A 115,343-nucleotide genomic window follows, 5' to 3' on the forward strand; every position below is an offset into this window, starting at 1 on the left:
AGCTACCGTTTCCAGTAGTTATCCCCCTCCATCAGGCAGTTTCCCAGACATTACTCACCCGTCCGCCACTCGTCAGCGAAGCAGCAAGCTGCTTCCTGTTACCGTTCGACTTGCATGTGTTAGGCCTGCCGCCAGCGTTCAATCTGAGCCATGATCAAACTCTTCAATTTAAAAGTTTGATGCTCAAAGAATTAAACTTCGTAATGAATTACGTGTTCACTCTTGAGACTTGGTATTCATTTTTCGTCTTTCGACGTTAAGAATCCGTATCTTCGAGTGCCCACACAGATTGTCTGATAAATTGTTAAAGAGCAGTTGCGACGCGGCTTTCAGCGCACTGTCGCGAGGTGGCGTATATTACGCTTTCCTCTTTCAGAGTCAACCCTGAATTTCAGGATTTTTCTCTTCAACCGAACCGGCTGTTTGTGTGAAGTGATTCACATCCGCCGTGTCGATGGAGGCGCATTATAGGGAGTCGTCTCAGGAAGACAAGTGGAAAAATGCATTTTTATTTCAATCGCTCATCTTTTAATCATTATGCCGGTTTTTGCTGCTTTTTTATCGCTTGCGGCAGGTCTGCCAGGCTATTTAACACCCAATCCGCCGCGTTTTCTGCTTCAGGCGTAATAGGTTTACCCGTACGCACCAGCACTTTTGTTCCCACGTTCGCCGCAGCCGCTGCCTGCATATCTTCTAATTTATCGCCCACCATATAAGAAGCGGCCATATCAATATGCAAATAATCGCGTGCTGACAAAAGCATCCCCGGATGTGGTTTACGGCAGTCGCAGACCTGGCGAAACTCTTCAACACTACCCTGCGGATGATGCGGGCAATAATAGATACCATCCAGATCGACATCTCGGTCCGCCAGCGACCAGTCCATCCACTCGGTCAGCGTTTCAAACTGTGCTTCGGTAAATTTACCGCGAGCAATGCCAGACTGGTTGGTTACTACCACCAGCGCAAAGCCCATTTTTTTTAGCTCGCGCATGGCGTCAATAACACCGTCGATAAATTCAAAGTTGTCGATCTCATGGACATAGCCGTGATCGACATTAATGGTGCCATCACGGTCAAGAAAAATTGCGGGTACGCTCTTCGCCACCTTTTATAGCTCCTTAATAAGGCATGTGACGCTAGTATCGCATGTTTCGACCTGCAAGAAAGTGCTCTTCGCATAAACCTGATTGATTTAGACGTCTGGATGCCTTAACATCCATTTCATTGACGGCGTTGCCCGTTTCAGGCATTCGAAATGCCACGACTAACTTAATGACGATAATAAATAATCAATGATAAAACTTTCGAATATCACCAAAGTGTTCCACCAGGGCACCCGCACCATCCAGGCGTTGAACAACGTCAGCCTGCATGTGCCAGCTGGACAAATTTATGGCGTTATCGGTGCCTCAGGCGCGGGTAAGAGTACGCTTATACGTTGTGTAAACCTGCTGGAGCGCCCAACCGAGGGTAGCGTGCTGGTCGATGGCCAGGAGCTGACCACGCTGTCAGAATCTGAGTTGACCAAAGCTCGCCGCCAGATTGGTATGATTTTCCAGCATTTTAACCTGCTCTCTTCGCGTACTGTTTTTGGCAACGTGGCTCTGCCGCTGGAGCTGGACAACACACCGAAAGACGAGATCAAACGTCGCGTGACGGAATTGCTGTCATTGGTTGGTCTTGGCGATAAGCATGATAGCTACCCGTCGAATCTTTCCGGTGGGCAGAAACAACGTGTGGCGATTGCCCGTGCATTAGCCAGCAATCCCAAAGTATTGCTGTGTGATGAAGCCACCAGCGCGCTGGACCCGGCAACGACACGTTCTATTCTCGAACTGCTGAAAGACATCAACCGCCGTCTGGGTTTGACGATTCTGTTGATCACCCACGAAATGGACGTTGTGAAGCGTATTTGTGATTGCGTGGCGGTCATCAGCAACGGCGAACTGATCGAGCAGGACACGGTAAGTGAAGTGTTCTCACATCCGAAAACGCCGCTGGCGCAGAAGTTTATTCAGTCTACCCTGCATCTGGATATCCCGGAAGATTACCAGGAACGTCTGCAAGCGGAGCCATTCACTGACTGCGTGCCGATGTTGCGTCTGGAGTTTACCGGTCAATCGGTCGATGCCCCACTGCTTTCTGAAACCGCGCGTCGTTTCAACGTCAACAACAACATTATTAGCGCGCAGATGGATTACGCCGGTGGCGTTAAGTTCGGCATCATGCTGACTGAAATGCACGGCACACAACAAGATACGCAAGCCGCCATTGCCTGGCTGCAGGAACACCATGTAAAAGTAGAGGTACTGGGTTATGTCTGAGCCGATGATGTGGCTGCTGGTTCGTGGCGTATGGGAAACGCTGGCAATGACCTTCGTATCCGGATTTTTTGGCTTTGTGATTGGTCTGCCGGTTGGCGTCCTACTTTATGTCACGCGTCCGGGGCAAATTATTGCTAACGCGAAGCTGTATCGTACCGTTTCTGCAATTGTGAACATTTTCCGTTCCATCCCGTTCATTATCTTGCTGGTATGGATGATTCCGTTTACCCGAGTTATTGTCGGTACATCGATTGGTTTGCAGGCAGCGATTGTTCCGTTAACCGTTGGCGCAGCGCCGTTTATTGCCCGTATGGTCGAGAACGCTCTTCTGGAGATCCCAACCGGGTTAATTGAAGCTTCCCGCGCAATGGGTGCCACGCCAATGCAGATCGTCCGTAAAGTGCTGTTACCGGAAGCGTTGCCGGGTCTGGTGAATGCGGCAACTATCACCCTGATTACCCTAGTCGGTTATTCCGCGATGGGTGGTGCAGTCGGTGCCGGTGGTTTAGGTCAGATTGGCTATCAGTATGGCTACATCGGCTACAACGCGACGGTGATGAATACGGTACTGGTATTGCTGGTCATTCTGGTTTATTTAATTCAGTTCGCAGGCGACCGCATCGTCCGGGCTGTCACTCGCAAGTAACGTTCAACACAACATAAATAATTGAAGAAGGAATAAGGTATGGCGTTCAAATTCAAAACCTTTGCGGCAGTGGGAGCCCTGATTGGATCACTGGCACTGGTAGGCTGCGGTCAGGATGAAAAAGATCCAAACCACATTAAAGTCGGCGTGATTGTTGGTGCCGAACAGCAGGTAGCAGAAGTCGCGCAGAAAGTTGCGAAAGACAAATATGGCCTGGACGTTGAGCTGGTAACCTTCAACGACTATGTTCTGCCAAACGAAGCATTGAGCAAAGGCGATATCGACGCCAACGCCTTCCAGCATAAACCGTACCTTGATCAGCAACTGAAAGATCGTGGCTACAAACTGGTCGCAGTAGGCAACACTTTTGTTTATCCGATTGCTGGTTACTCCAAGAAAATCAAATCACTGGATGAACTGCAGGATGGTTCGCAGGTTGCCGTGCCAAACGATCCAACTAATCTTGGTCGTTCACTGCTGCTGCTGCAAAAAGTGGGCTTGATCAAACTGAAAGATGGCGTTGGCCTGCTGCCGACCGTTCTTGATGTTGTTGAGAACCCAAAAAATCTGAAAATTGTTGAGCTGGAAGCACCGCAGCTGCCTCGATCTCTGGACGACGCGCAAATCGCTCTGGCAGTTATCAATACCACCTATGCCAGCCAGATTGGCCTGACTCCAGCGAAAGACGGTATCTTTGTCGAAGATAAAGACTCCCCGTACGTAAACCTGATCGTAACGCGTGAAGATAACAAAGACGCCGAGAACGTGAAGAAATTCGTCCAGGCTTATCAGTCTGATGAAGTTTACGAAGCAGCAAACAAAGTGTTTAACGGCGGCGCTGTTAAAGGCTGGTAATTTTTAGGCTGTTTCCACAATTTGTAATATCATTCAGGACGGGCGCTTGCCCGTCTTGTCATTTTTACAAGCTCCTGATTCAATATTGACGTTTTGATCATACATTGAGGAAATACTATGCGTGCTTTACCGATCTGTTTAGTAGCACTCATGCTAAGCGGCTGTTCCATGTTAAGCAGATCCCCTGTCGAACCCGTTCAAAGCACTGCACCCCAGCCGAAAGCGGAGCCTGCAAAACCGAAAGCGCCGCGCGCCACGCCGGTCCGAATTTATACCAATGCAGAAGAATTAGTCGGCAAACCGTTCCGCGATCTCGGTGAAGTCAGTGGCGACTCTTGCCAGGCCTCTAATCAGGACTCTCCGCCGAGCATTCCAACCGCACGTAAGCGGATGCAAATCAACGCCTCGAAAATGAAAGCCAATGCGGTATTACTGCATAGCTGCGAAGTTACCAGCGGTACGCCAGGCTGCTATCGTCAGGCTGTATGTATCGGCTCTGCGCTTAACATTACGGCGAAATGAGCAGTTTCCAGTTCGAGCAAATAGGCGTTATTCGCTCGCCCTATAAAGAAAAATTCGCCGTTCCGCGCCAGCCAGGTCTGGTAAAAAGCGCCAACGGCGAACTGCATCTCATGGCTCCCTACAACCAGGCCGACGCCGTTCGCGGCCTGGAAGCGTTCAGCCATTTATGGATACTTTTCGTCTTTCATCAAACGATGGAAGGCGGCTGGCGTCCGACTGTGCGTCCGCCTCGTCTTGGCGGTAATGCCAGAATGGGTGTTTTCGCTACGCGCTCTACTTTCCGCCCTAACCCAATTGGTATGTCGCTGGTAGAGCTGAAAGAGGTTGTTTGCCATAAAGACAGCGTGATTCTGAAGCTCGGCAGTCTGGATCTGGTCGATGGTACGCCGGTAGTGGATATCAAACCGTATCTCCCCTTTGCCGAATCGCTTCCCGATGCCAGTGCCAGCTATGCGCAAAGTGCGCCAGCGGCAGAAATGGCGGTGAGTTTTACCGCAGAGGTCGAAAAGCAGCTTTTGACGCTGGAGAAGCGTTATCCGCAGTTAACGCTGTTTATCCGCGAAGTACTGGCGCAGGACCCGCGCCCGGCCTATCGTAAAGGTGAGGAAACGGGCAAAACCTATGCCGTCTGGCTACATGATTTTAACGTTCGCTGGCGCGTCACCGACGCAGGTTTTGAAGTCTTTGCGCTGGAACCGCGTTAAATTCACGCCCTTCTCTTTTGACATTTCTTTTGCACTGGTAAACTAAATCACTTTTTTTGTCCCAGGCTCGCCTTGAGCCTGTTCTACCTTCCAACTGGAACCGTAACAACATGCGTACTAGCCAATACCTGCTCTCCACTCTCAAGGAGACACCTGCCGACGCCGAGGTGATCAGCCATCAGCTGATGCTGCGCGCCGGGATGATCCGCAAGCTGGCCTCCGGGTTATATACCTGGCTGCCGACCGGCGTGCGCGTTCTGAAAAAAGTCGAAAACATCGTGCGTGAAGAGATGAACAACGCCGGTGCAATCGAGGTGTCGATGCCGGTGGTTCAGCCAGCCGATTTGTGGCAAGAGAGTGGTCGTTGGGAACAGTACGGTCCGGAACTGCTGCGTTTTGTTGACCGTGGCGAGCGTCCGTTCGTACTCGGCCCAACTCATGAAGAAGTTATCACTGACCTGATTCGTAACGAGCTTAGCTCTTACAAACAGCTGCCGCTGAACTTCTATCAGATCCAGACCAAGTTCCGCGACGAAGTGCGTCCGCGTTTCGGCGTCATGCGTTCCCGCGAATTCCTGATGAAAGATGCTTACTCTTTCCATACTTCTCAGGAATCCCTGCAGGAAACCTACGATGCAATGTATGCGGCCTACAGCAAAATCTTCAGCCGCATGGGGCTGGATTTCCGCGCCGTACAGGCCGACACCGGTTCTATCGGCGGCAGCGCCTCTCACGAATTCCAGGTGCTGGCGCAGAGCGGTGAAGACGATGTGGTCTTCTCCGACACCTCTGACTATGCAGCGAACATTGAACTGGCAGAAGCTATCGCGCCGAAAGAACCGCGCGCTGCTGCTACCCAGGAAATGACGCTGGTTGATACGCCGAACGCGAAAACCATCGCGGAACTGGTTGAACAGTTCAATCTGCCGATTGAGAAAACGGTTAAGACTCTGCTGGTTAAAGCGGTTGAAGGCAGTAGCTTCCCGCTGGTTGCGCTGCTGGTGCGCGGTGATCACGAGCTGAACGAAGTTAAAGCAGAAAAACTGCCGCAGGTTGCAAGCCCGCTGACTTTCGCGACCGAAGAAGAAATTCGTGCCGTGGTTAAAGCCGGTCCGGGTTCACTGGGTCCGGTAAACATGCCGATTCCGGTGGTGATTGACCGTACCGTTGCGGCGATGAGTGATTTCGCTGCTGGTGCTAACATCGATGGTAAACACTACTTCGGCATCAACTGGGATCGCGATGTCGCTACCCCGGAAGTTGCAGATATCCGTAACGTGGTGGCTGGCGATCCAAGCCCGGATGGCCAGGGTACGCTGCTGATCAAACGTGGTATCGAAGTTGGTCACATCTTCCAGCTGGGTACCAAGTACTCCGAAGCACTGAAAGCCTCCGTACAGGGTGAAGATGGCCGTAACCAAATCCTGACGATGGGTTGCTACGGTATCGGGGTAACGCGTGTGGTAGCTGCGGCGATTGAGCAGAACTACGACGAACGAGGCATCGTATGGCCTGACGCTATCGCGCCGTTCCAGGTGGCGATTCTGCCGATGAACATGCACAAATCCTTCCGCGTACAAGAGCTTGCTGAGAAACTGTACAGCGAACTGCGTGCACAAGGTATCGAAGTGCTGCTGGATGACCGCAAAGAGCGTCCGGGCGTGATGTTTGCTGATATGGAACTGATCGGTATTCCGCACACTATTGTGCTGGGCGACCGTAACCTCGACAACGACGATATCGAATATAAATATCGTCGCAACGGCGAGAAACAGTTAATTAAGACTGGTGACATCGTCGAATATCTGGTGAAACAGATTAAAGGCTGATGCCAGAAAGGGTCCTGAATTTCAGGGCCCTTTTTTTACATGGATTGTATAAAATGGATAAACCAAAGGCGTACTGCCGCCTGTTTCTCCCCAGCTTTCTTTTACTTTCGGCTTGTACCGTTGATATCAGCCAGCCAGACCCATCAGCCACAGCAGTAGATGCCGAGGCAAAAACATGGGCTGTCAAATTCCAGCATCAAAGCTCTTTCACCGAACAATCAATAAAAGAAATAACGGCACCTGATCTCAAACCCGGCGATTTGCTGTTCTCCTCAAGCCTTGGGGTAACCTCATTTGGAATCCGCGTCTTCAGCACTTCCTCTGTGAGTCACGTTGCAATCTTTCTGGGTGATAATAACGTTGCAGAAGCGACAGGCGCTGGCGTCCAGATTGTTTCCCTTAAAAAAGCGATGAAGCATAGTGATAAGCTTTTCGTCTTACGAGTCCCGGATCTTACCCCGCAACAAGCCACAGATATCACCGCGTTTGCCAATAAAATCAAAGATAGCGGTTATAACTATCGCGGCATTGTCGAATTTATTCCCTTTATGGTGACTCGCCAGATGTGCTCACTGAATCCGTTCTCCGAGGATTTTCGCCAAAGTGCGTCAGCGGCCTGGCGAAAGCGCAGTTAAGCAGTGTGGGCGAAGGAGACAAAAAGTCGTGGTTTTGTTCGGAATTTGTCACGGATGCCTTTGCCAAAGCCGGGCATCCACTTACACTGGCGCAATCGGGCTGGATTAGCCCTGCCGATCTGATGCATATGCGTATTGGTGATGTCTCTGCGTTTAAGCCAGAAACGCAGTTACAGTATGTTGGGCACCTGAAGCCTGGGATTTATATCAAGGCGGGTCGCTTTGTTGGTTTGACCCGGTGATAAAGTAAATGCCTTATCCGCCTTAAGGTATGAGGGGGGTTGTAGGCATGATAAGACGCGCCAGCGTCGCATCAGGCGTTGAGCACCATTGCCGGATGCGGCGTAAACGCCTTATCCGGCCTACAAAAAACGTGCAAATTCAAAATGTTGAAATATATCCTTCTGGCCTGTTTTGCGTTTGTTTCTGTCTCAAGACGGGTTACTGCCCCAAACTACTGCAATCCTGGTTGGGGTAAAATTTCCCTGCCGTATCGGGTGCCAATACTTTAGTCGGCGCACCGGTATCCGGATTACCCTCAAGCGTAAAGTGACCTTCTACTGACAGTAACACCGGTTTTTCACTGTGACCGCGCGCAGCCAGGTAGCCACGCTCCAGCTCTGCGTTATTCGCTACCATGAAACGTTTTCCGGTCGCGCAATCAGTGAAGGTCGCCGCATCAGCCATATAAAAATACATGCCTCGCAGGGTCATCGGCGTCATAGGTAAACTGGATTGTGCCGGTTCCAGCGTATAGTTGAACTGCGATTCAATCGGATTGCCTTCACGATCGAGCATCTCCAGCGCATCGCCTTTCGCCCGATAATATGACTTTTCACCTTTGCTGTCGGTTAATACCAACTTGTCAGCGGTTCGCGCCCATGTACCGTAGGAAGCGAAGGAGGAAGGTTCTTCACGCGCGCCCAGATAACGTTCGTTCATCACCCATGTTCCGTCTTTTTCAAGAAACAAAGAGGTTTCGATCCCTTCGCAATCAGCACACGGCAGCACGCCGCGCCAACTTTGCGGCATCGGTTTCAGTTCGGCAGCCTGCGCCGGAGAAAGCGTATCGACTTCGGCCCGATTATTACATCCCATCAGTGTAAAGAGGCTGATTACAGCCATCGCTGTCACTATCGCTTTTTTCACCATCCATTCCTTCTTTTTATTCCCGACCGCTGCGCACTTTGCCGCGCAACGCTTTCACGCTTGATTTTTGTGCTTTCGATACCAACCTACGCTCTTTCGATGCGCGGGTGGGTCGCGTGGGTCGTCGGGCTTTTTGTTCTGTTGTTAAATCTTTAATCACAGCCACCAGCCGGGCCAGAGCTGCTTCGCGGTTCAGTTCCTGGCTGCGGTATTCCTGTGCCTTGATGACAATCACGCCATCACTGCTGATCAAATGATGGCTGGCGGCGAGCAGACGCTCTTTGTAATACTCTGGCAGGCTGGACGCCCGAATGTCAAAACGCAGATGAATGGCCGTTGAGGTCTTATTAACATGCTGCCCGCCCGCGCCCTGCGCACGAATGGCGGTGATTTCATACTCATTATCAGGGATAGCGACATGTCGGGAAATCACAATCATGAAGGTTGTTGCCAGGCGGTTAAGTTCACTTCCAGATTATTCTTATCATCCGATAACCAGATAACGCCATCCTGAATCGTTGCCTGCAGCGTCATGGTACGATCGGCAAAGGCGCTCACTTTCGCCAGCTGCTCGTCGTCCAGATACCAGACGGAAAGATTGGCAAACTGCGCACATTTGCTCTGATTTTGCTGCCACCAGATTTGCGCCGCCCGACTATTATAGGTAAACAGCGCCACTTCTGCGGCCTGGGTGCAGGCTTTCTTAATTCGTCGCTCATCCGGCAGCCCCAGCTCAATCCACAAATCAATGCCCAGGTGATCGTTACGCAGCCACGCTTCCGGCTCATCATCGGCACACAAACCACGGGTAAATTGCAGACGTTCATCGGCATATTTCAGCCACGCCAGCAAGCGCAGCATCATACGCTCCTGGGTTTCTGAAGGATGGCGCGCCAGCGTCAGAGAGGCATCGAGAAACTGGTTACGGTCGAGATCGGCCACATTAACCGTCGCTTTATAAATTGTCGCTTTAAGCGCCATAAGAAAACTCCTTTCGAATCAGGAGGCCATTGTAACGGAATACGTGCAGTTGCGGCGCTGATATTGCAGAAATGAGTGTGGTATAGTCACCTTGCGAAACAGAGTTTATCTTCGTAGGCTTAGACTTGCATCCACGGTTAAGTCAGAGTGCTGACAGGAGGGCATGTGGAAAAATATTGTGAGTTAATACGCAAGCGGTACGCGGAAATCGCCAGCGGAGACTTAGGATACGTTCCGGACGCGCTGGGCTGCGTTTTGAAAGTGCTGAATGAAATGGCTGCCGACGACGCCCTTTCTGAGGCTGTCAGGGAAAAAGCAGCATACGCTGCGGCAAACTTACTGGTGAGCGATTATGTCAATGAATGATACGTATCAACCAATCAATTGTGATGATTACGATAATCTTGAGCTCGCCTGCCAGCATCATTTAATGCTGACACTTGAGCTGAAAGATGGCGAAAAATTGCAGGCAAAAGCCAGCGATTTAGTCTCCCGCAAAAATGTGGAGTATCTGGTCGTCGAGGCCGCTGGCGAAACCCGTGAGCTACGTCTGGATAAAATTACCAGCTTTAGCCACCCGGAAATCGGTACGGTGGTGGTGAGCGAGTCCTGATTGACTTTCGCCGGATGCGACGTTTGATGCGTCTTATCCGGCTTTCACTTAACTAAGCGTTTTCTGCCAGACAAAACTTACGCCATTCTCACCTTCAGCCACACCTTCTTGCGTCACAAATACCCCTGCCGCCGCAATCAGCGTTTCGTCATAAAACAGCAGTGGCGTGGTGTCACGTAGCCACGGCGGCACGCCCAGCTCTTGCCAGATTTTCTTTAGCTTACGTCCGCCGTTGCGACCGACAATATGCAGCAATCCTGGCGCTTTGAAACGCACGCTGACCGCTTCGTCTGCACGCGGAGGGCGAATATCGACTCCCGCAGTAAGCTGTACACTTCCCAGCCCCGCCGGTAATTCCAGCGGTTGTAGCCACGTCTGCCACGGCACAATGGTTTCGCTTTGCCCGGCAACGGATTTAATCCACCACAGTTGCGATTGATAGCGGCGTATTTCAAACGCGCCAAAGCGTAAACAGGGGGAGGCATCTTCCCGCGCCAGCGCCACTTCCTGCCAGATCCGCACCAGCGCGTCGCGGGAAGGCATCGGTGCATTCTGCCCTGCCAGCCAGCGGCGGATAATTGCCGCGCGACGGGCATCACTCATCGCCAGCATTGGCGCAATCTGCAGCGTCCCCTGCGGCGTTTGGCAGTGCGCTAAATCATCTGCCAGCAATTCATCCAGCAGGCTCTCTTGTTCAGCACAAAGTGCGGCGCTGCGAGCCGTTGCTTCGGCAAAATGCGGCCAACGCTGCTGCAATAACGGCACTACACGCAGGCGCAGAAAGTTACGATCGTATGAGTCGTCCTGATTACTTTCGTCTTCAATCCAGCGTAAACCATGCGCTAATGCCCACTGCTCCAGTTCCCCCCGCGTGCGGGCGAGCAACGGGCGGATAAGCCGTGTTCCGGCAAACTCCGAAACTTCCCCCATAGCCGAAAGCCCGGCAGGACCGCTACCGCGTTTTAGCGCCAGCAGAAAAGTTTCACATTGATCGTCGAGATGTTGCGCGGTGACCAGCACTTCACCGGGCAACAAGGTGCGGGCAAATGCCTGATAACGCACCTGCCGCGCCTGGGCCTCAATCCCCAGCCCCTCTTGCGCAAGTTGTACGCGTTCGACCACCAGCGGCACCTGCCACTGTTGGCAGACGTTTTCGCAATGCGTAACCCAGGCATCGGCATTGGCACTTAAACCGTGATGCACATGAATAGCGCGCAGAGTGACGCCCGGATTTTCCGTCCGCCACTGCACCAACTGATGCAGCAGAACGGTGGAGTCAAGCCCGCCGCTAAAGGCCACCAGAATCTGGCGTGAGGTGAGAAGTTGTCTATTGAGCGTGAGTGTCATGATGGTGCGATTTTACAGTAGCAATGCCCGGCACGTTACCGGGCAAATGCGGCGATGACAAGCCTTACTGCTCATACAGTTCCAACGGCAGCCCGTCCGGATCGTTAAAGAAGGTGAAGCGTTTTTGCGTGTATGGATCGACACGGATGGCTTCACACTTCACGTTATGGCTTTCAAGGTGCGCCACTGCCGCATCGATGTCATCAACGCTAAAAGCCAGATGACGCAGGCCGCAAGCTTCCGGTCGGCTGGGGCGCTCCGGCGGGAACGGAAAAGAGAAAAGCTCAATCACATATTGCCCATTAAGCGCCAAATCCCCTTTCCACGAGTCGCGCGCTTCGCGATAGACTTCGCTTTGCAGCGTGAAACCAAGAATATCGCAGTAGAAAGCTTTGCTCACCGCATAATCCGTCGCAATAATCGCAATATGGTGAACCTGTTTTAAACCCAGCATAACGTCTCCTTTATTTGTTAACAGCACGTTACTCGCCCGGAAGCCGCTCTGGCAAGTTATCCCGCCATTTTTAGGACTCGTACGCGGTAAACGCCGTCTTCGTCCTGTTTCGCGCCGTGAATATCCGTTTCAAAACCGGGGTAATGTTGCCCTACGGAACAAAGCATCAGTAGAAAATCGAGTACCGTGCGGCTCTCTTTGGTCAGCATTTCTCCTGGCATCAACAGCGGTACGCCCGGTGGATAAGGCAGGATCATATTTGCCGATACTCTACCGACCAGTTGTTCCAGCGCAATGGTTTCTACTTCACCTTTAATCTGTCTCTGCCATGCCTGATGTGGCGTCATGATCATTTCCGGCAAAGTATCGAATGCCCGCAACATCAAACCGGGAAGATCGTGTTTACGAATCAGCTTATGGATCCCTTGCGCCAGATCCTGAATACGCATATTGCGGTAGAAATCGGGATCTTCAGCATAGAGATCGGGTAGCATATTTTTGATCCGCAGGTTGAGATCGTAAGAGCGTTTAAATTCCGTCAACCCACGCAATAATCCCATTGCTTTGGTTTTATCGATACCAATACTAAAGAGAAACAGCAGGTTATAAGGGCCGGTTTTCTCTACTACGATCCCACGTTCGTCGAGGAATTTTGCCACCAGCGCCGCCGGGATCCCCTCCTCGCTCATATTGCCCTGTTCGTCCATCCCCGGTGTCAAAATAGTGACTTTAACCGGATCGAGAAACATATGATCGGCATCCGCATCGTTAAAGCCGTGCCACTGTTCGCCTGGCGCAACGGGCCAGCATTCGGCTTCATCCACCTGCGGCGGTTGCCAGATATCGAAAAACCAACCGTCAGACTCTTCCCGCAACCGCTGGACCTCTTTGCGAAAATGCAGCGCCCGCTCCACCGAACGGTTAATCAGCCGTTTGCCCGGATTACCACGCAGCATCGCCGCCGCCGTCTCAACCGAAGCAACAATGGGATAACTGGGCGAGGTGGTGGTATGCATCATAAAGGCTTCGTTAAACGCCTCTTCGTCATACTCGCCTTTAATGTGGATCAGCGAAGCCTGCGATAACGCCGCCAGCATTTTGTGGGTCGATTGCGTTTCGAAGATCACTTTTCCCGCAACACGCTCGCCGCTCATACCACTTTTCCCCTGGTAGATCGGATGAAAATGGGTGTACGGCACCCAGGCGGAATCGAAGTGGATCGACGGGACATCCAGCGTCTGTTTGATCCAGTCGGTGTTGTAGAGCAAGCCATCATAGGTGGAGTTGGTAATCACCGCATGAACCGGCCATTGTGCCTGCGTGGTGGCAGCGACTTTCTCTTCGATGCTGTCGCGAGTAAATTCACGGCGCGGGATCCCACCAAGAATCCCCAACGCATTACGCGTCGGTTTCAGCCAGACTGGCACTACATCGTTCATCATCAACAGATGCGCCAGCGATTTATGACAATTGCGGTCGATCAACAGCGTACTGCCGGATGGCGCGGCGTACATACCCACAATTTTGTTCGACGTCGATGTTCCGTTGGTAACGATATAACTCTGTTCCGCGCCAAAAGTCCGCGCGATGTACTCTTCCGCTTCCAGGTGTGGCCCGGTGTGGTCGAGCAACGAACCAAGCTCGGTAACCGAAATAGAGACATCAGCCTTGAGGGTATTCCCGCCGAAAAAATCATAAAACAGACAGCCAACCGGGCTTTTTTGATAGGCGGTACCGCCCATATGCCCCGGCGTACAAAAGGTGTACTTCCGCTCTTTGACGTAGGTAAACAAGGCTTTCGTGAACGGCGGTGTAATGTTATCAAGATATTCGTCGGTGTACTGACGCATACGAATGGCGATATCTTCCGCCTGCCCCAGCGCATATTCAAAAAACCAGAGCGCCATCCGCATATCCTGCACGCTGACATCCATCGTCGAGTGGGTGTTGATGAAGGCATAAAGCGGGAGATATTCATTAAGCTGATTGATATCGCTACATAAATCGAGACTGTACTCATCCCAGTCAAAAATCACGCCGCAAATTCGAGGGTTATGTTCGATAAATTTCAGCAAATCAACGCTGTTTTGTGGCCAGATAATCTGAAAGCCTTGCGCCAGCAGCGCCGACTCCAGTTCTTTGATGGGCTCATCTTTATAAAAGACGCCATGCGGTCCCATAATGGCAATGATGTTCATGTGTTCCTCCTGGAAAATCCTTCCTTAATCATAGCCTGCTCAAACCGTGGCGATAAAAAAGGGCCACCGAAGTGACCCTTTTTCAGAACTTTTGCGAATTACGCGTAACCGTAGCTCATCAGGCGCTGATAACGACGATTTTTTAAATCTTCAGTGCTTAACACGTCGAGATCGGCCAGATCCGCCAACAGTTGCGCTTTCAACGATGCCGCCATCGCTTCCGGGTTACGGTGAGCACCACCCAGCGGTTCTGGGATGATGGAGTCGATCAGTTTTAGTTCTTTCAGACGCGGAGCGATGATACCCATCGCTTCAGCCGCCAGCGGCGCTTTATCAGCGCTCTTCCACAGAATGGACGCACAACCTTCCGGCGAGATAACGGAATAGGTGCTGTATTGCAGCATATTCACTTTATCGCCCACGCCAATCGCCAGCGCGCCGCCAGAACCACCTTCACCGATAACGGTACAAATAGTCGGTACGCTAAGGCGAGACATTTCACGCAGGTTGCGTGCAATGGCTTCAGACTGACCGCGCTCTTCTGCGCCCACGCCCGGATAAGCCCCCGGGGTGTCGATAAAGGTGATGATTGGCATCTTAAAGCGTTCAGCCATTTGCATCAGACGCAGTGCTTTGCGGTAACCTTCTGGCGCTGGCATACCAAAGTTACGGCGAATTTTTTCTTTGGTTTCACGACCTTTTTGATGACCAATGATCATCACCGGACGACCATCGAGACGGGCGATACCACCGACGATAGCTTTATCGTCTGCATACGCGCGGTCGCCAGCCAGTTCGTCAAATTCATCAAATGCCAGGCGAACGTAATCCAGGGTATAAGGACGCTGTGGATGGCGTGCCAGTTGCGCAATCTGCCATGCACCGAGATCGGCGAAGATTTTACGTGTCAGTTCTACGCTTTTTTCACGCAGACGATGCACTTCTTCATCGATGTTAATATCCAGTTTCTCATCCTGACGGCTAACCGCAGTCAGAGAATCGATTTTCGCTTCCAGCTCTGCAATCGGCTGTTCAAAATCAAGGAAATTCAGACTCATAGTATTCCTGTATTAGTCAAACTCCAGTTCCACCTGCTCCGAACCAATGAGGCCACGGAGATCGTTTAATAAACGATCGCTCGGAGAGACACGCCACGTCGCGCCAAAACGCAACCGCGCGCGTGCATCCGCCCTCTGATAGTAGAGATGTACTGGAATTGTCCCAGAGCGGTGGGGTTCCAGAGACTGACGGAGTCGGTTTAAAAGCTGGTCATCAATTTGCCTGTCCGTCAGCGAGATAGCAAGCCCGCGAGCATATTTTTCCCGGGCTTCGTCAATATCCATCACTTCGCGAGCGGTCATTTTAAGCCCACCGCTGAAGTCATCAAAGCTGACCTGTCCGCTGACGATAAGTATGCGGTCTTTTTCCAGCAATTGCTGGTATTTATCCAGGGCGTCAGTAAACAACATCACTTCCAGCCGCCCGGAACGGTCATCCAGCGTGCAGATACCGATACGATTGCCGCGCTTGGTGACCATAACCCGCGCGGCAACAACGAGCCCCGCAGCCGTGATGACTTTACCACGTTCTGTCGGGTGCATGTCTTTCAGCCTTACGCCTCCGACATAACGCTCAATCTCTTTTAAATACTGGTTGATAGGGTGTCCCGTCAGGTACAGACCTAACGTTTCACGTTCCCCATCTAATACCACCTGCTCCGGCCACGGTTGGCAGCTGGCGTAGGATTGTTCAATTTGTTCCGGCTCTTCGGCCAGCACGCCGAACATATCGGCCTGACCGATAGCTTCCGCTTTCGCGTGTTGATCTGCCGCTTTTAACGCATCGCCCAGCGAGTTCATCAGTGCCGCGCGGTGTGGCCCAAGACGGTCAAACGCCCCGGACATAATCAGTTTTTCCAGCACCCGCCGGTTTAACTTTTTGGTGTCGGTTCGGGCGCAGAGATCAAACAGTTCGCGGAAGTAGCCGCCTTTATTACGGGCTTCGATGATGGCCTCAATCGGACCTTCACCGACCCCTTTGATCGCGCCAATACCATACACGATTTCGCCGTCGTCGTTGACGTGGAAATGGTAAAGACCGGAGTTTATATCTGGTGGCAGGATTTTCAGCCCCATCCGCCAGCACTCATCCACCAGGCCCACCACCTTCTCGGTGTTGTCCATATCGGCGGTCATTACCGCCGCCATAAACTCTGCCGGATAGTGCGCTTTCAGCCATAACGTTTGATATGACACCAAAGCATAGGCCGCAGAGTGCGATTTGTTAAATCCGTAACCAGCGAATTTCTCCACCAGGTCGAAGATTTTCATCGCCAGTTCGGCGTTGATTCCGTTCTTTTCTGCACCTTCAGCAAATACAGAACGCTGCTTAGCCATCTCTTCCGGCTTTTTCTTACCCATCGCACGACGCAGCATATCCGCGCCACCGAGGGTATAACCAGAAAGCACCTGCGCAATCTGCATGACCTGTTCCTGATACAGGATGATGCCGTAGGTTGGCTCCAGTACCGGTTTCAGGCTTTCATGCTGCCACTGTACGTCCGGATAGGAGATCTCTTCGCGACCATGTTTACGGTCGATAAAGTTATCCACCATCCCTGATTGCAACGGACCAGGGCGGAACAGTGCCACCAGTGCGATCATATCTTCGAAGCAGTCAGGTTGCAGACGCTTGATCAGGTCCTTCATGCCGCGCGATTCAAGCTGGAATACCGCCGTGGTTTCCGAGCGTTGCAGCATGTCGAAGCTTTTCTTGTCATCCAGCGGGATCGCGGCGATATCCAGCGGCGGCTCGCCATTCTTCGCCCGCCGCTTGTTGATCATCTCCAGCGCCCAGTTGATGATGGTGAGCGTACGCAAACCAAGGAAGTCGAACTTCACCAGTCCGGCGTATTCAACGTCGCTTTTATCAAACTGGGTGACCGGATGTTTGCCCTCTTCATCGCAATAAAGCGGCGCAAAATCGGTAATTTTGGTCGGCGCGATAACCACCCCACCGGCGTGCTTACCGGCGTTACGGGTGACCCCTTCCAGTTTGCGCGCCATGTCGATCAGCGCCTTAACTTCTTCATCCGCTTCGTAGATTTCCGGCAGCTGCGGCTCGGCTTCAAACGCTTTCGCCAGCGTCATGCCAGGATCGGGCGGGATCAGTTTCGAGATACGGTCGACAAAGCCGTACGGATGCCCCAGCACGCGGCCTACGTCGCGGATCACCGCTTTCGCCGCCATCGTACCGAAGGTGATAATCTGCGATACCGCATCACGACCGTACATGTCCGCTACGTGCTCGATAACCTGGTCGCGTTTCTCCATACAGAAGTCAACGTCGAAGTCAGGCATGGAGACACGTTCCGGGTTAAGGAAACGTTCGAACAGCAGGTCAAATTCCAGCGGATCGAGGTCGGTGATTTTCAGCGCGTAGGCCACCAGTGACCCTGCACCAGAACCACGGCCCGGCCCTACCGGTACGCCGTTATCTTTCGACCACTGGATAAATTCCATAACGATGAGGAAGTAGCCCGGGAAGCCCATCTGATTGATAACCTGAAGTTCAGTCTCCAGACGTTCGTCATATTCCGGGCGGCGCTTAACACGTTCTTCCTCGTCAGGGAATAAAAAGGCCAGACGCTCTTCCAGGCCCTCTTTTGCACGCTTGACCAGATAATCTTCGGTGCTCATGTCCCCGGTCGGGAACTGCGGCAGGAAGTATTCACCAAGACGCACAGTTACGTTACAGCGTTTGGCGATCTCAACGGTGTTGGCAAGGGCTTCTGGGATGTCGGCAAACAGCTCGCACATCTCCTCTTCGCTACGCATATATTGCTGCGGCGAATAGTTACGCGGGCGTTTAGGATCGTCGAGGGTAAAGCCGTCGTGGATCGCGACGCGGATTTCGTGTGCGTCAAAGTCGCTGCTGTCGATAAAGCGCACGTCGTTGGTCGCCACGACGGGCAAACCGCGCGCTTCCGCCAGTTCCACCGCCGCGTGCAAATAGCTTTCTTCATCCGGCCTGCCGGTGCGGATCAGCTCGAGAAAATAGCGATCCGGGAAGTGTTCTTCATAAAACGCGACACACTCATCTACCAGCGCGCTGTTACCACGCAAAAGACTGCGTCCGACGTCGCCCATGCGCCCGCCGGAAAGAAGGATCAACCCTTCGTTTAATTCGATAAGCCAGTCGCGATCGATGATCGGCCCGGCGGCACCGTACCCGCGCTGATACGCTTTTGAGATCAGCAACGTCAGATTCTGATAGCCGGTATTGTTCGCCGCCAGTACCGTCAGGTGGGTTAACTCATCACCCAGCAGGTCGCACTGGACATTAAAATCTGCCCCGACGATAGGCTTAATCCCTGCGCCATGTCCCGCTCCGTAGAACTTCACCAGACCGCAAAGGTTGGTGAAATCGGTGATCGCCAGTGCTGGCATACCCAACGCCGCCGCCTTTTTTACCAGCGGTGCGGTTTTGGCCAGGCCATCGATCATCGAGTAGTCGCTGTGCACCCGCAGGTGTACGAAACGTGGTTCAGACATCTTCAGATTCCGGTTTACTTAATCTCGACACAAGAATCAGGACGCAAGTCCCAGTGCGCGTTTGACAGGCCCAAAGCTGCGACGATGATGTTCAGTCGCGCCATATTCAGCCAGTTTTTCCAGATGAAAAGCGGTTGGATACCCTTTATGTTGGGCAAAACCATATTGCGGGAAAACAATATCCAGCGCCGCCATTTCGGCGTCGCGCGTCACTTTCGCCAGGATAGACGCGGCACTGATTTCCGGTACGCGGCTATCGCCTTTCACCACTGCCATCGAAGGCATCGGTAATTTCGGGCAGCGGTTACCATCAATCAACACATATTCCGGCGCAATATGCAGCCCAGCGACGGCTCGCTGCATCGCCAGCATGGTCGCATGAAGAATGTTCAGCTCGTCGATTTCGTAGGGTTCCGCGCGGCCCAGACTCCAGCTCAACGCTTTCTCTTTGATCTCTTCACAGAGCGCCAGACGACGTTTTTCGCTCAGCTTTTTGGAATCATTCAGCCCGGCAATCGGGCGCGCCGGGTCGAGAATCACCGCAGCGGTGACGACCGCGCCAACTAACGGCCCGCGTCCGACTTCATCCACACCCGCAACCAGGTGCGTGTGCGGATAAACAAATTCGATCATTGTGCTAACTCCAGAACGGCTTGTGCCGCCTGCTCATCGGCATTGCAGCGGATCTGCTGATGCAGTTCACGGAAGGTATCGTGCATCGCGTGGCTGGTTTTCCCGTTCGCCAACAGCGGTAACAGCGCCGCAGCCAGTTTTTGCGGCTCACACTCTTCCTGCAATAACTCTTTGACTAACTCTCTGCCCGCCAGCAGATTTGGCAGCGAGACATAATCAGTTTTCACCAGCCGCTTCGCCAACCAGAAGGTAAAAGGCTTCATGCGATATCCCACCACCATCGGGCATTTCGCCAGCATACACTCCAGGGCTGCCGTCCCCGACGCCAGTAGTGCCGCATCGCTGGCGACCATCGCCTCACGGCCCATTCCATCCAGCAAATGAACCGACAGGTCTGGCGCGACTTCAGCTTTGATGCGTTCAAACTGCTCGCGGCGTTTGGCATTCACCAGCGGCACCACGATTTCGAGATCCGGATATGTCTGGCGCAAAAGCTGGGCAGTTTTCAGGAAATCGGCACTAAGCATTTCGACTTCTGCACCACGGCTGCCCGGCAACAATGCCAGACAGTGGGCATCGTAAGGGATCCCCAGCACATCACGGGCACCATTTTTATCTGGATCTAACGGCATGGCATCAGCCATGGTATGACCGATAAAGCGGCACGGTACATTGTATTTGTCATAAAACGCTTTTTCGAAAGGCAGAAATGCGAGCACCAGATCGGTGGCTCTGCCTATTTTGAAAACGCGTTTCTGTCGCCACGCCCAGACGGATGGACTGACGTAATGAATGGTTTTGATACCCTGCTTTTTGAGGTTACCTTCAAGAGTAATATTGAAGTCGGGCGCATCAATACCAACAAAAACATCTGGCTTCAGTTCGCCAAAACGCTTTGTCAGATCGGCACGAATATGCAGTAAGCGACGCAGACGACCGAGCACTTCAACAATGCCCATCACCGCCAGTTCTTCCATTTCGTACCAGGCTTCGCAGCCTTCAGCCTGCATTCGTGGCCCGGCAACGCCAACAAAGCGGGCGTTGGGCACACGTTCTTTCAGAGCGCGGATTAAACCGGCCCCCAGGATATCGCCGGAGGTTTCTCCGGCGACCAGGGCAATCGTTAATGGACGCTGTTCAGTCATTAACGAATCAGACCGCGCGTTGAGCGTGCAAAGAAATCGGTAAAAGCTTTCACTTCCGGATACGTTTCCGCCAGTTCAGCAATTTCCGGTTTCACTTCATCGAGCGTTTTACCGCTGCGATAAATCAGCTTATACGCATTGCGGATAGCGGTAATCGCCTCGCGGCTGAATCCGCGGCGCTTCAGCCCTTCGATATTGACACCGAACGGCGTTGCGTGGTTACCCTGCGCAATGACATAAGGAGGGACGTCCTGCGCCACACCGGAGCAACCGCCAACCATCACATGCGCACCAATGATGCAGAACTGATGGACTGCGGTCATGCCGCCGATGATCGCGAAGTCGTCTACCGATACGTGACCCGCCAGCGTTGCGTTGTTGGCGAGAATACAGCGGTTACCTACCGTACAATCGTGCGCAATGTGCGCGTTGATCATCAGTAAGTTGTCGCTGCCCACCTTCGTCAATCCACCGCCCTGGACTGTGCCACGATGAATGGTGACGCTTTCGCGAATGCGGTTACGATCGCCGATTTCCACACGGGTCGGTTCGCCAGCATATTTCAGATCCTGGTTAACTTCACCGATGGAGGCGAACTGATAAATCTCATTATCGCGGCCAATTTTAGTATGGCCATTCACGACAACGTGAGATTTCAGTACGGTACCCTCACCAATTTCGACATGGGGTCCAACGATACAAAAAGGACCAATGTGTGCGTTCGCGCCAATCGACGCGCCCTCTTCCACAATGGCGGTTGGATGCACAAAGGCGGATTTATCAATCACGTATCAGGCCTCCCGGCTACGAGCACACATCATCGTTGCTTCGCAAACTACTTTACCGTCGACCAGAGCAACCCCTTTAAAACGGGTCAGGCCGCGGCGCGTTTTTTCGAAAGTGACTTCCATGATCATTTGATCGCCAGGCACGACCGGGCGCTTGAAGCGCGCTTCGTCAATACCAGCGAAATAGTACAGCTCACCCGGTTCCAGTTTTCCTACGCTTTTAAACGCCAGAATACCTGTTGCCTGTGCCATTGCTTCCAGAATCAGCACACCCGGGAAAATCGGTTTTCCAGGGAAATGGCCCTGGAAGAATGGCTCATTGACAGAGACATTTTTTACTGCGCGCAGAAAACGACCTTCTTCAAAATCCAGCACGCGATCCACCAGTAAGAAAGGGAAACGGTGCGGCAGAAGTTCTAAAATCTCTTCAATCTGCAGAGTATGAGTGTTAGTAGTCAAGATACTCTTCCTGTCAAAATATAAGAAACGACAATAATAACACGGCCTGCCGCAATCGTAAGAATGAGACAGGCCGTAAAGTTTGGCGAACAAAAGATGGAACGTTAGTCTTGTTGATTAACCTTGCGCTCAAGCGATTTCAGACGCTTGCTCATGTCATCAATGTTCATCACCAGTGCAGCGGTTTTGCGCCAGACTTTGTTGGGTTGCAGCGGAATGCCTGAGGAATAGACGCCTGGTTCAGTGATGGGACGCATCACCATACCCATGCCCGTAACCGTCACTTTGTCGCATATTTCCATATGCCCGTTGATTACGCTGGCTCCGCCGATCATGCAGTAACGACCAATTTTCAGGCTGCCCGCCATAATGACGCCACCGGCAACCGCCGTATTGTCGCCAATCACGACGTTATGTGCAATCTGGCACTGGTTATCAATGATCACGCCATTGCCAATAATAGTGTCATCCAGCGCGCCGCGATCGATGGTTGTGCAGGCACCGATCTCCACGCGATCGCCAATAATTACGCGACCAATCTGTGGGATCTTCACCCAGTTACCACGATCGTTGGCATAACCAAAGCCGTCTGCGCCTACCACTGTTCCGGACTGGATCAGGCAATTCTGACCGATCTGGATCTCATGGTAAATGGTTACGTTCGCCCAGAGACGCGAACCTGCACCGATTTTGCTGTTTTTACCTACGAAGCAACCGGCACCGATAATCACGTTATCGCCCAGTTCAACGCCGGACTCAATCACCGCGTTAGCGCCAATCGATACGTTGTTACCCAGCTTCGCCGTCGCGTCGATCACCGCACTGGGTGCAATGTTCTGCGCGGGCTGCGGCGTGGTATCTAAAATTTGCGCCATGCGCGCGTAAGTCAGGTAGGGATTCTTCACTACCAGCGCGGCACTTTTCGCGAAAGGAAGATCGTCCTGGGTCATGACAACCGCGGACGCCTGGCACAAGCCTAAATGCTCACGGTATTTTGGGTTAACCATGAACGTAATGTGACCTGTTTGTGCAGATTGCATGGACGCAACGCCGGTGATGACGATATCGCCATCACCGTGTAGTTCTGCATCCAACTGCTGCGCTAAATCAGCCAGTCGAATTGAAGGCATTACTTATTTAACCTGTTTCAGTACGTCGGCAGTGATGTCTTTTACATCGCTGCTGTTGTAAGCAACGGCGTTTGCATCAACAACCAGATCGATATCCTGGCTGTTGGCAACGGATTTCACAGCAGTCTGGATACGAGTAACCAGTTTGCCGCGTTCTTCGTTGGAACGACGTGCGCGATCCTGCTCAAAAGCCTGCGCTTTCTGAGCAAAAGTCTGGCGCTGAGCCATCACGTCTTTTTCCAGCTTAGTGCGATCGCTGCCCGCTTTCATTGACTGCAGCTTTTTCATTTTAGCCTGCAGATCGGTTTCCATACGCTGCAGTTCGCTGGCACGGCCTTTGAACTCATTTTCCAGCGTGTTAGAAACACCGGTTTTCTGCGCTACCTGCTGGAACAGGCTGCCCATATTGACGATTGCAATTTTGTCAGCCGCCTGAGCAGAAGTTGCCAGTGCTAAACCGAGACCTGCAGCTAATAACCACTTTTTCACAATAAACTCCTTACCATCCCATTTGCACCGGAGGGTGCAGTTCTTTGCGTGGCCCGGCGATCTTATATTGATCGCCTAAAGTCATCGCTACACTACCACTACATTCCTTTGTGGAGAACACTTACCAGGTTTTACCGATGTTAAACTGGAACTGTTCTGCCTTGTCTCCATCGTACTTTTTGAACGGCTGGGCGTAGGAGAACACCAACGGCCCCAATGGGGACATCCATTGTAATGCGATACCCGCAGACATACGGATATTGCTTGGATCACTATAGTCCGGATATCCAGAATATTGGCTGGAATCCCAGTTTGTATCCCAAACGGTACCCATATCCCAGAAGAAGGAAGTACGAACCGAGTTAGCATACTTGTCGCTAATGAACGGCGTCGGGGTGATGAACTCGAGGCTGGCAACCGCCATAGCGTTACCGCCTACAGCATCATCCGATTTACACAGGTCTTTCGCGCCGTCCTGAGTCGCACATTCGTAATCATAGTCCGGATCATAATTACTGGCCTGATGCGGGAAGTAAACTGCTTTCGGACCAATGGTATTGGACTGGAAGCCACGCACGGTGCTGGAACCACCGGCATAGAAGTTCTCGTAGAACGGCATCTCTTTGCCGCCTAAACCATCACCATAACCCCAGCGGGTACGCCCCAGAACAACCCATTTGTGATCGTCATCGATCGGCACATAAGTCGCCGTGTCTAACGTCACTTTGTAGTATTCGTTATCCGATCCAGGAATGGTCACTTTACCGGTCAGGTTGACACGTGAACCATCTGTCGGGAAGTAACCACGGTCAAGCTTGTTATAGGTCCAACCATAGTTGAACGTGAAGTCGTCCGTTTTGAAGCTGTTATCCTGATCAGAGGTGCTCGGATGTTCACCCATAGAGTACAGATAACGCCACATCGCAACCTGAGGCTGCATGTTGGACAGGGAGTTATGTACATAACCCAGACCTGCACGCAGCGAGTTATATTCGTTAATCGGGAAGCCCAACGTCACGTCTGTACCATAACTCTTGTTGGTATAGTCGGACAGGTCGGCATCATCTGCCTGGAAGTCATTATAGAAGAGACGACCACCGAGGCTTACGCCATCTACGGTGAAGTACGGGTTGGTTACCGACAGTTCAGCATAGGTCTGGTAATCGTTTTTGGTCCCGTTGATACCAACAGCATAACCTGTACCTAACCAGTTATCCTGTTGCACACCAGCCTGGAAGCTCACGCCACTTTCAGTACCGTAACCAATACCAAAGTTGAAGCTACCGGTGTTGCGCTCTTTTACCTTGTAGACTACATCAACCTGGTCCGGGCTACCCGGAACACGTTGGGTATCGGTATCGACAGTTTCAAAGAAGCCCAGACGATTCAGACGCTCCTTACCCTGATCGACCAGATCGCTCCCCAGCCATGCACCTTCCATCTGACGCATTTCGCGACGCAGGACGGCATCTTTCGAGGTATCGTTACCTTCAAAACGGATCTTACGCACGTAGAAACGGTTACCCGCATCAACGTTCACGCGTAATTTAACGGTTTTGTCGGCATCGTTAATTTCAGGCATCGACTGTACGCGCGGATAGGCATAACCATAGCGACCGAGAAGCTTTTTAATGTCATCTTCCATCTTGGTCACTTTGGTGCCGTTATACAGCTCGCCCGGCTCGATCTTAGTCAGCTGCTCAATTTCAGCGGAGTGCCCGGCAAGATTGCCGCTCACTTCAACGCCAGAAAGCTTGTACTGATCGCCTTCGGTGATGTTCACCGTGACGTAAATACCTTTTTTATCTGGCGTCAGACTGACCTGGGTAGAGTCGATGTTGAAACGGGCATAACCGCGATCCAGATAGTAGCTGCGCAGGGTTTCAAGGTCGCCCGCCAGTTTCTGTTTCTGGTATTTACGATCGCCTACCACGTTCCACCACGGCACTTCGTCACGCAGTTGGAAATGAGAGATCAGTTCGTCGGTGGTGAAAGCATGGTTACCAACAATGTTAATTTGCTGGATTTCAGCTGACACACCTTCCTGGAACACCAGTTTTAGGTCAACACGGTTGCGCGGCAGCGGGGTCACGACAGCTTTAACGCTGGCGCTATATTTACCGACGCTGTAGTAGAAGTCTTCCAGACCTTTCTCGATATCGGCAATGGTGGTGCGATCAAGGGATTCGCCCACACGCACACCAGAAGCCTCGAGGTTTTGCTTCAGCATGTCATCTTTCACCGATTTGTTACCGGAGAAAGTAATGCTGGCAATGGTCGGACGTTCTTTTACCTGAACCAGAAGGGTATCACCATCACGAAGGACGCGAACATCCTCAAAGTTGCCGGTAGCAAACAGAGCGCGAATGGTATTACTGATATCTTCATCATTAACCGTGTCGCCTGTGCGCACCGGCATACTGAGGAGGGCCGCACCAACGGCGACACGCTGAAGGCCTTCGAAATGAATATCTTTCACTACGAACCCTTCAGCACCGTATACGGTGGCGCTGCTAAACAGCAGCGACGCTATGAGCAACTTTTTCATCGCCATCGTTATTATGCGTTCTTCCTAACTAACTCTCATAACCGAGAGAAATCATTGAAAAGTGCAAGCCCCATTAACAGCACCAGCAAAATCGAGCCAATGCGATAACAAAAGTCTTGAACCCGCTCGGATACCGGTCCGCCCTTGATCTTTTCGATCGCAAGGAACAGCAGATGCCCCCCGTCAAGTACGGGCAACGGAAACAGGTTAATTATCCCTAAGTTCACGCTAATAAGCGCAAGAAACGGCAGGTAATAAACAACCCCGAGTTCCGCTGTCATCCCAGCCCCCTTGGCGATAGAGATCGGCCCACTGAGGTTGTTCAGTTTCACATCACCGGTGATCAATTTTCCCAGCATACTGACCGTCAGCTTCATCAGCTGCCACGTTTTGTCCGTGGCTTCGACAATGGCGTTGAACGGCCCATACTGGCGTACAACTTTATACTCATCTGGCAAAGGAATGACTTTCGGCTCAATACCGACAAAACCAATCGCTTTACCATTACCCGGTTTACTCTCCGGGATTAATGTCAAAGACAAGGGACTTCCCTGCCTTTCGATTTCTAACGCTAAGGATTTACCCGGGTTATCCCGGACAAGCATCACAAAGGTCACCCACTGCGTTAAGGGCTGACTATCGACTTTAACGATCCTGTCGCCTGCTTGCAAACCTGCCTTGCTTGCCGCCGAGTTTGGTTGCACATTTTCCAGTACAGGTTCAATTTGCGGCCCACGAGGACGAATCCCCAGCGAAGATACCGGATCTTCTTTATCAGGCTCAAACGCCCAGTGACGTAAATCGAGCTTTACATCCCGCCGTTGGTCGCTGCCAAATGGCGCTACTGTAATGGTGGTGCTTTCATCGCCAATTTTATCGACCAACTGCAAACGCACGGCATCCCAATCAGGCGTTTCGATACCATCTACGGCTTTTAGTTCCGTACCTGGTGCAATTTGTGCTTCCGCAGCTATCGAATTGGCTGCTATTTCGCCAACCACCGGACGTACGCCAGGCACACCAATAATAAAAACCAGCCAGTAGGCAAAGATAGCAAAAATGAAGTTTGCAACCGGACCTGCGGCAATAATCGCCGCTCGTTGGCCGACAGATTTATTATTGAAGGCATGGTGGCGGAGTTCCGGAACGACCGGTTCTGCGCGCTCATCCAGCATTTTGACATAACCGCCCAGCGGGATCAGGGCGATAACATATTCGGTGCCGAGCTTATCAGTTCGCCGCCAGAGCGCCTTACCAAACCCTATTGAGAAACGCTCAACGCGAACACCACAACGCCGGGCAACCCAGAAATGACCAAATTCATGCACGGTGATAAGTACACCCAGTGCAACGATGAACGAAGCCAAATCCCAGAGAAAACTCAGCATATTACCTTCCGTTAAAGCGTCCTGAATACCAGTAACAACAAGCAAGCAAAGACCGGTACCGCAGCCGTCAGGCTATCAATACGATCTAAAATACCACCGTGTCCTGGAATTAAATGACCGCTGTCCTTAATTCCTGCTTCACGCTTAAACATACTCTCGGTCAGATCGCCGAGCACTGAGGCTAACGCTGCGACAATAGAGCAAATGAGTAAGGTGACGGGAGCGACGTCGAGATTCGCCCACATGCCATAACCCCATGAGATTACTGCTGCGGTCGCGAGTCCACCTATAAAGCCTTGCCAGGTTTTACCCGGAGAAACCTTCGGTGCCAGCTTATGTTTACCAAACAATTTGCCAAACATATATGCGCCAGAGTCAGCGCCCCATACCAGGATCATGACATAGAGCAGCCATATTGCGCCACTGTAATGATTCTCGTCATAGTGCCAGGCCCGTAACGCCAGCATGCCCCAGAAGAAGGGAACAATGGTTAGCACGCCAAAAATAAGGCGCAATGTTTTAGAGTTACGCCAGATTGCTGCGGAACCTGGGTAAAACAGCACCAGCAATAGCGCGACAATCCACCAACCCAGCGAAGCCCAAAGTGAGATTTCAACCAGCGGTTGATGAATATTTCGGTGATATTCCGGCAACAGAAAAAGCATCAGCGCCAACAATAACCCGCATAACACCGCCAACCATACTCGCTGCGAACGAGTGGTAAAACCGCTAAGCTGTCCCCATTCCCACGCTGCCAGCATGCAGACCACCAGCGTTACGATGGCGAACCCCACCGGCGGCAACAGAAACAACGCCGCGATGACGACGGGTATTAACACAAAAGCAGATATCAGGCGATACTTCAGCAAAAGCGACCCCCATCAGGCTGTTTCATCACCGGGCTCGGTGCCGCCGAAACGACGCTCTCGATTAGCAAAGGCATTTAACGCCCCTTCAAAGTCTTGTTCATCGAAATCGGGCCAGAGAACATCTGTAAAGTAAAGTTCGGCATAGGCAATTTGCCAAAGCAAAAAGTTACTAATGCGATGCTCCCCCCCAGTCCTAATTACTAAATCTACAGGGGCCAGTTCATGCATACAGACATGCTGGTTTAGCATCTCTTCATCTATCTGATCTGGTTGCAGGTTTCCTTGCTGCACCTTTTCAGCCAGTTGCCTGACTCCCTGGACTATATCCCAACGTCCACCGTAGTTCGCCGCAATATTCAGCGTCAGACCGGTATTCCCGGCTGTTAGCGCTTCAGATTTACGAATACGTTCTTGCAAACGCGAGTTAAAGCGACTGGTATCGCCAATAATACGCAGACGCACGTTATGTCGGTGCAGACTTTTTACTTCGCTATCGAGCGCCCACACAAACAGTTCCATTAACGCACTGACTTCCTGCGCTGGTCGGTTCCAGTTTTCACTACTAAAGGCATACAGCGTTAACGCCTCAATACCGTTGTTGGCCGCAAAAGAGACAGCCCGGCGGACGGATTTTGCCCCGGCTTTATGCCCAAAGGCTCGAATCTTCCCTTGCTTTTTTGCCCAGCGACCATTGCCGTCCATAATGATCGCAACATGACGGCAGCCATGCGCTGGCAATTTTTCGCTAAGTGGTTGAATAGCAGACAACATCACGCGTTTTTTATTCCCTGACAGGGTTTACGGTACTCAGGAATACTGAAGCCTATACAAAAAAAAGCCGTGTAAAACCACGGCATACCTGACCTTATAAAGCCAACTACTTACGATCAGATGGCGCAGACTATATCACTGAAGCCCTACGCTAACAAATAGCGCGACTCTCTGTAGCCGGATTATCCTCAGCTTGCGAGACGCATCACCTCTTTTCTGGCGACTTCACGCGCGTTCGCATCAACAGATAACACATCGTCCACACATTGTGGTTCGCGCATATCCATTTTTTCCAGTACCGATAAATTCAACGCAGCGATATCCGTAAAGCGGATTTGTTGCACAAGAAAAGCAGCAACGGTGATTTCGTTTGCGGCATTCAATGCTGTCGTCGCTGCCTGACCTTGTTCGAACGCCTCCATCGCCAGTTTCAGGCATGGATAACGATCATAATCCGGTGCGGCAAATGTCAACGCACTTAGTTTGCAAAAATCGAGCGGCTTCACGCCAGAGTTCACGCGATTCGGCCATGCCATGGTGTGGGCAATTGGCGTACGCATATCCGGTTCCCCCAGCTGCGCCAGAACACTGCCGTCCTGATAGCGCACCATTGAGTGAATCACTGACTGCGGGTGAATCAGCACTTCCATCTGGCTGGCGCTGGCGTTAAACAGCCAACGCGCTTCAATGTATTCCAGACCTTTGTTCATCATGGTAGCCGAATCGACAGAAATTTTACGCCCCATCGACCAGTTCGGATGACGGCAGGCTTGATCCGGCGTCATTGTTGCCAAATCGCGCAATGGCGTCTCACGGAAAGGGCCACCAGACCCGGTAAGTAAAATGGACACCACGCCATTTTGCTCAAGGTCAGCGTATCCCAGATTATGCTGGATAGGTTGCGGTAAACTCTGAAAAATGGCGTTATGTTCGCTATCGACCGGTAACAATTGCGCTTTGCTCTGCTTTACGGCGTCCATAAACAGACGTCCGCAGGTAACCAGTGATTCTTTATTGGCCAGCAAAATGGTTTTACCCGCGCGGATCGCAGCAAGCGTAGGTAACAGCCCAGCAGCGCCAACAATGGCTGCCATCACCTGATCAACATCCTCAAGCGCTGCCATATCGCAAGCGGCTTGTTGCCCACTTAAGACTTCGGTGCGGCTACCCTGTTGCTGTAGCATCGTTTTAAGAAGTTTCGCACTCGCTTCATCGTCCATTACGGCATAGCGGGGAGAGAATTCCAGGCACTGTTCTACCATGCGAGTGACATTTTTGCCTGCCACCAGCGCAACTACGCGGAAGTGTTCGGGATTATGGCGCACCACGTCCAGCGTGCTGCAACCAATCGAGCCGGTCGAGCCCAGAATGGTGAGTTGCTTCATGAAACATCCAGAGTTGAGACAGAATAAAAAGCAAAACGCCGCCAGCCGATCCGCAAGGATCTACTGAGCGGCGTTTTTGTCGTTCAAGAAATCAGAACTGCATCAGTTCTGCTTCTTTGTCTGCCAGCGCCGCTTCAATTTTCTTGATTGCAGCATCAGTCAGTTTCTGTACATCGTCCTGAGAACGGCGATCGTCGTCTTCGCTGATCTCTTTATCTTTCAACAGTGCTTTCACTTTGTCGTTCGCGTCACGACGCACGTTACGTACTGCAACACGCGCTTGTTCTGCTTCACCACGAACGATTTTGGTCAGATCTTTACGACGTTCTTCCGTCAGCGGCGGCAGCGGAACACGGATGTCGCTACCCGCAGAGTTCGGGTTCAGGCCGAGATCGGACGCCATAATCGCTTTTTCAACGGCCGGAGACATTGAACGATCAAACACGTTGATTTTCAGAGTACGGGAATCTTCTACCGTTACGCTTGCCAGCTGACGCAGCGGCGTCGGCGTGCCGTAATATTCCACGACAATGCCATCCAGCAGGCTGGGAGAAGCACGACCCGTGCGTATTTTGCTGATTTGGGTTTTGAACGCTTCTACGCATTTGTCCATGCGTACTTCAGCATCTTTTCTGATATCGCTAATCACGTTACGAATCCTTGAAAACTTGTCTCAGTCAGACCAGACAGTCACACACAGTGGAAGTGTGCTAAGTATAGCCCTGATTAAACATATTACGGGTAATCGTCTGGATTATTAGGCTATTTTATTTGCCATTTTGGCCCCGAGCAGTGCTCGCCATCCTCACGTACTTTTGTACGCTCCGGTTGCTGCGCGCTGGCCGTGACCAAACTGCCTGCAACAATAACGCCTTATAACCAGACTTACGCCCCCGCGATACTTACGCGGAATCTTACCCTTATTTATCCATCACGGGAATTATTCCGTGATTAAAGTCCCTTCTTTTTCACCCATTACCACACGGCGCAGCGCACCCGGTTTGTTCATGTTGAAAACACGAATCGGTAATTTATGGTCACGAGCCAGCGTGAAGGCCGCCAGGTCCATGACTTTCAGCTCTTTTTCCAGCACTTCGCTGTAAGTCAGTTGCTCGTACATGGTTGCGGTTGGATCTTTCGCCGGATCAGCGGTAAACACGCCGTCAACTTTGGTTGCTTTCAGCACCACATCGGCTTCAATTTCGATACCACGCAGGCAAGCTGCTGAGTCGGTGGTAAAGAACGGGTTACCTGTACCGGCGGAGAGGATCACCACACGGTTGTTGCGCAACAGGCTGATAGCTTCTGCCCAGCTGTAGCTGTCGCACACGCCATTCAATGGAATAGCGGACATCAGACGAGCGTTCACATAGGCGCGGTGCAGTGCATCACGCATTGCCAGGCCGTTCATTACGGTCGCCAGCATCCCCATGTGGTCGCCCACAACGCGGTTCATACCCGCTTTCGCCAGACCAGCGCCACGGAACAGGTTACCCCCACCAATCACCACACCAACCTGAATACCCAGTTCAACCAGTTCTTTGATTTCCTGAGCCATGCGATCCAGTATGCTTGCATCAATACCGAAGCCTTCAGTGCCCTGCAGAGCTTCGCCACTCAACTTAAGCAGAATGCGTTTATAGACGGGTTTTGCATTGGTAGCCATGTTTCTTTCCTGAGACTGTCAACGATTGAAATGAATTAATACCGGCGACATTTTACGTCGCTTTTCAGCGCAGCCCCATAAGGGTTAGCTGAATTTACAAGATGGGCGCAAAAAGAAGCCGCCCTCAGGCGGCTCCTTTTCGATAATTAAGACTGCTTGGACATCGCAGCAACTTCTGCTGCAAAGTCAGTCTCAACTTTCTCGATGCCTTCACCCACTTCGAAGCGGATGAAGCCAGTCACTTCAGCGTTATGCTCTTTCAGCAGCTGACCAACGGTTTTGCTTGGTTCCATAACGAACGGCTGACCAGTCAGAGAAACTTCGCCGGTGAATTTCTTCATGCGGCCTTCAACCATTTTCTCTGCGATTTCTTTCGGCTTACCAGACTGCATCGCGATATCCAGCTGTACCTGGTATTCTTTTTCTACCACTTCAGCGGATACGTCTTCTGGTTTGATGAATTCCGGCTTGCTTGCAGCAACGTGCATAGCGATGTGTTTAACCAGCTCTTCGTCAGCGCCTTTAGCAGCAACCAGAACGCCGATACGCGCACCGTGCTGATAAGAACCCAGAACGTCGCCTTCCAGCGCAGCAACGCGGCGAATGTTGATGTTTTCACCAATTTTCGCTACCAGCGCAACACGTTCTTCTTCGAACTGTGCTTTCAGAACTTCAACGTCAGTGATTTTGCCAGCAACAGCTGCGTCCAGAACTTTGTCTGCGAACGCCTGGAAACCAGCGTCTTTTGCAACGAAGTCAGTCTGGCAGTTAACTTCCAGAATGATGCCGTAGTTGCCGTCGATTTTGGTTTTGATCACGCCGTCAGCAGCAACGTTGCCTGCTTTTTTCGCTGCTTTAATAGCACCGGACTTACGCATGTTTTCGATTGCCAGCTCGATGTCGCCGTTAGCTTCAGTCAGTGCTTTTTTGCAATCCATCATGCCTGCGCCAGTACGCTCACGCAGCTCTTTTACCAGGGATGCGGTAATTTCAGCCATTCTAAAATCCTCGGAGATGTGATCTGCCCGGCATTAAACCGCACAGATATAAAAGTGAAAAAGGGGGCCATATGCAGGCCCCCTAACCAAACGTGTACTACCTGGTCTATAAGGGCTCTCCCCCTTCATATTTCGCGCCGCAGATGCGTTATCTTCGCTCGCTCATCCCGGTCACTTACTGATGTAAGCTCCCGGGAATTCTCGAGCTTGCCGCCTTTCTGCAACTCGAACTATTTTGGGGGAGTTATCAAGCCTTATTACTCAGCTTCTACGAAGCTTTCTTCCGCCTGGGAAGCCAGATCCTGAGAACGGCCTTCACGTACGGTTGCAGCAACAGCGCCCAGGTACAGGGTCACAGCACGGATTGCGTCGTCGTTACCCGGGATAACGAAGTCAACACCGTCCGGATCAGAGTTGGTATCAACGATAGCAAATACCGGAATACCCAGGTTGTTTGCTTCTTTGATAGCAATGTGTTCGTGGTCAGCATCGATTACAAACAGAGCGTCCGGCAGACCGCCCATGTCTTTGATACCGCCCAGGCTGTTTTCCAGTTTCTCCAGCTCACGAGTGCGCATCAGCGCTTCTTTCTTGGTCAGCTTTTCGAAAGTACCGTCCTGAGACTGAGTTTCCAGGTCTTTCAGACGTTTGATGGACTGACGAACGGTTTTCCAGTTAGTCAGCATACCGCCCAGCCAGCGATGGTTCACGAAGAACTGGTCGCAGCTCAGAGCAGCGTCTTTCACCGCTTCGCTTGCAGCGCGTTTAGTACCAACGAAAAGGATTTTACCTTTGCGAGAAGCAATCTTGTTCAGTTCAGCCAGAGCTTCGTTGAACATCGGTACAGTTTTCTCAAGGTTGATGATGTGAACTTTGTTACGCGCACCGAAGATGAACGGCTTCATTTTCGGGTTCCAGTAACGGGTCTGGTGACCGAAGTGAACACCAGCCTTGAGCATGTCGCGCATGGAAACAGTTGCCATGATTAAAACCTCTATATAAAAGTTGGGGTTATGCCTCCACGTACCCCATATTACCGACCCCAAAGGGCACCCCGGAATATGTGCCGATACGTGTGTGTTGTTACACAAAGTGAGATTGTCGCTTCCGTCCAGTCTGTGTATACGAAATGGATCGGAAGTCCGGCGCGCTTTATACCACAAATACGTCATGGACACCAATAATTGTTGGCGCTGTGTACAGCATCAGACGTTGAATTTTCTATTATAGAAAACGTTCAGTGGCACGTTTGGCGAAATTCAGAATGATTCTCAATTTGCCCGGGTGTGATACCATTGACGGCACTTACATATATATTGTCGGTATCACCGACGCTGATGGACAGAATTAATGGCTATCTCAATCAAGACCCCAGAAGATATCGAAAAAATGCGCGTCGCTGGCCGACTGGCTGCCGAAGTGCTGGAGATGATCGAACCATATGTTAAACCGGGCGTCAGCACCGGCGAGCTGGATCGCATCTGTAATGATTACATTGTTAATGAACAACACGCGGTTTCTGCCTGCCTCGGCTATCACGGTTATCCGAAATCCGTTTGCATTTCTATTAATGAAGTGGTGTGCCACGGAATCCCGGACGATGCTAAGCTGCTGAAAGATGGCGATATCGTTAACATTGATGTCACCGTAATCAAAGATGGTTTCCACGGCGATACCTCGAAAATGTTTATCGTCGGTAAGCCGACCATCATGGGCGAACGTCTGTGCCGCATCACGCAAGAAAGCCTGTACCTGGCGCTACGCATGGTAAAACCAGGCATTAATCTGCGCGAAATCGGTGCGGCGATTCAGAAATTTGTCGAAGCAGAAGGCTTCTCCGTCGTTCGTGAATATTGCGGACACGGTATTGGTCGCGGCTTCCATGAAGAACCGCAGGTGCTGCACTATGACTCCCGTGAAACCAACGTCGTACTGAAACCTGGGATGACGTTCACCATCGAGCCAATGGTCAACGCGGGTAAAAAAGAGATCCGCACCATGAAAGATGGCTGGACGGTAAAAACCAAAGATCGCAGCTTGTCTGCACAATATGAGCATACTATTGTGGTGACTGATAACGGCTGCGAAATTCTGACGCTACGCAAGGATGACACCATCCCGGCGATAATCTCGCACGACGAATAAGATGAAGCCGGCGAATGCCGGCTTTTTTAATGCGATAATTTAATCTTATGGGTGGCGCACAATGAATACCCTTCCAGAACAGTACGCAAACACCGCTCTCCCCACCCTGCCCGGTCAACCGCAAAATCCATGCGTCTGGCCCCGTGATGAATTAACCGTCGGTGGGATAAAAGCCCATATCGATACTTTCCAGCGTTGGCTGGGTGATGCCTTTGACAATGGGATCTCTGCAGAACAGTTGATTGAGGCGCGCACCGAGTTTATCGACCAGCTCCTGCAACGATTATGGATTGAAGCGGGATTCAGCCAGATTGCCGACCTGGCATTGGTCGCCGTCGGTGGCTACGGTCGTGGCGAGCTGCATCCACTTTCTGACATCGATTTACTGATTTTAAGCCGTAAAAAGCTCCCGGACGATCAGGCGCAAAAAGTGGGCGAGCTGTTAACGCTGCTCTGGGATGTAAAGCTGGAAGTCGGTCATAGTGTGCGCACGCTTGAAGAGTGCATTCTGGAAGGGTTATCGGATTTAACCGTCGCCACCAATTTGATCGAATCCCGCTTATTAATTGGCGATGTTGCGCTATTTCTTGAACTGCAAAAACATATTTTCAGCGAAGGATTCTGGCCTTCCGACAAGTTCTACGCGGCGAAAGTTGAAGAACAGAACCAGCGCCATCAGCGTTACCACGGCACCAGCTACAATCTTGAACCAGACATCAAAAGTAGCCCTGGCGGCTTGCGCGATATCCACACTCTGCAATGGGTGGCCCGCCGTCATTTTGGCGCAACATCGCTGGATGAAATGGTTGGGTTTGGCTTCTTAACCTCAGCGGAGCGGGCGGAATTAAACGAATGTCTGCATATATTGTGGCGTATTCGCTTTGCCCTGCATCTGGTCGTCAGCCGTTACGATAATCGCCTGTTATTCGATCGCCAGCTTAGCGTCGCCCAGCGTCTGAATTACAGTGGCGAAGGTAACGAACCGGTCGAGCGGATGATGAAGGATTACTTCCGCGTGACACGCCGCGTCAGTGAACTCAACCAGATGCTGCTGCAACTGTTCGATGAAGCCATCCTCGCCCTTCCCGCCGACGAAAAACCACGTCCAATCGACGATGAGTTTCAGCTACGCGGTACGCTAATCGACCTGCGTGATGAAACACTATTTATGCGCCAGCCGGAAGCTATCTTACGTATGTTCTACACCATGGTGCGCAACAGTGCGATCACCGGCATTTACTCCACCACGCTGCGCCAGTTACGCCATGCCCGGCGCCATCTGCAACAACCGCTGTGTAATATTCCGGAAGCACGAAAACTGTTTTTGAGCATTCTGCGTCACCCCGGAGCGGTGCGGCGCGGGCTATTGCCAATGCATCGCCATAGCGTACTCGGCGCGTATATGCCGCAATGGTCACATATCGTCGGGCAGATGCAGTTTGATCTGTTCCACGCCTACACGGTGGATGAACATACTATCCGCGTGATGCTGAAACTGGAGAGTTTTGCCAGTGAAGAAACGCGCCAGCGCCATCCGTTGTGTGTGGACGTCTGGCCGCGCCTACCGTCAACTGAGCTGATTTTCATCGCCGCGCTGTTTCACGATATCGCCAAAGGACGCGGCGGCGACCACTCCATTCTCGGTGCTCAGGATGTAGTGCATTTTGCCGAACTCCACGGGCTTAACTCGCGCGAAACGCAACTGGTGGCGTGGCTGGTTCGCCAGCACCTGTTGATGTCGGTGACCGCCCAACGCCGCGATGTTCAGGACCCGGAAGTCATCAAGCAGTTTGCCGAAGAAGTGCAAACGGAAAATCGTCTGCGCTATCTGGTATGCCTGACTGTGGCTGACATTTGCGCCACCAACGAAACGCTGTGGAATAGCTGGAAGCAAAGTCTGTTGCGTGAGCTCTACTTTGCCACCGAAAAGCAGCTACGACGCGGAATGCAAAACACGCCGGATATGCGCGAACGGGTTCGCCATCACCAACTCCAGGCACTGGCACTACTGCGCATGGATAACATCGACGAAGAGGCGCTGCACCAAATTTGGTCACGCTGTCGTGCTAACTATTTTGTCCGCCATAGCCCAAATCAACTGGCCTGGCATGCCCGCCATTTATTACAGCATGATTTAAGCAAACCGCTGGTATTGCTTAGCCCGCAGGCTACGCGTGGAGGCACCGAGATTTTTATCTGGAGCCCGGACCGCCCTTATCTGTTTGCCGCCGTCTGTGCCGAATTAGACCGCCGCAATTTAAGTGTTCACGACGCACAAATTTTCACCACTCGCGACGGTATGGCGATGGATACCTTTATCGTGCTGGAACCCGATGGCAACCCGCTGTCCGCAGATCGTCATGAGGTTATTCGGTTTGGTCTGGAGCAAGTACTGACGCAAAGTAGCTGGCAGCCACCGCAGCCCCGTCGCCAACCCGCCAAATTACGCCATTTTACTGTTGAAACCGAAGTAACGTTTTTGCCGACCCATACCGACCGCAAATCGTTCCTCGAACTGATCGCCCTCGACCAACCTGGACTGCTGGCGCAAGTCGGGAAAATTTTTGCCGATCTGGGAATTTCGCTTCATGGTGCCCGAATTACAACCATTGGCGAGCGAGTAGAAGATTTATTCATAATTGCCACCGCTGACCGGCGTGCGCTTAATAACGAGTTGCAGCAGGAAGTGCATCAGCGGTTGACAGAGGCCCTCAATCCAAACGATAAAGGGTGATGTGTTTACTGATATGAAAAGAGTTTAACAATGCAGCAGTTACAGAACATTATTGAAACCGCTTTTGAACGCCGTGCCGAGATCACGCCAGCCAATGCAGACACCGTTACCCGCGAAGCGGTAAATCAGGTGATCGCCCTGCTGGATTCCGGCGCACTGCGTGTAGCGGAAAAAATTGACGGTCAGTGGGTGACGCATCAGTGGTTGAAAAAAGCGGTGCTGCTCTCTTTCCGTATTAATGATAATCAGGTGATCGAAGGGGCAGAAAGCCGCTACTTCGACAAAGTGCCGATGAAATTCGCCGACTACGACGAAGCACGTTTCCAGAAAGAAGGCTTCCGCGTTGTGCCACCAGCGGCGGTACGTCAGGGTGCGTTTATTGCCCGTAACACCGTGCTGATGCCGTCTTACGTCAACATCGGCGCATATGTTGATGAAGGCACCATGGTTGATACCTGGGCGACCGTCGGTTCTTGTGCGCAGATTGGTAAAAACGTCCACCTTTCCGGTGGCGTGGGCATCGGCGGCGTGCTGGAACCGCTGCAGGCTAACCCAACCATCATTGAAGATAATTGCTTCATCGGCGCGCGCTCTGAAGTGGTTGAAGGGGTGATTGTCGAAGAAGGTTCCGTCATTTCCATGGGCGTATACATTGGTCAGAGCACCCGTATTTACGACCGTGAAACCGGCGAAATCCACTACGGTCGCGTTCCGGCGGGGTCTGTGGTTGTTTCAGGTAATCTGCCGTCAAAAGATGGCAAATACAGCCTCTACTGTGCGGTTATCGTTAAGAAAGTTGACGCGAAAACTCGCGGCAAAGTCGGCATTAACGAACTGCTGCGTACCATCGACTAAAAGTATGCACACGGGCAGCACGACGCTGCCCGATTTTTTTGCAGGGATGAGCGATGATTTCACGCCGCCGATTTTTGCAGGCTACTGCCGCGACGATAGCCACGAGCTCAGGTTTCGGTTATATGCATTACTGTGAGCCAGGCTGGTTTGAATTAATCCGTCACCGCCTCGCCTTTTTTAAAGACAACGCAGCACCATTCAAAATTCTTTTTCTGGCCGATCTCCATTACTCTCGTTTTGTTCCTTTAAGCCTGATTTCTGACGCGATTGCTCTTGGCATAGAACAAAAGCCCGATTTGATATTACTGGGCGGCGATTACGTATTATTTGATATGTCGCTGAATTTTTCGGCGTTTAGTGACGTACTCTCCCCCCTTGCCGAATGTGCGCCGACGTTTGCCTGCTTCGGCAACCACGATCGCCCTGTTGGTACAGAAAAAAATCACTTAATTGGCGAGACGTTGAAATCAGCGGGCATCACGGTGTTGTTTAACCAGGCTACGGTGATCGCCACGCCGAACAGGCAATTCGAACTGGTAGGCACTGGTGACTTATGGGCCGGACAATGCAAACCGCCTCCCGCCAGCGAAGCCAATCTGCCAAGACTGGTGCTGGCGCATAATCCCGACAGCAAAGAAGTCATGCGTGATGAACCCTGGGATCTGATGCTGTGCGGCCATACTCACGGCGGGCAACTGCGCGTACCGTTGGTTGGTGAACCTTTTGCCCCTGTCGAAGATAAACGTTACGTCGCCGGATTAAATGCCTTTGGCGAAAGACACATCTACACAACCCGTGGCGTGGGCAGTTTGTATGGTTTGCGTCTGAACTGCCGCCCGGAAGTAACGATGCTGGAACTGGTGTAGATCGTGAATTTTATCACCAGAATAAAGCAGGTAATTTTTTGATTTTTACGCCATGATAGAAGTCTGGAAGAAAAAGGCTTTCTGCGATCACAGTCGAGCCGGGCGGGCCAGGCCAAATGCTAAAATAAGCACAATTTACTGACTCATTTTGAGGTAACGCTATGTACGACAATCTGAAAAGTCTGGGTATTACCAATCCTGAAGAAATTGATCGTTACAGCCTCCGGCAGGAAGCCAACAACGATATTCTGAAAATCTATTTCCAGAAAGACAAAGGCGAGTTTTTCGCCAAGAGCGTTAAGTTTAAATATCCGCGTCAGCGTAAAACGGTCGTCGCTGATGGTGTGGGTCAGGGTTATAAAGAAGTCCAGGAAATCAGCCCGAATCTACGGTATATCATTGATGAGCTTGATCAAATCTGCCAGCGTGACCGCAGCGAAGTTGATCTTAAGCGTAAGATCCTCGACGACTTACGTCACCTGGAGTCAGTCGTAACCAATAAGATCAGCGAGATTGAAGCCGATCTGGAAAAACTAACGCGTAAATAATCCCGAACTGACGGTTAATTCGGGCATTCCCCTCTACCCTTCGGGCTGAGGGGAATGAGCCAGCGCCGCCTCAACCTTAACGCATAACCTACCGCTCTTCATCCAGTTGTAACGCCACATACAGCAGCAACCTGTCATCAAAATTGCCCAAATCAAGCCCGGTCAGTTCCGATATACGATTAAGCCGATACTCCAGGGTATTACGATGAATAAACAACGCCTTTGACGTTGCCAGCGGTTGCACATTGTGGCGAAACCACGCCGCCAGCGTTCGTCGCAGCAAGCCGTTATTGTCCATCGTTTTCAGCCGCGCCAGCGGTCGCGCCAGTTCGTTGGCCTGCCAGTCGCCACGCAAACTGTCGAGTAACACAGGTAACATCAGATCCTGATAAAAATAGCAGCGACTTTCTGGCATCCGCTGTTTACCCACCACCATCGTCGTTTTCGCCGTACGATAGGATCGGGCAATACTGCCAGGACCGGTAAAATAGTTGCCCAGTGAAACGCGAAAACGCAGCTGGCCGTACTCTTTCATGCGGGTAATCAGTTGTTCAACTCGCTTACGATGATCTTCTGCATCCCAGCGCCCAAAAGAGTTCAACGCCGGTTTCAACACCACCATTTCGGTTAGCGAGACAATCGCCACCAGATTATTACGCTCGGGCGTAGTCAGCGCGTTTTGCAGTTGTTGTAACTCCGCCATTGCGCTGTCCACGCCAAGCTGACCGCTGTCGACCTCAACAATAGCCACCACTCGCGGTTGATTGAGATCGATCCCCAGCCGTTGCGCCCATTCAGTAAGTGCGGGAGTATTCTCCTCTGCCTGAATCAGGTTCATCACCAGTTCTTCCCGCAAACGGCTATCCTGCGCCAACAAGTGCATCAACCGCGACTGTTCCAGCATCATTTCAGCCGTCATGCAGACCAGTTCGCCATATTTACGCAGATTCTCTGGTTCACCTGTCAGGCCAATTACGCCGACAATTTCACCTTCCAGCCGTAACGGTAGATTAATCCCCTGCCGCACACCGTGCAGATGACGTGCTACCGCGTCATCGATATCGACGACTCGTCCCTGTGAAAGTACCAGCAATGCACCTTCGTGCAATTCACCAATACGCTCACGATCGCCGCTGCCGATAATTCGCCCACGGGCATCCATTACGTTGATATTGGTATCGATGATGCGCATGGTACGTGCCACGATATCCTGCGCCATTTTGGTATCAAGATGCCAGCCAGCCATAAGTCCTCCGTTATGCACGGCTTAGCATAAGGAAGTACGTAACGTACGGCATTGTGCAAATGCCTAAAGGATGATGAAGATGTATGGAGTTGTGGTGAAGTTCACAGATTGTAAGGAGAACCCCTTCCCGTTTTCAGGAAGGGGTTGAGGGAGATTACTGCATTAACAGGTAGATGGTGCTGTCGCCGCGCTGAATGTTGAGTGCCAGCACAGACGGTTTGCTGTCGAGAACTTTACGCAGTTCAGCGATGTTTTTCACTGCCTGCTGGTTCGCGCCAATAATCACATCACCTTTCTTCAGGCCGATCTGCGCAGCCGGAGTGCCCGTTTTCACGTTGTTCACTACCACGCCCTGATCTTTGCCTTTGTTGCTCATCTCAGCGCCTTCAATGCCGTTGAAGATGGAGCTGGAATCAACCTGATTCTGGCTGCTCTGCTGCAGTTCCAGGTTCACGTTAACCTGCTTACCGTCGCGCAGTAAGCCCAGGGTCAGTTTGCTGCCTACCGGCATAGTACCCACCTGAGCACGCAGTGCGGCAAAGCTGCTGATCGGCTTACCGTTCAGTGAGGTGATCACATCACCCGCTTTAATGCCCGCTTTTGCAGCGGAGGAATTAGGCAGAACCTGGCTTACGAAAGCACCGCGCTGGGCGTCAACTTTCATCGCTTTCGCCAGTTCGGAGTTCAGCTCAGTCCCCATAATACCCAGCTCACCGCGTTTCACCTGGCCGTATTCCACCATCTGCGAGGTCAGGTTTTTCACCATGTTACTCGGGATAGCAAAACCGATACCGATGTTGCCGCCGTCCGGTGCGAGGATCGCGGTGTTGATACCGATCAGTTCGCCGTTCAGGTTAACCAGCGCACCACCGGAGTTACCACGGTTGATCGCTGCATCGGTCTGGATGAAGTTTTCGTAGTTTTCGGCATTCAGGCCGCTACGCCCCAGCGCAGAGACAATCCCGGAAGTTACCGTCTCGCCCAGACCAAACGGGTTACCAATCGCTACGGTGTAATCACCCACGCGCAGTGCATCAGAATCCGCCATCTTAATTGCGGTCAGGTTTTTCGGGTTCTGGATTTGGATCAGCGCGATATCAGAGCGCGGATCTTTGCCAACCATCTTCGCGTCGAACTTACGGCCATCGCTCAGTTGAACTTTAATGACCGTCGCGTTATCAACAACGTGGTTGTTGGTGACGACATAGCCTTTATCGGCATCAATGATGACGCCGGAACCCAGCGCCATGAATTTCTGTTGCTGGCCGCCACCATTACCGCCCTGGCCACCCTGGCAGAACGGAGAGCTCTGGAACGGAGAACCTTCCTGGCAGAACGGAGAATCATCACCGAAGAACTGCTGGAAATTACGCGGCATACGCGGCGTATTAACGGTTGTGCTACCTTCTACGTTAATGCTGACCACTGAAGGCATCACCTTTTCGAGCATCGGTGCAAGGCTTGGCATCTGCTGGGCTGTCGTTGCTGAAGAAGTCTCAGCCGCCGTTGCAGAGAGCGGAGATAACGCCAAACCTAAACTCAGAGCCAGTGCACTCAGTGCTAATGTGGTTTTTTTCATGTATTTCAGTCTCGATTAACAGATAACGCAAAATTGCTGTGTTCTTCAGATTCGTTTTATAGCCTGAAGTTCCGAACTAAAGTTTCTGCAAAAGGTAAAAATTTATTGTTCGTCTTTACAAAAGCCTGGTTATTGTTCTACGGCCATCAGACGTCGGTATTCATCCCACGCATAGAGGTCGGTCATACCGCTGATATAATCCTGCAGCAGGCGGCAACGGTAATAATATTCCCATAGCGGAAACTCAGGAGAATCTGACGGTAATTTACTGACAGCCTCGACATAGGCCAGCCGATGGCGCGTCGAGAGTTTGTGGAATAAGCGCGATTCAATAGGGAAACGTTTCACCCGTTCTTTTTCTACCAGTTCAGTAAAGTCTGATAACGACAGGCTTAATAAAGGACGATAAATCTCTAATAATCCGCTAATGACCCGATAGCCCTGCAATTCAAGCTGCTCGACATCTGGATGGCTAAACACATGTTTTACAGCGACATTTTTATATAGCTTAAGAAGATCGCTGCATTCGCTGGCATCTTCCAATAATGCATGATTAAACGTTCCGGCGAAAATCGCAGGCAGATTATCAATAAATCGTTGTGCCGCGTAGGGTACCAGTTTATTTAGGGTGTTTACTCGTAAATACATAAAAAACTGATCTTCCGTACTGCGGCTTAAACTATTTGAGCGTGATTTTTCCCAGGCATTTTCAACCACTAGCGAAAAGAGCGAACCTTTCTCATGCTGGCCCCACGCTTCGTGCAAATGATGATAAAGCTGCTCAACGGTAAATATTCTTTTCTCTACCGCATCTTCAAGGTCTGCCACACAATAGGAGATGTCGTCGGCAGCTTCCATAATCCACGTTAATGGAAAACGACTGTAAAGCGCCAAATTAAGTTCTTTACGCAACCGCGCAATATAGGCTTCTTCAGAAAGATAATAACCCGGCTTTTTCATTAAATAGTGATGTGTCTCAGGCGTTTCGCCACGCCACCACGCCGGACGGGTATATTTTAAAATACCGCCAACCTGTGCCCAGGTGAGATTCATCCGCATCAATGTATGCACCAGACGAATGCCTTGTGCATTCCCCTCAAAATGACATAAGTCCTGACGAATCTTGCGCCGCAGCTCGTTAAGCGGTTCTTCCCCGTCCCGTAAACGTAGTGCCGCCACGCTGCAGCGATCGTCAGTCAGAGGCTGGCTTTCGGCATCTTCCGGGTGCAAACGTTGGCGAAACCAGTCATTTATCGCTGCTTCGCCAAAATGACCAAACGGCGGATTGCCGATATCGTGCATCAGGCATGACATCTCAACAATGCTTTCAAAGGGGCCGGTCAGTTCATCCAGGCCGTATGCTTCCAGCAATTTAAGCTCTTTCAGACGGCTTAAAATTTCTTTGGCGATGTAGCGTCCCACCTGCTGGACTTCCATCGAGTGGGTAAGACGCGTGCGCACGGCGGCATTGCGCTCCAGTGGAAAAACCTGGGTCTTTTGTTGCAGACGACGAATTGCCGGAGAGTTGATGATACGCCCGCGATCGCTCTCGAAGATCCGCAGGATCTCATGTTCGGTTTTAACGCCCTGCGGTGAACGGTAACGACGATGCCAGTTTATTTTTTTTCGGAAATCAATCTGTGCCATGTCCTCTCCCGCGTGAGAAATACGCTTCCCCGTAAGCGCATGGTAAACTATGCCTTCAAATCGGGCTTATCGCGAGTAAATCTATGAAAATCGGCATCATTGGTGCAATGGAAGAAGAAGTTACGCTGCTGCGTGACAAAATCGAAAACCGTCAAACTATCAGTCTTGGCGGTTGCGAAATCTATACCGGCCAACTGAATGGAACCGAGGTTGCGCTTCTGAAATCGGGCATCGGTAAAGTCGCTGCGGCGCTGGGTGCCACTCTGCTGTTGGAACACTGCAAGCCAGATGTGATTATTAACACCGGTTCTGCCGGTGGCCTGGCACCAACGTTGAAAGTGGGCGATATCGTTGTCTCGGACGAAGCACGTTATCACGACGCGGATGTCACGGCATTTGGTTATGAATACGGTCAGTTACCAGGCTGTCCGGCAGGCTTTAAAGCTGACGATAAACTGATCGCTGCCGCTGAGGCCTGCATTGCCGAACTGAATCTTAACGCTGTACGTGGCCTGATTGTTAGCGGCGACGCTTTCATCAACGGTTCTGTTGGTCTGGCGAAAATCCGCCACAACTTCCCACAGGCCATTGCTGTAGAGATGGAAGCGACGGCAATCGCCCATGTCTGCCACAATTTCAACGTCCCGTTTGTCGTAGTACGCGCCATCTCCGACGTGGCCGATCAACAGTCTCATCTTAGCTTCGATGAGTTCCTGGCTGTTGCCGCTAAACAGTCCAGCCTGATGGTTGAGTCACTGGTGCAGAAACTGGCACATGGCTAAGTCACTGTTCAGGGCGCTGGTCGCCCTGTCTTTTCTCGCGCCACTGTGGCTCAACGCCGCGCCGCGCGTCATCACGCTTTCTCCCGCCAACACTGAACTTGCCTTTGCCGCCGGGATCACGCCGGTTGGGGTCAGCAGCTATTCCGACTATCCTCCACAAGCGCAAAAGATTGAGCAGGTTTCCACCTGGCAGGGGATGAATCTGGAACGCATTGTCGCGCTGAAACCCGATCTGGTGATTGCCTGGCGTGGAGGTAATGCCGAGCGGCAGGTTGACCAGCTGGCTTCGCTGGGAATAAAAGTGATGTGGGTCGATGCGACAAGCATTGAACAAATTGCCAATGCGTTACGTCAACTGGCCCCCTGGAGTCCGCAACCGGATAAGGCCGAACAAGCCGCGCAATCCCTGCTGGATCAGTACGCGCAATTGAAAGCGCAATATGCTGATAAACCTAAAAAACGTGTTTTTCTGCAATTCGGCATTAATCCGCCATTTACCAGTGGAAAAGAGTCGATTCAAAACCAGGTACTCGAAGTTTGTGGCGGAGAAAACATCTTTAAAGACAGCCGGGTTCCCTGGCCGCAAGTTAGCCGCGAACAGGTGTTAGCACGCTCGCCACAGGCGATTGTCATTACAGGCGGACCGGACCAAATTCCTAAAATCAAACAATACTGGGGTGAACAGCTCAAAATTCCCGTTATTCCTCTCACGAGTGACTGGTTTGAACGTGCAAGCCCACGTATTATCCTCGCTGCACAACAGCTCTGTAATGCGCTTTCACAGGTAGATTAGCGCCAGACCTTTTCAGGTGCTCAGTGGGGATTGAACAATGCTCGTCTATTGGCTGGATATAGTCGGCACAGCGGTATTTGCCATCTCCGGCGTTTTGTTAGCCGGAAAATTGCGTATGGACCCTTTTGGTGTTCTGGTACTGGGCGTGGTTACCGCTGTAGGCGGCGGGACAATTCGCGACATGGCGCTGGATCACGGCCCGGTATTTTGGGTGAAAGATCCCACCGATCTGGTCGTTGCAATGGTCACCAGCATGCTGACCATCGTGCTGGTGCGCCAGCCAAGACGCTTACCAAAATGGATGTTGCCGGTGCTGGACGCCGTTGGTCTGGCGGTGTTTGTCGGCATTGGCGTGAATAAAGCCTTTAATGCGGAAGCCGGTCCGTTAATCGCGGTTTGTATGGGCGTCATTACTGGCGTTGGCGGCGGGATCATTCGTGATGTTCTGGCCCGCGAAATCCCCATGATTTTACGTACAGAAATCTACGCAACTGCCTGTATTATCGGCGGTATTGTCCACGCTACGGCTTATTACACATTTTCCGTACCACTGGAAACAGCCAGTATGATGGGCATGGTCGTGACGCTATTGATTCGGCTGGCGGCTATTCGTTGGCATCTTAAGCTACCGACGTTTGCGCTGGATGAGAATGGGCGTTGAAGAGAGAAGATGTGCCGGATAGTTTATCCGGCACATGAACAACAGATTAGATACTAAAGGAAGAACCGCAACCGCAGGTGCTTTTCGCGTTCGGGTTGGTCACGATGAAACGAGAACCTTCCAGACCTTCGGTATAATCAACGGAACCGCCGACCAGATATTGCAGGCTCATCGGATCAACCACCAGGCCAACGCCCTGTTTTTCGATGGTCATATCGCCTTCGTTCACCTGATCATCAAAGGTGAAACCATACTGGAAGCCGCTGCAACCGCCACCGGTGATATACACGCGTAATTTCAGATTCGGGTTATCTTCGTCAGCGATCAGGCTTTTAACTTTGTTGGCTGCTGCGTCGGTAAACTCCAGCGGCAGTGCTACGTCATCACTCATATTTTGCTCCAAACGACATCGGCAATTGGGCAAATTCTAACCCAATAATAATCGCCATTATCTAATACCCTGGTATTTCGTTCAAGTATTCTCGCTGGCTGATGCGGCCTTGCTTCGCGCCAGTTGCTCAGCTTCCTGTTTTGCCAGCGTGCGCGCAAGAATCGCCGAGTATAGCGGTTTCCCGCCGGTAAATTGCGCTAATAGTGTTGCGCCAAGGCCGGTAATAATCATTGGCAAAATGAGCTGGTAGTTATCGGTCATCTCCAGAACCAGAATGATCCCCGTTAACGGCGCGCGAATAGATGCCGCCAGTAATGCCCCCATTCCGGCAATAGCAAACGTCCCCGCCTCAAGGTGATATTGCGGAAACAGCTCAACGGCAACCATTCCGAAAGCGGTTCCCAGCACAGTACCCAGCGCCAGCATCGGGGCAAAAATACCGCCCGGCGCGCCGGAAGAGAAGCAGAGTAAGGTGGTAATGACCCGCGCGACGAAGATAAACACCAGCATTCCCATGCTGAAATTCCCCGCGGTAGCGATAGGAATCAGGTTAAAACCGCCGCCCGACGTTGCTGGTGCCACAAACCCCAGCAATCCACACAGACCGCCAATCGCACCGCCCATTAGCACCCATTTGGTAATATTGCCGCCGTGCACACGGTGCAGCAAATCCTGCATCCCCAGCACCCATTTATTAAAAATAGGGCCGAAAATGCCAAAAATAATACCGAGGATCAGATAAAGCCACAGCGTATTAAGCGGCGCATCAGAAAGTTTACCGACGTCAATCAACGCAACTTCATGATTAAAAATCCGGTACATAATGGTCGACATAATGACACCAATAAATACCGCTTTAATCGAAATTAACGTATAGCGAAACTGCGGACGCATCTCTTCGATAATAAACAAAATACCCGCCAGCGGCGCGTTAAAGGCCGCAGCCAGCCCCGCAGCAGCACCGGTTGCCAGCAGCGTATGGCGAGCTTCGTCACCTTTCAGGCGGAAAATATCAAGCACCATACGGCCAATGTTACCGCCGATCTGCACGGTTGGCCCTTCGCGCCCCAACACCATGCCTCCGCCGAGTGTCCCCAGCCCGCCAAAGAACTTCACCGGCAATACACGCCACCAGCGAACGGGACGTTGATCTTCCAGCGCCCCTTCAATTTCCGGGATCCCCGAACCACCTGCTTCCGGCGCGTATTTGCGCACCAAAAAGTAGCCAAACATCGCCAGCACCGCCGAACAGAGAAAAGCGACGGTTAACAGAAGCGGATAATTATCAGCAGTATGTACCAGCGCCCCCATACGTTGGTTCTGCAACCAGGCGACACCTTTGTCAAAAGCAACCGCTGCCAGCCCAACAAGCGTGCCGACGACTGCCGCCATAAACAAAATGGCTAACGGGGTTTTATCGCGCTCAAGAAGTTGGCGAATCAGTTGTCTGCGTCGCAGGCGCGCGGCCTGCGGTGTTTCTAAAGAGGGAGTATCAGTTTTCATCCAATGATCACTTATTGGTCATACAAATAAGATGACGGCATTTTACTCGCACGTTCCATGAAAATCCTTTGCAAAGCGTAATGTTTCAAATGCACAAAACTTTTATACTCTAAGAAATCAGGATTGCACCAGTACAAGCAGCCTGATGTTTGACGAGTATTTAACTTGTTATGAATAACATAGAATAGCAGCCATTCACTTTTTCTACGAATCAGGAACCCTCCATGAGTAAGTCTGAAAATCTTTACAGCGCAGCGCGCGAGCTGATCCCTGGCGGTGTGAACTCCCCTGTTCGCGCCTTTACTGGCGTGGGCGGCACTCCACTGTTTATCGAAAAAGCGGACGGCGCTTATCTGTACGATGTTGATGGCAAAGCCTATATCGATTATGTCGGTTCCTGGGGGCCGATGGTGCTGGGCCATAACCATCCGGCAATCCGCAATGCCGTGATTGAAGCCGCCGAGCGTGGTTTAAGCTTTGGTGCACCAACCGAAATGGAAGTGAAAATGGCGCAACTGGTGACCGAACTGGTCCCGACCATGGATATGGTGCGCATGGTGAACTCCGGCACTGAAGCGACCATGAGCGCCATCCGCCTGGCCCGTGGTTTTACCGGTCGCGACAAAATTATTAAATTTGAAGGGTGTTACCATGGTCACGCTGACTGCCTGCTGGTGAAAGCCGGTTCTGGCGCACTCACGTTAGGCCAGCCAAACTCGCCGGGCGTTCCGGCAGATTTCGCCAAACATACCTTAACCTGTACTTATAATGATCTGGCTTCTGTACGCGCCGCATTTGAGCAATACCCGCAAGAGATTGCCTGTATTATCGTCGAGCCGGTGGCAGGCAATATGAACTGTGTTCCGCCGCTGCCAGAGTTCCTGCCAGGTCTGCGCGCGCTGTGCGACGAATTTGGCGCGTTGCTGATCATCGATGAAGTGATGACCGGTTTCCGCGTAGCGCTAGCTGGCGCACAGGATTATTACGGCGTAGTGCCAGATTTAACCTGCCTCGGCAAAATCATCGGCGGTGGAATGCCGGTAGGCGCATTCGGTGGTCGTCGTGATGTAATGGATGCGCTGGCCCCGACGGGTCCGGTCTATCAGGCGGGTACGCTTTCCGGTAACCCGATTGCGATGGCAGCGGGTTTCGCCTGTCTGAATGAAGTCGCGCAGCCGGGCGTTCACGAAACGCTGGATGAGCTGACAACACGTCTGGCAGAAGGTCTGCTGGAAGCGGCAGAAGAAGCCGGAATTCCGCTGGTCGTTAACCACGTTGGCGGCATGTTCGGTATTTTCTTTACCGACGCCGAGTCCGTGACGTGCTATCAGGATGTGATGGCCTGTGACGTGGAACGCTTTAAGCGTTTCTTCCATATGATGCTGGACGAAGGTGTTTACCTGGCACCGTCAGCGTTTGAAGCGGGCTTTATGTCCGTGGCGCACAGCATGGAAGATATCAATAACACCATCGATGCTGCACGTCGGGTGTTTGCGAAGTTGTGATCCAGCATGGTTTGTCGGATGCGGCGTGAACGCCTTATCCGACCTACGATTCGGGGCCGTTTGTAGGCCCGATAAGACGCGCCAGCGTCGCATCGGGCATCCGTTGTCGCGTAAACGCTTTATCCGTCCAGGCGTACAGGGCCGTTATATGGAAAAATTAACGGCTCTGCTTTCTCAGCAAATAGATAAAATATGGCGCGCCGATAAAGGTCGACAGCAGCCCCGCCGGGATCTGGAACGGAAACAGCACCATCCGCCCACACCAGTCAGCGAACACCAGCAGTAAACCACCCACCAGCGCCGAAATTACGATGTGTGGCATCGTCCGTCGAAAACCCATCATCCGCGCAATATGCGGTGCCATTAAACCAACAAAACTCAACGGTCCAATAGTCATCGTCGCGGTCGCCGTCAGGCAAGCCGCTAACAGCAGCAGCGCAATTCGCGTCGGCGTCAGCGCCATTCCTACGGCTCGGGCGGTATCACCACCCAGCGGTAAAATGGTCAGCCAGCGGCGGCACAGCGGGGTAATCGCCAGCAAAATCACCATCACAATTCCGGTGCGCCAGACCTGCGCATCGGTCGCGTTGTAGGTCGAACCGGAAATCCAGGTCAGCACTTGCGCCATTCGCGGGTCACCACTTGCCTGCAACATCATCAAAAGCATGGTGAACGCGGTGCTTAACGCCATCCCCGCCAGTAACATACGGTGTGGGGAAAATCCACCGCGGCCGGCGGCGATCATAATGATCAACAGCGTCACCGCCGCGCCGAGACTGCCTGCAGGTAACAGCCAGCCAAAGGCATTACCCGGCACCAGAAACAGCATCAACACCACGCCAAACGCCGCGCCGGAGCTAATCCCCAGCACTTCCGGGCTTGCCATCGGGTTTCCGGTCAGTCGCTGAATAATACAGCCCGCCACCGCCAGCATGACGCCCGCAAACAGCGCCGCCATAATTCGCGGCCAGCGCCAGGGCATTAAATCCTCGAGCAACGCCCCGCTCGCCCACGTCCAGCCGTGCGCATCACGACCAAACGACAGCGCCACCACCACAGCCATCAACAGCAGCACGCCGCCCGCGAGGGCAAACGCCAGCACATGTTGGCGTTCAGCCGCGACACGATCGTTGACCTTCATATCCGGCGCGCTAATGCTGCGTAAACGCGGCAACAGCCACAGTAGCAGCGGCGCACCGATCAACGCAGTGACCGAACCGGTGGAAACTTCCATCCACACGCGAGTCAGCCAGAGGATGATTTGATCAGAAAGCCACAGAATTAACGCACCAATCAGCGACGCCAGCATCAACCGTGGCAACAAACGCCGCGCCCCCAGCATTTTTGCCAGCAGTGGCGCGAACAACCCGATAAAGCCGATAATCCCCACTGCGTTCACCAGCAGCGCACTGATGACTATCGCCAGCGACAGCGCCGCCAGACGCGCGAGCGACAAGGCCAGCCCGAGATTGCGCGCCACGCCATCATCAAGCCCCATCAGGGTTAACGGACGAAGTAGCAGTAACGTCAGCATCACGCCGCCCAGCAACTGCGGCCATAAACGCTCAACGCCGCCCCAGTCGGTTTGCGTCAGCGTTCCGGTGCTCCACAGGAACATGCTTTGCAACTGGTCATGATGGAAGATAACCAGTAACTGATTGATTGCCCCACAATAAAGGCTCACTACCAGCCCCGCGAGAATCAGCGTTACCGGCGACAGCCGTTTCCCCCACGCGACGCCAAAGACAATTAAGCCAACAACGCAAGCCCCAGCCAGCGCAGCAAACTGGCTCGCCATAGCACCTGGGATCGCCCAGAGCGTAGTGACGGTAATCCCCAGTTGCGCGCCTGTTGCAACGCCCAACGTCGTCGGTTCCGCCAGAGGGTTACGCAGCACTTGCTGAAACAGCACGCCCACCAGCCCCAGGCCCGCGCCCACCAGCAGCGAAATCGCCAGACGCGGCAACAAGCTGTAGTGAAAAATCATCTGCTCGATGACGTCAATATCCGGCGACCAGGCAGCCTGCGCCCACTGGCTACGCGGCAGCGCCTGCGAGAAGTTCATCCAGGTCAGCGCCGTAGCGGCAATCACCAGCAACGCCAGCAATAACGCCGGAAAAAGCGCAATTCGTTTACTCACGCTTTACCTCCGATGGCGTTATCCAGAACGCGCACAAAGTGCATTGCCGAGAGCGTCGCACCATAAAACCAGACTGCGGGTACGCGCTGAAAGCGTCCGGCGCGGACAAACGGCATGGCCTGCCACAGCGGGGTTGCCATTAGCGCGTCCATGTCTTTGCTGTTGTCGTGATCAAAACAGAGCACATCAACATCTTTATACGCCGCCAGACGATCGATGCTGACGGCGGTACTGCCCCAGAAGTTGGTTTCCCCTTGCCAGGCATTTGGGATGCCGTACTCATCAAGAATTTCCTGAAACAAGCTGTTTGGACCGAAAACCAGCATATGGCGCGGATCGATAAGCGTCGTCAGCAATAACGGGCGTTCACCACGCTTCACAAAGCGGGGTTTCATGCTGCGGATAAAGTCTTCATAGTGCGCTAAATGCGTTTCTGCTGCGCTTTGCAGGTTAAGTAAATCTGCCATTTCCGTCAGTGACTTACGCGCCATCGCCAGCGGCTGTTTGCCATCGCTGAAGTTAAATCCACGCCCCGGCGCAATACGAGCCAGCATTTCTGGTGAAGGGCCATATCCTGCCGACCAGACCATAAACGATGGTTTCATTTCGGTCAGCAGTTCAAGGTTAGGTTCTGTGCGCAAACCGACGTCGATCACTGAGTCCGGCAATGGTGGTTCGCTGACCCACAGGCGATAGTTGATGGTATCCGCCACGCCGTAAGGCACGATGCCGAGCGCCAGCAGTAATTCCACCGGCAACCACTCCAGCGCCACAATACGATTGGGATCAATAGCCGCCGCGTGGGCGGTATTCATCTGCCATAACAACGGGGAAAGCGCCATCGCCGTTAACAGTCGACGGCGCGAAATAAGAGGTAAGCCGCTCATCAATAAACAAAACTCACAGGTGCAGCACCCGCCGGATGCGGCAAAATACCCATCGGGATGCCATAAATCATTTCGAGGGTTTCGCCGCGCATAATTTCCGCAGGCGTTCCCTGAGCAATCATTTCACCGCCGCGCAGGGCGACCAGATAATCACAGTAGCGTGCCGCCATATTGATATCGTGCAACACGGCAATGACCGTCAGGCCACGCTCCTGACTTAAACGGTGCACCAGCGACAGCACATCAACCTGGTGGGCGATATCCAGCGCCGAGGTCGGTTCGTCGAGCAACAGACAACGGCTATCCTGCGCCACCAGCATGGCGATCCACGCCCGCTGACGTTCGCCGCCAGAGAGACTATCGACCAGCCGATGCGCCAGCGGTTTTAAGCCAACCAGCGAGATAGCTTCCTCGACTTTTTCGCGATCTGCCGCCCCAAAGCGCCCCAGCGCGCCATGCCACGGGTAACGACCAATCGCCACCAGTTCACGCACGGTCATCCCTTCTGCCGGAGGAAGCTGCTGCGGCAAATAAGCCACTTTGCGGGCAAACGCTTTGCTGCTCCAGCTTTCCAGCGGTTGGGCATCAAGAAGAATCTCCCCTTCCGACGGCGGCTGATGACGGCCAAGCATTTTGAGCAGAGTGGATTTACCAGAACCGTTGTGACCAATCAGACCGGTCACTTTCCCGGCAGGAAAGGTTAACGACAGCGGATGCAAAAGCGTGCGCCCGGGCACACGAAAGGAGATATTACGCAGTGCAAAAGTGGTATCGGAATGATTCGTGTATTCCTGCATAACAGCCAACTTGTGAAATGGGCACGGAAATCCGTGCCCCAAAAGAGAAATTAGAAACGGAAGGTTGCGGTTGCAACGACCTGACGTTCTGCGCCCCAGAAGCAGCCATAAGTGTTAAAGCAGCTGGCGACGTATTCACGATCGAACAGGTTGTTAACATGCAGCGCCACGTTGGAGCCAGCCATGCCGACTCGCGCCAGATCATAACGTACTAACGCATCCACGACCGTATAACTTCCCACTTTAAAGGAGTTAGCCGGATCACCATAACTGGAGCCAGTATAACGACCACCGGTGCCCAGCGTCAGACCTGAAAGCGGACCGTCAAAGAAGGTGTAGTCAGCCCACAACGAAGCCATGTGTTTTGGCACCTGTGCAGGCGTATTGCCTTTATAGGTAGTATCGGTGGTGTATTCCGCATCGGTGTAAGTATAAGAACCGACTACGTTAACACTCGCCGACAGCGCCGCTTTCGCTTCGATTTCTACGCCACGAGCGCGGATCTCGCCACCTTCAACCGAGAAGAAGGAACCCTCAGGGTCCGCCATCAGGTTGTTTGTTTTAGTGAGATTATACACGGCACCAGTAACTACAATCGGACGATCTTCCGGTACATATTTCACGCCGACTTCATACTGCTTACCTTTAGACGGTGCGAAAATATTACCATCCTTCCCAACTTGCGAAGAAGGTTCAAACGATTCGCTATAGCTGAAGTAAGGTGTTACACCATTATCAAACAGGTAGTTAACACCACCACGCCAGGTAAACTGTTTGTCATCACGTTTATCGGTCGTCCCGGCAACGCGGTTAAGAGATTCTTGATCTGCCCAGTCATAACGACCGCCCAGGGTGACCAGCACTTTATCCCACTGCGCCTGATCCTGAACATAAACGCCCGTTTGTTTCTGCTTATTCAGAATGCGGTAAGGGCCGGAGTTTGCCGGATCTTTGGCATTGAAGTCGAAATCGGTATTCACCGGATTGTACAGATTGAGCAGTGGCACAGAGTCGTCGTAACCAAACCAGGCGTTGATGTCATTACGCATACGCATAAAGTCGACACCGGTCAGCAGGGTGTGGTCGATATCGCCAGTGGCAAACTTGCTCTGCAACTGGGTATCAACGGAGAAGTTTTGCAGCTTCTCATCATCAACGACGTATTTACGTGCCAGATAATGGCCTTTATCCGCTGGCGCTAATGCCGCACACTGTTTGCTGTAAGCATTCGCCGGATCGGAGCAGACGCCGTAACCATAAACGCTGTTTTGCGAGGTTTTGTTTTCAGCAAAGCGCAGGTTCTGACGCACAGTAAAGGTGTCGTTAAATTCGTGATCGAAGCTGTAGCCGACCATCTTCTCATTACGAGAATAGGTGTTGTTCTTCGCCCCTTCATTAAAGTCTGTCGGCAGACGCTTACCGTTCGGCAGCGGCTCAACGGTTCCCTCTTTCGGCAACCAGCCGTAATAACCGGTTTCCGGCTCGTTCTGGAAGTAAGAAAGGAAGGTGAAATTGGTTTTATCATCCGGACGCCAGGTGAACGCCGGTGCAATAGCATAACGCTGCTCTTCTGACCCTTTCTGCTGGGCATTGGCAGAACGCGCAAGACCGGTCAGGCGATAAGAGTAAACGCCGTCATCATCCAGCGCATCGCTAAAGTCAAAACCAGTCTGGAACAGGCTGTCAGTACCGGCTTTAAACTGAACTTCTTTGAGCGGTTCGGTGGTCGGACGCTTGCTGACCATATTCAACAGACCGCCAGGACTGCTTTTACCGTAAAGCACGGAAACCGGGCCACGCATAATTTCAGCGCGTTCCAGCATATACGGATCAATGACCGCATCGTTATAGAAGTTGCCCTGCAACTTCAGGCCATTCAGATAGTTATTCTGGCTTTGGCCTTCTGCCGCAAAACCGCGAATGATCAGGTGGTCATAGGTGTTGGATGCGCCACGCGTACCAACAGAGACACCCGGCGTGTAGCTAAGCGCTTCTTTTACCGACTTCGGCTGATGCAGCGCCATCTCTTCGGCGGTCACAACAGAAATAGACTGTGGCACTTTTTGAATCGGCGTATCGGTTTTAGTGCCGGTAGCTGACTGTCGCGCCGCAATAGTTGCAGCAGGCCCCCATGCGCTTTCTTGCGGCGCAGGTGCAGCGGTAACGGTGATAGTGTCTTCTTTCGGTTCAACCGCTGCCTGTGCATAAACAGACATGCCGCTAACCGCTGTGGCTACTACAACTGCGATTTTACGCAGTGAGTGTTTTGGCTGAGCAGTTTTGGAACGCGCCATTGGTATATCTCTGATGTAAAGTGAATGATAACGTAAACGAGAATGATTATTATAAAGATAAGATAATATTCGAAACGCTGGCGGGTTCGCAAGCGGTACGCAATCTGAGCGTTCCTGAAGGGTTAATAAACAACCAGATGAAAAGAAAGGGTTAATACTTTGGGTGGGATGTTATTTTACCGGATGGCAACTCGCCATCCGGTATTTCACGCTTAGACGTTAATTACTACCAAACATATCTTTAATCCAACCGGCTACACCGTCGCTGTCTTTCTGCTCTTGCTGAGCAGGTTGCTGTTGCGGCTGTTGCTGAGCAGGTTGCTGTTGCGGCTGTTGCTGCGGCTGAGAAGACTGATCAAACGGATTGCTTGACGGCTGCTGCTGCATCTCACTCTGCTGGCACAGCGATTGCGGATCGCTGGTCCAGACCGGCAAGACACGCATGCCACCGCTGCAAACAAAGTTGCCGTCGTAGTCCACGCCCATATCTGCAATATCTTCTGGCGGAACAAGATTCAGCGGTGTTGGCGTCTGGTTAGCCAGATAACGCTGATAAATCGACATTGCCCCGCTGGCTCCATACAGTTTGGTCGGCTGGTTGTTATCACGGCCTACCCAGGTGATGGTCACCGTGCTGCCGTCAATGCCCGCAAACCAGGTATCTACGTTATTGTTAGTAGTCCCTGTTTTCCCTGCCAGATGCAGGTTCGGGTATTTCGCCCCAAGCTGACGACCCGTACCGCGTTGTACAACCTGCTGCATGGTCCATAGTGTCAGATACGCCGCCTGCGCCGGAACAGCGCGTTCCGCCTGCGGGAAGCTCTGATACAGCACTTTGCCATCTTCCGCGATTACCGAACGCAGCGCAGAAAGCGGTGCACGGTTACCACCGCTGGCGATGGTCTGGAATGCCTGCGCCACTTCGATTGGCGTTAAGTTCAACGCCCCCAGCAGCATCGCCGGAACCGGATGCAGCTGATCTTTCGGCACGCCCAGTTTGATCCAGGTCTCCGTAACCGCAGGCAGCCCCAGTGCCATCCCCAGATTTACCGTCGGCACGTTCATCGAACGGGTCAACGCATCCACCAGCATCACTCTGCCACTTTCGCTATAACGACGATCATCGTTCTGCGGTGACCAGACCTGGCCATTCGGCTGACGCAGCGCGATTGGCGCATCCGCAATCCACGTGTTCAGGCGATAGATTTTCGGCTGGCTTAAGGCAGTCAGATAAGTCGCTGGTTTTGCAAGGGAACCAATCGAACGACGCGCCTGCATCGCACGGTTGTAGCCCGCAAACTGCGGCTCAGAACCTCCGACCATCGCACGAACTTCACCACTAAAGCGGTCGACGACCACAATCGCGGTTTCCAGATCGCTCAGCTTACGCTGTTTCTTCAGTGCCGGAATGCCTTCCACGGCGGCTTTTTCTGCCGCGTCCTGGGCCACCGAGTCAAAGGTAGTGAAGATCTTCACGCCGGACAGATCTTTTACCTTATCGCCTAATTTCGCCTGCAACTCCTGACGCACCAGTTGCATAAAGGCTGGCTGTGGAGAGATTACCCCACCGCGCGGCTGTACGCCCAGAGGACGCGCGCTGAGCATTTCATACAGTTCACCATCGATAATCTGCTGTTGTTGTAGCAAACGCAGCACCAGATTACGTCGCTCCAGCGCCAGTTTCGGGTTACGCCACGGGTTGTAGATGGACGCCCCTTTCACCATGCCAACTAACAGCGCCTGCTGGTCAAGGCTCAACTCTTCTACCGGGCGACCAAAGTAGTACAGGCTCGCCAGCGGGAAGCCACGAATTTCGTTGTCGCCGCTCTGACCGAGATACACCTCATTCATATACAGCTCAAGAATGCGATCTTTGCTGTAACGCGCATCCATGATCAACGCCATATAGGCTTCGTTCGCTTTACGCCAGTAAGAGCGCTCGCTGGAGAGGAACAGGTTTTTCACCAGCTGTTGCGTCAGCGTACTCGCACCCTGCACCGTGCGACCTGCGGTCAGGTTTGCCAGCACCGCACGTCCGATGGAGTAGAGGCTGATGCCGTCATGCTCGTAAAAATGACGGTCTTCTGTCGCCAGCAAAGTATCCACCAGCAAATCAGGGAAACCACTGCGCGGCACAAACAGACGTTGTTCACCGTTTGGCGAGGAGATCATGGTGATCAGGCGCGGATCAAGACGGAAGAAGCCGAACTGACGGTTGTTCTCCATATTGACGATGGTCGCCAGATGATCGCCATCAAAGGTCAAACGCGCACGCACCTGCCCTTCTTTGCTGTCCGGGAAATCAAACGGACGGCGGATCATCTCAATGCTGTTAGCCTGCACGGTAAATTCGCCAGGACGGGTCATTTTCGACACCTGACGATACTGGGTCGCCTCCAGCAGCTTCACCATCTCGTTCTTGCTGATGGTCATGTCTGGCTCAAGATTGACCATTCGGCCATAAACTGCCGCAGGCAGTTGCCAGACCTTGCCATCAATACGGCTACGAATTTTTTGATCGAGATAAACGCCGTAAATGGCGATCAGCACGGCAAAAACGATAGCCAGTTTTAGCAGTAGCCATAGCCAGCCGCGTTTGCCACGAGGCTTACGCCCTTTGCCTTTGCCCTTACCTTTGCGCGGCATCGGTTCTTCATCCTCATAGTCATCATAATCGTCGTAATCATCGTCATCTTCGTAACGACGACGGCTTACCTTTTGTTTGACCGGACGCGTCGGTTTCCCTTTGCGTCCAATTGGCTCGCGGTCATTCCCGGCCATGCTTTTTCTCCGCAATATTCAGGCGCAAAAGCCCGATTTTCTGTTCTTCTGTTACAAGACAGAAGAAGATATCTCTCAAAATTTGTGCTCGATCGGTCCCCTCTCCCTTGAGGGAGAGGGTTAGGGTGAGGGTGAACGTGCGCGCTGAGGGCCGCCCCCCCCCCCCCGCCCCCCGGGGGGGGGGGGAAACCCACCCTAGGAAGAATGTTTAGGGCGGGGCGGCCGGGGCGTGTTTGGCGGGCCCGCCCGGCCCCCCGCCCGCTGGGGGGTGGGGGTGGGGGGGGGGGCCCCCGTGCGCGCTGATGCCCTCACCCCGGCCCTCTCCCACAGGGAGAGGGAGAAAACCAACCTTACGAATACTTTTTCGTCCGTCGCGTCGGTGCAGTGTTTGCCGGGTCGTCCGGCCAGACATGTTTGGGATAACGCCCTTTCATCTCTTTTTGCACCTCACGGTACGCTCCTTTCCAGAAGGCGCTCAAATCTCGTGTGATTTGTAATGGCCTTTGGGCAGGGGAAAGCAACTCCAGCACCAGCGGCACGCGCCCCTGGGCGATCGTCGGATTGGTGGCCTCACCAAACATCTCCTGCATTCTCACCGCCAGCGCGGGCGGGTTATCTTCATGATAACGAATGGAGATCCGGCTTCCCGTCGGCACAGTGTAATGCGCAGGCAATTCACTATCCAGACGTTGCTGCATTCCCCAATCAAGTAATCCGCGTAGTGCCTGATAAATGTCGAGTGATTTCAGGCCGCGTAGTGAATGCACGCCGGTCATATGTGGCAGCAGCCACGTTTCCAGCGTCGCCAACAAACTTTCATTATCAACCGCAGGCCAGTCATATTCCGGCAACCACTTTGCGGCGCATAACAAACGCAAGCGTAGCTGTTCCGCTTCCGCCGTCCAGTTGAGCACGCTTAAACCTTTATCACGGATGCCATTAAGCATCGCCTGATGCAACTCGTCTTCTGACGGTTTCGCCAACGGCTGCACTTTCACCGTCAACTGACCGATTTGCAGCCGACGCCAGGCTTTCAGCGTACCTTGCGCGTCATCCCATTCCACGGTGTCAGATTGCTGCACCAGCTGCGGACAGCGTCGCACTAATTCATCAATATCGACCGGTAGCGCCAGTAAAATCCGCGCATCCGGCGAGGCGCTGCCCTGCAATAATAACGGTGCGATCAACCATTCGTGGCGGCTTAGCGCGTCGTCGGCATCGAGCATCGCTCCCATGCCGTTTGCCAGTTGATAGCGTCCATCTTGCCCACGGCGGCGAGCAATGCGATCGGCAAACGCCCCGGCAAGTAGCGGCGCGATAAGCGAACTGTCTGCCTCACCGCCGCGTACGTTTAAGCGTTTTAACAGTTGCTGACTACGTTGCTGCCAGGCTGGTTGATTGCGCGAAAACGCCACGCCCAGGTCACTATTGCCCATCCGTGGCGGCTCTTCGAGAATGGCGGCAATTTTTGCCGCGGTAGCAGCTTCGTCGTCGTTCTTCGCGCTAACCAGCATTGCCGCTAAACGCGGATCGTTACCCAGCGCTGCCATTTTTTGCCCTTGCGCACTAAGCCGTTCACCGTCCAGCGCCCCCAGCATCCGTAACAGGCGTTTCGCGGCCAGTAGATTCACCGTTGGCGGTTGATCCAGCCAGCTCATCTGCGTCGGATCGCTGCATCCCCATTGCAGTAATTCCATCAGCAAACCGGAAAGATCGCTTTGTAATATTTCCGGTTCACTTTGCGCCGCGGCGCGTTCTGCTTGTTCCTTGGCGATTAAATGCAGGCAGATACCCGGCTCCAGACGCCCGGCGCGCCCGGCACGCTGCGTCATGGATGCCTGGCTAACGCGTTGAGTAATCAGCCGCGTAAGCCCCGTGCGCGGATCAAAGCGCGCCACACGCTCCTGGGCACAATCCACCACCAGACGAATACCTTCGATGGTTAAACTGGTTTCAGCAATATTGGTCGCCAGCACCACTTTGCGCATCCCTTGCGGTGCCGGGAGGATCGCTTTTCGCTGATCGTTCAGCGACAACGCGCCATACAGCGGGCAGAGCAACACATCACTGCCGATGCGCGAAGCCAGTTGTTCCTGCACACGCTGAATTTCTCCGACGCCAGTTAAAAATAACAGTAATGATCCACTTTCCTGACGCAGCATTTCGGCGGTGGCAACCGCGACGGCTTCGTCAAAACGCTGATGCGCGGGCAGCGGTAAATAACGGCGTTCAACCGGAAACGAGCGCCCTTCTGAGATGACGACGGGCGCTTCTGGCAGCATTTGCTGCAAGCGGTCGTTGTCCAGCGTAGCCGACATAATCAGCAGTTTAAGGTCATCACGCAGACCTTGTTGCACATCGAGTAACAGCGCCAACGCCAAATCCGCCTGCAAGCTGCGCTCATGAAATTCATCAAGGATCACCAGTCCAACACCGCTCAGTTCCGGGTCACGCTGGATCATCCGCGTCAGCACGCCTTCGGTAACTACTTCCAGGCGGGTATTCGGCCCGACGCAGTTTTGCGCACGCATCCGGTAGCCAACGGTATCGCCTGGCTTTTCGTTAAGCAGCTCCGCCAGCCGTTGCGCGACGTTACGCGCCGCCAGACGACGCGGCTCCAGCAGGATAATTTTTCCGTTAATGCCGGGATGCGCCAGCAATTGCAGCGGCAGCCAGGTTGATTTCCCGGCCCCGGTCGGCGCACTTAATAATACCTGCGGCGCACAATCGAGAGCGGTAAGTAATTCAGGTAAGACGGCAGCAACGGGCAACGACGACACAAAACGCTCCAGAGGGTTAACATTCTTCGCGCCACATTGTAGCATCGCGGTAATTCATAACCGAGTGCCTCACATGTCTGAACCGCAACGTCTGTTCTTTGCTATCGACTTACCTGCAGAAATCCGCGAACAGATTATCCACTGGCGCGCCACACACTTCCCACCTGAGGCGGGACGTCCGGTCGCCGCCGATAATTTGCATCTGACTCTGGCATTTTTAGGCGACGTGAGCGCCGAGAAAGAGAAGGCGCTTTCTCTTTTAGCCGGACGGATTCGTCAATCTGGTTTCACACTCACGCTTGATGACGCCGGACAATGGCTGCGTTCGCGTGTGGTGTGGTTAGGGATGCGTCAGCCTCCACGCGGCTTAATCCAGCTGGCGAATATGCTCCGTTCACAGGCTGCCCGCAGCGGTTGTTTTCAAAGCAATCGTCCGTTTCATCCACATATTACCTTATTGCGCGACGCCAGCGAGGCGGTGACAATCCCGCCGCCAGGTTTTAACTGGTCATATGCGGTGACGGAGTTCACCCTTTACGCCTCCTCGTTTGCCCGTGGACGCACACGCTACACGCCGCTAAAACGCTGGGCGCTAACGCAATAACAAGGATTGTCGCAATGGAATTTTCTCCCCCTCTACAGCGCGCGACGCTAATTCAGCGTTACAAACGTTTTTTAGCCGATGTGATCACACCCGATGGTCGCGAATTAACGCTACACTGCCCGAATACGGGTGCGATGACCGGTTGTGCAACGCCTGGCGATACCGTCTGGTATTCGACTTCAGACAACACCAAACGGAAATACCCACACACCTGGGAATTAACTCAAAGCCAGAGCGGCGCATTTATTTGCGTCAACACGCTTTGGGCTAACAGGTTGACGAAAGAGGCTATCCTTAATGAATCAATTTCAGAACTGTCAGGCTATAGCTCGCTGAAAAGCGAAGTAAAATACGGCGCAGAACGCAGCCGTATTGACTTTATGTTGCAGGCGGATTCGCGTCCAGACTGCTATATTGAAGTGAAATCGGTTACGTTAGCGGAGAACGAACAGGGATATTTTCCCGATGCGGTCACTGAACGAGGTCAGAAACACCTTCGGGAGTTGATGAGCGTAGCGGCTGAAGGCCAGCGTGCGGTTATCTTTTTCGCCGTGCTGCATTCAGCCATTACACGGTTTTCACCCGCGCGCCACATCGATGAGAAATACGCGCAACTATTGTCAGAAGCTCAACAGAGGGGGGTAGAAATTCTGGCTTACAAAGCGGAAATTTCTGCTGAAGGCATGGCTCTTAAAAAATCACTGCCGGTTACATTGTAGTAAAGTAAGTAACTGGTTAATTTACATTCTGGTCGCGTGCGCAAATACGCTTTTCCTCACACAGTTGTCAAGTGTTACGTTTAGATAATTGCTATCCGGAAAAGCATCTGCTATTTATAGCGGCCTCATTTTTCCCCCGAACATGGGGATCGATAGTGCGTGTTAAGGAGAAGCAACATGCAAGAAGGGCAAAACCGTAAAACATCGTCCCTGAGTATTCTCGCCATCGCTGGGGTGGAACCATATCAGGAGAAGCCGGGCGAAGAGTATATGAATGAAGCCCAGCTGGCGCACTTCCGTCGTATTCTGGAAGCATGGCGTAATCAACTCAGGGATGAAGTCGATCGCACCGTTACACATATGCAGGATGAAGCAGCCAACTTCCCGGACCCGGTAGACCGTGCAGCCCAGGAAGAAGAGTTCAGCCTCGAACTGCGTAACCGCGATCGCGAGCGTAAGCTGATCAAAAAGATCGAGAAGACGCTGAAAAAAGTGGAAGACGAAGATTTCGGCTACTGCGAATCCTGCGGTGTTGAAATTGGTATTCGCCGTCTGGAAGCGCGCCCGACAGCCGATCTGTGCATCGACTGCAAAACGCTGGCTGAAATTCGCGAAAAACAGATGGCTGGCTAATTACAGCCGTTCCATCACGTTTACCACAGGCGGGAAATGCTCCCGCCTTATTTTTTGTTCAAAGAGATGACAGACACACACTATATTGGCCGCTTCGCCCCCTCTCCTTCCGGCGAGCTTCATTTTGGTTCTCTGATTGCTGCGCTTGGCAGCTATTTGCAGGCTCGCGCCCGGCAAGGTCGCTGGCTGGTACGTATAGAAGATATCGACCCGCCTCGTGAAGTTCCCGGTGCCGCAGAAACTATCCTGCGCCAGCTGGAACATTACGGTCTGCACTGGGACGGCGATGTTCTCTGGCAATCGCAACGTCACGACGCCTATCGTGAAGCACTCGCCTGGTTACATGAGCAAGGGCTAAGTTATTACTGCACCTGCACGCGTGCGCGTATTCAAAGCATTGGCGGTATTTACGACGGTCATTGCCGGGTGTTGCATCATGGACCAGACAACGCCGCAGTGCGTATCCGCCAGCAGCATCCGGTCACGCAATTTACTGACCAGCTGCGCGGCATTATTCACGCCGACGAAAAACTGGCACGGGAAGATTTTATTATTCATCGCCGTGATGGTTTGTTTGCCTATAACCTGGCGGTGGTGGTGGATGATCACTTCCAGGGCGTGAGCGAAATTGTCCGCGGGGCAGATTTGATCGAACCGACAGTGCGGCAAATCTCGCTGTACCAGCTTTTTGGCTGGAAAGTGCCAGATTACATTCATCTGCCGCTGGCGCTTAATCCACAAGGCGCTAAACTTTCCAAGCAGAATCATGCGCCTGCGTTGCCGAAAAGCGATCCACGCCCGGTACTAATCGCGGCACTTCAATTTCTGGGTCAGCAGGCAGAAGCACACTGGCAGGATTTCAGCGTCGAGCAAATCCTCCAGTCAGCCGTCAAAAACTGGCGGCTTACCGCCGTGCCTGAGTCAGCAATTGTAAATTCAACATTCTCAAATGCGTCATGCTGAGCTATGATTAGCCGCTATTTTTTTGTCCTGAATGATGTTTGACACTACCGAGGTGTACTATTTTTACCCGAGTCGCTAATTTTTGCCGCAAGGTGCTAAGCCGCGAGGAAAGCGAGGCTGAACAGGCAGTCGCCCGTCCACAGGTGACGGTGATCCCGCGTGAGCAGCATGCTATTTCCCGCAAAGATATCAGTGAAAATGCCCTGAAGGTAATGTACAGGCTCAATAAAGCGGGATACGAAGCCTGGCTGGTTGGCGGCGGCGTGCGCGACCTGTTACTTGGCAAAAAGCCGAAAGACTTTGACGTAACCACTAACGCCACGCCTGAGCAGGTGCGCAAACTGTTCCGTAACTGCCGCCTTGTGGGTCGCCGTTTCCGTCTGGCTCATGTGATGTTTGGCCCGGAGATTATCGAAGTTGCGACCTTCCGTGGACACCACGAAGGTAACATCAGCGACCGCACGACCTCCCAACGCGGGCAAAACGGCATGTTGCTGCGCGACAACATTTTCGGCTCCATCGAAGAAGACGCCCAGCGCCGCGATTTCACTATCAACAGCCTGTATTACAGCGTAGCGGATTTTACCGTCCGTGATTACGTTGGCGGCATGAAGGATCTGAAGGACGGCGTTATCCGTCTGATTGGTAACCCGGAAACGCGCTACCGTGAAGATCCGGTACGTATGCTGCGCGCGGTACGTTTTGCCGCCAAATTGGGTATGCGCATCAGCCCGGAAACCGCAGAACCGATCCCTCGCCTCGCTACCCTGCTGAACGATATCCCACCGGCACGCCTGTTTGAAGAATCGCTTAAACTGCTACAAGCGGGCTACGGTTACGAAACCTATAAGCTGTTGTGTGAATATCATCTGTTCCAGCCGCTGTTCCCGACCATTACCCGCTACTTCACGGAAAATGGCGACAGCCCGATGGAGCGGATCATTGAACAGGTGCTGAAGAATACCGATACGCGTATCCATAACGATATGCGCGTGAACCCGGCGTTCCTGTTTGCCGCCATGTTCTGGTACCCACTGCTGGAGACGGCACAGAAGATCGCCCAGGAAAGCGGCCTGACCTATCACGACGCTTTCGCGCTGGCGATGAACGACGTGCTGGACGAAGCCTGCCGTTCACTGGCAATCCCGAAACGTCTGACGACGTTAACCCGCGATATCTGGCAGTTGCAGTTGCGTATGTCCCGTCGTCAGGGTAAACGCGCATGGAAACTGCTGGAGCATCCTAAGTTCCGTGCGGCTTATGACCTGTTGGCCTTGCGAGCTGAAGTTGAACGTAACGCTGAACTGCAGCGTCTGGTGAAATGGTGGGGTGAGTTCCAGGTTTCCGCGCCACCAGACCAAAAAGGGATGCTCAACGAGCTGGATGAAGAACCGTCACCGCGTCGTCGTACTCGTCGTCCACGCAAACGCGCACCACGTCGTGAGGGTACCGCATGACAGTGGCGTATATTGCCATAGGCAGCAATCTGGCCTCTCCGCTGGAGCAGGTCAATGCTGCCCTGAAAGCATTAGGCGATATCCCTGAAAGCCACATTCTTACCGTTTCTTCGTTTTACCGCACCCCACCGCTGGGGCCGCAAGATCAACCCGATTACTTAAACGCAGCCGTGGCGCTGGAAACCTCTCTTGCACCTGAAGAGCTACTCAATCACACACAGCGTATTGAATTGCAGCAAGGTCGCGTCCGCAAAGCTGAACGCTGGGGACCACGCACGCTGGATCTCGACATCATGCTGTTTGGTAATGAAGTGATAAATACTGAACGCCTGACCGTTCCGCACTACGATATGAAGAATCGTGGATTTATGCTGTGGCCGCTGTTTGAGATCGCGCCGGAGTTGGTGTTTCCTGATGGGGAGATGTTGCAAAATAGACTTACTATCCTGAATACTTCACAACCTGTAATCTGGTAATTTCAATTATTTATATTTGCAAGTCAGGTCAAAAGGTTATTGATGATAGAAGGTATACCGCCCTCTTTAAAATAAAATTATTTCTTATAATAATCATAATTTTGAATTTCCTCACTTTAAATATTCTAAAATCATTTTTTAAATTATCTAACTTGACACCCATAATCATAAATAAAACAAATAAATTCACTGATATTCACTAAAAAATAGACTATACACAAAAAAATCCATAAACCAAATAAATATATTCAGCCAAGTGATATTTATCAAATACTTACATAATAATCACATATTCAGTAATATACGCCAGCTATATTAACTAATAACTTTTTTGTAAGGACACATGTAATGAAAAAAACATTACTCGCCGCCGCACTGGTGATGGTTTCTGGTTCCGCTTTGGCTGTAGATGGTGGTCATATTGATTTTAACGGTCTGGTTCAGTCTGGTACTTGTAAAGTCGGCGTGGTAGACGCGGGTATGCACGGCATTACTACCGATGGCGTAGTAACACTGGATACCGCAAATGTTACTGATAACTTTGCGGAAGTTAACGCGACTGCAGTTGGTTTGTTGCCAAAAGAATTTATGATTTCTGTAAATTGTGAACCTGGTAAGACAGAAGCCTCTTTAACTATGGGTTCCGCAAGCTACGCAAACACTAGTGGTACTTTGAATAACAATATGAACATCACTGTAAATGGCATTCAGCCAGCAGAGAATGTGAATATTGCAGTTCATAACATGACCAACAAATCTGGCGCAGCTGAGATTAAACAGGTACACATGAACAACTCTGCAGAAAAACATCTGCTGACTTTGGATGCTAATGGCGACGGTCAATATGTGTTTAATGCCTCCTATGTAAAAGCACCGAACAGCCAGGATGTGACTTCTGGTCACGTTACCACTAACGCACTGTACACCATTACTTATAACTAATGGTGCAATAAGCATAAGGTTTGCCTGCGGGCAAACCTTATTTTTCCGTTTTCACATAATTACACAATAGCATGGAGTGCTTATGTTTCCCATTATAAAAAAAACCGTCAGCGCGTTATTTATTAGTACGTTGTTAACCAGTGCACCTGCATTCGCCGATATCATAATTTCCGGCACTCGTATCATATATAATGCAGATAAAAAAGATGTTAACGTCCGTCTGGAAAACAAAGGCAATCGGCCCTTGCTAATTCAAAACTGGTTGGATACAGGTGATGACAATGCGGATCCCAGCCAGATCAAAGTTCCGTTTACTTCTACGCCGCCTGTATCTCGCATTGAATCTAAACGTGGGCAAACGGTAAAGGTGATGTTTACTGGAACAACACAACTTCCTGCGGACCGGGAAAGTGTTTTCTGGTTTAACGTGCTGGAAGTCCCGCCCAAGCCGAAAGATGCCGAATCAGACAAAAACTTATTACAACTGGCTTTCCGTACCCGTATCAAACTTTTTTATCGCCCAAGTGGATTAAAAGGTGAACCCGCTGAAGCACCAGCCAAACTGACGTGGAAGTTAAATAATGCGCAGCTTCAGGTAAACAACCCAACCCCTTACTACGTTTCATTCAATGACGTCGCAATTGAAAGCGGCGGTAAGAGCTACAAAGTCGACTCCAGCATGGTTGCGCCTTTTGGTCAGGTTAGTTTTGCCGTGACAGATATAGCGAGCAGTGTGTCTTCAGGAAAAGTTATTTACAAAGCCATTAATGATTATGGTGGCAATATTGATGGCTCCACATCGCTTTAATCACTAAACGGATTAACTTTAAATCGCCAGGAACGCAACCTTGTATACGTTAACTCATCAGAAAAGCCGTCTACCAAAAACAACACTTCTGGCTGCATGTTGTGCTTTTTTTTATAGCAGTAACGGCGCGGCAACAGAAAGCGTGGAATATGACAGTTCCTTTTTGATGGGTACTGGGGCATCGAGCATCGATGTCAAACGTTATTCACAGGGTAACCCAACGCCTCCTGGCGTTTATAACGTCCGTGTGTTTATCAACCAACAATCCGTTGCCAGTTTAGAACTTCCTTTTGTTGATATAGGGGAAAACAGCGCCGCGGCCTGTATAACACTTAAGAATCTGGCACAACTGCATATTAAGCAGCCAGAATACCCAATTACACTGCTTGCCAGAGAAGGCGAAGAAGGCGATTGCCTGGACATCAAAAAATCGATCGAGCAAGCGGAAGTCAGCTATGACGGCAGTGAGCAGCATTTGGAAATCTCGGTTCCGCAGGCTTACGTCTATAAAACATATGGCGGTTATGTTGACCCCTCACTTTGGGAGTCGGGTATTAATGCCGCCATGCTTTCTTACTCATTAAACGCCTACCACTCCGACTCTAAAAATGGCAACCGGGACAGTATATACGGAGCCTTCAATACCGGTCTGAATTTAGGAGCCTGGCACCTGCGTGCGCGCGGCAACTATAACTGGTCACAAGATAACGGTAACAGTTTTGACTTTCAGGATCGTTACTTACAGCGTGACATCCCGGCAATACGCTCACAAGTGATCGTGGGTGATGCCTATACCACCGGTGAAACCTTCGACTCAGTCAATGTACGTGGTATGCGTCTTTATAGTGATAGCCGTATGCTACCATCCGCACTGGCCAGCTATGCGCCAATCATTCGTGGCGTAGCAAATTCTAACGCCAAAGTGACAGTGACCCAGAACGGTTACAAAATCTATGAGTCCACCGTTCCACCGGGTGAATTCGTGATTGACGATCTCAGTCCTTCAGGGTTTGGTAGCGAATTGGTCATTACTATTGAAGAAGCAGATGGTTCTAAACGCTCATTTACCCAACCTTTCTCTTCTGTCGTGCAGTTGCAGCGCCCTGGCGTTGGCCGTTGGGATATTAGTGCCGGACAAATTATCGATGACAGCTTGCGTCATGAACCCAATATGGCACAGGCCTCTTTTTACTACGGTTTCAATAATTTATTCACCGGTTATACCGGAGTCCAAATTACAGATAACGACTATATGTCTGGCCTTTTGGGGCTAGGGATCAATACCAGTATTGGTGCCTTTGCGGTAGATATTACACATGCCCGTACCGAAATTCCTGACGATAAAACATATCAGGGGCAAAGTTATCGTATAACCTGGAACAAATTAATCGAAGCTACAAGCACCTCATTTAACCTTGCTGCCTATCGTTATTCCACTGAGGATTACCTTGGTCTGCATGATGCGTTAGCCCTCATTGACGACGCCAATCATCTGTCAGTCAACGACGACAAAGACACGATCCGTACCTATTCACGCATGAAAAACCAATTTACCGTTAGTGTAAATCAGCCGTTGAGTTTTGCTTATGAGGATTACGGTTCACTCTTTTTATCTGGCAGCTGGACAAACTACTGGGCTGGTAACAATAACCGAACTGAATACAATGTTGGTTACAGTAAAAGTGTCTCCTGGGGGAATTTCAGCGTCAACTTGCAACGTAGCTGGAATGAGGACGGCAATAAAGATGATGCGATGTATTTGAACGTTAGCGTTCCGCTGGAAAATATTTTCGGCGGTAAACGTAAATCCTCAGGGTTCCGTAACCTAAGCACTCAATTCAATACTGATTTCAACGGTTCGCATCAATTAAACGTCAGTAGTTCGGGTAACAGCGAAGATAATCTCATCGGTTACAGTGTGAATACGGGTTATAACCTTGATAAAGAATCTGAAAATGTCGCTTCCGTTGGTGGATATCTTAGCTATGACTCCACATGGGGAGGTTTTTCCGCTTCTGCTTCTGCTAGCACCGATAACAGACAACAATACTCTGTCTCTACCGATGGTGGTTTTGTACTTCACAGTGGCGGCCTGACCTTTACCAATAACAGTTTCGGTAGCAATGACACTTTAGTCGTCATTAAAGCACCCGGAGCGAAGGGGGCACGAGTCAATAACGGTACTGATGAAATCGATCGCTGGGGTTATGCCGTTTCCTCATCCTTAAGTCCATACCGTGAAAACCGGGTGGGATTAAATATTGAAACATTGGAAAACGATGTCGAACTGAAAAGTACTAGTGCCACCACTGTACCTCGTAGTGGTTCCATTATTCTTGCCAGTTTTGAAACTGACCAGGGGCGTTCTGCAGTTCTGAATATCAGCACCAGTAACGGTAAACCTATTCCTTTTGCCGCTGAAGTTTATCAGGATGAAATTATGATCGGCAGTATGGGTCAGGGTGGTCAGGCATTTGTACGCGGTATTAATGACAGCGGAGAGTTAATTATCCGCTGGTTCGAAGACAGTCGAACAATAAATTGCAAATTGCATTATCAACTTCCTGCACAGCCAGAAACACTTGGAAGTACAAACACCTTATTATTAAACAACCTTACCTGTAAGTTGGTTAACCACTAAAATGGAACATTCTATGAAAAGGATCATAATAATATCTACGCTAGTTGGCCTTGGGTTACCCACAACTGGCTCAGCGACAAATATTAATGTCGATTTTACCGCACAATTGCTGGCGACTACTTGTACAATAACGATTAAAGAAGATGGAGGCCCCGCGGTTAATAATACGGGCGGTGATGATTATAGTATGACTATCCCAACGGTTGGGCTGGATAAAATTGCCAATGCTCATGCTGATGCTCAAGCCAATTTTCAATTGGTGGCCAAAGATTGTAGTGAGGGTTATTCGAAAATTATCACTAAACTTTCTGGAGCAACCATTTCCGGTAACTTGATTAAAAACGAAGCGACGGACACTCCTGTAGCAACCAATATTGGTATGGGCATCAAGCGCCGGGATGCAGCTGATGCTTCGTTTATTACGCCTAATAATAGTGCAAGTGTTGAGTGGACTACGGAAGATAAAACTAATGGAATGAAGTTAACCGTTGCCCTGCGCGAAACTACAGCAGGGACAGGAAATATCGGTAATTTCCGTGCGAAAGCCACCTTTAACTTCACCTACGAATGACAGGAACAGCGACCATGAAATTAAAAGCAATAGCAATACTGATTGTTACTGGTGGAATGATTAGCCATAGTGCCCTGGCAGGAACAACGTCTGCAACCTTAACGGTAGACAGCATTGTCACAATGGGTACTTGTACTGCTCAATTACTGGACTCCAATGATAAAGAAATCTCACAAGTTGCGATTGGTGACGTTTATATTTCTGAACTAAGAAATGAAACCAATAAAAAAGCCTTTAAAATCCGTTTTAGTGGTTGTGCCGGACTTCCGCAAAAAAAAGCACTGGTAAAATTAACTCCCAGAGGAATAGGTTGCGGTGGTTATAATGCTAACTCAGCCGGTTTTGCAAATGCAAAGAATGGTGCGGGCGCAGCAGGAAGAGTTGCAGTTGAAGTATGGACTACCAAAAATGCAGAAATTGAAGCTGGCAGTGAAATTTTTAATTGTTTTAGCCCCGCAGATAAAACGGTTAACCTTTCTTCCGTCACTGCGACGCAACATTTCGATTATGATTTAAGTGCTAAGATGGTTGTTGCTGAAGGCAGACAGTTGAGTGATGTCACACCGGGTGAGTTTCTTTCTCCAGCTACCTTTACAATCTCTTATCAGTAACAACAGATAAGGAAATTATAATGCTTTTCCAGGAACATAATTTCGCACTTTTTTTCGGGCTGGTAACAGCCCTCTGCTCTCCTGTTAGCCTGGCTAATAAAGATGTAGATCTTACTGCGAACATTGTGTCAAGCACATGTCAGATCGAAATAAATAATAATGGTGTAGTTGATCTCGGCACCGTGACACTGGACTATTTTTCTAACAATATAACCCCAGATACGGATTACGCTGGCGGTAAGAATTTTACTGTCAACGTCGTTTCTTGTGATAATTTGCAAACCACACAATCGCAGATTAAATTCGATTTTCAACCACAAACTGGATCTCTTGCCCAAGCAAATCAACAAGTTTTCAGTAACCAATACGAGTTACAATCTATCGGAGCTAAAAATGTTGGGGTTGTTATTTTTTCAGCACAGCCCCATGCACAAAAATTTAACGTTCGGGGGACGGACGGAGCATCAAAAGCCATTTATGCCTTACCCTCTAATCAAGTGGTTCCGTCAACGTGGACATTCTATGCCCGAATGCAAAAAGTCAATAACGCTCTTGCACCTGTTGCTGGCATTGTGAGAAGTCAGGTTATAGTTAACGTTTATTACGAATAATAAGGATTACTATGCAAGGGAAAGTCAAAAAAATTTTGCTTCATATATACAGTGCAGTGCTATTATTTTTGGCATCGTCATGGTATGTTTTTGCTGGCACGGGTTCTGAATGCTATATAGAAAGCAGTTCGGCCGGGAGTTATACCATTTTCATTAATACCCCTCCCTATAGTGTAGCGACACAGCAGGTCACTACTCCTTACGAAATATCTGATGCAGCCACAGATGTACCAATTGTACTTCGGGGTGATGGAATTGCATGTAAAGCCATACCAAATGGCGATGAGAGTATACATTTTCTTAATACCGCTGATGCCAATCTAATATCAACATATACTTCAGCACGAGGTTCTACATTATTAAAAACCACCGTTCCGGGTATTGCTTATACTGTTGAATTAATTTGTGATACCTGTCCTGAAGTAGTCGACTTACGCATTCCACCAGCTGGCGACGATAACTTCACCCCCAACTCCGATATCTGGTGGGTGTGGGGCGAAACAGATGAAAAATGGAAGTTACGTTTTCGCTTTTTCTATACTCCGGAGTTTAAACCTAAAAATGGTGTTACCAGTGGAACGTTATTACCGGGAAAAATTGCTTCCTGGTATATTGGTATCAACACCCAACCATGGATCAACTTTTACGTTGATGCAGATACATTTAAATTTACCGTGGATCAACCTACATGTAGTACCATTGCTCTGGATTCAACCAGCCAAAATATCAGCGGTAATAAAATAAACTTGGGAGACTATTATGTTTCCCAGGTTAAGCAGGAAATCACCCAAGTAGTTCCATTTACTATTCGGGGCGATTACTGTTACGCAAGCAAAATTACAGTGAAGTTGAAAGCCACAACTGAGGCACCAAATAAAAAATTAATTGGAAAATCATCCGGCTCAGCAACCGGTGTTGGTGTAAAAGTCTACTCAACTGCGAACAACAGTGAGGTTCAGCTAAACGCAGACAACAGCAACGAGATTATATTTAACTACGCTAACTGGTCAAACAACCTTCTTTATTTTCCGTTTACGGCGCAACTGGTTAAAGATGGAAGTAATGGCACAATTAGCCCTGGGGATTTTACCGGTAATGCGACATTCTCTTTTTCCTATGAATAAGTAAGTCTCACCCCAACTCAACGCACCAGATTCAAACTCTGGTGCGAAACTTTCTTCACACTAAAAACCATTGCCCCCCTGATTTCGACTGTTAGAATGCAATCAGATCTGACTTTAGCTATCAGGATACGTTATGAAACCAACCACCATCTCCTTACTGCAGAAGTACAAACAGGAAAAAAAACGTTTCGCGACCATCACCGCTTATGACTATAGCTTCGCCAAACTCTTTGCTGATGAAGGACTTAACGTCATGCTGGTAGGCGATTCGCTGGGCATGACGGTTCAGGGACACGACTCCACCCTGCCAGTTACCGTTGCCGATATCGCCTACCACACTGCCGCCGTACGTCGCGGCGCACCAAACTGCCTGCTGTTGGCTGACCTGCCGTTTATGGCGTATGCCACACCGGAACAAGCCTTTGAAAACGCCGCAACGGTTATGCGTGCCGGTGCCAACATGGTCAAAATTGAAGGCGGTGAGTGGCTGGTAGAAACCGTACAAATGCTGACCGAACGTGCCGTTCCTGTATGTGGTCACTTAGGTTTAACCCCACAGTCAGTGAATATTTTCGGTGGCTACAAAGTACAGGGGCGCGGCGATGAAGCGGGTGATCAACTGCTCAGCGATGCATTAGCCTTAGAAGCCGCTGGGGCACAGTTGCTGGTGCTGGAATGCGTGCCGGTTGAACTGGCAAAACGTATTACCGAAGCACTGGCGATCCCGGTTATTGGCATTGGAGCAGGCAACGTCACTGACGGGCAGATCCTCGTGATGCACGACGCCTTTGGTATTACCGGCGGTCACATTCCTAAATTCGCTAAAAATTTCCTCGCCGAAACGGGCGACATCCGCGCGGCTGTGCGGCAGTATATGGCTGAAGTGGAGTCCGGCGTTTATCCGGGCGAAGAACACAGTTTCCATTAAGGAGTCACGTTGTGTTAATTATCGAAACCCTGCCGCTGCTGCGTCAGCAAATTCGCCGCCTGCGTATGGAAGGCAAGCGCGTGGCGCTGGTGCCTACCATGGGTAACCTGCACGATGGCCATATGAAGCTGGTCGACGAAGCCAAAGCCCGCGCCGATGTGGTCGTCGTCAGTATTTTCGTTAACCCGATGCAGTTCGACCGCCCGGAAGATCTGGCTCGTTATCCACGCACCTTGCAGGAGGACTGCGAAAAGCTAAACAAACGTAAAGTGGATTTAGTTTTCGCCCCTTCGGTAAAAGAGATCTACCCGAACGGTACTGAAACCCACACTTACGTTGACGTTCCTGGCCTTTCGACCATGCTGGAAGGTGCCAGCCGTCCGGGACATTTTCGCGGCGTTTCGACTATTGTCAGCAAGCTGTTCAACCTGGTCCAGCCGGACATCGCCTGCTTCGGTGAAAAAGATTTTCAGCAACTGGCGCTGATCCGCAAAATGGTTGCTGATATGGGCTTTGATATTGAGATTGTCGGTGTGCCAATTATGCGCGCCAAAGACGGTCTGGCGCTGAGTTCCCGTAACGGTTATCTGACGGCGGAACAACGCAAAATTGCGCCCGGTCTGTACAAAGTTTTAAGTTCGATTGCCGACAAATTGCAGGTTGGCGAACGGGATCTCGATGAAATTATTACTATTGCCGGGCAAGAACTGAATGAAAAAGGCTTCCGCGCCGATGATATTCAGATTCGCGATGCCGACACGTTGCTGGAAGTTTCTGAAACCAGCAAACGGGCAGTAATTCTGGTAGCCGCCTGGCTTGGCGATGCTCGCCTGATCGACAACAAAATGGTCGAGCTGGCGTAATACTTAACTGGCGCTACGGCTGATGGCGCCAGTTATTAATTTACCCCACGTCATCTGTCATAACACAGGTAACTTAAATAAGGTTAATTACCTTATCAATCTCAGCAAGAGGTAAATTTGCCATCTCTGCAACGTCTTCCCGAGACATTCCTTTACTCAGAAGACGCTGGGCGAATTCCTGACTTACTTCCTGTCTTCCCTGCTGAATCCCCTTCTCAATCCCTTTCTCTTCAAACCACTGCGCCAGCGTCATCATAGACTCCCCTCCCGTTTCCCTGTCTCTCAACACACCGTAAAACAAATCCGCTTGTTCAGTATGACCGCGTTGCAGCATATAGTTTTGCATGGCAACTAACTGACTTCCGCTAGTGTACCCTTCGTCGATCAGCGTGACCAGTTGCTCAAGCAATAACATTAAGTCGCGCTGGCGAATATGTTTTTGCAGTAGTTCGAGAATCGCAATCCGCCGATGTTGCATGATTTCGTCATCCGGTGTGATGGTGATATCCACCAGCGGGAAAGGACTGTTATAGACGCGTCGCGCCAGCTCCGGCGAGTAAAACATATCAAACCAGCACATTGATAGCGGATAAGGTGTGGCCTCGCCCTGATAAAACAGTATCGGCACCACCAGCGGCAGCTTATCGTGGTCAGCCTCCAGATGCCGGTGCATGGCGGCTATAGAATAACGCATCATGCGAAAGGCCATTTTCTTATCCGGCTTGCTTTGGTGTTCAATCACAACATGCAGATAACCGGGATTGCCCTGCATTTGCACGGAATAGAGCACGTCCGTGCTGTGTCCTTTCAGGCTCTCTTCAATGAAACTCCCCGACTCTAAATGAAGCGTGTTGAGGTCACAAAGTTCGCGTAATTCCACTGGCAAATGTATCTCCAGAAAGTCGCGAGCCGTCTCCGCATGCATTAAAAATTGTTTAAATACCGCGTCATGCGGTGTGGTACTCGGTGCATCCATCTTCCCTGTCTTCCGTGTGGCTTTGCGTGAAGGCAGTATCCAGTCAAGGCGCGCTATCGTCAGCCACCTCTTTATTGTTTACCGAGCAGCGTTCAGAGAAATATCAATTCGTTACAGGCGATACATGGCACGCTTCGGCGCGGTACGCAAACTGCTGACGCAAATGCCGTCAGATGAGTAGACACTAAACAAAAATCGGGCAATACTGCGTGAGAATTTCCTCAAAGCAGGCATCGCCTGCTTCGTTAACGACAGGGTAGAAAGGTAGAAGTTATGATTCGCACGATGCTGCAGGGCAAACTCCACCGCGTGAAAGTGACTCATGCGGACCTGCACTATGAAGGTTCTTGCGCCATTGACCAGGATTTTCTTGACGCAGCCGGTATTCTCGAAAACGAAGCCATTGATATCTGGAATGTCACCAACGGCAAGCGTTTCTCCACTTATGCCATCGCGGCAGAACGCGGTTCGAGAATTATTTCTGTTAACGGTGCGGCGGCCCACTGCGCCAGTGTCGGCGATATTGTCATCATCGCCAGCTTCGTTACCATGCCAGATGAAGAAGCTCGCACCTGGCGACCCAACGTCGCCTATTTTGAAGGCGACAATGAAATGAAACGTACCGCGAAAGCGATTCCGGTACAGGTTGCTTGATTGTTATCCCTGCGGCTGGTTACTCACCAGCCGCGACATCGTCTCCAGCGAATCCGTTCTTAAGATATAAAGTCGTTTTAGTAACAACGGATTATCCCCCGGTTTTACTTTGCCTTTCATGGTTGTCACCGCCAGGTGAAATCCGGCATCGTTTGCTGCCTTCACGGCGTTGTCATTAAATCCGCCAAACGGATACGAAAGATACCAGACATGCGGATTAAATTGCGCCAGAGCGCGGCGTGAACGTGCAAAATCAAACAGAATATTGTGCTCACTACGGCTCAGTAATATGGGTCGGCGATAACCATCTACCCGATGCAAAAAATGGGTATGTGACTGGAAATCAAATACATCGCGAATTTCGTTAAGCTCAGAAACGCTCATAAATTGCAGCGATTTTGGGTTCCACTTCTGCGGGTGACGTTTGATGCGTGAGGTAACAATAAACGCCGTCGCCTTCATGCCATATTGTTTCAACACAGGATACGCATAGCGGCTCACCGACTTGAGGCCATCATCAAAGGTAATCACCACCGCTCGCGCAGGGAGATTGATCTTATTCTTCACGTAGCCTTCCAGCTGCACCATGCTCAGTGTCGCGTATCCCCTGTCACGCAGCCAGGCCATCTGGTTATTGAAAGCGCGTACCGATGTGGTCGTCGAAGTATGGCGAAAACGGGTGTTTTCTTCGTCGCGCAGAATATGGTGATAGGTTAGCACCGACAGGCCATTATCGGGTTGGGCATCCAGTGCGCTGATATAGGCCAGTCGATCGCCAATACGGATCTGATACCAGGTTTGATTTAACCTGTCTTTCAGTTTATGCAAAATCGGGTAGCGCAAATTGTCCGCCAGTACCCCAAATGGCGCACTTCCCGCACTCGGCGCGTTATAGACCGGCGTATCTTTCCAGGTAACTAAGTTCTGATTACTCAGCGGCTTGTTGAGGTCGCCCAAACCGTCTTCAACTTTTTGTCGCCCCTGAACCGGCTCGAGATGACCTTTATCGATAAAACCTTTGCCAAAGCCAAAATTAAATACGTAATAACTTGCGGCAGTGGGCTCCACGGCAATGATTTGTCCGGCCCGAATATTCCCCACGGTCACCATCTTGTCACCAATTTGCGCCCAGACCGCAGCATTTTCGATGGTTTGCATATAACGGGCAGGTAACGCGGCACTGACACTTGCAGTAAACAGCATCAGCAGGAGAATAACAGCTTGTTTATACATGAAAAAATAACCGAGGGTGAAACAACGCTTTTATTGTAGCAAAAGCGCCATCAGAATCGCGGGTTAATACTCATACAAATTATGTTTGAGGACGAAAGGCGGATTTTTTTGTTGTTGGTGCCAAAGACTACTCACCTCCGGCCCACCCAGTTCGACAATACGCTCGCGAAACTCTGAACTGGTCATGGTTTCACGGCAAGCCATCATCTGTTCAATTAACGGTAACGTGACACCAGAAATCACTTCGCAACGGGAGTGTTTGTGGCTTAATAATGAAGCCACGCGATACGGTGGCGCTCCGGCTATATCGGTTAAGAAGATGACACCCTCACCAGAGTCCGCTTCATGCAGAGCATCGCACATCATGCGGCTGAGCATATTAGAACTTAATCCGCGCCAGAAATTCACGGCCCGGCACTGAAGAAGCGCCCCATGTTTTTTCTCCAGCGCATCCAGTATCTCTTGCGCCCGGTCATCGTGACAGGTAATTACCCAACCTAACATCGCCTTCCTCCTTAGCCGAAAATCAGTCTACCCTGACCATTGTTGATAAAGGGTGATAGCCGTCAAAACTCCTCTCCCCTAAATCCAGAGGAGAGGAAATAGCCTTAGCTACGCAAACCACGTCCACGTTGGATCAGCGACCAACAGATCAAATAAAACGCCACAATAAAGACCACCAGTACGCCAAAGGTAGTGACCAGCGGAACATCATTGATACCGAGGAAGCCGTAGCGGAAACCACTGATCATATAAACGATTGGGTTCAGGTGCGACAGCCCTTGCCAGAACGGCGGCAACAAAGTCAGTGAGTAAAAGACCCCGCCCAAATACGTGAGTGGCGTTAACACAAAGGTTGGCACCAGGCTGATGTCATCGAACGTTTTGGCAAACACGCCGTTCAGCAAACCCGCAAGGGAGAACAACACCGCCGTAAGCACCAGCGTTAAAGCGACAAATACCCACGAATGCACCTGAAACGGCACAAAAAACAGTGAAATTGCCGTCACCAGAATGCCAACAAACAGACCACGCGCCACGCCACCGCCGACATATCCGGCAATAATGACGTGAGTCGGAACCGGCGCTACCAGCAGCTCTTCAATATTACGCTGGAACTTGGCACCAAAAAATGATGACGCGACGTTAGCGTAGGCGTTGGTGATCACCGACATCATGATCAGCCCCGGTACGATGAACTGCATGTAGCTGAAGCCATGCATATCGCCAATACGCGAACCAATCAGGTTACCGAAGATAATAAAGTAAAGGGTCATGGTGATGACTGGCGGCACCAGCGTCTGCACCCAGATACGCATAAAGCGATGGATCTCTTTCGCCCAGATGCTTTTTAGCGCCACCCAGTAAAGATGCATCATGCGCGATCTCCTTGTTTTTCATTAACCAGTGAAACAAACAGCTCTTCCAGACGGTTAGCTTTGTTACGCATACTTAATACCTGAATGCCCTGCTCACTTAACTGCGTAAATACGCTGTTGATCCCCTGCTCACGCAGCACTTCAACTTCCAGCGTCGCGGTATCGACCAGTCGATACTGATAGCCATCGAGCTTCGGTAACGGACTTTTCGGTGCGAGATCGAGAATAAAGGTTTCCGATTTCAGCTTCGCCAGCAGCGCCTTCATCGAGGTATTTTCCACCAGCTCACCATGTTGAATAATGCCGATATTGCGGCACAGCATTTCTGCTTCTTCCAGGTAGTGTGTGGTGAGAATGATGGTGGTGCCTTTGTCGTTTAAATCCTTCAAAAAGCCCCACATTGAGCGGCGAAGTTCAATATCCACGCCTGCGGTCGGTTCGTCGAGAATCAGTAGTTTAGGCTCATGCATTAACGCACGGGCAATCATTAAACGGCGCTTCATCCCGCCAGATAACATACGCGCACGTTCGTTGCGTTTTCCCCATAAATCGAGCTGCTTAAGATACTTTTCGCTGCGGATGTACGCTTCTTTGCGCTCCACACCGTAGTACCCTGCCTGATTAACCACAATTTGCTGCACGGTTTCAAACGGGTTGAAGTTAAATTCCTGCGGCACCAGTCCCAACTGACGTTTAGCGTTCACGACATCCTTCTCGAGATCGTAACCAAATACGCTGACCCGCCCGGAGGTTTTATTTACCAGAGAGCTGATAATACCGATAGTGGTCGATTTCCCGGCCCCGTTCGGCCCGAGAAGCGCATAAAAATCACCCGCTTCGACCTGCAAATCTATTCCACGAAGCGCCTGAACGCCGCCTGGATAGGTTTTTTTAAGCTGTTGAAGTTCCAGTGCAATGGTCATAAATTTTTACTTACCTTACGTTCTTACACTTTATCTGTGGTTTAAATCGTCCCGGAGTTGCCCTATATTAGCCAAACGTAATTATTTGGTTACAGGTCGTTAACCTCCATGAAAGACATAGATACACTCATCAGCAACAATGCACTATGGTCAAAAATGCTGGTGGAAGAGGATCCCGGATTTTTTGAGAAACTGGCACAAGCGCAAAAACCGCGCTTTCTATGGATTGGATGTTCCGACAGTCGCGTTCCTGCAGAACGTTTAACCGGTCTTGAGCCGGGCGAACTCTTTGTTCACCGTAATGTTGCTAACCTGGTCATTCACACCGACCTGAACTGCCTTTCCGTGGTTCAGTATGCAGTAGATGTACTCGAAGTTGAACACATTATTATCTGTGGCCACTACGGTTGCGGCGGCGTACAAGCCGCCGTTGAAAACCCGGAACTGGGGCTTATCAACAACTGGCTGCTGCATATCCGCGATATCTGGTTCAAACATAGCTCATTGCTCGGCGAAATGCCGCAAGAGCGCCGTCTGGATACCTTGTGTGAACTGAACGTCATGGAACAGGTTTATAACCTGGGCCACTCCACCATTATGCAATCAGCGTGGAAACGCGGGCAGAAAGTTACCATTCACGGCTGGGCCTATGGCATTCACGACGGCTTGCTGCGTGATCTGGATGTCACAGCGACTAACCGCGAAACCCTTGAGCAACGTTACCGTCACGGGATTTCCAACCTCAAGCTGAAACACGCCAACCACAAATAAAAATGCCATGCCGGATGCAACACATCCGGCAACTTCACACTTACTCGTCCAGCAGAATCACTTTGCCGATATACGGCAGATGACGGTAACGCTGTGCGTAATCAATGCCGTAACCCACCACAAACTCATCCGGGATCGAGAAACCAATAAATTCTACCGGGACGTTCACTTCACGACGGGACGGTTTATCCAGCAGCGTACAAATCGCCAGCGACTTCGGTTCGCGCAGGCTTAAGATCTCACGCACTTTCGACAGTGTATTCCCCGAGTCGATGATATCTTCAACAATCAGCACGTCCTTGCCACGGATATCTTCATCCAGATCTTTGAGGATTTTCACATCACGGGTGGTGGACATGCCGCTACCGTAGCTGGAGGCGGTCATAAAGTCGACTTCATGAGATACCTGAACTTCACGGCACAGGTCCGCCATAAACATAAATGAGCCACGCAGCAGACCAACCAGCACCATATCGCTGCCGCTGTCTTTGTAACGCTCAGTAATCTGACGACCCAGTTCGGCGATACGCGCTTTAATCTCCGCTTCGGGGATCATTACTTCTACAGTATGTTTCATATCTCTAACCATATGATTTAAAAACAAATCACTTCGCACGGGCAGGTTTTGGCACCGCAACAAAGCGCAAGACACGCAGTATACCAGTAAAACTATTCATTCGCGGAATCTGTTAATAAAGCTCGAATTGTGATGACGATCACACATGTTAAAACCTATAATTAATTGCTACTAAAATATTAATGAATTGAAATGGTGTCTCTTTATGGCAATTAACAATACAGGCTCGCGACGATTACTCGTCACGCTAACAGCCCTTTTTGCAGCGCTTTGCGGGCTGTATCTACTCATTGGCGGAGGCTGGCTGGTCGCGATTGGCGGCTCCTGGTACTACCCTATCGCTGGCCTTGTGATGCTCGGCGTCGCCTGGATGCTGTGGCGCAGTAAACGTGCCGCGCTTTGGCTATACGCCGCCCTGCTGCTCGGCACCATGATTTGGGGCGTCTGGGAAGTTGGTTTCGACTTCTGGGCGCTGACTCCGCGCAGCGATATTCTGGTCTTCTTCGGCATCTGGCTGATCCTGCCGTTTGTCTGGCGTCGCCTGGTCATTCCTGCCAGCGGCGCAGTTGCCGCACTGGTGGTGGCACTGCTGATTAGCGGTAGTATCCTGACCTGGGCCGGATTTAACGATCCGCAGGAAATCAACGGCACCTTAAGCGCCGATGCCACACCTGCGGAAGCTATCTCACCCGTTGCCGATCAGGACTGGCCTGCCTATGGTCGCAATCAGGAAGGTCAACGCTTTTCACCTCTGAAACAAATTAACGCCGATAACGTCCATAATCTGAAAGAAGCCTGGGTGTTCCGTACTGGCGATGTGAAGCAGCCGAACGATCCGGGCGAAATCACCAATGAAGTGACGCCGATTAAAGTGGGCGACACCCTTTACCTGTGTACCGCTCACCAGCGCCTGTTTGCGCTCGATGCCGCCAGCGGCAAAGAGAAATGGCATTACGATCCTGAGCTGAAAACTAACGAGTCTTTCCAGCACGTAACCTGCCGTGGCGTCTCTTATCATGAAGCCAAAGCAGAAACGGCTTCGCCGGAAGTGATGGCGGATTGCCCGCGTCGTATCATTCTTCCGGTCAATGATGGTCGACTGATTGCGATTAACGCTGAAAACGGCAAACTGTGCGAAACCTTCGCCAATAAAGGCGTGCTCAATCTGCAAAGCAATATGCCAGACACCAAACCGGGTCTGTATGAACCGACTTCGCCACCGATTATCACCGATAAAACCATCGTGATGGCAGGTTCAGTTACCGATAACTTCTCAACCCGCGAAACGTCTGGCGTGATCCGTGGTTTTGATGTCAACACCGGGGAGCTGCTGTGGGCTTTTGATCCCGGCGCGAAAGATCCGAACGCAATCCCGTCTGACGAACACACCTTTACCTTTAACTCGCCAAACTCGTGGGCACCAGCGGCCTATGACGCGAAGCTGGATCTGGTGTATCTGCCGATGGGCGTGACCACGCCGGATATCTGGGGCGGTAACCGCACACCGGAACAGGAACGTTATGCCAGCTCGATTCTGGCGCTGAATGCCACTACCGGGAAACTGGCGTGGAGCTACCAGACCGTTCACCACGACCTGTGGGATATGGATCTTCCGGCACAGCCGACGCTGGCGGACATCACCGTTAATGGTCAGAAAGTGCCAGTTATTTACGCTCCGGCGAAAACCGGCAACATTTTTGTGCTCGATCGTCGTAATGGCGAACTGGTGGTTCCGGCACCGGAAAAACCGGTTCCCCAAGGTGCTGCCAAAGGCGATTACGTTACCCCTACTCAACCATTCTCGGAACTGAGCTTCCGTCCGACGAAAGATTTGAGCGGTGCGGATATGTGGGGAGCCACCATGTTTGACCAACTGGTGTGCCGCGTGATGTTCCACCAGATGCGCTATGAAGGCATTTTCACCCCGCCATCTGAACAGGGTACGCTGGTCTTCCCGGGTAACCTGGGGATGTTCGAATGGGGCGGGATTTCCGTTGATCCAAATCGTGAAGTGGCGATTGCCAACCCAATGGCACTGCCGTTTGTTTCGAAACTGATCCCGCGTGGTCCTGGCAACCCGATGGAGCAGCCGAAAGATGCCAAAGGCACGGGTACGGAATCCGGCATTCAGCCACAGTACGGTGTACCTTATGGTGTCACGCTCAACCCGTTCCTCTCACCGTTTGGTCTGCCATGTAAACAGCCAGCATGGGGTTATATCTCGGCGCTGGATCTGAAAACCAATGAAGTGGTGTGGAAGAAACGTATTGGTACGCCGCAGGACAGTATGCCGTTCCCGATGCCTGTACCGGTGCCGTTCAATATGGGTATGCCGATGCTGGGCGGGCCAATCTCCACGGCGGGTAACGTGCTGTTTATCGCCGCTACGGCAGATAACTACCTGCGCGCTTACAACATGAGCAACGGTGAAAAACTGTGGCAGGGTCGTTTACCAGCGGGTGGTCAGGCTACGCCAATGACCTATGAAGTGAATGGTAAGCAGTATGTGGTGATCTCCGCAGGCGGTCACGGTTCATTTGGTACGAAGATGGGCGACTATATTGTGGCTTATGCGCTGCCGGATGATGTGAAGTAAGACTTGCTCAGATTGCTGACAACGTGCGCGTTGTTCATGCCGGATGCGGCGTGAACGCCTTATCCAGCCTACAAAATTGTGCAAAATCAATGGATTGCACAGCTAGCGTAGGCCTGATAAGCGTAGCGCATCAGGCAGATTTGCGTTTGTCATCAGTTTAATGCCCGGAGAGATCCGGGCATATTTCCGAATACGGTCTTTTTATACCGTAAACCCTAACATCATCCCCGTATCTTCATGCTCCAGCAGATGGCAGTGCGCCATATAAGCATGTTCTTTCGGTGCATCGTGATTAAACTTCACCAGCACTTCGCTGACATTACCTTCTACCTTAACGGTATCTTTCCAGCCCGCGCGATGAGCCGCTGGCGGTTTGCCATTTTCTGACAAGATACGGAACTGCGTGCCGTGGATATGGAACGGATGCAGCATCATGTCGCCCACGCCAGAGATAACCCAACGTTCGTATTGCCCTTTCGCCGCCGCAAACATCGGCTTGTTCATATCAAACGCCTGACCGTTGATTTTGTTGGCATGGTGGAAATCGAACTTACCGCCGTGGTTCATATGATTCATATTGCCGTGCCCCATATGGCCCATCATCTGTCTGTGATCCATCCCGGCCATCGCCTGATCGCCATATTTCTCCATTAGCATCTGCATCCCCATCATATCGAGCATCGGGTCCATAGAGAGTTGCAGCTTGCGTACCGTCAGCCCTTCCAGCGAAGGTAACGCAGGCAGGCTACTTAATGTGTCTGGCAAAGCACCGGAGGCACTAATAGCAATCGGCTGAATCCGCATTACCGGATGAGGCTTATCAAACGGCGCAATCGCCATCCCCATCTGGCTGACCGGCAGCGTCACCAGGTCAAAGGGTTTGTTATCGTTAACCTCCACCAGCACTTCAAAACGCTCGCCCATCAGCACCGGCAGTTCGCTCACCTTCACTGGTTCAGGTAGCAGACCACCGTCGCTGGCAATCACATACAGCGGGCGATTGTCGCTGGTGGCGAAATTGAGCGAACGGGCATTACAGCCATTGAGCAAACGCAGGCGCAGCCAACCACGCGGGGCAGCGTGTTGCGGGTAGATTGCACCGTTGGTCAGCAACGTATCGCCAAACCAGCCCACGGCGGCGGTCATCACATCCAGTTGATAATCAATCTGCCCGTCGGCGCTAAATTTCTTATCCTGAACGATCACCGGAACATCATCGATACCCCACTGTTTTGGCAGCATTAATTTCAGGATCTCGTCATCTTCAATCACCACCAGCCCAGCCAGCCCCATCGCCACCTGTCGCCCGGTTTTGCCGTGCTGATGCGGATGGAACCAGCAGGTAGCGGCAGGTTGATCAACGTTCAACGTCACCGAGCGCTTGCCACCTGGCGGAATAATTCCCTGCGGGCCGCCGTCGACTTCACCCGGTACTTCCAGCCCGTGCCAGTGCAACGTTGTCTCTTCCGTCAGTTGGTTGTAGATATCAACCGTTACCGCTTTGCCGCGCTGTAATTTCACCGCCGGCCCCAGCAGATTGCCGTTATAGCCCCAGGTAGTTGCAGTTTTCCCGCCAAAGGTGGACTGGCCTGCGCCAATAGTTAACTGAATGCGATTACGGGCATCGGTCGTGAGCAAATCAGGGATCGGTAACGTTGGGCGTTCCGCCGCAAAGACTGCGCGGCTCCACAGCGGCAAGGCTGAAGCCACACCCAGCGCGACGGAATATTTTAAGAAATCACGGCGTTGCATAGTTATTTCCTTATTCTTAAGCAGGCGAAACAAAATCAAACGTTGAGCATAGTCCTTCCCCTTACGGGAAGGTCAAGCCGCAGACACAATTTAATCGACAATAATGGTCGTCGCCTCGCTCGCAGTGTGCTAACGTTTATCTTCTTTAAGCCCCTGGTAGAAGCAATGAAGACGTTTTTCAGAACAGTGTTATTCGGCAGCCTGATGGCCGTCTGCGCAAACAGTTACGCGCTCAGCGAGTCTGAAGCCGAAGATATGGCCGATTTAACGGCAGTTTTTGTCTTTCTGAAGAACGATTGTGGTTACCAGAACTTACCTAACGGGCAAATTCGTCGCGCACTGGTCTTTTTCGCTCAGCAAAACCAGTGGGACCTCAGTAATTACGACACCTTCGACATGAAAGCCCTCGGTGAAGACAGCTACCGCGATCTCAGCGGCATTGGCATTCCCGTCGCTAAAAAGTGCAAAGCCCTGGCTCGCGATTCCTTAAGCCTGCTTGCCTACGTCAAATAATCCCTGATACCTTTTTGTAGAAATATTGACCGTGCATCCGCGGTCAATGTTAGCTATTATGTTGCGCCCTTTTTTTACGGGTGTTAACAAAGGAGGTATCAACCCATGGCCGAAAAAAAACAGTGGCATGAAACGCTACACGACCAGTTTGGGCAGTACTTTGCGGTAGATAACGTTCTGTATCATGAAAAGACCGATCACCAGGATCTGATCATTTTTGAGAACGCTGCATTTGGTCGCGTAATGGCGCTGGATGGCGTAGTACAAACCACCGAGCGCGACGAGTTTATCTATCATGAGATGATGACCCATGTTCCGCTACTGGCCCACGGTCACGCGAAACATGTGCTGATTATCGGCGGCGGCGACGGTGCCATGCTGCGTGAAGTAACCCGACATAAAAACGTTGAGTCAATCACGATGGTGGAAATCGATGCGGGTGTCGTATCGTTCTGCCGTCAGTATCTACCCAACCATAACGCCGGTAGCTACGACGATCCGCGCTTTAAGCTGGTGATCGACGATGGCGTCAATTTCGTTAATCAAACCAGCCAGACCTTTGATGTCATTATCTCCGACTGCACCGATCCTATCGGTCCCGGCGAAAGCCTTTTCACTTCGGCATTTTATGAAGGCTGCAAACGTTGCCTGAATCCTGGCGGTATCTTCGTCGCACAAAACGGCGTCTGCTTTTTACAGCAGGAAGAAGCCATCGACAGCCATCGCAAACTCAGCCATTACTTCAGCGACGTTGGCTTTTATCAGGCGGCGATCCCGACCTATTACGGCGGTATCATGACTTTTGCATGGGCGACAGATAACGACGCCTTACGCCATCTCTCAACCGAAATTATTCAGGCGCGTTTTCTCGCTTCTGGCCTGAAATGCCGTTATTACAATCCGGCAATCCATACGGCAGCTTTTGCCTTACCTCAGTATCTGCAAGACGCACTGGCTTCACAGCCGTCCTAAGGAGAAGATAAGAAATTGAAAAAACTGAAACTGCATGGCTTTAATAATCTGACCAAAAGTCTGAGTTTTTGTATTTACGATATCTGCTACGCCAAAACTGCCGAAGAGCGCGACGGTTATATTGCTTATATCGATGAACTCTATAATGCCAACCGTCTGACCGAAATCCTGTCAGAAACCTGTTCCATTATCGGGGCCAATATTCTTAACATCGCCCGCCAGGATTACGAACCACAGGGTGCCAGCGTCACTATTCTGGTGAGTGAAGAACCGGTTGACCCGAAACTCATCGACAAAACAGAACACCCCGGCCCACTGCCAGAAACGGTCGTTGCCCATCTCGATAAAAGTCATATTTGCGTACATACCTACCCGGAAAGTCATCCTGAAGGCGGTTTATGTACCTTCCGCGCCGATATTGAAGTCTCTACCTGCGGCGTGATTTCTCCGCTGAAGGCGCTGAATTACCTGATCCACCAGCTTGAGTCCGATATCGTAACCATTGATTATCGCGTGCGCGGTTTTACCCGCGACATTAACGGTATGAAGCACTTTATCGACCATGAGATTAATTCGATTCAGAACTTTATGTCTGACGATATGAAGGCGCTGTATGACATGGTGGATGTAAACGTCTATCAGGAAAATATCTTCCATACCAAGATGTTGCTTAAAGAGTTCGACCTTAAGCACTACATGTTCCACACCAAACCGGAAGATTTAACCGACAGCGAGCGCCAGGAAATTACCGCTGCGCTGTGGAAAGAAATGCGCGAGATTTATTACGGGCGCAATATGCCAGCTGTTTAACGGCTCTGGCGGAGCTCCAGGCTCCGCCAGATTTATTTACTTCTGCTGCACGAAATTGCGGTAAGCCGCCACGACCTGCAGAAAATCCTCAACGCCGCATAGCGACAGGCTTTCTTCGTCGTAGTAGTTCATCCCCTCTTCCATTTCATCGCCAGCGAATTCCAGTTGATTGGCGCGAACCATCACCTCTTCACCGTCCATCCACAGGGTGTATTCATGCCCTGCCCGTTGCCAGGACCGTTCGCTACCTTTCAGTGCGTGCGCTGCTTGTTCCACTTCATCAAGCAAGGCCAGGTTTTCTTTCACCTCTTCATTAAACCAGTGCCCGACCACTTCATGCCCCATGGACATACGCACCTTTACCACTCCGGTAATATCGCGCAGAAATTCGTAATCCATAGTGTGTTCCTCTGCTCCCGGCAATGCGCCGAAATCGCATTGCGCCATTGATGTAATTATCGCAGCCTTACCGGAGAAAAACAGCGGAACGGCGATGGTTTAGAAATAAAAAATGCCCGGGAATCTCATTCACCGGGCATTGTGTCGTTTATGCGCAGCGCGTGCGCTTACTTATTACACCGCAGTCTGGAAAATCACCCCATCGGCTTTTTCGGTGTACTGAGAAAGCTGGTTGAAGTTCAGATAACGATAAGTATCAACGGCAGTTTTATCTACTTGCGCAACGTAGGTCTGGTACTCTTCCGGCGTCGGCAGTTTGCCAATCAGCGCCGCAACAGCAGCCAGTTCCGCAGAAGCCAGGAAGACATTCGCGCCAGTACCCAGACGGTTCGGGAAATTACGGGTAGAGGTGGAAACCACCGTTGCACCGTCCGCCACACGCGCCTGGTTACCCATACACAGGGAACAGCCAGGGATCTCGATACGCGCACCACTCTTACCGAAGACGCTGTAGTAGCCTTCTTCGGTCAACTGTGCGGCGTCCATACGGGTTGGCGGTGCCACCCACAGGCGGGTCGGCAACTGACCTTTATGCGCATCCAGCAGTTTACCCGCAGCACGGAAGTGACCGATGTTGGTCATGCAGGAACCGATAAACACTTCGTCGATCTTCTCACCCTGTACCGCAGACAGCGGACGCGCGTCATCCGGGTCGTTCGGAGCACACAGGATTGGCTCTTTAATATCCGCCAGATCGATGTCGATCACTGCCGCGTATTCCGCATCTGCATCGGCTTCCAGCAGCTCAGGATTCGCCAGCCATTTTTCCATGCCCTGAATACGACGTTCCAGGGTACGACGATCGCCGTAACCTTCCGCGATCATCCACTTCAGCAGGACGATGTTAGAGTTCAGGTATTCGATGATCGGTTCTTTGTTCAGCTTGATGGTACAACCGGCAGCAGAACGCTCGGCGGACGCATCGGTCAGCTCAAAGGCCTGCTCAACTTTCAGATCCGGCAGACCTTCAATTTCGAGGATGCGGCCAGAGAAGATGTTTTTCTTGCCTTTCTTCTCAACGGTCAGCAGACCTTGTTTGATCGCATACAGCGGAATGGCGTGTACCAGATCGCGCAGGGTGATGCCCGGCTGCATTTTGCCTTTGAAGCGCACCAGAACGGATTCCGGCATATCCAGCGGCATTACGCCAGTTGCGGCAGCAAACGCCACCAGACCAGAACCCGCCGGGAAAGAGATACCGATCGGGAAACGGGTATGGGAGTCACCACCGGTACCGACGGTATCCGGCAGCAGCATACGGTTCAGCCAGGAGTGGATTACGCCGTCCCCCGGACGCAGCGACACACCGCCACGGTTCATAATGAAGTCCGGCAGCGTGTGGTGCGTGTTCACGTCAACTGGCTTCGGATACGCCGCGGTGTGGCAGAAAGACTGCATCACCAGGTCAGCCGAGAAGCCCAGGCACGCCAGGTCTTTCAGTTCATCACGGGTCATCGGGCCTGTGGTGTCCTGAGAGCCTACAGAAGTCATTTTCGGTTCACAGTACGCGCCCGGACGAATGCCTTTCACGCCACAGGCACGGCCTACCATTTTTTGCGCCAGCGAGAAGCCGCGATCGCTCTCAGCGACATCTTTCGCCTGACGGAACACATCACTGTGCGGCAGACCAAGTGCTTCACGCGCTTTGGTGGTCAGGCCACGCCCGATAATCAGCGGAATACGGCCGCCAGCACGCACTTCATCAATCAGCACGTCGGTTTTCAGTTCGAAGGTCGCCAGCAGTTCGCCTGTTTCGTGGTTACGCACTTCACCTTTGTACGGGTAAACGTCAATCACGTCGCCCATGTTCAGGTTAGAGACGTCGACTTCGATTGGCAGTGCACCCGCGTCTTCCATCGTGTTAAAGAAGATGGGTGCAATTTTACCGCCGAGGCACAAACCACCGCCGCGTTTGTTCGGCACATGTGGAATATCATCGCCCATAAACCACAGAACGGAGTTCGTGGCGGATTTACGCGATGAACCCGTACCCACAACGTCACCGACGTACGCCAGCGGGAAACCTTTCTGTTGCAGAGCTTCAATCTGTTTGATCGGGCCAACAACACCTGGCTGGTCTGGCTCAATACCTTCACGGGCGTTTTTCAGCATCGCCAGCGCGTGCAGTGGGATATCCGGGCGCGACCACGCATCCGGTGCCGGAGAAAGGTCATCGGTGTTGGTTTCGCCAGTGACTTTGAAGACGGTAACGGTCAGTTTTTCAGCCAGCGCCGGGCGATTCAGGAACCATTCGGCATCCGCCCAGGACTGCATTACCTGCTTCGCATATTCGTTGCCTGCTTTGGCTTTCTCTTCTACGTCATAGAAGTTATCGAACATCAGCAGTGTGTGAGAAAGTGCTTTGGCAGCGATCGGTGCCAGTTTGGCATCATCCAGAGCGTCGATCAGCGGATGAATGTTGTAACCACCCTGCATGGTACCCAGCAGTTCGATGGCTTTTTCCGGAGTCAGCAGAGGGGATTTGGCTTCGCCTTTAGCGATAGCAGCCAGGAAGCCTGCTTTGACATAGGCGGCTTCATCGACGCCAGGGGGAACACGGTTGGTTAATAGATCTAACAGGAATTCTTCTTCGCCCGCGGGCGGGTTTTTCAGCAGCTCTACAAGTGCGGCCATTTGGTTTGCATCCAGGGGTTTGGGCGCAATCCCCTCAGCGGCACGCTCAGCTACGTGCTTACGGTATTCTTCTAGCACGACGGTTCTCCTCGCTCTCATTGTCATAGTGCGGCAGGCGATTCTCTTCACGCTCCTGTGAGACAGCAGTTTGTAGGGTAAATGCCCAGTACCGCAACGGGCAGAATAGCAGGATTTTGACGACGTGTTAATCTGTTTACAAAAAAGCAACATAAAAAAGTGGCTGAATCGTTAAGGATGGTCTAGAGATTGTTTCCCTCCGTAAAAACTTCGTTAATTCGCATGGTGATAATCACCTTTCTCAACGAATCCCAAGATTAGTCAAAATTTAAACTACCGCCTCTTTATACTCGGATTCACAGCACCTGCGGGTGGCAGTTCGCCGACCATTGCGATTTCCTTGAGATCCGAATTATGAAAATGACTTTGCCATTTAAACCCCATGTGCTGGCGCTAATTTGCAGTGCCGGGCTTTGTGCCGCCTCTACCGGGCTATATATAAAAAGCCGCACAGTGGAAGCGCCTGTGGAACCGCAATCGACACAACTGGCTGTGTCTGACGCTGCCGCGGTTACGTTTCCTGCAACGGTTTCCGCACCTCCCGTAACACCCGCCGTCGTCAAATCCGCATTCAGCACTGCACAAATAGATCAATGGGTCGCGCCCGTCGCGCTGTATCCCGACGCCCTACTTTCGCAGGTGCTGATGGCATCAACCTATCCGACAAACGTTGCTCAAGCAGTGCAATGGTCGCACGATAATCCACTTAAACAAGGCGATGCTGCTATTCAGGCGGTATCTGACCAGCCGTGGGACGCCAGCGTTAAATCACTGGTGGCCTTTCCACAATTGATGGCATTGATGGGCGAAAACCCGCAATGGGTGCAAAACCTGGGCGATGCTTTTCTGGCCCAGCCGCAGGACGTGATGGACTCGGTACAGCGATTGCGGCAACTGGCGCAACAAACCGGCTCGCTGAAGTCATCAACCGAACAGAAAGTTATTACCACAACGAAGAAAGCTGTACCGGTAAAACAGACAGTCACGGCACCCGTCATACCATCCAATACCGTTTTAACTGCCAACCCCGTCATTACAGAGCCGGCAACAACCGTCATTTCCATTGAGCCCGCCAATCCTGATGTGGTCTATATTCCCAACTACAACCCAACCGTGGTTTACGGGAACTGGGCCAATACTGCGTATCCGCCGGTTTATCTGCCACCACCAGCCGGAGAACCGTTTGTTGACAGCTTTGTGCGCGGATTCGGCTATAGCATGGGCGTTGCTACCACGTACGCACTATTCAGCAGCATCGACTGGGATGACGACGATCATGACCATCATCATCATGACGATGATGATTATCATCACCACGATGGCGGTCATCGTGACAGTAATGGCTGGCAACACAACGGCGACAACATCAATATCGACGTCAACAATTTCAACCGTATCACCGGTGAGCATCTTACTGATAAGAATATGGCATGGCGGCACAATCCAAACTACCGTAATGGTGTGCCCTATCATGATCAGGATATGGCAAAGCGGTTTCATCAAACCGATGTCAACGGCGGAATGAGTGCCACGCAGCTACCTGCTCCAACACGCGACAGCCAGCGTCAGGCGGCAGCAAGTCAGTTTCAGCAACGAACACACGCCGCCCCCGTCATTACACAAGATACCCAACGTCAGGCAGCGGCACAGCGGTTTAATGAAGCTGAACACTATGGGAGCTATGACGACTTCCGCGACTTCAGCCGTCGCCAACCACTGACCCAGCAACAAAAGGACGCCGCTCGTCAGCGTTATCAGTCGGCCTCGCCTGAGCAGCGCCAGGCAGTCCGCGAGAAAATGCAGACTAACCCGCAGGTCCAGCAGCGAAGGGAGGCGGCGCGCCAGCGTATTCAGTCCGCCTCGCCTGAGCAGCGCCAGGCGGTTCGCGAGAAAATGCAGACTAACCCGCAGAAGCAGCAGCGAAGAGAGGCAGCGCGTGAGCGTATTCAGTCTGCAACTCCCGAACAGCGCCAGGTGTTTAAGGAAAAAGTACAGCAGCGCCCACTGAACCAACAGCAACGTGATAACGCCCGCCAGCGTATACAATCGGCATCACCTGAACAACGTCAGGTTTTTCGGGAGAAAGTTCAGGAGAGCCGCCCACAACGTCTAAACGACAGTAACCATACTGTCAGGCTGAATAACGAGCAACGGTCAGCAGTACGCGAACGTCTCTCTGAACGTGGAGCAAGAAGACTGGAAAGGTAAATTGCAGACGTAAAAAAAGCGGCGTGGTTAGCCGCTTTTTTAATTGCCGGATGTTCCGGCAAACGAAAAATTACTTCTTCTTCGCTTTCGGGTTCGGCAGGTCGGTAATGCTACCTTCGAACACTTCTGCCGCCAGGCCCACAGACTCGTGCAGAGTCGGGTGCGCGTGGATGGTCAGTGCGATGTCTTCAGCATCACAACCCATTTCGATTGCCAGGCCGATTTCACCCAGAAGCTCGCCGCCGTTGGTACCAACAATCGCACCACCGATCACACGGTGAGATTCTTTGTCGAAAATCAGCTTGGTCATACCGTCTGCGCAGTCGGAAGCGATAGCACGACCAGAAGCAGCCCACGGGAAGGTGGCGGTTTCATAGCTGATGCCTTTCTCTTTCGCTTCTTTCTCAGTCAGACCTACCCATGCAACTTCTGGTTCGGTATAGGCGATGGACGGGATAACTTTCGGATCGAAGTAGTGTTTCTTACCGGCGATAACTTCAGCGGCAACGTGACCTTCGTGAACACCTTTATGTGCCAGCATCGGCTGACCGACGATATCGCCGATAGCAAAGATGTGCGGTACGTTGGTACGCAGCTGTTTGTCAACGCGGATGAAACCACGGTCGTCAACTTCCACGCCAGCTTTGCCTGCGTCGAGGTTTTTACCGTTCGGCACACGACCAATCGCTACCAGCACGGCGTCGTAACGCTGCGGTTCAGCTGGTGCTTTTTTGCCTTCCATCGTCACATAAATACCGTCTTCTTTCGCTTCAACGGCGGTAACTTTGGTTTCCAGCATCAGGTTGAATTTCTTGCTGATACGCTTGGTGAAGACTTTAACGATGTCTTTGTCAGCTGCCGGGATAACCTGGTCGAACATTTCAACCACGTCAATCTGTGAACCCAGCGCGTGGTATACGGTGCCCATTTCCAGACCGATGATACCGCCACCCATTACCAGCAGGCGTTCTGGTACTTCTTTCAGTTCCAGCGCGTCAGTGGAGTCCCAGATACGCGGATCTTCATGCGGAATAAACGGCAGTTGGATCGGGCGAGAACCCGCTGCAATGATCGCATTGTCGAAGTTGATCACGGTTTTGCCGTTCTCACCTTCAACTTCCAGGGTGTTAGCCCCGGTGAATTTACCCAGACCGTTGACCACTTTGACTTTGCGGCCTTTCGCCATACCAGCCAGACCACCGGTCAGCTGATTGATCACTTTCTCTTTCCAGGTACGAATCTTGTCAATATCGGTTTTCGGTTCGCCGAAGACGATACCGTGTTCAGCCAGCGCTTTGGCTTCTTCGATAACTTTTGCTACGTGCAGCAGTGCTTTAGAAGGGATACAGCCGACGTTCAGGCAAACACCGCCAAGGGTGTTGTAACGTTCTACGATTACGGTTTCCAGACCTAAATCAGCGCAACGGAAGGCAGCGGAGTAACCTGCGGGGCCTGCCCCAAGTACCACGACCTGAGTTTTGATTTCAGTACTCATCATGACCTCTATATATTTATCTCCGGCGGTCATACCCGTCGTCTTTCAGGCCGCAGCGGCGTTAGCTTCACGCCCTCACCCCAGTCACTTACTTATGTAAGCTCCTGGGGATTCTGGCGCTTGCTACCTTGCTGCACCCAGAAATCCATAGGGTATGTGAAGTAATACCCTAACCACCACCGGGTCGTTCTATCCGTCGGTATTTTACAAAATTGTTAACAATTTTTAAACAACAAACGGCAACCGATTTGTCTATTCGCTAATAACCTCAATACATTCATGAGATTACCAGAAAAAAGCCGGCCGTTGGGCCGGCTCTTTTACTTACATCACCAGACGGCGAATGTCAGACAGCGTGTTGTTAATGATGGTAATGAAACGGGCACCATCAGCACCGTCGATCACGCGGTGGTCGAAGGAGAGAGAAATCGGCAGCATCAGACGCGGCACGAACTCTTTACCATTCCACACCGGCTCCATCGCGGACTTGGAAACGCCGAGGATAGCCACTTCCGGCGCGTTCACAATCGGCGCGAAGTGGGTAGTACCCAGGCCGCCGATGCTGGAGATGGTGAAGCAACCGCCCTGCATTTCGCCCGCAGTCAGCTTACCGTCACGCGCTTTCTTAGAAATAGTCATCAGCTCGCGAGACAGCTCGATGATGCCTTTCTTGTTGACGTCTTTGAATACCGGAACAACCAGACCGTTCGGGGTATCCACCGCCACACCGATGTTGATGTATTTCTTCAGGGTCAGACGCTGACCGTCTTCCGACAGCGAACTATTGAAGCGAGGCATCTGCTCAAGAGCTGCAGCAACGGCTTTCATGATGAAGACAACCGGGGTGATCTTCACATCCAGCTTACGTTTCGCCGCTTCTTCGTTCTGCTGTTTACGGAACGCTTCCAACTCGGTGATATCGGTTTTGTCGAAGTGAGTAACATGCGGGATCATTACCCAGTTACGGCTCAGGTTCGCACCAGAGATTTTCTGGATGCGGCCCAGTTCCACTTCTTCGATTTCACCAAACTTGCTGAAGTCCACCTTCGGCCACGGCAGCATGCCAGGGATACCACCGCCAGTCGCTGCCGGAGCTGCTTCTGCACGTTTGATAGCTTCTTTCACGTAAGCCTGAACGTCTTCGCGCAGGATACGACCTTTACGGCCAGTGCCCTTCACTTTCGCAAGGTTAACACCAAACTCGCGTGCCAGACGGCGGATCAGCGGAGTCGCGTGAACATAAGCGTCGTTTTCAGCAAATTCAGATTTGCCTTCCGCTTTCGCAGCTGGTGCTGCTGCCGGGGCTTCAGCTTTTGCTGCCGGTGCCGGCGCTGCCGCTTCCTGTTTCGCAGGAGCTGCCGCAGGCGCTGCGCCTTCAACTTCGAAGATCATAATCAGCGAGCCAGTTTTCACTTTATCGCCAACGTTGACTTTCAGTTCCTTCACGACGCCTGCAAACGGCGCCGGAACTTCCATAGAAGCTTTGTCGCCTTCTACGGTGATCAGTGACTGTTCAGCGGCAACTTTGTCGCCCACTTTCACCATCACTTCAGTCACTTCAACTTCGTCACCGCCGATATCCGGAACGTTAACTTCTTTCACGCCAGCCGCTGGTGCAGGGGCCGCTGCCGGAGCTGCTTCCTGTTTAGCGGCCGGAGCTGCCGCGCCTGCTTCACCCGCGACTTCGAAGACCATAATCAGCGAGCCGGTAGACACTTTGTCACCCACGTTCACTTTGATCTCTTTCACAGTGCCAGCAAACGGAGCCGGAACTTCCATAGAAGCCTTGTCGCCTTCTACGGTGATCAGCGACTGTTCAGCTTCAACTTTATCGCCAACTTTCACCAAGATTTCGGTCACTTCAACTTCGTCGCTGCCGATATCCGGAACGTTAACGTCTTTTGCCGCCGCAGCCGCTGGTGCTGCTGCCGGAGCTGCTTCTTTCTTCTCTTCTGCCTGAGCAGGTGCAGCGTCTGCTGCACCGTCGGCGGAATCGAAAATCATAATCAGTGCGCCGGTCTGGGTTTTATCGCCAACAGAGACTTTGATCTCTTTAACGATACCCGCCTGCGGAGACGGAACTTCCATAGAGGCTTTGTCGCCTTCTACGGTGATCAGCGACTGTTCGGCTTCAACTTTGTCGCCCACTTTGACCAGGATCTCGGTGATTTCAACTTCATCAGCCCCGATGTCCGGTACTTTGATTTCGATAGCCATTATTCTTTTACCTCTTACGCCAGACGCGGGTTAACTTTATCTGCATCGATGTTGAATTTGGCGATTGCGTCAGCAACCACTTTCTTATCGATTTCGCCACGTTTAGCCAGTTCGCCCAGCGCCGCAACCACGACATAAGAAGCATCAACTTCGAAGTGGTGACGCAGGTTCTCACGGCTGTCGGAACGACCGAAGCCATCAGTACCCAGTACGCGGTAGTCGTCAGCCGGTACGTAAGTACGGACCTGCTCAGCGAACAGTTTCATATAGTCGGTAGATGCCACTGCCGGAGCGTCGTTCATCACCTGAGCGATATACGGAACGCGCGGAGTTTCCAGCGGGTGCAGCATGTTCCAGCGTTCACAATCCTGACCATCACGCGCCAGCTCGGTGAAGGAGGTCACGCTATAAACGTCAGAACCTACGCCGTAATCTTTCGCCAGGATCTCAGCTGCTTCACGGACGTGACGCAGGATAGAACCGGAGCCGAGCAGCTGAACTTTACCTTTGCTACCTTCAATAGTTTCGAGTTTGTAGATACCTTTACGGATACCTTCCTCAGCACCTTCCGGCATTGCCGGCATGTGGTAGTTTTCGTTCAGCGTAGTGATGTAGTAGTAAACGTTCTCTTGTTTTTCACCGTACATACGCTCCAGACCGTCATGCATGATGACAGCAACTTCGTAAGCGTAAGCCGGGTCGTAAGAGATACAGTTCGGGATAGTCAGCGACTGAATGTGGCTGTGACCATCTTCGTGCTGCAGACCTTCGCCGTTCAGGGTGGTACGACCGGAAGTACCGCCGATCAGGAAGCCACGCGCTTGCTGGTCGCCAGCCGCCCAGCACAGATCGCCAATACGCTGGAAGCCGAACATCGAGTAATAGATGTAGAACGGGATCATCGGCAGATTGTTGGTGCTGTAAGAGGTCGCCGCTGCCAGCCAGGAACAACCTGCGCCCAGCTCGTTGATCCCTTCCTGCAGAATCTGACCTTTCTCGTCTTCTTTATAGTAAGCAACCTGCTCGCGGTCCTGCGGGGTGTACTGCTGACCGTTCGGGCTGTAAATACCAATCTGACGGAACAGACCTTCCATACCGAAAGTACGCGCTTCGTCGGCGATGATCGGTACCAGACGATCTTTGATCGACTTGTTCTTCAGCATCACGTTCAGAGCACGAACGAAAGCGATAGTGGTAGAGATCTCTTTGCTCTGCTCTTCCAACAGCGCGCCGAAGTCTTGCAGGCTCGGCAGCTCAAGCTTCTCGGTGAAGTTCGGCTGACGGCTTGGCAGATAACCGTGCAGTTTCTGACGCTGAGCGTGCAGATAGGTATGCTCTTCAGAACCTTCCGGGAAGGTGATGTACGGCAGTTTTTCGATATCTGCATCAGACACCGGCACATTGAAACGGTCGCGGATGTGACGCACGCCGTCCATGTTCATTTTCTTAACCTGGTGCGCGATGTTTTTACCTTCAGCCGCGTCGCCCATGCCGTAACCTTTAATGGTATGAGCAAGGATTACTGTCGCTTTGCCTTTGGTTTCCTGCGCTTTCTTGAATGCAGCGTAGATTTTCTTCGGATCGTGACCACCACGGTTCAGTGCCCAGATCTGCTCGTCAGTCCAGTCTGCAACCAGTGCTGCGGTTTCAGGATATTTACCGAAGAAGTGTTCACGAACGTACGCACCATCTTTCGATTTGAAGGTCTGGTAGTCGCCGTCAACGGTTTCGTTCATCAGCTGGATCAGTTTACCGCTGGTATCTTTACGCAGCAGTTCATCCCAACGGCTACCCCACATCACTTTGATCACGTTCCAGCCAGCACCTTCGAAGATGCCTTCCAGTTCGTTGATGATCTTGCCGTTACCGGTGACCGGGCCGTCAAGACGCTGCAGGTTACAGTTGATAACGAAGACCAGGTTATCCAGTTTTTCACGGGTAGCGATGGTGATCGCACCTTTGGATTCCGGTTCGTCCATTTCACCGTCGCCGAGGAACGCGTAAACGGTCTGTTTAGAGGTATCTTTCAGGCCACGGTGTTCCAGATATTTCAGGAATTTAGCCTGGTAAATAGCACCAATCGGCCCCAGACCCATAGATACGGTCGGGAACTGCCAGAATTCCGGCATCAGTTTCGGGTGCGGATAGGAAGAGAGGCCATTGCCGTGAACTTCCTGACGGAAGTTATCCAGCTGCTCCTGAGTCAGACGACCTTCCAGGAAAGCACGAGCGTACACGCCCGGGGAGATGTGGCCCTGGAAGTAAACCAGGTCGCCGCCATCCTGCTCGTTGCGTGCACGGAAGAAGTGGTTAAAGCACACATCATAAATGGTTGCGGAAGACTGGAAGGACGCCATATGGCCGCCCAGTTCGAGGTCTTTTTTCGACGCACGCAGCACCGTCATGATGGCGTTCCAGCGGATAGCTGAACGAATACGGCGTTCCAGTTCCAGATTACCCGGATACTCCGGTTGTTCTTCAACGGGGATGGTGTTGATGTAGTTGCTGATACCTGTGCCTGCGGCTACGTTTACACCGCCTTTGCGGGCTTCAGCAAGCAGTTGGTCGATCAGATACTGAGCACGCTCAACACCTTCTTCACGGATGACCGATTCGATCGCCTGGAGCCAGTCGCGAGTTTCGATCGGATCCACGTCATTTGGGAAACGTTCTGACATGGGTTATTCCTTATCTATCTAATAACGTTGAGTTTTCTGGAACCTGTCCCATTGAACTCTCGCCGGAAAGCTCAATAAGACAGGTTCTACGTTTAGTTGCCGCGCTTTTATATGCGCTTGATTTACAACATCTTCTGGATAATTTTTACCAGAAAAATCACTAATTCTTTCGTTGCTCCAGACGACGCAGAGAACGCTCACGGCGGCTCTCTTCACGACTTCTGTCGAGCAAAATTTCTTCGATAAAGGCCAGATGGCGATGCGATGCTTCGCGCGCTTCTTCCGGCTTACCGGCCATAATCGCTTCAAATATGCGGGTGCGGTGACTACTCACCAGCGGCAGCATCTCGCGACGCGAATAGAGCAATTCGAAGTTCTGGCGGACATTCTGGGCCAACATCGGCTCCATACACCTTAGCAGATGAAGCAGAACCACATTGTGGGCCGCTTCAGTGACAGCAATCTGATACTGGAGTACGGCGTTTGATTCCGCGTCCAGATCGCCAGACTGCTGCGCCAGCTCTATGGCGTGGTGGAGTTCACGGATGCGTTCCTTGTCTTCATCGGTACTACGCAGCGCGGCGTAATAAGCGGCGATACCTTCCAGGGCGTGTCGTGTTTCGAGCAAGTCATACTGTGACTCAGGATGGTCGGAGAGCAGCTCCACCAGCGGATCGCTGAAGCTTTGCCATAGGCTGCTCTGGACAAAAGTGCCGCCACCCTGGCGACGAAGCAACAAGCCCTTCGCTTCGAGACGTTGAATCGCCTCACGCAAGGAGGGACGGGAGACGTCAAACTGTTTTGCCAGTTCGCGTTCCGGTGGGAGTTTTTCGCCCGGGCGGAGAGTGCCTTCGAGGATCAAAAACTCCAGTTGCTGCTCAATCACATCGGAGAGTTTTGGTTGGCGGATTTTGCTGTAGGCCATGAGTTCCTGTCTTAAGCCACTTGCCGAAGTCAATTGGTCTTACCAATTTCATGTCTGTGACGCTAAAGTAACAAAGTATTCACCTTATGTCCATACAGGTTTTGATTGAAATCATGAAACTGTGCACATTTTAACAACTTGACATATATAACGTTTCAAAGTTGTAACTATGCACAAATGTAGACTTTACGTAGGAAAGGAGTTTTTTAACGATTATTAAACTATAAAAATCCGAATTGAACCGATTCACTTACCAATTTTGTGATTTTTAATTCAATTAAAACGAATTTAAATTCATTCTACATATTGAGAGGGATTGAGGCTGAGCTTTACAAACGGTTTCTTTTTAAGCAACTCATCTTCAACCATGCATAAAGCGGGTGCATTCGCTGCCGCATACCATTATTCTTGATCTGACGGAAGTCTTTTTGTAACAATTCAAACTTCTTTGATGTAAACAAATTAATACAACAAACGGAATTGCAAACTTACACACGCATCACTGCGTAGATCAAAAAAACAACCACCGCACGAGGTTTCATGATGGAAGGTCAACAGCACGGCGAGCAGCTAAAGCGCGGCCTTAAAAACCGCCATATTCAGCTTATCGCGCTGGGTGGCGCGATAGGGACCGGGTTATTCCTGGGTAGCGCCTCCGTAATACAGTCCGCAGGGCCAGGGATTATCCTGGGTTACGCCATTGCTGGTTTTATCGCCTTTCTGATCATGCGTCAGCTGGGTGAAATGGTGGTCGAAGAACCTGTCGCAGGCTCCTTTAGCCACTTTGCTTATAAATACTGGGGCAGTTTTGCCGGTTTCGCCTCTGGCTGGAACTACTGGGTACTGTACGTTTTAGTTGCCATGGCTGAGCTGACTGCCGTGGGTAAATACATTCAGTTCTGGTATCCGGAAATCCCCACCTGGGTTTCTGCCGCCGTATTCTTTGTGGTGATTAACGCCATCAACCTGACCAACGTTAAAGTGTTTGGCGAGATGGAGTTCTGGTTTGCCATTATCAAAGTTATCGCGGTGGTCGCGATGATCATCTTCGGCGGCTGGCTGCTATTCAGTGGCAACGGCGGCCCGCAGGCGACCGTTAGCAACCTGTGGGATCAGGGTGGTTTCCTGCCGCACGGCTTCACCGGGCTGGTGATGATGATGGCGATTATCATGTTCTCGTTCGGTGGTCTGGAACTGGTGGGGATCACCGCAGCAGAAGCTGATAACCCGGAGCAAAGTATCCCGAAAGCGACTAACCAGGTTATCTACCGCATCCTGATTTTCTATATTGGTTCGTTAGCCGTTCTGCTCTCACTGATGCCGTGGACCCGCGTTACCGCCGATACCAGTCCGTTTGTGCTGATCTTCCACGAGTTAGGCGATACCTTTGTGGCGAATGCGCTGAACATCGTGGTACTGACTGCGGCGCTCTCCGTGTACAACAGCTGCGTATATTGCAACAGCCGTATGCTGTTTGGTCTGGCACAACAGGGTAATGCGCCAAAAGCGCTGGCGTCTGTCGATAAACGCGGCGTACCGGTTAACACCATTCTGGTGTCTGCGCTGGTTACAGCATTGTGCGTATTGATTAACTATCTTGCTCCGGAATCCGCATTTGGCCTGTTAATGGCACTGGTGGTATCCGCACTGGTGATCAACTGGGCGATGATCAGTCTGGCGCATATGAAGTTCCGTCGCGCCAAGCAGGAACAAGGCGTGGTAACTCGCTTCCCTGCTCTGCTTTATCCGCTGGGTAACTGGATCTGCCTGCTGTTTATGGCGGCGGTACTGGTGATTATGCTGATGACCCCAGGAATGGCGATTTCGGTATACCTGATCCCGGTATGGCTGATCGTGTTAGGTATCGGCTATCTGTTTAAAGAGAAAACCGCCAAAGCCGTAAAAGCGCATTAATCTCTCTACGCCCTCACCCGTACAGGGTGAGGGCAATAATCTTTACACCAACGCCCCGTAAATCGTCAGTAGTGCAATCACCACCACGACCACGAACGAGGTTTTCTTCGCCATTGAAACCGCTGCCTTCGGCGTCTCCACCTTATCGACATGCGGTTCACGCGCCAGAGAGAACTGCGCCAGACGCGTTAACACCTGATACTGCGAAGTATGGAAATCACCCAGCGAAGCAAACCAGGCCGGTAACGCTTTCTCACCATGACCGATCAAGGCATATACCACACCCGCAAGACGAACCGGCACCCAATCCAGTACATGAAGCACGGCATCAATGCCGGACTGTAAACGATGATGCGGCGTCTGATATCGCGCCAGCCAGTATTGCCATGCACGCAAAAACGCATACCCCATCAGCGTAACGGGTCCCCAGGTTCCCCCCACAATCAGCCAGAACAGCGGTGCAAGATAAAAACGAAAGTTAATCCACAGCAATGCATTTTGCAGCTCACGCAAATACTCACGTTCGTCGCAGCCTGCCGGGACGCCGTGAATCATGGTGAGTTCGCCAGCCATCGTGGCACGGGCATGGCTATCATTACGTGAAGCAGCTGTCAGATAAGCATGATAATGAAGACGAACTTTACCTGCGCCAATACACAGCAAACCAATCAGCAGCCACACCAGTAGCGTGGGAACGTTGAACAATACTCCCTGCAATGCGCGTAACAGTAAAAAAGTCACGCCCATCGCAATAATGGTCATGCCTAACGTGCGCCCGAGAGAAAAATGTTTCACCCGCCGAAAGAACGCTTCAAGACGATGATCAAGCTGCCAGTGCTCGCCCAACTTAAACAGGCGCTCGAAAATTAACACCAGTAAGGTTGTAAATAGCGTCATGTTGTCTCCTTGCTGACCAGCACACGAAACCGTGCCCAATCAAATGCAGGACCGGGATCGGTTTTCCGATCCGGCGCAATATCACAATGGCCCGTCATGTTTTTAGCGATATCCGGATAGCAATCAATCAGTGCCCGCGTAACCGCCGCAAGCTGTTGATACTGCGCATCGGTATACGCCAGCGTATCGGTGCCTTCAAGCTCAATCCCAATAGAAAAATCATTGCAGCGTTCGCGCCCCTGATACTGAGAGACTCCCGCATGCCATGCACGTTTATCGAAAGGAACATACTGGACTATTTCACCATCACGGCGAATCAAACAGTGAGCGGAGACGCGCAAATGGGCGATCTCAGCAAAGAAAGGATGTGCCTGCGGATCAATAGTTCCAGTGAATAATGCGTCGATCCACGGACCGCCAAACTCGCCTGGCGGCAGGCTAATATTGTGCACCACCAGCAGGGTGGGTGTTTCGTCATCCGGGCGGCAATCGTAATGTGGTGAGGGAACGCGGCGCGCGCCAACCAGCCACCCCTGTTCTAACAACATGCAGGATCTCCTTATATGTGGTGCTAATACCCGGTTCAGAGTAGCATGTTTCTACCTTATGATTCGTTAGCTATCTGGAGTTTTAACATGCCGCCTCGCCGCTATAACCCTGACACCCGACGTGACGAGCTGCTGGAACGCATTAATCTCGATATCCCCGGCGCGGTGGCCCAGGCGCTGCGGGAAGATTTAGGCGGAACAGTCGATGCCAACAATGATATTACGGCAAAACTTTTACCGGAAAATTCTCGCTCTCATGCCACGGTGATCACCCGCGAGAATGGCGTCTTTTGCGGCAAACGCTGGGTTGAAGAGGTGTTTATTCAACTGGCAGGCGACGATGTCACCATAATCTGGCATGTGGATGACGGCGATGTCATCAATGCCAATCAATCCTTGTTCGAACTTGAAGGCCCATCCCGCGTGCTGTTAACGGGCGAACGCACTGCGCTTAATTTTGTGCAAACCCTTTCAGGAGTTGCCAGTAAGGTACGCCACTATGTCGAATTGCTGGAAGGCACCAACACGCAGTTGTTGGATACGCGCAAAACCTTACCCGGCCTGCGTTCAGCTCTGAAATACGCGGTACTTTGCGGCGGCGGAGCGAATCACCGTCTGGGGCTTTCTGATGCCTTCCTGATCAAAGAAAACCATATTATTGCCTCCGGCTCAGTGCGCCAGGCGGTCGAAAAAGCGTCCTGGCTGCACCCGGATGCGCCAGTAGAAGTCGAAGTAGAGAATCTGGAAGAACTTGATGAAGCCCTGAAAGCAGGAGCCGATATCATCATGCTGGATAACTTCGAAACAGAACAGATGCGCGAAGCCGTCAAACGCACCAACGGCAAGGCGCTACTGGAAGTGTCTGGCAACGTCACTGACAAAACACTGCGTGAATTTGCCGAAACGGGCGTGGACTTTATCTCCGTCGGTGCGCTAACTAAACACGTACAAGCACTCGACCTTTCAATGCGTTTTCGCTAATAGTTGACAGATTTATCCGCTCCATCGCGGGCGGATAATCTCCCCTTCCCCAACTTTCTTCGTAACGCCTCGCAAATTTCTTGTCTTTCGCTGCAACGAAATAAAAAACCTCGGAATCTGCTTTCCCGTTTCGTTTTTTGCCCCTCGCCTGTGCTGATGGCGTTTGCCAAAGTAGCGCCAACCAAATCAAGGAGCGAAACAGATGGACAAGCAACGCGGTTTTACACTTATCGAACTGATGGTGGTTATTGGCATCATTGCCATTTTAAGCGCCATTGGTATTCCCGCTTATCAAAACTACCTGCGCAAAGCCGCACTCACCGACATGCTACAAACCTTTGTGCCTTACCGTACCGCCGTAGAGTTGTGCGCGCTGGAACATGGTGGATTAGATACCTGCGACGGTGGCAGCAATGGCATTCCCTCGCCTACCACCACCCGCTATGTTTCAGCCATGAGTGTGGCAAAGGGCGTGGTGTCGCTGACCGGGCAAGAAAGTCTCAATGGGCTAAGCGTCGTCATGACACCGGGTTGGGATAACGCAAACGGCGTCACCGGCTGGACGCGCAACTGCAATATTCAAAGTGACAGCGCATTGCAGCAAGCCTGCGAAGATGTCTTCCGCTTTGATGACGCCAACTAAGGAGCGGCAATGAATATTCCACAGCTCACTGCCCTGTGTCTGCGTTATCATGGAGTCTTGCTGGATGCCAGCGAAGAGGTGGTTCATGTTGCGGTAGTCGATGCACCTTCGCATGAGCTACTGGACGCATTGCATTTCGCTACCACCAAACGTATTGAGATCACCTGCTGGACGCGCCAACAAATGGAAGGTCACGCCAGTCGCACACAACAGACATTGCCCGTAGCTGTTCAGGAGAAGCATCAGCCCAAAGCAGAGTTGCTAACTCGAACGTTACAATCTGCGCTGGAACAACGCGCGTCTGATATTCATATCGAACCAGCGGACAATGCCTACCGCATCCGCTTGCGTATCGACGGCGTATTGCATCCTTTACCGGATGTTTCACCGGATGCCGGAGTCGCATTAACCGCCAGATTAAAAGTGCTGGGAAACCTGGATATTGCGGAACATCGCCTGCCGCAGGACGGGCAATTCACTGTCGAACTGGCAGGAAACGCCGTCTCATTTCGTATTGCGACCTTACCATGTCGGGGTGGTGAAAAGGTGGTATTAAGGTTGTTACAGCAGGTGGGTCAGGCACTGGATGTCAACACGCTTGGAATGCAGCCGTTACAACTGGCGGACTTTGCTCATGCCTTGCAACAACCACAGGGACTGGTGCTGGTAACTGGCCCTACCGGCAGCGGCAAAACGGTCACGCTTTATAGTGCCCTGCAAAAGCTGAATACCGCTGACATTAATATTTGTAGCGTCGAAGATCCAGTTGAGATCCCCATAGCCGGACTAAACCAGACGCAAATCCATCCGCGTGCCGGACTCACCTTTCAGGGCGTTTTGCGTGCGTTATTGCGCCAGGATCCTGACGTCATCATGATCGGAGAGATCCGCGATGGCGAAACAGCAGAGATCGCTATTAAAGCGGCGCAAACTGGTCACCTGGTGTTGTCTACCCTACACACTAATTCCACCTGCGAAACGCTGGTACGTTTACAGCAAATGGGGGTCGCCCGCTGGATGCTATCATCGGCGCTTACGCTGGTAATAGCCCAGCGTCTGGTACGCAAACTTTGCCCACATTGTCGCCGGCAGCAAGGGGAGCCCATCCACATTCCAGACAATGTATGGCCATCGCCGCTGCCCCACTGGCAGGCACCCGGTTGTGTACATTGCTACCACGGTTTTTATGGTCGTACGGCCTTATTTGAAGTTCTGCCCATAACGCCGGTCATTCGTCAGCTTATTTCCGCTAATACCGACGTTGAATCGCTGGAAACGCACGCACGACAGGCGGGTATGCGTACGCTTTTTGAAAACGGCTGCCTGGCCGTAGAGCAAGGCTTAACCACCTTTGAAGAGTTAATCCGCGTACTGGGGATGCCGCATGGCGAGTAAGCAACTCTGGCGCTGGCATGGCATAACCGGCGACGGCAATGCGCAAGATGGGATGCTATGGGCAGAGAGCCGTACTTTACTGCTTATGGCACTACAGCAACAGATGGTTACCCCACTAAGCCTGAAGCGAATCGCCATCAATTCTGCGCAGTGGCGAGGAGATAAAAGCGCGGAAGTCATTCATCAACTGGCGACGCTACTCAAAGCAGGGTTAACGCTTTCTGAAGGGCTGGCTCTGCTGGCGGAACAGCATCCCAGTAAGCAATGGCAAGCGTTGCTGCAATCGCTGGCGCACGATCTCGAACAGGGCATTGCTTTTTCCAATGCCTTATTACCCTGGTCAGAGGTATTTCCGCCGCTCTATCAGGCGATGATCCGCACGGGTGAACTGACCGGTAAGCTGGATGAATGCTGCTTTGAACTGGCGCGTCAGCAAAAAGCCCAGCGTCAGTTGACCGACAAAGTGAAATCAGCGTTACGTTATCCCATCATCATTTTAGCGATGGCAATCATGGTGGTTGTGGCAATGCTGCATTTTGTTCTGCCGGAGTTTGCCGCTATCTATAAGACCTTCAACACCCCACTACCGGCACTAACGCAGGGGATCATGACGCTGGCAGACTTTAGTGGCGAATGGAGCTGGCTGCTGGTGTTGTTCGGCTTTCTGCTGGCGATAGCCAATAAGTTGCTGATGCGCCGACCGACCTGGCTTATAGTGCGGCAGAAATTGCTGTTACGCATCCCGATTATGGGTTCACTGATGCGGGGACAAAAACTCACGCAGATCTTTACGATTCTGGCGCTGACACAAAGTGCAGGCATTACTTTTTTACAGGGCGTAGAGAGCGTCAGAGAAACAATGCGCTGCCCGTACTGGGTGCAACTTCTGACACAAATCCAGCACGATATCAGTAACGGTCAACCCATCTGGCTGGCGCTAAAAAATACCGGTGAGTTTAGCCCGCTCTGTTTGCAATTAGTGAGAACAGGAGAGGCATCCGGCTCTCTGGATCTCATGTTAGACAACCTCGCCCATCATCATCGGGAAAACACAATGGCGCTGGCGGATAACCTCGCAGCCTTACTGGAACCGGCGTTGCTGATCATAACGGGAGGAATTATTGGTACGCTGGTGGTGGCAATGTATCTGCCAATTTTCCATTTAGGCGATGCGATGAGTGGGATGGGATAACGCTGGCGTGTTGCTCCACGCCAGCGTTGGGAGATTACAGGTTGTTGAAGATGCGGTTTTCTTGTTCCTGCACACGAATAAACGTGGTGCGCTTGGTCAGCTCTTTCAGGCGTGAAGCCCCAACGTATGTACAAGCTGAACGCAGGCCGCCCAAAATATCTCGCGCGGTATTTTCAACCGGGCCTCGCAGCGGCAGCTTAACGGTTTTACCTTCTGCTGCGCGATATTCCGCAACGCCGCCAACGTGACGTTTCATCGCAGACTCGGAGCTCATGCCGTAGAACAGCATAAATTTCTCGCCGTTCTCCTCAACGATGCGACCGCCGCTCTCTTCGTGGCCCGCCAGCATGCCGCCAAGCATGACGAAATCGGCACCGCCGCCAAAGGCTTTCGCCACATCGCCCGGCGTGGTGCAGCCACCATCGCTGACGATCATTCCGCCCAGACCGTGCGCAGCATCGGCACATTCGATTACCGCAGAAAGTTGCGGATAACCGACGCCTGTTTTGACGCGAGTTGTACAAACAGAACCTGGGCCAATGCCAACTTTAACGATATCAGCACCGGAGAGGATAAGCTCCTCACACATTTCACCAGTCACTACGTTACCAGCACAAATGGTTTTGGTCGGCCACGCTTCACGCGCTTTCGCAACGAACTGCACGAAGTGTTCGGAATAACCATTCGCCACGTCAATACAAACGAAGTTTAATGCCGGGTTCAGGTCGAGAATCTGTTTAGTTTTTTCGAAATCCGCATCAGACGTACCGGTAGAAACCATCACATGTTTCAGCACATCAGCGGAAGAATTGTTGATAAACGCTTGCCACTCTTCGACAGAATAGTGTTTATGCACAGCAGTCAAAATATCAAAAGAAGCCAGCGCAGAGGCCATAGAAAATGTGCCTACGGTGTCCATATTTGCGGCGATAATCGGCACGCCGGACCAGCTCTGACCTGAATGTTTGAAGGTGAATTGACGTTCCAGTTCAACATCGGAACGGCTTTTAAGAGTGGAGCGTTTAGGGCGGATGAGAACGTCTTTAAAACCTAACTTCAGATCTTCTTCAATACGCATGTGCGGATTCCTGGGGTTAATGGCTATAAGGGTAAGAGCGCAACTCCAGTGACGCTATCATACGCACTAATCAATGCGGCGCAAGACTGCGAAATTGTCTTTTTTTACGCTACAATCCCATAAATTTACCTGGTAAATAGTGAGCGAACGTTTCATCAATTTCGCTTTCGTGCACTCATTTTTAACGTTTTGATAATCATGATGAATTCCCGGGAATATAAATTATGAGGTATATAGTTGCCTTAACGGGAGGCATTGGCAGTGGCAAGAGTACCGTTGCCAATGCGTTTGCTGATCTCGGAATTAACGTCATTGATGCCGATATTATTGCGCGTCAGGTGGTTGAACCAGGTGCACCTGCGCTACATGCCATTGCTGATCACTTTGGCGCTAACATGATTGCTGCTGATGGAACATTGCAGCGCCGGGCCTTGCGCGAGCGGATCTTCGCCAACCCGGAAGAGAAAAACTGGCTTAACGCCCTGCTGCATCCGCTGATTCAGCAAGAGACGCAACACCAGATCCAGCAAGCTACTTCCCCCTATGTACTGTGGGTTGTGCCATTGCTGGTAGAAAACTCACTGTATAAAAAAGCGAATCGAGTGCTGGTGGTGGATGTCAGCCCAGAAACGCAACTTAAGCGCACCATGCAGCGCGATGATGTAACTCGCGAGCATGTCGAACAAATCCTTGCTGCTCAGGCAACGCGCGAAGCCCGCCTTGCCGTGGCAGATGACGTCATTGATAATAACGGCGCACCGGATGCTATCGCATCGGATGTTGCCCGCCTGCACGCACACTATTTGCAGCTTGCGTCGCAGTTTGTCTCACAGGAAAAACCGTAATGCAGACCCAGGTCCTTTTTGAACATCCACTAAATGAAAAAATGCGTACATGGCTGCGCATTGAGTTTTTGATTCAGCAACTCACCGTTAATTTACCCATCGTTGACCACGCTGGCGCGCTGCATTTCTTCCATAATGTCAGTGAATTACTGGATGTTTTCGAGCGCGGCGAAGTCCGCACTGAGCTGTTGAAAGAACTTGACCGGCAGCAACGTAAACTCCAGACCTGGATTGGCGTGCCTGGCGTGGACCAGAGCCGTATTGAAGCATTAATTCAGCAGTTAAAAGCGGCGGGGAGCGTATTAATTTCCGCGCCGCGTATCGGGCAATTTCTGCGTGAAGATCGTTTGATTGCTCTGGTGCGTCAGCGACTGAGCATCCCAGGCGGCTGTTGCAGCTTTGATTTACCTACATTGCACATTTGGCTGCATCTACCCCAGGCGCAGCGCGACAGCCAGGTAGAAACCTGGATTGCCAGCCTGAACCCGCTCACCCAGGCACTTACCATGGTGCTGGATTTAATTCGCCAGTCGGCCCCCTTCCGTAAACAAACCAGCCTGAATGGTTTTTATCAGGATAACGGTGGCGATGCCGACTTGCTGCGCCTGAATCTGTCGCTCGATTCACAGCTTTATCCGCAAATTTCCGGACATAAGAGCCGTTTTGCCATTCGTTTTATGCCGCTGGACACTGAAAACGGACAGGTACCGGAACGTCTGGATTTCGAACTGGCCTGTTGCTAAGGAGTAAAAATGTCAGAAACTATTACGGTGAATTGCCCAACCTGCGGGAAAACGGTGGTGTGGGGTGAAATCAGCCCGTTTCGGCCATTTTGCTCCAAACGTTGTCAGCTGATCGACCTCGGAGAATGGGCTGCTGAAGAAAAACGAATCCCCAGCAGTGGCGATCTTTCCGAAAGCGATGACTGGAGCGAAGAGCCAAAGCAGTGACATTTGTCTGATGCCGCACGTAGGCCTGATAAGACGCGGGCAGCGTCGCATCAGGCATCTTGTGCAAATGTCGGATGCGGCGTGAACGCCTTATCTGACCTACAAAAACAAATTTATCAATGAGTTATAAATCCCTGTAGGCCTGATAAGACGCGCCAGCGTCGCATCAGGCATCGTGTGCGAATGTCAGATGCGGCGAAAACGCCTTATCTGACATACACACGCTTAAGCTTCGCAATTACCTGTTCATTGGCTGGCGGAAACTCATCGGCATTAAGACCGACCAGCGACATCCACTCACCGGGTTGCCCTTCTTTACCCCACGGCTCCCCTTCCCAGCGTTCGACCAGCCAAAACCACAGTGTTATATGCCTGTCCGGGAATTCATATTCCAGTTTTTCAAATAGCGAAAAATGTTGGGGGGTAATCCCGACTTCTTCCTGAAGTTCACGCACCACCGCCTGTTCCGGCGTTTCACCCATTTCAATTTTACCGCCGGGAAACTCCAGTTTATTCGCCATGTGCGCATCTGCTGCGCGACGCGTTATAAAGATTTCATTGTTCTCGTTGCGAATAATACCTACCGCAATTTGCAGCTTTTTCATTGTCTTAAACCTATAAAAAAGGCGCAGAATCCTGCGCCTTTTACTTTAACAGTTAGCTTTTATTGCAGGCGGCCATGGCACTGCTTGTATTTTTTACCAGAACCGCACGGGCAAGGATCGTTACGTCCTACTTTGCGCTCTCCGGTTTGCGCCGCCAGTGCAGCTGCGGCTGCAGAGTCGTCATCCTGATGGCTAAGCTGCTGCATTTGCGCTAAACGCTCGGCTTCCATACGACGCTGTTGTTCCAGCTCCTCAACCTCTTCAGGCATACGTACCTGGACTTTGCTCAACGTGCTGATAACTTCATATTTTAACGACTCCAGCATCGCTGCAAACATGGAGAACGATTCACGTTTGTATTCCTGCTTCGGATCTTTCTGTGCGTAGCCACGCAGGTGGATACCCTGACGCAGATAGTCCATCGCTGCCAGGTGCTCTTTCCACAGGGAGTCAAGCGTTTGCAGCATGACGCCTTTCTCGAAGTGACGCATCATCTCAGCACCAACCACTTCTTCTTTACGCTGATACACTTCGATGGACTGCGCCAGAATTCGCTCACGCAGCGTCTCTTCATGCAGTTCTGGTTCTTTATCCAGCCACTCGGCAATTGGCAAATCGAGGTCGAAATCGTTCTTCAGACGTTCCTGCAGCCCCGGAATATCCCACATTTCTTCCAGCGACTGTGGTGGAATGTAGGCATCAATGGTCGCTTTGAACACATCTTCACGAATGCTGTTAATGGTTTCGCTCACATCGCTGACATCCAACAGTTCGTTACGCTGGGAGTAAATGGCGCGACGCTGATCGTTAGCCACGTCATCATATTCCAGCAGTTGCTTACGAATGTCGAAGTTACGGCTTTCAACTTTACGCTGGGCGTTGGCAATCGCTTTAGTCACCCACGGGTGTTCAATGGCTTCGCCTGGCTTCATACCCAGTTTACGCATCATGCCGGATACTCGGTCGGAAGCAAAAATACGCATCAGCGCATCTTCCATCGACAGGTAGAAACGGGAAGAACCAGCATCCCCCTGACGACCAGAACGACCGCGCAACTGGTTATCGATACGACGGGATTCGTGACGCTCGGTACCGATGATATGCAGGCCACCTGCTTCCAGTACCGCATCGTGACGTACCTGCCAGTCGGCTTTAATTTTTTCAATTTGCTCTGCGGTCGGATTTTCCAGCGCGGCAACTTCTGCCTGCCAGCTACCACCGAGCACAATATCTGTACCACGACCCGCCATATTGGTCGCGATAGTCACCGCAGCCGGATAACCTGCCTGAGCAACAATCGCCGCTTCGTTGGCGTGGAATTTGGCGTTCAGGACGTTGTGCTTAATACCGGCTTTGGTCAGTTCGTTTGACACCAGCTCCGATTTTTCGATGGAGATAGTACCCACCAGCACCGGCTGGCCTTTCGCAGTACGTTCTTTGATATCTTCAATGATCGCCTGAATTTTTTCCGCTTCAGTCATGTAGACCAGGTCCGGCAGATCTTTACGAATCATTGGACGGTTGGTCGGAACAACGACGGTATCCAGCTTGTAGATTGAGCTAAATTCGAAAGCTTCGGTATCAGCAGTACCGGTCATCCCCGCCAGTTTTTCATACAGACGGAAGTAGTTCTGGAAGGTGATCGAAGCCAGCGTTTGGTTTTCGTTCTGGATCTGCACACCTTCTTTCGCTTCCACAGCCTGGTGCAGACCATCGGACCAGCGACGGCCCTGCATGGTACGACCGGTGTGTTCGTCAACGATGATAACTTCACCATCTTTAACGATGTAGTCGACGTCACGGGTAAACAGCGCATGAGCGCGCAGCGCCGCCGTTACGTGGTGCATCAGCATGATGTTGGCCGGAGAGTACAGAGACTCCCCTTCATCCATGATGCCCTCTTTCACCAGCAGTTCTTCAATCAGCACCAGACCACGTTCGGTCAGGTTCACCTGGCGAGATTTTTCGTCCACCGAGAAGTGGCCTTCGCCCTGGAAGGTTTCGGAGTCTTCTTTTTCCTGACGGATCAGGTGCGGAATAATTTTATTCACGCGTTTATACATTTCCGAGCTGTCTTCTGCCGGGCCGGAAATGATCAGCGGTGTACGCGCTTCATCGATCAGGATGGAGTCCACTTCGTCCACCAGCGCATAGTGCAGTTTACGCTGTACACGTTCTTCAGGGCTGAACGCCATGTTGTCGCGCAGGTAGTCAAAGCCGTATTCGTTGTTCGTACCGTAAGTGATGTCAGCTGCGTAAGCTTCGCGCTTTGCCGGTGCTGGCATGCCCGGCAGGTTGATACCGACAGTCAGGCCAAGGAATTCAAACAGCGGACGGTTGTTTTCGGCGTCACGTTGCGCCAGGTAGTCGTTGACGGTAACTACGTGCACGCCTTTACCGGTTAGTGCGTTCAGGTAAGCAGGCAGCGTTGCGGTCAGGGTTTTTCCTTCACCGGTACGCATTTCGGCGATGCAGCGT

At 51.7% G+C, this 115,343-nt stretch carries 103 protein-coding genes, 1 rRNA gene and 1 pseudogene (1 of these 105 running past the window's edge); 48 read left to right on the forward strand and 57 right to left on the reverse strand.

Translation table 11 applies throughout. The features are described 5' to 3' along the window. Positions 1–170: ribosomal RNA gene (locus RTW80_RS03000) — 16S ribosomal RNA — on the reverse strand; the annotation flags it as partial. A gap of 365 nt (positions 171–535) precedes the next feature. After that, positions 536–1,108 carry a D-glycero-beta-D-manno-heptose 1,7-bisphosphate 7-phosphatase gene (gene gmhB, locus RTW80_RS03005; protein WP_001140174.1) on the reverse strand — a complete coding sequence of 191 codons (573 nt, stop codon included), beginning with the start codon at positions 1,106–1,108 and terminating at the stop codon, positions 536–538. Between the two features lie 187 nt (positions 1,109–1,295). Between gmhB and metN the strand changes: the two genes are divergently transcribed. The 7 genes and pseudogenes from metN to RTW80_RS03040 all read left to right on the forward strand — a co-directional run bounded on the left by metN (position 1,296) and on the right by RTW80_RS03040 (position 7,760). Beyond that, positions 1,296–2,327, forward strand: a complete 1,032-nt coding sequence (gene metN, locus RTW80_RS03010; protein ID WP_000593994.1) for a methionine ABC transporter ATP-binding protein MetN — start codon at positions 1,296–1,298, stop codon at positions 2,325–2,327. Continuing rightward, a complete protein-coding gene (locus RTW80_RS03015) occupies positions 2,320–2,973 on the forward strand; it encodes a methionine ABC transporter permease MetI (protein ID WP_001294600.1) in 654 nt (217 codons plus the stop codon). The genes metN and RTW80_RS03015 overlap by 8 nt, the downstream gene beginning before the upstream one ends. A gap of 39 nt (positions 2,974–3,012) precedes the next feature. Further along, complete coding sequence (gene metQ / locus RTW80_RS03020; RefSeq protein ID WP_000874224.1) at positions 3,013–3,828, forward strand: methionine ABC transporter substrate-binding lipoprotein MetQ; 816 nt, start codon at positions 3,013–3,015, stop codon at positions 3,826–3,828. Between the two features lie 117 nt (positions 3,829–3,945). Then, entirely contained in the window at positions 3,946–4,350 is a 405-nt protein-coding gene (gene rcsF / locus RTW80_RS03025; RefSeq protein ID WP_001202329.1) for an Rcs stress response system protein RcsF, read from the forward strand. Next, positions 4,347–5,054, forward strand: coding sequence for a tRNA (N6-threonylcarbamoyladenosine(37)-N6)-methyltransferase TrmO (tsaA, locus tag RTW80_RS03030; RefSeq protein WP_000094031.1), 708 nt, complete (start codon positions 4,347–4,349; stop codon positions 5,052–5,054). The genes rcsF and tsaA overlap by 4 nt, the downstream gene beginning before the upstream one ends. Before the next feature lie 110 nt (positions 5,055–5,164). Then, on the forward strand, positions 5,165–6,883 hold the full coding sequence (proS, locus tag RTW80_RS03035; protein ID WP_001260712.1) for a proline--tRNA ligase: 1,719 nt from the start codon (positions 5,165–5,167) through the stop codon (positions 6,881–6,883). 53 nt (positions 6,884–6,936) lie between these two features. Then, positions 6,937–7,760: pseudogene (locus tag RTW80_RS03040) on the forward strand (YaeF family permuted papain-like enzyme). A 199-nt stretch (positions 7,761–7,959) separates the two neighbouring features. Here the strand turns inward: RTW80_RS03040 and nlpE are convergent. Genes nlpE through RTW80_RS03055 form a run of 3 tightly spaced genes read right to left on the reverse strand, consistent with a single transcriptional unit; the run spans position 7,960 to position 9,648 of the window. After that, on the reverse strand, positions 7,960–8,670 hold the full coding sequence (gene nlpE, locus RTW80_RS03045; protein WP_000239183.1) for an envelope stress response activation lipoprotein NlpE: 711 nt from the start codon (positions 8,668–8,670) through the stop codon (positions 7,960–7,962). Positions 8,671–8,683: 13 nt separating this feature from the next. Continuing rightward, positions 8,684–9,106 (reverse strand): alternative ribosome rescue aminoacyl-tRNA hydrolase ArfB, encoded by a 423-nt coding sequence (arfB, locus tag RTW80_RS03050; RefSeq protein WP_001741201.1) that lies wholly within the window; start codon positions 9,104–9,106, stop codon positions 8,684–8,686. After that, positions 9,103–9,648 (reverse strand): YaeQ family protein, encoded by a 546-nt coding sequence (locus tag RTW80_RS03055; protein WP_001185286.1) that lies wholly within the window; start codon positions 9,646–9,648, stop codon positions 9,103–9,105. The genes arfB and RTW80_RS03055 overlap by 4 nt, the downstream gene beginning before the upstream one ends. A 165-nt stretch (positions 9,649–9,813) precedes the next feature. Here RTW80_RS03055 and RTW80_RS03060 point away from each other — a divergent pair, with 165 nt between their 5' ends. Further along, positions 9,814–10,014 (forward strand): YaeP family protein, encoded by a 201-nt coding sequence (locus RTW80_RS03060; RefSeq protein ID WP_000417058.1) that lies wholly within the window; start codon positions 9,814–9,816, stop codon positions 10,012–10,014. Further along, positions 10,001–10,261, forward strand: a complete 261-nt coding sequence (rof, locus tag RTW80_RS03065; protein WP_000062312.1) for a Rho-binding antiterminator — start codon at positions 10,001–10,003, stop codon at positions 10,259–10,261. The genes RTW80_RS03060 and rof overlap by 14 nt, the downstream gene beginning before the upstream one ends. A 48-nt stretch (positions 10,262–10,309) precedes the next feature. Here the strand turns inward: rof and tilS are convergent, their stop codons facing one another. The 20 genes from tilS to rpsB form a co-directional block, all read right to left on the reverse strand. Beyond that, positions 10,310–11,608 carry a tRNA lysidine(34) synthetase TilS gene (gene tilS, locus RTW80_RS03070; RefSeq protein ID WP_000176582.1) on the reverse strand — a complete coding sequence of 433 codons (1,299 nt, stop codon included), beginning with the start codon at positions 11,606–11,608 and terminating at the stop codon, positions 10,310–10,312. A 64-nt stretch (positions 11,609–11,672) separates the two neighbouring features. Then, positions 11,673–12,062 carry a VOC family protein gene (locus RTW80_RS03075; protein ID WP_000901098.1) on the reverse strand — a complete coding sequence of 130 codons (390 nt, stop codon included), beginning with the start codon at positions 12,060–12,062 and terminating at the stop codon, positions 11,673–11,675. 56 nt (positions 12,063–12,118) lie between these two features. Then, positions 12,119–14,260, reverse strand: coding sequence for a lysine decarboxylase LdcC (gene ldcC / locus RTW80_RS03080; RefSeq protein ID WP_001020950.1), 2,142 nt, complete (start codon positions 14,258–14,260; stop codon positions 12,119–12,121). A gap of 98 nt (positions 14,261–14,358) precedes the next feature. Further along, positions 14,359–15,318, reverse strand: coding sequence for an acetyl-CoA carboxylase carboxyl transferase subunit alpha (gene accA / locus RTW80_RS03085; RefSeq protein WP_000055746.1), 960 nt, complete (start codon positions 15,316–15,318; stop codon positions 14,359–14,361). Between the two features lie 12 nt (positions 15,319–15,330). Continuing rightward, complete coding sequence (gene dnaE, locus RTW80_RS03090) at positions 15,331–18,813, reverse strand: DNA polymerase III subunit alpha (protein WP_001294774.1); 3,483 nt, start codon at positions 18,811–18,813, stop codon at positions 15,331–15,333. A gap of 36 nt (positions 18,814–18,849) precedes the next feature. Continuing rightward, positions 18,850–19,446 (reverse strand): ribonuclease HII, encoded by a 597-nt coding sequence (gene rnhB / locus RTW80_RS03095; RefSeq protein ID WP_000569405.1) that lies wholly within the window; start codon positions 19,444–19,446, stop codon positions 18,850–18,852. Further along, positions 19,443–20,591 carry a lipid-A-disaccharide synthase gene (gene lpxB / locus RTW80_RS03100; protein WP_000139679.1) on the reverse strand — a complete coding sequence of 383 codons (1,149 nt, stop codon included), beginning with the start codon at positions 20,589–20,591 and terminating at the stop codon, positions 19,443–19,445. Before lpxB ends, rnhB begins: the two co-directional genes overlap by 4 nt. Next, a complete protein-coding gene (gene lpxA, locus RTW80_RS03105; RefSeq protein ID WP_000565966.1) occupies positions 20,591–21,379 on the reverse strand; it encodes an acyl-ACP--UDP-N-acetylglucosamine O-acyltransferase in 789 nt (262 codons plus the stop codon). Before lpxA ends, lpxB begins: the two co-directional genes overlap by 1 nt. A 3-nt stretch (positions 21,380–21,382) precedes the next feature. Beyond that, positions 21,383–21,838 carry a 3-hydroxyacyl-ACP dehydratase FabZ gene (fabZ, locus tag RTW80_RS03110; protein ID WP_000210739.1) on the reverse strand — a complete coding sequence of 152 codons (456 nt, stop codon included), beginning with the start codon at positions 21,836–21,838 and terminating at the stop codon, positions 21,383–21,385. A gap of 104 nt (positions 21,839–21,942) precedes the next feature. Continuing rightward, entirely contained in the window at positions 21,943–22,968 is a 1,026-nt protein-coding gene (gene lpxD / locus RTW80_RS03115; RefSeq protein ID WP_001139279.1) for a UDP-3-O-(3-hydroxymyristoyl)glucosamine N-acyltransferase, read from the reverse strand. Positions 22,969–22,971: 3 nt separating this feature from the next. After that, entirely contained in the window at positions 22,972–23,457 is a 486-nt protein-coding gene (gene skp / locus RTW80_RS03120) for a molecular chaperone Skp (RefSeq protein ID WP_000758956.1), read from the reverse strand. Positions 23,458–23,578: 121 nt separating this feature from the next. Further along, positions 23,579–26,011, reverse strand: a complete 2,433-nt coding sequence (bamA, locus tag RTW80_RS03125) for an outer membrane protein assembly factor BamA (protein WP_001240896.1) — start codon at positions 26,009–26,011, stop codon at positions 23,579–23,581. Positions 26,012–26,040: 29 nt separating this feature from the next. Next, positions 26,041–27,393, reverse strand: coding sequence for a sigma E protease regulator RseP (rseP, locus tag RTW80_RS03130; protein WP_032247633.1), 1,353 nt, complete (start codon positions 27,391–27,393; stop codon positions 26,041–26,043). Positions 27,394–27,404: 11 nt separating this feature from the next. Continuing rightward, entirely contained in the window at positions 27,405–28,262 is an 858-nt protein-coding gene (cdsA, locus tag RTW80_RS03135) for a phosphatidate cytidylyltransferase (RefSeq protein ID WP_000922446.1), read from the reverse strand. Positions 28,263–28,274: 12 nt separating this feature from the next. After that, positions 28,275–29,033 carry a (2E,6E)-farnesyl-diphosphate-specific ditrans,polycis-undecaprenyl-diphosphate synthase gene (gene ispU, locus RTW80_RS03140; RefSeq protein ID WP_001338259.1) on the reverse strand — a complete coding sequence of 253 codons (759 nt, stop codon included), beginning with the start codon at positions 29,031–29,033 and terminating at the stop codon, positions 28,275–28,277. A 188-nt stretch (positions 29,034–29,221) separates the two neighbouring features. Beyond that, positions 29,222–30,418, reverse strand: a complete 1,197-nt coding sequence (gene ispC, locus RTW80_RS03145) for a 1-deoxy-D-xylulose-5-phosphate reductoisomerase (protein ID WP_032247631.1) — start codon at positions 30,416–30,418, stop codon at positions 29,222–29,224. 91 nt (positions 30,419–30,509) lie between these two features. Next, entirely contained in the window at positions 30,510–31,067 is a 558-nt protein-coding gene (gene frr, locus RTW80_RS03150; protein WP_000622418.1) for a ribosome recycling factor, read from the reverse strand. A 291-nt stretch (positions 31,068–31,358) separates the two neighbouring features. Continuing rightward, positions 31,359–32,084, reverse strand: a complete 726-nt coding sequence (pyrH, locus tag RTW80_RS03155; RefSeq protein WP_000224573.1) for a UMP kinase — start codon at positions 32,082–32,084, stop codon at positions 31,359–31,361. 146 nt (positions 32,085–32,230) lie between these two features. Next, on the reverse strand, positions 32,231–33,082 hold the full coding sequence (gene tsf, locus RTW80_RS03160; RefSeq protein WP_000818114.1) for a translation elongation factor Ts: 852 nt from the start codon (positions 33,080–33,082) through the stop codon (positions 32,231–32,233). Positions 33,083–33,339: 257 nt separating this feature from the next. After that, entirely contained in the window at positions 33,340–34,065 is a 726-nt protein-coding gene (gene rpsB, locus RTW80_RS03165) for a 30S ribosomal protein S2 (protein ID WP_000246884.1), read from the reverse strand. 367 nt (positions 34,066–34,432) lie between these two features. Here rpsB and map point away from each other — a divergent pair, with 367 nt between their 5' ends. The 5 genes from map (at position 34,433) to RTW80_RS03190 (ending at position 40,230) form a co-directional block, all read left to right on the forward strand. After that, positions 34,433–35,227, forward strand: a complete 795-nt coding sequence (gene map / locus RTW80_RS03170) for a type I methionyl aminopeptidase (RefSeq protein WP_001018194.1) — start codon at positions 34,433–34,435, stop codon at positions 35,225–35,227. 61 nt (positions 35,228–35,288) lie between these two features. Continuing rightward, on the forward strand, positions 35,289–37,961 hold the full coding sequence (gene glnD, locus RTW80_RS03175; RefSeq protein WP_312718382.1) for a bifunctional uridylyltransferase/uridylyl-removing protein GlnD: 2,673 nt from the start codon (positions 35,289–35,291) through the stop codon (positions 37,959–37,961). A 30-nt stretch (positions 37,962–37,991) separates the two neighbouring features. Continuing rightward, positions 37,992–38,816 (forward strand): 2,3,4,5-tetrahydropyridine-2,6-dicarboxylate N-succinyltransferase, encoded by an 825-nt coding sequence (gene dapD, locus RTW80_RS03180; RefSeq protein WP_001186650.1) that lies wholly within the window; start codon positions 37,992–37,994, stop codon positions 38,814–38,816. Positions 38,817–38,869: 53 nt separating this feature from the next. Next, the gene (gene yaeI / locus RTW80_RS03185; RefSeq protein ID WP_000625631.1) at positions 38,870–39,682 is read left to right on the forward strand and encodes a phosphodiesterase YaeI; all 813 of its coding nucleotides are present in this window, start codon (positions 38,870–38,872) and stop codon (positions 39,680–39,682) included. 161 nt (positions 39,683–39,843) lie between these two features. After that, complete coding sequence (locus tag RTW80_RS03190) at positions 39,844–40,230, forward strand: DUF3461 family protein (RefSeq protein WP_000272188.1); 387 nt, start codon at positions 39,844–39,846, stop codon at positions 40,228–40,230. Between the two features lie 88 nt (positions 40,231–40,318). Here RTW80_RS03190 and cdaR read toward each other — a convergent pair whose 3' ends face one another. The 3 genes from cdaR to dgt all read right to left on the reverse strand — a co-directional run bounded on the left by cdaR (position 40,319) and on the right by dgt (position 44,702). Next, positions 40,319–41,476 (reverse strand): DNA-binding transcriptional regulator CdaR, encoded by a 1,158-nt coding sequence (gene cdaR / locus RTW80_RS03195; RefSeq protein WP_000929443.1) that lies wholly within the window; start codon positions 41,474–41,476, stop codon positions 40,319–40,321. A 154-nt stretch (positions 41,477–41,630) separates the two neighbouring features. After that, entirely contained in the window at positions 41,631–43,055 is a 1,425-nt protein-coding gene (degP, locus tag RTW80_RS03200; RefSeq protein WP_000753946.1) for a serine endoprotease DegP, read from the reverse strand. Between the two features lie 129 nt (positions 43,056–43,184). Further along, positions 43,185–44,702, reverse strand: coding sequence for a dGTPase (gene dgt / locus RTW80_RS03205; protein ID WP_000057067.1), 1,518 nt, complete (start codon positions 44,700–44,702; stop codon positions 43,185–43,187). A gap of 83 nt (positions 44,703–44,785) precedes the next feature. Between dgt and mtnN the strand changes: the two genes are divergently transcribed. The 3 genes from mtnN to RTW80_RS03220 are packed head-to-tail and all read left to right on the forward strand — an operon-like array spanning position 44,786 to position 46,938. Then, entirely contained in the window at positions 44,786–45,484 is a 699-nt protein-coding gene (gene mtnN, locus RTW80_RS03210; protein ID WP_000689844.1) for a 5'-methylthioadenosine/S-adenosylhomocysteine nucleosidase, read from the forward strand. After that, a complete protein-coding gene (btuF, locus tag RTW80_RS03215) occupies positions 45,477–46,277 on the forward strand; it encodes a vitamin B12 ABC transporter substrate-binding protein BtuF (protein WP_001129927.1) in 801 nt (266 codons plus the stop codon). Before mtnN ends, btuF begins: the two co-directional genes overlap by 8 nt. Positions 46,278–46,314: 37 nt before the next feature. Next, positions 46,315–46,938, forward strand: a complete 624-nt coding sequence (locus tag RTW80_RS03220) for a TRIC cation channel family protein (RefSeq protein ID WP_000964221.1) — start codon at positions 46,315–46,317, stop codon at positions 46,936–46,938. Between the two features lie 46 nt (positions 46,939–46,984). Here the strand turns inward: RTW80_RS03220 and erpA are convergent, their stop codons facing one another. Genes erpA through yadX form a run of 4 tightly spaced genes read right to left on the reverse strand, consistent with a single transcriptional unit; the run spans position 46,985 to position 48,891 of the window. After that, positions 46,985–47,329, reverse strand: coding sequence for an iron-sulfur cluster insertion protein ErpA (erpA, locus tag RTW80_RS03225; protein WP_001295564.1), 345 nt, complete (start codon positions 47,327–47,329; stop codon positions 46,985–46,987). Beyond that, positions 47,322–47,387, reverse strand: coding sequence for a small protein YadW (gene yadW, locus RTW80_RS03230; RefSeq protein WP_120795373.1), 66 nt, complete (start codon positions 47,385–47,387; stop codon positions 47,322–47,324). Before yadW ends, erpA begins: the two co-directional genes overlap by 8 nt. Before the next feature lie 23 nt (positions 47,388–47,410). Further along, positions 47,411–48,832, reverse strand: coding sequence for a H(+)/Cl(-) exchange transporter ClcA (clcA, locus tag RTW80_RS03235; RefSeq protein ID WP_000845394.1), 1,422 nt, complete (start codon positions 48,830–48,832; stop codon positions 47,411–47,413). Between the two features lie 11 nt (positions 48,833–48,843). Continuing rightward, positions 48,844–48,891 (reverse strand): protein YadX, encoded by a 48-nt coding sequence (yadX, locus tag RTW80_RS03240; protein ID WP_211180485.1) that lies wholly within the window; start codon positions 48,889–48,891, stop codon positions 48,844–48,846. Between the two features lie 165 nt (positions 48,892–49,056). On the opposite strand from yadX, the gene hemL reads away from it, so the two are divergent. Beyond that, positions 49,057–50,337 carry a glutamate-1-semialdehyde 2,1-aminomutase gene (hemL, locus tag RTW80_RS03245; RefSeq protein WP_000045305.1) on the forward strand — a complete coding sequence of 427 codons (1,281 nt, stop codon included), beginning with the start codon at positions 49,057–49,059 and terminating at the stop codon, positions 50,335–50,337. Positions 50,338–50,494: 157 nt separating this feature from the next. Here the strand turns inward: hemL and fhuB are convergent, their stop codons facing one another. The 6 genes from fhuB to hrpB all read right to left on the reverse strand — a co-directional run bounded on the left by fhuB (position 50,495) and on the right by hrpB (position 62,016). Then, the gene (fhuB, locus tag RTW80_RS03250) at positions 50,495–52,477 is read right to left on the reverse strand and encodes a Fe(3+)-hydroxamate ABC transporter permease FhuB (RefSeq protein ID WP_001408255.1); all 1,983 of its coding nucleotides are present in this window, start codon (positions 52,475–52,477) and stop codon (positions 50,495–50,497) included. Then, complete coding sequence (fhuD, locus tag RTW80_RS03255; RefSeq protein ID WP_000015990.1) at positions 52,474–53,364, reverse strand: Fe(3+)-hydroxamate ABC transporter substrate-binding protein FhuD; 891 nt, start codon at positions 53,362–53,364, stop codon at positions 52,474–52,476. Before fhuD ends, fhuB begins: the two co-directional genes overlap by 4 nt. Beyond that, on the reverse strand, positions 53,364–54,161 hold the full coding sequence (fhuC, locus tag RTW80_RS03260) for a Fe3+-hydroxamate ABC transporter ATP-binding protein FhuC (protein ID WP_001158931.1): 798 nt from the start codon (positions 54,159–54,161) through the stop codon (positions 53,364–53,366). The genes fhuD and fhuC overlap by 1 nt, the downstream gene beginning before the upstream one ends. Positions 54,162–54,211: 50 nt before the next feature. After that, entirely contained in the window at positions 54,212–56,455 is a 2,244-nt protein-coding gene (gene fhuA, locus RTW80_RS03265) for a ferrichrome porin FhuA (RefSeq protein ID WP_000124421.1), read from the reverse strand. Positions 56,456–56,674: 219 nt separating this feature from the next. After that, positions 56,675–59,236 (reverse strand): bifunctional glycosyl transferase/transpeptidase, encoded by a 2,562-nt coding sequence (gene mrcB / locus RTW80_RS03270; RefSeq protein ID WP_063119252.1) that lies wholly within the window; start codon positions 59,234–59,236, stop codon positions 56,675–56,677. 350 nt (positions 59,237–59,586) lie between these two features. Next, positions 59,587–62,016 (reverse strand): ATP-dependent helicase HrpB, encoded by a 2,430-nt coding sequence (gene hrpB / locus RTW80_RS03275; protein WP_074152917.1) that lies wholly within the window; start codon positions 62,014–62,016, stop codon positions 59,587–59,589. 73 nt (positions 62,017–62,089) lie between these two features. On the opposite strand from hrpB, the gene thpR reads away from it, so the two are divergent. The 15 genes from thpR (at position 62,090) to panC (ending at position 75,967) form a co-directional block, all read left to right on the forward strand. Beyond that, positions 62,090–62,620 (forward strand): RNA 2',3'-cyclic phosphodiesterase, encoded by a 531-nt coding sequence (thpR, locus tag RTW80_RS03280; RefSeq protein ID WP_001294693.1) that lies wholly within the window; start codon positions 62,090–62,092, stop codon positions 62,618–62,620. Between the two features lie 14 nt (positions 62,621–62,634). Then, a complete protein-coding gene (gene sfsA, locus RTW80_RS03285; RefSeq protein WP_000396036.1) occupies positions 62,635–63,339 on the forward strand; it encodes a DNA/RNA nuclease SfsA in 705 nt (234 codons plus the stop codon). Positions 63,340–63,516: 177 nt separating this feature from the next. Continuing rightward, positions 63,517–63,972, forward strand: coding sequence for an RNA polymerase-binding protein DksA (gene dksA, locus RTW80_RS03290; RefSeq protein WP_001155227.1), 456 nt, complete (start codon positions 63,517–63,519; stop codon positions 63,970–63,972). Between the two features lie 66 nt (positions 63,973–64,038). Next, the gene (gene gluQRS / locus RTW80_RS03295) at positions 64,039–64,935 is read left to right on the forward strand and encodes a tRNA glutamyl-Q(34) synthetase GluQRS (protein ID WP_000132643.1); all 897 of its coding nucleotides are present in this window, start codon (positions 64,039–64,041) and stop codon (positions 64,933–64,935) included. 59 nt (positions 64,936–64,994) lie between these two features. Continuing rightward, complete coding sequence (pcnB, locus tag RTW80_RS03300) at positions 64,995–66,392, forward strand: polynucleotide adenylyltransferase PcnB (RefSeq protein WP_012304915.1); 1,398 nt, start codon at positions 64,995–64,997, stop codon at positions 66,390–66,392. Next, positions 66,389–66,868: a 2-amino-4-hydroxy-6-hydroxymethyldihydropteridine diphosphokinase gene (gene folK / locus RTW80_RS03305; protein ID WP_000215137.1), complete on the forward strand. Its 480-nt coding sequence runs from the start codon at positions 66,389–66,391 to the stop codon at positions 66,866–66,868. The genes pcnB and folK overlap by 4 nt, the downstream gene beginning before the upstream one ends. A gap of 348 nt (positions 66,869–67,216) precedes the next feature. Further along, positions 67,217–67,810, forward strand: coding sequence for a fimbrial protein (locus tag RTW80_RS03310; RefSeq protein WP_000751935.1), 594 nt, complete (start codon positions 67,217–67,219; stop codon positions 67,808–67,810). A gap of 82 nt (positions 67,811–67,892) precedes the next feature. Continuing rightward, positions 67,893–68,618 (forward strand): fimbrial chaperone, encoded by a 726-nt coding sequence (locus tag RTW80_RS03315; protein WP_000483959.1) that lies wholly within the window; start codon positions 67,893–67,895, stop codon positions 68,616–68,618. Positions 68,619–68,658: 40 nt separating this feature from the next. Continuing rightward, the gene (locus tag RTW80_RS03320; RefSeq protein ID WP_000288453.1) at positions 68,659–71,259 is read left to right on the forward strand and encodes an outer membrane usher protein; all 2,601 of its coding nucleotides are present in this window, start codon (positions 68,659–68,661) and stop codon (positions 71,257–71,259) included. Positions 71,260–71,272: 13 nt separating this feature from the next. Further along, positions 71,273–71,830: a fimbrial protein gene (locus RTW80_RS03325; RefSeq protein WP_000821233.1), complete on the forward strand. Its 558-nt coding sequence runs from the start codon at positions 71,273–71,275 to the stop codon at positions 71,828–71,830. A gap of 14 nt (positions 71,831–71,844) precedes the next feature. Continuing rightward, a complete protein-coding gene (locus tag RTW80_RS03330; protein WP_000767887.1) occupies positions 71,845–72,441 on the forward strand; it encodes a fimbrial protein in 597 nt (198 codons plus the stop codon). Between the two features lie 20 nt (positions 72,442–72,461). Further along, the gene (locus tag RTW80_RS03335) at positions 72,462–73,052 is read left to right on the forward strand and encodes a fimbrial-like protein (RefSeq protein WP_000898741.1); all 591 of its coding nucleotides are present in this window, start codon (positions 72,462–72,464) and stop codon (positions 73,050–73,052) included. A gap of 11 nt (positions 73,053–73,063) precedes the next feature. After that, positions 73,064–74,176, forward strand: coding sequence for a fimbrial protein (locus RTW80_RS03340; protein WP_001161724.1), 1,113 nt, complete (start codon positions 73,064–73,066; stop codon positions 74,174–74,176). Between the two features lie 133 nt (positions 74,177–74,309). Then, on the forward strand, positions 74,310–75,104 hold the full coding sequence (gene panB, locus RTW80_RS03345; protein WP_000805497.1) for a 3-methyl-2-oxobutanoate hydroxymethyltransferase: 795 nt from the start codon (positions 74,310–74,312) through the stop codon (positions 75,102–75,104). 11 nt (positions 75,105–75,115) lie between these two features. Beyond that, positions 75,116–75,967 carry a pantoate--beta-alanine ligase gene (gene panC / locus RTW80_RS03350; protein ID WP_000905386.1) on the forward strand — a complete coding sequence of 284 codons (852 nt, stop codon included), beginning with the start codon at positions 75,116–75,118 and terminating at the stop codon, positions 75,965–75,967. A 73-nt stretch (positions 75,968–76,040) separates the two neighbouring features. On the opposite strand, the gene rpnC is transcribed toward panC, so the two are convergent. Then, the gene (rpnC, locus tag RTW80_RS03355; protein WP_000339954.1) at positions 76,041–76,943 is read right to left on the reverse strand and encodes a recombination-promoting nuclease RpnC; all 903 of its coding nucleotides are present in this window, start codon (positions 76,941–76,943) and stop codon (positions 76,041–76,043) included. A gap of 273 nt (positions 76,944–77,216) precedes the next feature. On the opposite strand from rpnC, the gene panD reads away from it, so the two are divergent. Further along, positions 77,217–77,597, forward strand: a complete 381-nt coding sequence (gene panD, locus RTW80_RS03360; protein ID WP_000621515.1) for an aspartate 1-decarboxylase — start codon at positions 77,217–77,219, stop codon at positions 77,595–77,597. Between the two features lie 3 nt (positions 77,598–77,600). Here panD and RTW80_RS03365 read toward each other — a convergent pair whose 3' ends face one another. The 4 genes from RTW80_RS03365 to RTW80_RS03380 form a co-directional block, all read right to left on the reverse strand. Beyond that, positions 77,601–78,830, reverse strand: coding sequence for a polysaccharide deacetylase family protein (locus RTW80_RS03365; RefSeq protein ID WP_032247704.1), 1,230 nt, complete (start codon positions 78,828–78,830; stop codon positions 77,601–77,603). Positions 78,831–78,893: 63 nt separating this feature from the next. Beyond that, positions 78,894–79,334, reverse strand: a complete 441-nt coding sequence (locus RTW80_RS03370) for a PTS sugar transporter subunit IIA (protein WP_000901989.1) — start codon at positions 79,332–79,334, stop codon at positions 78,894–78,896. 104 nt (positions 79,335–79,438) lie between these two features. Next, a complete protein-coding gene (locus RTW80_RS03375) occupies positions 79,439–80,209 on the reverse strand; it encodes an ABC transporter permease (RefSeq protein ID WP_000972203.1) in 771 nt (256 codons plus the stop codon). After that, positions 80,206–81,132: an ABC transporter ATP-binding protein gene (locus RTW80_RS03380; RefSeq protein WP_000150637.1), complete on the reverse strand. Its 927-nt coding sequence runs from the start codon at positions 81,130–81,132 to the stop codon at positions 80,206–80,208. The genes RTW80_RS03375 and RTW80_RS03380 overlap by 4 nt, the downstream gene beginning before the upstream one ends. A gap of 108 nt (positions 81,133–81,240) precedes the next feature. Between RTW80_RS03380 and can the strand changes: the two genes are divergently transcribed. Continuing rightward, a complete protein-coding gene (can, locus tag RTW80_RS03385) occupies positions 81,241–81,903 on the forward strand; it encodes a carbonate dehydratase (protein WP_000651599.1) in 663 nt (220 codons plus the stop codon). 40 nt (positions 81,904–81,943) lie between these two features. On the opposite strand, the gene hpt is transcribed toward can, so the two are convergent. Continuing rightward, entirely contained in the window at positions 81,944–82,480 is a 537-nt protein-coding gene (hpt, locus tag RTW80_RS03390) for a hypoxanthine phosphoribosyltransferase (RefSeq protein ID WP_000683335.1), read from the reverse strand. Positions 82,481–82,685: 205 nt separating this feature from the next. On the opposite strand from hpt, the gene gcd reads away from it, so the two are divergent. Next, on the forward strand, positions 82,686–85,076 hold the full coding sequence (gcd, locus tag RTW80_RS03395; RefSeq protein ID WP_001297052.1) for a quinoprotein glucose dehydrogenase: 2,391 nt from the start codon (positions 82,686–82,688) through the stop codon (positions 85,074–85,076). A gap of 201 nt (positions 85,077–85,277) precedes the next feature. Here gcd and cueO read toward each other — a convergent pair whose 3' ends face one another. Beyond that, complete coding sequence (gene cueO, locus RTW80_RS03405; protein ID WP_063119245.1) at positions 85,278–86,828, reverse strand: multicopper oxidase CueO; 1,551 nt, start codon at positions 86,826–86,828, stop codon at positions 85,278–85,280. Positions 86,829–86,993: 165 nt separating this feature from the next. On the opposite strand from cueO, the gene RTW80_RS03410 reads away from it, so the two are divergent. The 3 genes from RTW80_RS03410 (at position 86,994) to speD (ending at position 89,123) form a co-directional block, all read left to right on the forward strand. Beyond that, positions 86,994–87,341, forward strand: a complete 348-nt coding sequence (locus tag RTW80_RS03410) for a YacC family pilotin-like protein (protein ID WP_001295568.1) — start codon at positions 86,994–86,996, stop codon at positions 87,339–87,341. A 105-nt stretch (positions 87,342–87,446) separates the two neighbouring features. Beyond that, complete coding sequence (gene speE / locus RTW80_RS03415; protein WP_000818411.1) at positions 87,447–88,313, forward strand: polyamine aminopropyltransferase; 867 nt, start codon at positions 87,447–87,449, stop codon at positions 88,311–88,313. 15 nt (positions 88,314–88,328) lie between these two features. After that, the gene (speD, locus tag RTW80_RS03420) at positions 88,329–89,123 is read left to right on the forward strand and encodes an adenosylmethionine decarboxylase (RefSeq protein WP_000734287.1); all 795 of its coding nucleotides are present in this window, start codon (positions 88,329–88,331) and stop codon (positions 89,121–89,123) included. A 36-nt stretch (positions 89,124–89,159) separates the two neighbouring features. On the opposite strand, the gene yacL is transcribed toward speD, so the two are convergent. Together yacL and acnB are read right to left on the reverse strand one after the other, a co-directional pair. Beyond that, positions 89,160–89,522, reverse strand: a complete 363-nt coding sequence (gene yacL, locus RTW80_RS03425) for a protein YacL (protein WP_000384306.1) — start codon at positions 89,520–89,522, stop codon at positions 89,160–89,162. A gap of 174 nt (positions 89,523–89,696) precedes the next feature. Continuing rightward, positions 89,697–92,294: a bifunctional aconitate hydratase 2/2-methylisocitrate dehydratase gene (gene acnB / locus RTW80_RS03430; RefSeq protein ID WP_001307570.1), complete on the reverse strand. Its 2,598-nt coding sequence runs from the start codon at positions 92,292–92,294 to the stop codon at positions 89,697–89,699. A 354-nt stretch (positions 92,295–92,648) separates the two neighbouring features. On the opposite strand from acnB, the gene RTW80_RS03435 reads away from it, so the two are divergent. Next, on the forward strand, positions 92,649–94,502 hold the full coding sequence (locus RTW80_RS03435; RefSeq protein ID WP_032247706.1) for a DUF3300 domain-containing protein: 1,854 nt from the start codon (positions 92,649–92,651) through the stop codon (positions 94,500–94,502). Positions 94,503–94,572: 70 nt separating this feature from the next. Here RTW80_RS03435 and lpdA read toward each other — a convergent pair whose 3' ends face one another. The 4 genes from lpdA to pdhR form a co-directional block, all read right to left on the reverse strand. Next, on the reverse strand, positions 94,573–95,997 hold the full coding sequence (gene lpdA, locus RTW80_RS03440) for a dihydrolipoyl dehydrogenase (protein ID WP_000102485.1): 1,425 nt from the start codon (positions 95,995–95,997) through the stop codon (positions 94,573–94,575). A 324-nt stretch (positions 95,998–96,321) separates the two neighbouring features. Beyond that, complete coding sequence (gene aceF, locus RTW80_RS03445) at positions 96,322–98,214, reverse strand: pyruvate dehydrogenase complex dihydrolipoyllysine-residue acetyltransferase (RefSeq protein ID WP_000963518.1); 1,893 nt, start codon at positions 98,212–98,214, stop codon at positions 96,322–96,324. Between the two features lie 14 nt (positions 98,215–98,228). Further along, the gene (gene aceE / locus RTW80_RS03450) at positions 98,229–100,892 is read right to left on the reverse strand and encodes a pyruvate dehydrogenase (acetyl-transferring), homodimeric type (RefSeq protein WP_000003820.1); all 2,664 of its coding nucleotides are present in this window, start codon (positions 100,890–100,892) and stop codon (positions 98,229–98,231) included. A gap of 160 nt (positions 100,893–101,052) precedes the next feature. Continuing rightward, complete coding sequence (gene pdhR / locus RTW80_RS03455) at positions 101,053–101,817, reverse strand: pyruvate dehydrogenase complex transcriptional repressor PdhR (protein ID WP_000331776.1); 765 nt, start codon at positions 101,815–101,817, stop codon at positions 101,053–101,055. 540 nt (positions 101,818–102,357) lie between these two features. Here pdhR and aroP point away from each other — a divergent pair. Next, positions 102,358–103,731, forward strand: a complete 1,374-nt coding sequence (gene aroP / locus RTW80_RS03460) for an aromatic amino acid transporter AroP (RefSeq protein ID WP_000969915.1) — start codon at positions 102,358–102,360, stop codon at positions 103,729–103,731. A gap of 42 nt (positions 103,732–103,773) precedes the next feature. Here the strand turns inward: aroP and ampE are convergent, their stop codons facing one another. Continuing rightward, positions 103,774–104,628, reverse strand: coding sequence for a beta-lactamase regulator AmpE (ampE, locus tag RTW80_RS03465; protein ID WP_000172005.1), 855 nt, complete (start codon positions 104,626–104,628; stop codon positions 103,774–103,776). After that, the gene (ampD, locus tag RTW80_RS03470; protein WP_000923721.1) at positions 104,625–105,176 is read right to left on the reverse strand and encodes a 1,6-anhydro-N-acetylmuramyl-L-alanine amidase AmpD; all 552 of its coding nucleotides are present in this window, start codon (positions 105,174–105,176) and stop codon (positions 104,625–104,627) included. The genes ampE and ampD overlap by 4 nt, the downstream gene beginning before the upstream one ends. An 87-nt stretch (positions 105,177–105,263) precedes the next feature. Here ampD and nadC point away from each other — a divergent pair, with 87 nt between their 5' ends. From nadC to hofC, 4 genes are all read left to right on the forward strand, one after another. Beyond that, positions 105,264–106,157, forward strand: a complete 894-nt coding sequence (gene nadC, locus RTW80_RS03475; protein ID WP_001135174.1) for a carboxylating nicotinate-nucleotide diphosphorylase — start codon at positions 105,264–105,266, stop codon at positions 106,155–106,157. Between the two features lie 202 nt (positions 106,158–106,359). After that, the gene (gene ppdD, locus RTW80_RS03480; RefSeq protein ID WP_000360904.1) at positions 106,360–106,800 is read left to right on the forward strand and encodes a prepilin peptidase-dependent pilin; all 441 of its coding nucleotides are present in this window, start codon (positions 106,360–106,362) and stop codon (positions 106,798–106,800) included. Between the two features lie 9 nt (positions 106,801–106,809). Beyond that, positions 106,810–108,195 carry a type II secretion system protein GspE gene (gene gspE / locus RTW80_RS03485; protein ID WP_001025145.1) on the forward strand — a complete coding sequence of 462 codons (1,386 nt, stop codon included), beginning with the start codon at positions 106,810–106,812 and terminating at the stop codon, positions 108,193–108,195. Then, positions 108,185–109,387 (forward strand): protein transport protein HofC, encoded by a 1,203-nt coding sequence (gene hofC, locus RTW80_RS03490; protein ID WP_000157266.1) that lies wholly within the window; start codon positions 108,185–108,187, stop codon positions 109,385–109,387. Before gspE ends, hofC begins: the two co-directional genes overlap by 11 nt. Positions 109,388–109,421: 34 nt before the next feature. On the opposite strand, the gene guaC is transcribed toward hofC, so the two are convergent. Beyond that, on the reverse strand, positions 109,422–110,465 hold the full coding sequence (guaC, locus tag RTW80_RS03495) for a GMP reductase (protein ID WP_001217338.1): 1,044 nt from the start codon (positions 110,463–110,465) through the stop codon (positions 109,422–109,424). Between the two features lie 155 nt (positions 110,466–110,620). Then, positions 110,621–110,665, reverse strand: coding sequence for a protein YacM (locus RTW80_RS03500; protein WP_120795372.1), 45 nt, complete (start codon positions 110,663–110,665; stop codon positions 110,621–110,623). A 24-nt stretch (positions 110,666–110,689) separates the two neighbouring features. On the opposite strand from RTW80_RS03500, the gene coaE reads away from it, so the two are divergent. From coaE to yacG, 3 genes are read left to right on the forward strand one after another with little or no spacing between them, the layout of a single operon-like run. Beyond that, positions 110,690–111,310 carry a dephospho-CoA kinase gene (gene coaE, locus RTW80_RS03505; protein WP_001269520.1) on the forward strand — a complete coding sequence of 207 codons (621 nt, stop codon included), beginning with the start codon at positions 110,690–110,692 and terminating at the stop codon, positions 111,308–111,310. Then, entirely contained in the window at positions 111,310–112,053 is a 744-nt protein-coding gene (zapD, locus tag RTW80_RS03510) for a cell division protein ZapD (protein WP_001194725.1), read from the forward strand. The genes coaE and zapD overlap by 1 nt, the downstream gene beginning before the upstream one ends. 9 nt (positions 112,054–112,062) lie before the next feature. Beyond that, positions 112,063–112,260: a DNA gyrase inhibitor YacG gene (gene yacG / locus RTW80_RS03515; protein WP_000005042.1), complete on the forward strand. Its 198-nt coding sequence runs from the start codon at positions 112,063–112,065 to the stop codon at positions 112,258–112,260. Between the two features lie 206 nt (positions 112,261–112,466). Here yacG and mutT read toward each other — a convergent pair whose 3' ends face one another. Beyond that, entirely contained in the window at positions 112,467–112,865 is a 399-nt protein-coding gene (gene mutT / locus RTW80_RS03520) for an 8-oxo-dGTP diphosphatase MutT (RefSeq protein ID WP_000736008.1), read from the reverse strand. A gap of 59 nt (positions 112,866–112,924) precedes the next feature. Next, a protein-coding gene (gene secA, locus RTW80_RS03525; protein WP_000905789.1) for a preprotein translocase subunit SecA crosses the window boundary here: on the reverse strand, positions 112,925–115,343 show its 3' portion. It continues 287 nt past the right edge of the window; the window shows 2,419 of its 2,706 coding nt (coding positions 288–2,706); the start codon falls outside the window, past its right edge — the gene reads right to left on this strand; its stop codon occupies positions 112,925–112,927.

Source organism: Escherichia sp. AM3 (assembly GCF_032029835.1).
In the GTDB taxonomy this organism is placed as follows: Bacteria; Pseudomonadota; Gammaproteobacteria; order Enterobacterales; family Enterobacteriaceae; genus Escherichia; species Escherichia coli.

Coding starts and splice junctions, on each gene's coding strand:
- rseP (WP_032247633.1), bottom strand. CDS start 27,393: ATGCTGAGTTTTCTCTGGGATTTGGCTTCGTTCATCGTTGCACTGGGT.
- RTW80_RS03325 (WP_000821233.1), top strand. CDS start 71,273: ATGAAAAGGATCATAATAATATCTACGCTAGTTGGCCTTGGGTTACCC.
- RTW80_RS03055 (WP_001185286.1), bottom strand. CDS start 9,648: ATGGCGCTTAAAGCGACAATTTATAAAGCGACGGTTAATGTGGCCGAT.
- accA (WP_000055746.1), bottom strand. CDS start 15,318: ATGAGTCTGAATTTCCTTGATTTTGAACAGCCGATTGCAGAGCTGGAA.
- hemL (WP_000045305.1), top strand. CDS start 49,057: ATGAGTAAGTCTGAAAATCTTTACAGCGCAGCGCGCGAGCTGATCCCT.
- guaC (WP_001217338.1), bottom strand. CDS start 110,465: ATGCGTATTGAAGAAGATCTGAAGTTAGGTTTTAAAGACGTTCTCATC.
- ppdD (WP_000360904.1), top strand. CDS start 106,360: ATGGACAAGCAACGCGGTTTTACACTTATCGAACTGATGGTGGTTATT.
- gluQRS (WP_000132643.1), top strand. CDS start 64,039: ATGACAGACACACACTATATTGGCCGCTTCGCCCCCTCTCCTTCCGGC.
- yacG (WP_000005042.1), top strand. CDS start 112,063: ATGTCAGAAACTATTACGGTGAATTGCCCAACCTGCGGGAAAACGGTG.
- ispC (WP_032247631.1), bottom strand. CDS start 30,418: ATGAAGCAACTCACCATTCTGGGCTCGACCGGCTCGATTGGTTGCAGC.
- glnD (WP_312718382.1), top strand. CDS start 35,289: ATGAATACCCTTCCAGAACAGTACGCAAACACCGCTCTCCCCACCCTG.
- RTW80_RS03410 (WP_001295568.1), top strand. CDS start 86,994: ATGAAGACGTTTTTCAGAACAGTGTTATTCGGCAGCCTGATGGCCGTC.
- arfB (WP_001741201.1), bottom strand. CDS start 9,106: ATGATTGTGATTTCCCGACATGTCGCTATCCCTGATAATGAGTATGAA.
- tilS (WP_000176582.1), bottom strand. CDS start 11,608: ATGACACTCACGCTCAATAGACAACTTCTCACCTCACGCCAGATTCTG.
- aroP (WP_000969915.1), top strand. CDS start 102,358: ATGATGGAAGGTCAACAGCACGGCGAGCAGCTAAAGCGCGGCCTTAAA.
- RTW80_RS03310 (WP_000751935.1), top strand. CDS start 67,217: ATGAAAAAAACATTACTCGCCGCCGCACTGGTGATGGTTTCTGGTTCC.
- fhuA (WP_000124421.1), bottom strand. CDS start 56,455: ATGGCGCGTTCCAAAACTGCTCAGCCAAAACACTCACTGCGTAAAATC.
- aceE (WP_000003820.1), bottom strand. CDS start 100,892: ATGTCAGAACGTTTCCCAAATGACGTGGATCCGATCGAAACTCGCGAC.
- ampD (WP_000923721.1), bottom strand. CDS start 105,176: ATGTTGTTAGAACAGGGGTGGCTGGTTGGCGCGCGCCGCGTTCCCTCA.
- ispU (WP_001338259.1), bottom strand. CDS start 29,033: ATGTTGTCTGCTATTCAACCACTTAGCGAAAAATTGCCAGCGCATGGC.
- RTW80_RS03220 (WP_000964221.1), top strand. CDS start 46,315: ATGCTCGTCTATTGGCTGGATATAGTCGGCACAGCGGTATTTGCCATC.
- RTW80_RS03375 (WP_000972203.1), bottom strand. CDS start 80,209: ATGATGCATCTTTACTGGGTGGCGCTAAAAAGCATCTGGGCGAAAGAG.
- RTW80_RS03435 (WP_032247706.1), top strand. CDS start 92,649: ATGAAAATGACTTTGCCATTTAAACCCCATGTGCTGGCGCTAATTTGC.
- dnaE (WP_001294774.1), bottom strand. CDS start 18,813: ATGTCTGAACCACGTTTCGTACACCTGCGGGTGCACAGCGACTACTCG.
- mrcB (WP_063119252.1), bottom strand. CDS start 59,236: ATGGCCGGGAATGACCGCGAGCCAATTGGACGCAAAGGGAAACCGACG.
- RTW80_RS03380 (WP_000150637.1), bottom strand. CDS start 81,132: ATGACCATTGCACTGGAACTTCAACAGCTTAAAAAAACCTATCCAGGC.
- lpdA (WP_000102485.1), bottom strand. CDS start 95,997: ATGAGTACTGAAATCAAAACTCAGGTCGTGGTACTTGGGGCAGGCCCC.
- hofC (WP_000157266.1), top strand. CDS start 108,185: ATGGCGAGTAAGCAACTCTGGCGCTGGCATGGCATAACCGGCGACGGC.
- pyrH (WP_000224573.1), bottom strand. CDS start 32,084: ATGGCTACCAATGCAAAACCCGTCTATAAACGCATTCTGCTTAAGTTG.
- nadC (WP_001135174.1), top strand. CDS start 105,264: ATGCCGCCTCGCCGCTATAACCCTGACACCCGACGTGACGAGCTGCTG.
- metQ (WP_000874224.1), top strand. CDS start 3,013: ATGGCGTTCAAATTCAAAACCTTTGCGGCAGTGGGAGCCCTGATTGGA.
- map (WP_001018194.1), top strand. CDS start 34,433: ATGGCTATCTCAATCAAGACCCCAGAAGATATCGAAAAAATGCGCGTC.
- rof (WP_000062312.1), top strand. CDS start 10,001: ATGTCAATGAATGATACGTATCAACCAATCAATTGTGATGATTACGAT.
- dksA (WP_001155227.1), top strand. CDS start 63,517: ATGCAAGAAGGGCAAAACCGTAAAACATCGTCCCTGAGTATTCTCGCC.
- folK (WP_000215137.1), top strand. CDS start 66,389: ATGACAGTGGCGTATATTGCCATAGGCAGCAATCTGGCCTCTCCGCTG.
- thpR (WP_001294693.1), top strand. CDS start 62,090: ATGTCTGAACCGCAACGTCTGTTCTTTGCTATCGACTTACCTGCAGAA.
- speE (WP_000818411.1), top strand. CDS start 87,447: ATGGCCGAAAAAAAACAGTGGCATGAAACGCTACACGACCAGTTTGGG.
- proS (WP_001260712.1), top strand. CDS start 5,165: ATGCGTACTAGCCAATACCTGCTCTCCACTCTCAAGGAGACACCTGCC.
- RTW80_RS03015 (WP_001294600.1), top strand. CDS start 2,320: ATGTCTGAGCCGATGATGTGGCTGCTGGTTCGTGGCGTATGGGAAACG.
- RTW80_RS03075 (WP_000901098.1), bottom strand. CDS start 12,062: ATGCTGGGTTTAAAACAGGTTCACCATATTGCGATTATTGCGACGGAT.
- tsf (WP_000818114.1), bottom strand. CDS start 33,082: ATGGCTGAAATTACCGCATCCCTGGTAAAAGAGCTGCGTGAGCGTACT.
- nlpE (WP_000239183.1), bottom strand. CDS start 8,670: ATGGTGAAAAAAGCGATAGTGACAGCGATGGCTGTAATCAGCCTCTTT.
- cueO (WP_063119245.1), bottom strand. CDS start 86,828: ATGCAACGCCGTGATTTCTTAAAATATTCCGTCGCGCTGGGTGTGGCT.
- gcd (WP_001297052.1), top strand. CDS start 82,686: ATGGCAATTAACAATACAGGCTCGCGACGATTACTCGTCACGCTAACA.
- erpA (WP_001295564.1), bottom strand. CDS start 47,329: ATGAGTGATGACGTAGCACTGCCGCTGGAGTTTACCGACGCAGCAGCC.
- RTW80_RS03330 (WP_000767887.1), top strand. CDS start 71,845: ATGAAATTAAAAGCAATAGCAATACTGATTGTTACTGGTGGAATGATT.
- pdhR (WP_000331776.1), bottom strand. CDS start 101,817: ATGGCCTACAGCAAAATCCGCCAACCAAAACTCTCCGATGTGATTGAG.
- aceF (WP_000963518.1), bottom strand. CDS start 98,214: ATGGCTATCGAAATCAAAGTACCGGACATCGGGGCTGATGAAGTTGAA.
- rcsF (WP_001202329.1), top strand. CDS start 3,946: ATGCGTGCTTTACCGATCTGTTTAGTAGCACTCATGCTAAGCGGCTGT.
- rpnC (WP_000339954.1), bottom strand. CDS start 76,943: ATGGATGCACCGAGTACCACACCGCATGACGCGGTATTTAAACAATTT.
- sfsA (WP_000396036.1), top strand. CDS start 62,635: ATGGAATTTTCTCCCCCTCTACAGCGCGCGACGCTAATTCAGCGTTAC.
- can (WP_000651599.1), top strand. CDS start 81,241: ATGAAAGACATAGATACACTCATCAGCAACAATGCACTATGGTCAAAA.
- mutT (WP_000736008.1), bottom strand. CDS start 112,865: ATGAAAAAGCTGCAAATTGCGGTAGGTATTATTCGCAACGAGAACAAT.
- fhuC (WP_001158931.1), bottom strand. CDS start 54,161: ATGCAGGAATACACGAATCATTCCGATACCACTTTTGCACTGCGTAAT.
- tsaA (WP_000094031.1), top strand. CDS start 4,347: ATGAGCAGTTTCCAGTTCGAGCAAATAGGCGTTATTCGCTCGCCCTAT.
- btuF (WP_001129927.1), top strand. CDS start 45,477: ATGGCTAAGTCACTGTTCAGGGCGCTGGTCGCCCTGTCTTTTCTCGCG.
- dapD (WP_001186650.1), top strand. CDS start 37,992: ATGCAGCAGTTACAGAACATTATTGAAACCGCTTTTGAACGCCGTGCC.
- coaE (WP_001269520.1), top strand. CDS start 110,690: ATGAGGTATATAGTTGCCTTAACGGGAGGCATTGGCAGTGGCAAGAGT.
- cdaR (WP_000929443.1), bottom strand. CDS start 41,476: ATGGCTGGCTGGCATCTTGATACCAAAATGGCGCAGGATATCGTGGCA.
- RTW80_RS03370 (WP_000901989.1), bottom strand. CDS start 79,334: ATGTTAGGTTGGGTAATTACCTGTCACGATGACCGGGCGCAAGAGATA.
- ampE (WP_000172005.1), bottom strand. CDS start 104,628: ATGACGCTATTTACAACCTTACTGGTGTTAATTTTCGAGCGCCTGTTT.
- lpxD (WP_001139279.1), bottom strand. CDS start 22,968: ATGCCTTCAATTCGACTGGCTGATTTAGCGCAGCAGTTGGATGCAGAA.
- degP (WP_000753946.1), bottom strand. CDS start 43,055: ATGAAAAAAACCACATTAGCACTGAGTGCACTGGCTCTGAGTTTAGGT.
- clcA (WP_000845394.1), bottom strand. CDS start 48,832: ATGAAAACTGATACTCCCTCTTTAGAAACACCGCAGGCCGCGCGCCTG.
- fhuD (WP_000015990.1), bottom strand. CDS start 53,364: ATGAGCGGCTTACCTCTTATTTCGCGCCGTCGACTGTTAACGGCGATG.
- panB (WP_000805497.1), top strand. CDS start 74,310: ATGAAACCAACCACCATCTCCTTACTGCAGAAGTACAAACAGGAAAAA.
- yacL (WP_000384306.1), bottom strand. CDS start 89,522: ATGGATTACGAATTTCTGCGCGATATTACCGGAGTGGTAAAGGTGCGT.
- lpxB (WP_000139679.1), bottom strand. CDS start 20,591: ATGACTGAACAGCGTCCATTAACGATTGCCCTGGTCGCCGGAGAAACC.
- RTW80_RS03335 (WP_000898741.1), top strand. CDS start 72,462: ATGCTTTTCCAGGAACATAATTTCGCACTTTTTTTCGGGCTGGTAACA.
- bamA (WP_001240896.1), bottom strand. CDS start 26,011: ATGGCGATGAAAAAGTTGCTCATAGCGTCGCTGCTGTTTAGCAGCGCC.
- RTW80_RS03365 (WP_032247704.1), bottom strand. CDS start 78,830: ATGTATAAACAAGCTGTTATTCTCCTGCTGATGCTGTTTACTGCAAGT.
- gspE (WP_001025145.1), top strand. CDS start 106,810: ATGAATATTCCACAGCTCACTGCCCTGTGTCTGCGTTATCATGGAGTC.
- zapD (WP_001194725.1), top strand. CDS start 111,310: ATGCAGACCCAGGTCCTTTTTGAACATCCACTAAATGAAAAAATGCGT.
- RTW80_RS03340 (WP_001161724.1), top strand. CDS start 73,064: ATGCAAGGGAAAGTCAAAAAAATTTTGCTTCATATATACAGTGCAGTG.
- mtnN (WP_000689844.1), top strand. CDS start 44,786: ATGAAAATCGGCATCATTGGTGCAATGGAAGAAGAAGTTACGCTGCTG.
- rnhB (WP_000569405.1), bottom strand. CDS start 19,446: ATGATCGAATTTGTTTATCCGCACACGCACCTGGTTGCGGGTGTGGAT.
- hpt (WP_000683335.1), bottom strand. CDS start 82,480: ATGAAACATACTGTAGAAGTAATGATCCCCGAAGCGGAGATTAAAGCG.
- dgt (WP_000057067.1), bottom strand. CDS start 44,702: ATGGCACAGATTGATTTCCGAAAAAAAATAAACTGGCATCGTCGTTAC.
- RTW80_RS03190 (WP_000272188.1), top strand. CDS start 39,844: ATGTACGACAATCTGAAAAGTCTGGGTATTACCAATCCTGAAGAAATT.
- metN (WP_000593994.1), top strand. CDS start 1,296: ATGATAAAACTTTCGAATATCACCAAAGTGTTCCACCAGGGCACCCGC.
- yaeI (WP_000625631.1), top strand. CDS start 38,870: ATGATTTCACGCCGCCGATTTTTGCAGGCTACTGCCGCGACGATAGCC.
- rpsB (WP_000246884.1), bottom strand. CDS start 34,065: ATGGCAACTGTTTCCATGCGCGACATGCTCAAGGCTGGTGTTCACTTC.
- RTW80_RS03315 (WP_000483959.1), top strand. CDS start 67,893: ATGTTTCCCATTATAAAAAAAACCGTCAGCGCGTTATTTATTAGTACG.
- ldcC (WP_001020950.1), bottom strand. CDS start 14,260: ATGAACATCATTGCCATTATGGGACCGCATGGCGTCTTTTATAAAGAT.
- panD (WP_000621515.1), top strand. CDS start 77,217: ATGATTCGCACGATGCTGCAGGGCAAACTCCACCGCGTGAAAGTGACT.